Raw genomic sequence first — 115,343 nt, forward strand, 5'->3', positions numbered from 1 at the left:
CGCTCGGTGTAAGGCATGCCCCATACCGACACATGCAGGCGGGAATCCCGGGCGCCCCGGAAGGTCACAAGCGTAAGGAGCACGCCCTCTTTCAGCGCGCTGATGACATCGCCCTGCGGCTCCAGCACCTGCCCCGGCGCGAGGTGTGCAGCATTGCTGAACAGGTGGATACGGGCTGATTTATTGAGTTCCCGCTCATGGTGAAGCCGGGCATAAAACGCGCCGGATTCGGTTTCCGGCTCCGGGCTGGTGTCATCACCCGCATCGCGATAAGGCACTACATAGCGGTAATCCTCCCCGGTGGTGACCGCATCACTGCGCACGCTGACTGTCGCATCCATCGGCGTGGTGGCGGTCCGGTAGTTGTAGTCCCGCGTGGTGACGGTCCCGGTGGCGATGTTGTTCCAGGTTAGACTCTAACCAATTTTCAAACTCAAATTTCTAGCACGGGGAGACAATTCGGTTAATAAAAATTAACCATGAAGTATCAAAAATTCTCTCAATTCACTAGATATGTTATTACGATCTAAGTAATTAGCTTTCTCTTCTTCCGATAGAGATATCCAAAAAGGAGACCAATAAACATTCCACCACATTTCCATCTGCCCTTGCAAACTGCCCACTGACTCAAAATCACAATATGGGAAAACAGTATCGGGGGCGGGTGGTTCAATGTGCTCATTGCACAGGCTTTTAATAAAATAGTTATCGTTGGTGATTATATCAATCACTGTTTGACCAAGCTCATTGAATTTAAAATAATGCAAGGCCTTCTCTTTATAATGCAAGCATTCCTTTTCTTTGGTTATTTTTTTTCGGAAAGAAGACTCTACTATATTTTCTATTATTTCTACATCACCAGGTTTAACCATAAACCTTGATGAATATGCATATACATTGTTGTCTTCAAGAGACAAAAATAATGGATATATATTTTTAGGTTTTGACAAGACTTCAAAGCCAGGGTATGGGTAAATTTTCTGAAGGTTATTCCCTTTTCTAAAAAAACCAAACAAATTAATTTTCATCTATGTAATCCGCAATCCAGTCTGCACCATAATACCCAGCAGCGCCGAATATTATTCCACCAACAAGTCCTGTAATAACTGCACCTGGACCTGTTTCCACTCCCACTGCCGCACCAGCAACGGTTCCTATTTTAGCTCCAGCGACAAATCCGCCCCAGCCACCTGCTTGTCGTATAACTTCCGCGCTGATAGGTTTTACACTGCCGGTCTTTATCGATTTTTCAGTTGCTTGTTCAAGATCATACGCTGTTAACACTATACCTATGACCTGAACTACGCGACCAGCTTTCGCCATACCTTTTACTAATCTAAGAGATTCTGGGGTAAAAATGGCTTTCGCAGGTATTTTTTCACCTTTAATCAAGATTTCCTTATCAACATCTCTTACATATGCTGCAATTTTATCGACACGTTTAGCCAAATGCGGATTTTTAACTTTGTATTCATCAAGTGCTTTCAAAATTTCATCAGTCGTGACTAACTCCGCTCCTGATTTTAATGCTTTTTCGACATCAATATATATTGACTTACCGTCAAACCTAGGGGAGCCCTCAGGAAAAATAGAACTTGTAGAGATGTAAGGTGATTTATTTTTACCCATGACATGTTCAGCAATACTAACTGTTGAGTCATAACTTTTGGGAAGTAAGCCATACCGTTCAGGATCTGTCTCAGAAAGTAATCTTAGTGGCGATAGATTCATTTGGGATAAATAAGGATTCGATGTCGAGGCATATATTTTTCTAACAAGAAAACCGTCTTTCCCTGGCTCATCGACAACGATAAAGAAAAACGCACGAGCTGGCATTAACATACCAGTTACATCGTACGTTGAATGTGGAGTATCATTAGTTAAAGTTGAATGCTCAGTCATCTACCATCTCTCCAGAGCCTGGACACCTAGCCAAACGGTAAGTTTGGACGATTCCTTTGAAAAAACACGTTTGCATAGACCTTGATTGTCTGTGATACCTTTAAATGTTTCACCACTTTCACTAGAGATAAAATACGGAACATTGGCCATAGGCTTACCACTATCATTTAAGATCCGGAATTGTTCATCGAAGAATCCAATCCTGATTAAATCTTCAACTAATGGCATTGATATTGATGACGTTGGTGTTGAATTTGCACCAGCAAACATCGTCCTTTTCACTTTGCGCATATACGTCGCCGTCGTACCATACTCGACCTTCCCGGCCTCAAGCTTCAGGTAACTGCCACCACCAATCAGCGTGATGCGCTTCTTCCCGGCAAAGGAAATATCACTCGCCGAACTCATCGTCAGCTTCTTCTCAGCAAACAACCGCAGGCTGCCGTTCTGCGCCTGGACCTCTACCGGCCCTTCGCCGGATTTCAGGTTCAGCTGGCCGGTGCGGGCAAAAAGCCCCAGCCTCTCTCCGGCCAGCGCGGTCAGGTTGCCCATTGTTCCGGTGCTGATATCCCCCCCGGCGTTGATGACGACATTTTTGCAGATGCTCACCGCTGGTCAGCGCCATCCCTTCCGGGGCGGACATCAGCAGCGCCTCATTGAGAGGCTTCAGCCGCTGCGCAAACATCTGTATCTGACTGTCCACGTCCGCCTTCAGCGCCTGCGCCTGTTCTGCGGCCATTTCCAGCTGCTGCAGTTGCTGGTTAAGCCGGTCGATTTCCTTCAGCGCCGCATCCATGTCCAGCGCGTCACCCTGCGCTTTCGGCTGCGCATCCGCGCTGACAAACAGTCCCTTCCCGGCACGGATTGCGCCCCACTCATCGGTGCGCAGCTCAGTGCCCTGGCCGCGACGTTGTTCCTGGCTGTCCACCAGGTGTCCGCTGTTGAGCTGCGTCTTACCGTATTCCGTGGCGAGCTTGATGTGCTCCTCACCACGTTTGTCTTCCATCCGCAGCTTGTTATTCGCCGGGGTGCGCAGTACGTTGCGGGTGTGATTGTCCCGGTCCACGAGGTCGGGATGCTCAGAGTCGTGCAGCGCATACGCGATGTACGGCAGGCCGATATCACCGTTACTGTAGGCAATCGCCACTTCGGTTCCGTTGGTGAGCGGCGTATGCCAGCCCAGCGTTTCACCGGCATAAGGTTTCGCCATTCGCAGCCACAGGTAGCCGTAGCCTGGCTCTGTCCCTTCCCGGTCGAAGTCCGGCTTCACCCGGTAACGCCCCTGCGCGTCCAGATGAGCGTAAATATCGTTCTTCTCCCGACTCTCAATCCGGGCCGGAAGCGTGCCGTGGATTTCCGGTCGCGGGATTTCCGCCGGACGAAAACAGTAACGCTCGGTGTAAGGCATGCCCCATACCGACACATGCAGGCGGGAATCCCGGGCGCCCCGGAAGGTCACAAGCGTAAGGAGCACGCCCTCTTTCAGCGCGCTGATGACATCGCCCTGCGGCTCCAGCACCTGCCCCGGCGCGAGGTGTGCAGCATTGCTGAACAGGTGAATGCGGGCCGACCTGTTGAGCTCCCGCTCGTGGTGAAGTCGGGCGTAGAACGCGCCAGATTCGGTTTCCGGCTCAGAGGTGGTGTCATCGCCCGCTTCGCGGTACGGCGCTGCGTAGCGGTAATGCTCCCCGGTGGTGACCGCATCATTACGCACCCTGACCGCCGTATCCATCGGCGTGGTGGCGGTCCGGTAGTTGTAGTCCCGCGTGGCGACGCTGCCGGTGGCAATGTTGTGCCAGGTCCGCACATCCCAGACCGACTCCGCCGCGCCGTCAAACAGACCCGATGGCTCGCGGTACGGCAGGCGGACGTCAAAGCGGTAGTTCAGCTGGCTGTCGGCAAATATGTACACATCCATTTCACGGGTGTCGTCCATCTCCGTGCGCCAGTAAATCCCCACCTCAGACAGAATGCGCTGGATGAACTGTAAATCCGTTTCCCGCCACTGGGTGATAAGTTCACGCGGCGGGTAGGTACGCTCCAGCCTGAATTCAAAATCAGGGCCTTCCAGTCCGTGCTTACGCAGCACCTGCTCCACCACTTCAGGGACGGACTGATTCTGAAATACGGCGCACTGCCGGGTGTATCCCAGGAGCGCCAGGCGGGAACTGAGCGTGAGCCGGTAGTGGGACTGGTCTTTTGATGTGGACAGCCATTCCAGGCGGGTCACAATGCCGTGGACATTTTTGCCGCTACGCATCCGCAACGACGCATATTTCATCAGCACCTGTTCCGGGGGAATATTTGCATGCAGGGAGGTGAACTCGATGTCCCATATGAATGGTTCGCTCAGGGCTTCCCTGCCGCGAAAGCGCAAAACATCCGGCCTCACTGTACTGTCATTGATATCCAGAAAGTAACGGGTCTGTCCGTCAAAAAGCGCTAACCAGTTATCCATCACGTCACTCCTTTACCGGCACAAGGCTGAGCCAGCCATCACCCAGTTCAATCGTGCGGGGTTTGTCCGGGTCGAGGTCGTCACGGGTCAGCACCAGCCGCCAGCGGTTGTCCTTCATATCGGGACGGTTAAACAATCCCACCACCGCCACGAACAGAGCGTCCTCATCCATGGGCATATTGAGCGTCACGCTGCCTTTGGGCATCACCAGCAGATCTTTTGACGCCAGTACGTCGTCTTTAAGTACCGTATCGGCCTTGCGCAGCAGCGTCTGGTAATCGGCGGCATCAACCGCTTTACGATCCCTGAGCTGATAAACCCGCACCATGGTCGCCAGCGGCGTCTGTGCGCCATCGGCGTTAATGGCCGTGCGTGGAGTAAAATCCAGATGCAGCGTTTTAATTTTCCTGTAGAAGATGGATTTCGTGATGCTGACCGTACCGTCCGTGACGGTCTGCGTCAGGCCGCAGCCTGCGAGCGCTGAACAAAATGCCGAAAGCAAGTATGCCTGAAAGCGTGCGTATTGCCTGAAAACACAACCAGATACGGGGATACTTACCCGAAATCTGATTTAATAATTCTATAAAACCAGTGCATTAATGAACCGTACAATAAATCCTTTGGATTTTAATATATAAAAGTCATCATCATGAGCATCACTATTGAAAATATTCTCATTCTGATGGAATAAATCGTTTTCAAAACCATGCCCGATAACAAACATTAACATAATATATATAGCTTGTATCTTTGACCTAGTATTATCATATTTGAATTTTTTAGTGCCCAACTCTATCAGGGCATTTATTTTATCTCGCCCCAAGAATTCGTACTTCCGAGGGTGAATATCACATAATAATTTATGCATACTTTCTATAAAATTAATTGTATGTATGTTTGAGAACATCTCAACTTCTAACCTGCCAAGAAAGTTTTTTGCATATTTTCCATCTTCCCCAATGACATTCTCGATATAGGTGCTAAATTTTTCATGAAGAGATAAAGATATTTCCAATTGATTTTTCGTCGAGAATTGGTCTGGCTTAAAACTAAAATCTGAGTACATTGGATCAGTTTCAAACTCAGAACCTAGCGTAACAGCCATATCGAAGTAAAGCTGAAGGGGACCACGTTGAGTAACCTTTGACCTCCCTGCCGTCTCAATTAGTTTTGCAATATTAGTTCTTAATGTTTTTTCATGCAGTGAATCATATATCAACGGAAAGATAGATTTACAATGTTTCACTAGTTCACTAGCATAAGAATTAGATGAGTACGAATCTAACAATGCGAGTTGCTCAGCGTTTATCTTCATTTAGGTTACTTCCTTTTATAACCAACTTTGACAGAGAAATAAAATCACCAATTTCCTTTTCCTTATCTTCATATATTTTGGTTCTAATCTTGAAATCAGCATCAACATTAAGATTTCCATCACTTATAAATGGTGAAATATCTCTATCCAAAAGAGTCCAGGTAAATTCAATATTTCCACCTTCAGGGATGTAAGTCATTTTTTTCTTTAAATCCCAACAAACTAGATTTGGCTTGAGTGGCATGCTCTTTTTATTGCCACGATCAGTTAATTTGATACTAGGTCCAGTTTTCTTAATATATTCCAGAGGAATATAGTAACCTTTGGAATATATATTCTGAAAGCTCACAATGACAGGAATTTCACTCTGATTATTGTATGTACATTCTTTCTGACCGCTGCAACTAACACTAATGGTGAAAAAATTATTATCTGTCATTTTTAAATTCTCTGCTAAAGAAATTGATGTATATAAAGGAGTTAATAAGCTTAATATTAGACAATATCGCATACTATCCTCCTTCCTAAACCTCGTTCATTAAAAATCTCATTCGCTTCAATAGCTATAAGCCATCCATGTCTTTTCAGAATAATAGTATTCCCATATGCAGCCATTATCGTTGAAGCTGGGTCACTCGGATCTCCTCCATTATAGGGAACAGACATTGGTGTATCAAGAGTCCCATCCGGTTTATAGTATACTACTTGATCATTCTCTTCCGCGTCAGGATTGTATCCATATTCATCAGGCAACCCATAGCAATGACCGAATTCGTGGGCATATGTCCATGGACCAGTATCCTTCGATACATCGAGAACATTTCCCGTGACTCCTTCACGATCATATTTATCGTGAATTTTGAATATATAGTGTTCATCAGACTTAACAAATAGTACCTTAAACTCAATTGGTAATATTTTAGTACCACATTTAGGGTCGATAACCTTTAATGAAAACTGATTATCCCAATATTTCTTGACCCCTTCTAATAATGATTTTTTAGCTTGTGTAACAGATACGTTATTTACCGCATCATCTGACTCAATCTTGAATCTGATCTCTACAACAACTATATTTTTTGTTTTGCAGAGGATACTTAATTTATACTGAACTGTTCCAAAATTATAATTATACGATTCGCCAGCCGCGTTTAACTGATCCGAATACCTTTTCCCAGTGTGTACTTTAATCTCCTTTGTATAATCCTTACTCCAGCAAGAAGCACATGGTAGCGTAGCACTTATTGCAGGGTCTTCGCACCTAGCCACTTCAGACGGACTTTGAACGCCTCCACTTATTGCCATTAAATAAATCCTTTTTTGTCAGAATTACGATTCGAAAGTTACACAATGTAATGATATTCATCTTCGTATAGAAATCCCCACGCGACTATTCCAGTTGTAAATAACTGAAATTGTTGTTTCGTCAACACATCAGGCAAGTAAATAAGTACACGCGGATCATAATATCGCAGCATGCCTATTTTATTATTTGGTAGGATAACCTTTAAATTCCTATTTAAATAAAATAATAAGTCCCCAGTATTCAATGAGCTTAACAACCAAGAAACTGAAGGGTATTTCAGCTCAAGAGTATTTATTTTTCCCAGCCAGTCTTCACCTAAGATTGAGATATTAAGCAACCAAGGACCTGCAAATGCAAACCTTTTATCTTCAGAATGTTCGAATAATGATTTAACACCGTTAGTTTCATATAACTCATCTGAATACAATCGTTCATAATATGCGCCATCAATAAGGGCATATAGCTTTCGTGAATTATCTTCACATTGCAATGTGTACATATATTCAGTCATATCATTAATCATAATTACCCCCCCCAATTACTATTGGCGCACCATTTTCCGCAGCTTCAAGAAGACAACTCAGACATATTCCATTCTGACTAAAAGAGGGCATTAAGCTAAGAGATGATGGCCCCGCCGCCATCGTCCGCTTCACTTTGCGTATATACGATGCTGTCGTGCCGTATTCAACCTTCCCGGCCTCAAGTCGCAGGTAACTCCCCCCGCCAATCAGCGTGATACGTTTTTTCCCGACCAGGGAGATATCACCCGCCGAGCTCATCGTCAGCTTCTTCTCTGCAAACAGCCGCATACTGGCGTTCTGTGCCTGGACTTCTACCGGCCCTTCTCCGGATTTGACGCTCAGTTGACCGGTGCGCGCAAACAGCCCCAGCCTCTCTCCGGCCAGCGCGGTCAGGTTGCCCATTGTTCCGGTGCTGATATCCCCCCGGGCGTTGACAGCCACATTTCGTGCTGCACTCATCTGCATATCTTCACCGCTGGTCAGCGCCATTCCTTCCGGGGCCGAAAAAAGCACAGCTTCATTGAGCGGTTTCAGCCGCTGTTCAAACATCCGTATCTGGCTGTCAACGTCCGCCTTCAGCGCCTGCGCCTGTTCTGCCGCCATTTCCAGCTGCTGCAGTTGCTGGTTAAGCCGGTCGATTTCCTTAAGTGCGACCGCCATGTCCAGCGCGTCACCCTGCGCCTTCGCCTGCGCATCCGCGCTGACAAACAGTCCCTTCCCGGCACGGATTGCGCCCCACTCATCGGTGCGCAGCTCAGTGCCCTGGCCGCGACGTTGTCCCTGGCTGTCCACCAGGTGACCTGTATTCAACTGGGTTTTGCCGTACTCAGTGGCGAGCTTGATATGCTCCTCACCACGTTTGTCTTCCATCCGCAGCTTGTTATTCGCCGGGGTACGCAGGATGTTGCGGGTGTGATTGTCCCGGTCCACGAGGTCGGGATGTTCCGAGTCGTGTAGCGCATACGCGATGTAGGGCAGATCAATATCACCGTTGCTGTACGCAATCACCACTTCGGTGCCATCGGTGAGCGGCGTATGCCAGCCCAGCGTTTCACCGGCATAAGGTTTCGCCATCCGCAGCCATAGATAGCCGTAGCCCGGCTCTGTCCCTTCCCGGTCGAAGTCCAGCTTCACCCGGTAGCGCCCCTGCCCGTCCAGGTGAGCGTAGATATCATTTCTCTCCCGACTTTCAATCCGGGCCGGAAGTGTGCCCGGGATGACCGGACGCGGGATTTCCACCGGGCGGAAACAGTAACGTTCGGTATATGGCTGGCCCCAGACTGACACATGCAGACGGGAATCACGCGCGCCCCGGAAGGTTACCATCGTGAGAAGTACGCCTTCTTTCAGGGCCTTAATGACATCCCCCTGCGGCTCCAGCACCTGCCCGGGTGTGAGATGGGCAGCGTTGCTGAACAGATGAATGCGGGCTGATTTGTTGAGCTCCCGCTCGTGATGAAGACGGGCCCAGAACGCGCCGGATTCGGTTTCCGGCTCCGGGCTGGCATCATCACCCGCGTCACGATATGGCGCGGCGTAACGGTAATGCTCACCGGTGGTGACCGCATCATTACGCACGCTCACCGTCGCATCCATCGGCATGGAGGCAGTCCGGTAGTTGTAATCCCGCGTGGCGACGGTGCCGGTGGCGATGTTGTGCCAGGTCCGCACGTCCCAGACCGATTCTGCCGCGCCGTCGAACAGACCCGATGGCTCGCTGTACGGCAACTGCACATCAAACCGGTAGTTAAGCTGGCTGTCGGCCAGGATGTACACATCCATTTCACGGGTGTCATCCATCTCCGTGCGCCAGTAAATCCCCACTTCAGACAGAATGCGCCGGATGAACTGCAAATCCGTTTCCCGCCACTGGGTGATAATTTCACGTGGCGGGTAGGTGCGCTCCAGTCTGAATTCAAAATCAGCGCCCTCCAGCCCGTGTTTACGCAGCACCTGCTCCACCACCTCCGGCACGGACTGGTTCTGAAATACGGCGCACTGCCGGGTGTATCCCAGGAGCGCCAGGCGGGAACTGAGCGTAAGCCGGTAGTGGGACTGGTCTTTTGATGTGGACAGCCATTCCAGGTGGGTCACCATGCCGTGGACATTTTTGCCGCCACGCATCCGCAACGACGCATACTTCATCAGCACCTGTTCCGGGGAAATGTTCGCATGCAGGGAGGTGAACTCGATGTCCCATCTGAACGGCTCGCTCAGGGCTTCCCTGCCACGAAAGCGCAGGACATCCGGCTTCACCGTGCTGTCATTGATATCCAGAACATAACGGGTCTGTCCGTCAAAAAGCGCTAACCAGTTATCCATCACGTCACTCCTTTACCGGCACGAGGCTGAGCCAGCCATCACCCAGTTCAATCGTACGGGGTTTGTCCGGGTCAAGGTCATCGCGGGTCAGCACCAGACGCCAGCGGTTGTCCTTTTGGTCCGGACGGTTAAACAACCCCACCACCGCCACGAACTGAGCATCTTCATCCATGGGCATATTGAGCGTCATGCTGCCGTTGGGCATCACCAGCAGCTCTTTTGACGCCAGCATATCCTCTTTAAGTACCGTATCGGCCTTGCGCAGCAGCGTCTGGTAATCGGCGGCATCAACCACTTTACGATCCCTGAGCTGATAGACCCGCACCATGGTCGCCAGCGGGGTCTGGGCACCATCGGCATTAATGGCCGTGCGCGGGGTAAAATCCAGATGCAGCGTTTTAATTTTCTTGTAGAAGATGGATTTCGTGATGCTGACCGTACCGTCCGTGACAGTCTGGGTCAGGCCACAGCCTGCGAGCAGACCGCAGGCAATAAGCGTCAGCGCCCACCAGCGGGTTATTGTTGCCATTCAGAAGTTCCTTTTATCCCCTTCATACTTCTGATTGCAGATGCGTTGGCTGCACGCACTCGCCCCGGTCACATAGTTGTCTATGCTCCCGGGGACTCATGCGTTTGCCGCCTTCCTGCAATCAGAATTATTTTGGGGAGAATTAATGATTGATGATTAGTCGAAACGGTAATGCCCGTCTTCAGCGGGGGGGAAGACAGAACATTGCAGCCCTTCATAGCAGCCCAGACTGACGGTCAGGCTCTCCCGGCTATTACTGAGTTTTCCCGCTTTCAGACCCAGCAAACCGGTACGGCCCAACTGGATACGCCTGCCTTTACCAAGACGGGGTTCAGGCAACAAGCGAACGGGCACTGTAAGACGCAGTCGGGCATCACTACGGTGACCGAGATAGACGCGCATCAGGACCAGCAAGTCGGTATAAAGAACACCACCGGGTAACCAGCCTTCCGCTTCGTTCGGATCCTCTGTTTCCAGTGTCACCAGGACCCGACTGCATGCTTCCTGTGCCGTTTTGCCCAGCGTGGCTCTTTGCGAAAGACGGACCCGGTTTCCGGTACCCAGACCACTGCGGTTATTAATATAGACTTTCACCGGATCGGGTTCGGTGATAATAGCCCGGGTATGTGGCGCCAGCAGACTGACCAGAGCCCGAATGCCTTCAGCATTACGGGTGGGTAATCGCATGGCGCCCAGTAAGGCCAGAAAGCGTGAAACCGGCGTTGCCACATGTTCAGCCGTGCCTGGTATACCGAGTCCGACCAGTCCCAGCAGACACTGCGATGTGGCATCGCGCCCACCTTCCTCGAAGGTGGCCGGATACGCATATTTTCGCCAGATACGGTAGTATTGCGTGGTGATGCGGTGGCTGAAAATGTCCAGGAATGAGGTGACCGCCTCGTGTCCTTCACGGCGCTGCGCGATATCATCCAGATATGCGCCCGGCAGCGGTGAATCCACGCCGTACATGCCCAGAAAGGTGGTACGCACGGTCGGAGGCAGCGCGGGATTTTCTTCATCGGTCTCCACCGCCCGCAGTTCGGAGACCGGGAACCCCATTCCGGGCCAGGGTCTGAAGCGTACCGGGTCGTTGCCCGGATGGCTGGTAGTACCCAGCTTTGGCGCGTCCGGATTTTCCTGCTCCAGCAACTGGCAGAAACGATAAAAGTTGGCCCGCCAGATGTTTTTATTGAGTGTTAACGTCAGCCCGGTACGTGCTGGCTGTGATTCTCGCGCCATCTCAGTCGTTTTCCTGTCGGTTGCAGTACCAGCGTGAGCTGGTTAAAGAGGTGGATATCGGCATAGAGCGCGAAGAACCGGTGCAGCATCTCGCCGAAAAGATTCACATCGCCCTCGCCTGCAAAATTATCCATATTCAACGTGATCTCTATATCCACCCCGCGGAGCATAAAACCCTTCTCAAACCGGCGGATCAGGGTGTGCTTCACGGCGACGATTGCTTCAAGTCGACGCCGGTTCATTTCATCGTCGGTCCAGTCATAGAGTGCCAGCGTGCCCCGCAGAACTTCCGGATTGTCCATCATGCTGAGGAAATTTGAGCCGAGGTGACTCATCACCCGCCAGTGAAAACGATCGTTTGCCGGGGGATACAGCGGCATCGTCGGTGCTGTCACATTCAGGACTCTGACCGGGACTTTACCCGCCTTCACCACCCTGTCCAGCAGGGTACTTTCCAGTGCCTTACGCGGAAGCTGGCCGTTAGTCCCGGTTATTCGCATCGAGAGAGATTCCGGTTTTTCGGACAGTTGCTCCAGCTCGAACGAGCGACCGCCCAGAATTAACCAGGTGTCATACAGACCCGAGGGACCGCGTTTCACGCGGGTGTGGAAATAACGCTCAGGTGCATCGTGACGCATCATACCGCCCCGGTGCCGGAAGCTGGTGAACGGTACCCAGGGATGTTTGCCATTTTTCAGCGCGCCATGGATATCATCGACGCTGTAAATCTCGGTATGACCATCCTGAAGACGCAACGGCCTCAGCAGGTATTCGTTTTCCAGCGGGTTAAGCGTCAGCGGATCGGCCTCCAGGGTAAAGAGATTGATGACCGGCGCACAATGCAGCCGGAAGTTTTCTGTCTCAAAGGGCAGATCGGACGACCAGGCTTCACTAAGTACAATATCGATTTCAAACCAGGTGCTGGCCGCAGTGAGCCCGATGGTGTCAAGTCCTCGCAGCTCAACAAACATAAACTTTGGACGGAAGCTGAAATATTCCAGCAGCAGCTGGTATCCACTGAAAGCAGTATCTGCTTTCTTCCACAGGCCATCATTGTCATCAAAGCCCATGGGTTTGCACCAGCCATCAAACCGATGGCGTTCGGTGTACGTCCCGGCATGGCGGGCATACATGGCGTGTACACGACGGGTCATTGCCAGATGCAACGCTGAGCTGACCGGACTCTCTGCGTTAAGAAAAATGGCGACTTTGTCGATCCCGGCCTTACTCCAGTCCACTTTTTCAGGGCATTCGAAGCGCAGCCGGATGGCTGAGCGGCCATCGGTTTCAGTTTGCAGGCGCGCGTCTGCAAGGTGCAGCGGCTGTAGCGGAACATCGCGGGTCGTCCGGTACTGACAGGCGGTTTTATGTGGCCCGACAGGGCGTGACAGCACGGAAAAGCCTTCCGCCAGCATTTCGGCCTGACGCAGGCTGCGCCAGTCAGGTGAGAACTCGACGATGGCCAGCGACGGGATAGTCCGCATATAGTGCGGCCACAGCAGACTTACCAGCCCTTCGGTCAGTTCCGGAAGGTCATCGTCCAGCTTTTCACGTAGACGCCCCATCAGAAAAGCAAAACCTTCAAACAGGCGCTCTACATAAGGATCGCGTGCGCCGGGCTTATCCAGATTAAGCATTGCAGCCCGATCCGGATGGGCACGGGCAAATTCTTTACCGGCTTCACGCAGGTAGCGCATTTCTGCTTCGTAATAGCGCAGGGTTAAATCATCCATGCACGGAATTCCTGAAAATTATTAAAAAGAAAATTAGCCACAGAGCACCATGGCACGGGCAGGGTCGATGGCAATAAGTCCGGCAAGTAAAGCCTCCATCTCAGGCATCAGACGGGCTTTATCGGATTCGCTGCGACCAGCTTTCAGGCGCAGCAGTTTCAGGCGGCGAGCCTGGACTTCAAACAACAGAGCCGGTTCCCAGTCTTCCAGCGTCAGCAGTGGCGCACAGGTTGTCAGTTCGCCAAGCAGATGAAGCGCCATTTCGTTTCGGCCATACTGCTCTGCCACCCGGGCCATCAACAGGCGTATCAGCCAGCGATGGCGTGGTGTCTCCATCCCCGGTCGGGACTGTAGCCAGACAAGCGCCGCTTCAGGCCCTTCCGTGTCTCCCTTCTCCATGGCTTCGGACTCAAGAAGCAGCACATCGCCAGCCTGACCATTAACGACGGTAGCGGGTTCATCTCTGTACATCAGGCCATCTTCATTCACCTTTTCAGCAATCCAGGCGGTGGTGACTTCGTCGGCAAAGGGGGTACCGTCATTCCATGCCAGCCCTTCAAGGCCCGGGAGGCGTTTAAGTAGCAGCCGCAGGTCGAACAGGACGGAGTCAGCCCAGGTATCCCAGGGCTGACCGGCATGGCTGAGCCCCTGCCAGAGATACCACTGGAGGTCGAGCCAGAAGTGATTCACACCTTCGCAATACATCTGGCTGGCCTGCTCAACCAGTTCGGTCCAGTTTTTCTGAAGCCAGAGCCGCTTAAGTTGAGCGCGATACTCGGGTTTCGGTGGTACCAGGCGGGTGCGGCCGCTACTGTCCAGCGAAGGGATCTGATCGACCGTATCCCACCGCACGGTTTTTATCAGCCGATGAGAAGCCAGCCAGCCTTGCGGCTGCTCGCTCAGCCAGCGGGAAAGTAACCTGGCCTGGTCGAGTAAATCGCGGCCAGATTTCACCGCTGACAGTTGCGGTGAATCCGAACGGGCTGATTCACGCACGTGCTCCTGGGTGCTGCTGTTCTGGGGGACCAGTGCTTCCATGCCGCCTGAGCGTGCCAGACGGTTTTCAAGAGCGGTACATAAGCCTGCGAAAGAAGGTCTTTCAGCTTCCGGCCAGCCCGAAACTGTGGATTCAAGCAGGTTTATGGCGCCTGCCGTCAGACCAGTATCAGTACTGTCAACTTCCGGCCATAACTGCAGTGCATCAATCACTTTTGCACTGTTCAGCCACTCCAGAGCAGCTTTACGGGCGGCGGGACGCTGTGGGTGGCATGACTGCCCGTAACGGGCCAGCATCGCGACAAGAAGCAGTAAGCCTTCGGCCAGCCCTTTTTCGCCGTCGCGGCTGAGCCGGGCCTGCACGTACCAGGTCACCACACGAATATCTTTGGCGCATTCGCAGAGGCACTTCCGGGCCAGATCGCACAACAGCGCTGAATCGGTACCTGAAAGCTTATTAATCTCTTCACGCATCAGTTGAAAATTATCATCGTATGCGGGATCGTCCCCGGTTTCAGACCCGGAGGTAAAGGGATGTAGCCAGTTATCCCAAAGCGACAGAGCGTCATTTGCCCGGGAGATGAGGCGCTGCCTTTCTTCCTGGCTGGTGGCGCAAGCGGTTAACAGATCATCCGGTGAGCTCATTCTTTTTCCCGTTTGTTAGTCTCTTTCATAAATCTCACGACCACTTCCAGAGAGTCGTCGTCCTTGCTATTGACGATTTGCCGTGGCTTCCATTTCAACAACAAGCATTTACCTATATCAATCGCTACTGAAGCTCTTCTGCGCCGGCGGCGACGCTGAAGATAGCGTCAGGCAACGTGAATCGTTGAAGCTTCAGTAACGCAAGAGGGCCATTGCCGAGTTCGCTGCGCATCACAAACTTCAGAGGATTGCCATCAGCAGTGATCCACACCAGTTGCGTACGGCTGGCATCGAGAGGTGTGATTTGGGCTTTGTCCAGCAGGCGAATGAACCCCCAGTTGCCCTGGTTACTGGCGTAGAGCTGCATGCCACTGTTGACGCTGCGCCAGCTTAAATTCACGCCCGGGTAATACGTGTTTCCCGGCCAGGTAAAGCTCTGCCAGCTTTCCATCTGGTTGAAGTAGTCCAGATTCTGTTCATCAAGAGTCAACTGCACTCTGGCTACATCTCTTGAAGGGCGTGCCATCAGCTCGAAATGAACACCCGCATCGCCCTGAGAGAACACGATATCTGACAGTTCCGCCAGTTGGTTAATGGCCCGGAGGAAATCCGGGCTGACAACCATCCCCTGACTTGCGGAAGGATCAACGACCCAGCGATTCCCCTCCTGATGAAGGATCCCGCCAAGGTTAGTTTTCAGGAAGGTGGTGATTCGACCCGAGTCGCTACGCAGGAACTGAGCCAGCAGCGGCAGGGAGGCATCACTGCCGGTGGCTTTAAATGGATAGCGTCCCGCAAAGGCCTTATTCCACTGATCGACAATGGTCGACTGCCAGCGGGCATTGAGGCTCCCCGCAGCCGGGGTAAGAACCTGCCGCCAGGCCAGATCCAGTGGTTGCACAAACAACGACTGGCCAAATCCGTTCCATTCCTGCCCCAGGCTCGCCGCTACCAGACTGCTGTAGTCGCGGGTGTCAGTCAGGTCGATGGCTTTACCCTGGAATACGGTCTGGGCCAGCATCTGCGACATTGCTTGCGGGTCCGGAGCGCTGGTGACCTGCTGAAGTTTCAGCCGCACCTGGGTAACGCGGGCCAGCCAGGACTGGAAACTGAGATTCCCGTTGGTACCGGTACCCTCTTTACCTTCCATCAGTCCCATAAGTGGCCCAAACACCCCGTCGAGCGGGCCTTTAGGCCCCTGAGCCTGCTCTATAAACTGTTTTGCATTTTTTTTCTGACCGATCAGTTTTTTCGCTGAATCCACTATCGAGTCGGCCAGCGCCTCCCCCTTCTGCCCTGTTTTCCCCTGCCAGGACAGTGTGTTCATCAACGCCACCAGCGGCGACTGGCGGACATCACCGATCAGGCTGAGCTGGGCAATCGCCTCAGAAAGTGACGTGGCTTCCTGCCACTGAATGCTGTTGACCATGTTTAGCCAGGCATTACCAAAATCGGTAAAATAGCGTTCTGTCAGGCGAGCCTTCAGCGCGTCCGGCGAGATATCGCTTCCTGTCTGATGGGTTTTATCCGTCAGGACCCAGTCGATTTCGTCACGGCGGGTTTTGACGACCTCGTTAATTGCATCCTGTACCTGCTCTTCCCAGGCCTGACGCGTAAACATTCCCGGGACGACTTCGTCAGTGCTGAATACCGTTGAAGCATCGGTGTCGCCGGTCATATCGGCAAGCGTTAAATCTGGCCAGTTGCTGGCCACGCGCTTAAGCATCTCCTGGTATAACCCGGACTCAGCGTTCCGCTGGCCTATTTGTTTAAGCAGGATCTGACGGACTGTGCTGATTAATTCAGCGTCAGGCTTAATTTTCCATTCCGGATGTGCCGGGAGGTTTTGCGCATAAAAACCCAGTAGTTTCGGCGCCATTTCCTGCCACGAGCCATCCGGCACACTCTGGCGTTTCGGCCATGTTGCCAGCACGTTTTTTGCCAACCAGCTCGCGTCCGCTTTGTCGGGACGGGCCAGCATCAGATAACTTTTGAGCACGTTGTAGGTATGCTGTGTGCCCTGCGTTCGGGCATCACTGGCAGGAGGAAGTTGCACAAAGGCATTCAACTGCTGCCTGAGATGGTCTGCGGTGGCATCCCTCATCAGTTGCGAATTGTTCTTCGCATACAGCGGCCAGAGTGCGGCCAGCGTGTCGCTGTCCTGGTTAAGACCAAAGCGGGTGTACCACGGCGCGCCGGTTGCTTCACGATGTTGCAGACGGGCGATAGATTGCTGTAGTACGAGCTGGTTATGCAGGCGTTCAGCCAGGGGTAACGTTGTATCCGCTGCCTGCCTGGCTGTCTCCTGCGCCTGAAATATCTGGGTGCGATTAACAATGAGGGACAGCAGTGTACCGGCCCCCCACAGGACAATCAGGGAAAGCAGGATTAATCGCAGCATTTTCAGCCAGTCAAAGCCCAGCTTCCTGCCGCTGGCGGCGTCACAGTCGTCAGTAACGGCTTTCCACGTCGATGTGTCGATGCGCGTGTTCGGGATCGAACCGGCAACAGCCAGTTCAGAACTGAACATGACTCCCCGTAAACGAAAGGCCGCAGACCCCTGCATCAGTCCGCTGAGCAAAACGGTCAGACTGCCTTTCAGTTCGCGCCGCAGGCGGGAGGACAGCTGCAGCAGGCTGTCATGTGCCGGATTATTCAGTATCTGTGCTATACCGGCTTTTTGCAGGCGTTGCGTCAGTGTGGCAAGCGCCTCATCCGCCTCTTTTACGGTTCCCCCCGGTCCGAAAATAACCCCTGTTGCAGCGGTTTCCTCGTCCTGTTGAGCGCCCCTGGCTTTGTCAGTCAGCCACAGCCAGACAGGCGCCTGCCAGCCCAGCAGGTGGTCTGCTTTCTGGCGGCACCGCAAAAAGGCGTCCCGTTCGATATCAGTCGGGAGAGCTGAGGTACTCATCACCTGAATGATGCCATCAACCGGATGGCCGGAACGCAGGCGTTTCAGTTTTGAAAGGAAGATCTCATCCGGGAGTGACTGCGCGTCGCCGCCATAAATCAGCACGTTGCCGTCGCCTTCCTGCCAGAGGTCATGACACAGACCCGGGGCCGCATTGTGGACGTCGTCCGGATTGCCCATCACCAACAGGAGTCGTACTTTACGCTGCCAGCGGCGCCCATAGCGAAAGCGCAGGTGCTCGGACAGGGCTTCTTCGCTGAAGACGGGGCCATTGTCCTCATCTTCACTGGCAATGACATTTGCCGCCGGGGTAGCCATCTGACTCTTTTTTTGTCCCCAGTGGAAATACAACCCGGATTTACCCGCGAATTCGAATAACTTTTCTGTTAGCCAGCCGACTAAAAACATCGCGGCAATCAGGATGGCGCAGAGTGTGAGTATGCGCTGGCCGTCATACGGTCCGAATCCGGTGGCCGAGGCCACGTTTTCCGGAAAGGCATAAAACAAAAATGCCACAATGACCGTCAGGAAAAACGCGACAGTTACTACTGAGCCGATGAGTGTTTTAACTTTTACCTTAGACATTCTCAGGCGTTCCCTTGCAAACTTCTTCTTTGGTGATGACCGCGACCCAGATATCGTCTTTGTCAGCGGCGGGTTGCGCGGCGATAACCTGTGGGCCATTATCGCTACATGCAGCAGAGGCAAGAATAATAGCCAGCCAGGGGGCGGCGCGTTCGGCATATCCCAGAACGGGATCAATACCATGATTGTCTTTTGACAGGCTGAATCTCACCCCGTTATCTTCACAAGCCATATTCCATCCACTTCCACTGGATAGAACTGGCCCTGTATACCAGGCCGTTTTTAGTGCTTCAGGTGCTGTTGCGGCCCATAAAAGCGCCCTGTCCAGCGTTTTTACGAGCCGGGTTTCCTGACCCTTTTCAGGGCGGTGGAGACAGACTGCATCAGGATACCCCACAGCCTTACGGTTGCTGAGTACCAGAAGGGTAATGGCATCGGCGTCGCCTTCATCAGGCTGAGCTGGCAATGAAAACGTCACTCCTGCAAGAATGCCTGCCGTGTCCCAGCGCTGATCGAGCCAGGCATCGAACGCCGCCATACCTTTGCCCGAAAGGAGCCTGAAGCTCCGCCCGGTTCTGGCAGCGAGTTCATTTCTGAAGTGCTCCTCCAGTCGGGGGCGAATATCGTCATCACAGTCCAGCATCAGGCAGCAAGGGATATACTCCGGCAGGGTGTCGGTAATTTTTTGTACATGGGCGACGAGTGTTGACGTCGCGGAGATGAGCTCTGCATCCAGATTTGACTGAAAACTGGCTAAGGCTGCATACCTGACAGCGGATTTAGAACCACGTGGCGTGGAGGCCTCTGAAGCTGAAATGGCGCGATCAACGGCTTTCATCAGTGCACCAGGACTATTTCCTGAAATGTGTTGAACGCTTGACTCGAGTATCCAGGCACAGCGCTGACCCCGACAAATTTCGCGCTCAATAAGCGCTTCGCGCTCCACATTCCGGGATTCAGCCCCCACCTGCTCCGCTTTGTATGCAAGCCGGCGCAGGGAGAAAAACAGTCCCCAGAGACAGAAAGGCAATCCCAGCGCAGTAAACCAGAAAATAAAGCCAGTGCGTTCTGTCGTCCAGTTCCAGAACGTTAACGCAATCCCTCCTGACAGGATAAATGCCAGGAACAGCAGCCAACGGCGGGTATCGGGTCGGGGAACCTTCGCCGCCTTTTCAGGGATGGTATCGAGCAGGACAGGCATACTCAAGCAACCTTTGCTGGAGCAAAAGAACTGATCAATGTGCATCCACAACCACATTTATGGCCGTGAAAGGCAACCGGGATCCCGTTATCAAGATAATCAGGGTTACCTTCGATGATAATTGTCGGACCATGTCCAGGTATCGGGCAGGAAACCATATCACCTTTACGCGCCACGCCAATCCCGCCAAATATCATGGTGCCAGAACAGGTCATGACTGAACCGCCGTGAGTGGTTTTGTCGCCTTTTCGAATAATTTGCAACATTTGTATCTCCATTAATTTATTGTATACAGGACAGAATAAATTAATATTTATTACTCAAGTGTCTCAACCCTGATCCAGAAAATAAGAGGTGAGCCTTTTTAGAAATTTTATGTTTTCCTGCTAGGAACCATGATTCTCAAGTATGTATTTTTTTACAGAGAACGCGTTTTTATACTTAAATGGATTATTTTTTGCATTATAACCAGATAAATTTAAATCTTTGTCTAAAATCGCATTAGTATGAATATTCCCTTTTTTATCATATGTATATCCATATACTTTATAGTAATCACCTTCGTCAATGCTTCCTCCCCAGGAGACCAGACTAATGATATTCATTTCTGAATTAATATTCATAAAAAAACTGTGCGAACTGAAGGTGCCACATTATCATGATTTTCTATTGAATCAATTATTGTTTCACCATGCACATCTTCACGAATAAAATTCAAAGAGTCGGCTCTAACATACTTAATAGATACATTATCTATTCCTTTTAGACTAAAAGGACCTTGCTGTATAGCCTCAAAATATACAATATAATCCTTTTTAGTTGACGGATCGTTTTTTAAACCACCACTTGTACGATTACAAACAGCACTGTTTAAGCTGATTGGGTCAATCCATTTTTTACCCACGTGACTATATGACTTTGCAAAAACTATATTTAGCTCACTGTCCAGCATATATATATTATCAAACGATAATGGCCCATCAGCAGATGGATGAATCCATACTTAATCTAATACCAGTCACGCCCCCCATTTACATGGAAAAGTATAATATTGTTTTATCGTGACATTATTGGAATCACCTTCAAGACCCACGTCTATATTTTTAATTTTATTATCGTTTTGCACTTGCAATGAAAAATATTTGATATCTCCAACTTAGTCAGATGATGATAATTTAAAATCTGTTGCATAAGATAGTTTGGTGGAAAAAATAAATATCAACACCAGTATTTTAAAAAATCTCATCAAAAATGCCCTCTTGCAGGAATCTTATTAAATTATTATATCTATCTTCATAGTGGTTATCATAAAGATTAACAATTCGTGTTATTGAGTCCGACACCGTTCTACCAATCCCATTATCAGCTCTACTATATAAATTATTCTGATCCCAAAAGTACAAAGCAGACCTTGCTGCATAAACAGTTTCAACTAATAAATCCGGACTGGATTCAAAATCAACACGTTCTCCCCAAACTCTTTCGTGATAATTTGTAAAAGATCTATAATTATTCTTGAAGGTTCACTGTTTCATTCCTCTTCCACGATATCGCCATCCATCTCCACTTGCAATATCATCATTCCCCTCTCGACCACCATATGCCCTGTTCGCAATATTTTGTTTATTTGCGGCTTGCCTTCCCGGAATATAGCCATCCGTTTGAGCATCTTGAGGGTGATTACGATAATATGCGAATTTATCTATAAGCACTTGTGGTCTGTAGTTAAAACCCTCATTTAAATTGAAAGCAGGCCCTACTTCTTGATAAATTTGAGCGAAAAAATGATATAGTCTATTTTTGGTATTAATATTACAGATATCAAATTTATTTGAAAATTCTTCGGCAACAACATCGAGAACAGAGTCAGAAACATTTCTTGGATCAGACCAAATTCTCCTGAGCATCTCTCGTGTAATTTTGGTTTTCCCTTTCTTTATAGCGTGTAAAAACACTACCGGATGCATATGCCACAACTCCGGCCCCAGCGCCACGTCTTTTTCACACACCGCCTTCATCCATGTCATCTTGTCCAGAAACGCTTCCAGATGCATCGCCCTCTTCCTCTGAGAATGGCCTCTGTATTTATTGATATTAATAAAAACAACGAATTATCTCATTAATAAAACCAGATGCCAGGCGTTTTTTGTGACACGACTAAGGCAACTAATATTGTGTATCCGATTCGATTACTACTTCAGTACTATTATTTTTAGACTTAACGAAATAGCGGACAGACTCATTTTTTTGTTCAATTATTATCTCTAGCGTGTTGCGATCAGTCCATTGATAAATGATATATCCTCCATCAACAGGGTATTTAATATTTTTACTCGGCAACTTTTCCTTTAACGCATGCTGATAATGACTGAGCGCACGAATATTGGAATACACTTCAGCTATAGATTTATGACTAAACTGACAGCTATATTTACTTCTTCCATCGTAGGCCGCGCCTTCCGCAGCGTCTTTACAGTATTGCCAAAAATCAATTTTATCTTTATTCCCCGAAGTTACATTTCCAGTTTTTTTCTTCATGAACACCACATAGTCTTGTTCAGAGAAAAACAAATTCCCCTTAGCCTCTATGAGTTCACTGTACGGTTCGGGACATTCTTCACCAGGCCTAAGAGATGTCAGGACAATAATATCATCCGTCAGAGGCATTCCTTCCTGTGAAAATAGTGCCTTATACATTGCCACCGTATCTTTAGAGTAAAAATAAGAAAGCAATGTTTTATTTATTCTGACGAAGTCGATAGAGCAGATATTCCCTTTTTCCAGTAGGGAATTATGAATGGTGAGAATGTTTGAATCAGTGACGATCTCGACCTGCCGAAACTGCGTTGTCAGATTGCGAACCCTGTCCGCATCCGTCATTCCTAAGACAGTAGAACTGGAGACTTTATCAAAAACCCATACATCCTTTGCCTCACTCACCTGGATGCGAGCGCTAAATGATAAAACAAAGAGGATGTAAATCCATAATAGTTTTTTATTCACAATAGCATTCCTTGTATTACATTCTGTCAATGAGAAGAATCATAAATATTATTATTGAATAAATCCCACTCTTTCCTCCGGCGTGTCACCAGGCCAGTGGTACCGTCATTGGTAATATCGAGGAATTCGTCCGCTGCACCAGCATAATCTCCGCTATTAAGTTTCGATTTGAGTAAAGGTGCTTTGCGTAAGGAACCGAGATTGAACAAAAGGCTTACCAACGCATCAAACTCGTACTGATAGAGATTCACCGTTACTGAACTCTTAAGTTCATTTACATATGTGGGCAGTCTTTCTTCAAAAAGTTCATCAGCGCGGGCACGCGTGATGCCGTCTTTGAATTCGTCTGACAGAACGATATCCTCACACTTGCGCCTTGCAATTAAGTGACCATAACCAATGGTGCAATAGCCCTCTGAATCATTATAAGGTTTTGACTTAAATGACTCCCATCCTTTGATAAACGCTTTTCCTTCATCTGAAACCTGTAACTGGTTTATATCAATCCGGTTTCCATTTTTGACATTTTCACTGAAAGTGTTCTCGTAACCTTCGCGCAATATTTCCAACGGATCACGTAAGTCATTTCGTCTTCTGTAAGGGAGATCTAATGTATTGTTTGGAGGCGATTCAGACTCATTTCCAGGATAGTATTCAAAATGTAGCATATAAACAGTCTGCCCCGCTATAATGCTGGGATGCCTGTTTGTTTCTGGAGAAATCATTAAACCTGTTTTAGCTATTATAGTACCTTGACTCACTTTATCCCCTACATTAACAGTAATACTATTAGGATCAACCTCTCCATAACGTGCAAAAAAACGTCTGTTATCATTCGTTTTATGCTCGATTGTTATTTGTGATGTTCCCATATAATAAGCTGTAATGCTTTTGACTGTTCCGTCACAAACAGCAACAATTTCTGTCGAAGGTTCGGTATACAAATCACGAGCAGCATGTTTACGACTCCCTCCGCTTCGATTTCGACCAAATATGGCCTGAGAGGCATTGCTGTCACTTAAAGATGCAGCCCAGTAATAATTTTTCCAGACTCCATTAATATCATTCTTCGGTTTGACTTTAAGCGGAAATATAATCAATTTCTGATCGTTTGAGACAGCATCTAAAAACACTACCGGATGCATATGCCACGGCTCCGGCCCCAGCGGCACGCCCTTTTCTGACACCGTCTTCATCCACGTCATTTTATCCAGAAACATTTCCAGATACGGTTTCCACAACGGCGCATCCCGGGTTAACGTCTCCAGGTATGTCTTCCAGAGCGGGTCATCCTTGCCGTAGTACCATTCACTGGCGTGTTTTGCCATTATACGGTATAAGCGGTCGCGGTAAGAGATATTATGAACCGCCTGAAGATACTCCTGCACCGAGTAATGTCCGTCCTGGTTACTGTCTATCAATTCCAGTAGCCGTTTATAGTTATACTTGTTCAGCGCGTGAGTGGTGCGGGTTTCCTCCTGTGCTGCTTTATACAACTGCTCCAGAATACCCTTCACCACGTTATTCGGTTGCTTTATGCCATCAATCAGGTCAAAACTCTCCGGTGTCTTATTCAGCGTGACAAAGCCGAGCTCACCAAGCGCATATTGCGACACTTTCTGAACACTGGTTGCGGCCAGCCAGCCACCTTCAGGACGTAACTGATAATATGCCGCATCCTTGTTACTGCTCAGCGTATTCCCCTCAGCATCAACGCCAGGGACTTTTGCCAGTGTCAGAATACCCGAGGACTTTGTTTTTCGACCGCCTGCTGTTATTCCGGTATCGCTCTTGTCAAACAACGGTGCATCGGTTTTCCAGGTCAGATACACCGGCGCATCCTCTCCTGCTCTTCCGGGATTAGTGATGAACTTCTCCATATCATCCATGCTCAGGCACTCTATATGCACCTGGTAACGCGAGCGTTTGCCGTTTTCTTCCGGTAGCTGATAAAACCCCATATGCCCAAGACTGTCTCCGGCACTGACCGGTACAGGCTCTGAAGGTACATACACATCATTAAAAACGGGTTCACTACCGGATGCTGACGGTGCAACCGGCGTCAGACTGTCGCCGTCTGACACCACCCATACCCGGTCACCCTTTTTCAGCTTATCCTTATCCCGGCCCAGAGTGACCAGACTAAATATTCTTGCGGCATCGCCAGGTTTCTTGCCCGGACGAGTAACCTGCTGTGCAGCATTGCCAGGCTCATAAGAGAGTGGGAAGTCTGGTGTCAGGCTGCCTGCTTTTTTATCTTGCAGCACATCCTCACTGCTCAGATAGTACTTCCAGTTCGTACGCGAAGTGCAGTACGTTACACCTTCTGGCTGAGTAGTGTAAGCAGGAGAACATTTTGCCCACCAGGACGGAACAGAGACAGATTCCGTCGCTTTCAGATTTCCCTGGTCTGATACCGTCCAGACTTTAGTACCCGCTGTAAGTATATCTCCTGCTACATTCTTCGTCTCACTGGTAATGGTGACTTCAGTAAACTGACGCCGGTCGCGACTTCGGGTCACAATATTATCACCCAGTGTGACAGGCGTATCTTTATTCAGTTTTCCGGCTGCACGCCCTGCCAGCATATCATCCACACTGGAGTAATAGCGCTGGACGCCTGCCACTTTTCTGTCTGACTGATTTCCCTTTTGTTTATAAGCAATATAAGGCGCCAGATTCATATACAGCGTGAAAAATGTTAGTCCACTCTCTTCTGAATCACCCGGCTGGATATAATGTTTCACCAGCACAAAGGAGTTCGAAAGGAAAAGCTTTTCACCTCGCCATTCAATCGCGGAACTCTCATAATCCTTACATACGCGCCAGGCGACAATCTCACCATCAGCCATACAACGGATAAATTGTTCCCCTTTATAAGGCTCACGACAATAATCATTCTCTGGTTTGCTGTCAGTGCTCAGGGCGCACCAGGGGATGGTGGCATCAGTAATATGGATACCGCCATGCCACATTCCCTGACTTCCTACCAGATACAATCCCGAACTTTCGCTTCCGAGCTTCGATAACAGCTCTTCTGTGGAGGGAAAGGCATGACCATTTTTGTTAGATGGTACGGGATAACTGATTTTGGGTATCTTTACTGTCATAAATCACCTTCCATGCTACTCACTGGTCCATTTGGCGGAGTTTTTTGTTGTGACCGTCACGTCCGTCTTTTTGAAGTCCGGCGTTTCCAGTGGCTGACTGCTGCCACATCCGGGCACCAGGTAACTTGCAACCTTCATCACCATCATCCCCTCTGAACCATGCTCAATCCCGTTTTCACTCAGCCTCAGATAAGATCCCCCGCCGTTCAGCGTCAGGGTTTCCGGGGTGCTGATAATAATTTCATCTTCACTACTGGTCACCGTCAGCTGCTTTTCAGAAAACAGGGCCATCGTGTTGTGCTGAGCCTGAATCTCGATGTCTCCCTGGTTGGCAACCAGCGTCGCCCCGTCTTTATGCACAAACAACCCGAGGGCTTTTTCCACCGTTACAGACAGATTTTTCATCGCACCGATATCAAGATGCTGGCCCGCATTGATCATGGTATTGCGGGTACTGCTGAGCTGAAGGTGCTCCCCGGAAGTCAGTGCCACCCCCTGCGGCGCGCTACCCAGCAGGACCGCAGACTGGAGGTCTTTGATTTTATCGGTCACAAAATTTATCTGGGTATTGATGTCAGAGACCAGCGCTCCGGCGGCTTCGGCGGCGCTGTTCAGCGCCTGCATCTGGCTGTTGGCCTGCTTAATCTGGTTAATCGCCGGGGTCATTTCCAGCACCGGGCCCCGGGCTTTGGCCTGGGCATCCGCCGTCAGGAACAGCCCCTTTGCCGCACGTACCGCGCCATGCTCATCCGTTCGCAGTTCAAAACCGGCACCGCGCTTTTCACGCTGGCTGTTGACCAGGTGCCCCATGTTCAGTTGCGTTTTGCCATATTCCGTTGCGAGCTTGATATGCTCTTCCTGGCGCTTATCCTCCATCCGCAGCTTATTGTTCGCCGGCGTACGCCACACGTTCCGCGTATGGTTGTCGCTGGTGACATGATCCGGATGCTCTGAATCATGCAGGGCATAGGCGATGTAGGGCCGATCCGGGTCCCCGCCGTCAAATACGACGGCCACTTCCGTTCCGTCGAGAAGCGGTGAGTGGAAGCCGTAGGTATCACCGGCATAGGGTTTCGCCAGACGCAGCCACAGATATGCATAGCCCTGTCCGGTACTGTTGCGGTCGAAGTCCAGTTTTACCCGGTAACGTCCATCCGGGTCGAGCCATGAATACGTGTCGCCTTTCTGCGTGCTTTCCACCCGGGCAGGCAGCGAGCCGGATATCACCGGACGATTGAGCAACGCCGGACGCCAGCAGACGGTTTCGCTGTAGGGGATGCCCTCAAACGTCAGCGTAAAGCTACTTTTGCGTGAACCGCTGGTGCGCACCGTGGTGATGACAATGCCTTCTTTGACGGCATCGGGTAACGTGCCGTCCGTTTCCAGTACCTGCCCCGGCGCCAGATGAGGGCTGGAGGAATGCCCGCTGACGCGATGCTGCGCGTTCAGAATGCGTTCGTGACGCAGGCGGGCGAAGTATGCCCCGGACTCTGTATTTTCAGCGTCACCTGCCGTCAGGAAGGGTTCCGCGTAGTGGTAGGTTTCCCCGGTGGTGATCCCTTCCCTGCTGAATATGCTTTCAGCACTGTCCTGTGGTGTCAGCGCTTCGCGGTAGTTGTAGTCCCGGGTGGCCACACTTCCGCTCACCACGTTATATGCGGTCTGGATATCCCAGACGCTCTCCTGGCCGCTGTCACTCATCCCGGCCTGGTTGCGCAATGGCAGCGTGACGCCAAATTCATACTGCTGCTGGCTGTCCTGAAAAATTATCACGTCCTGTTCAAGACGGTTGTCCATTTCATAACGCCAGTAAATACCCACTTCCGCCAGCAGGCGCTGGATAAACTCAAGATCAGTTTCCCGCCACTGGGTGATGAGCTCCCGGGCGGGATATTCCCGGGAGAGCCGGAACTCAAAATCGGGGCCTTCCAGGCCATGTTTACGCAATATCTTTTCAACCACTTCAATTACTGACTGGTTGAGGTAAATCTCGCTCCCCTTAGTAAAACCAAGAAGTGCAATGCGGGGAACCAGCGTCAGTGCATAACGGGTATCCTCATTTGACGTGGATATCCGGCGAAATGACTCCAACACCCCGAATACCGTCCTGACCGGCAGCGCCGGTGTTCCGTCAAACATCGGGGTCTGGAAAGTGAATGACGCCGGTTTCAGCAGTAACGTGTCGCAGGCGATATCCGCCGAGGAGCAGGTGACCGCCACGTCATAGCGCCAGGGCTGGCTGAGAGACTCCACCGCGCTGTAACGCAACACATCCAGAAATTCGGTGCACCCATGCACATCAACACGGTAGCGTGACTGCCCTGAAAGCTGTTGCACCACGCTGGTAGCCTTGTTGATCATGACGGCTCTCCTTCTGCCTGCCTGTCAAATGTCAGCACAATCCCCTCTTCCTCATCCCAGGTAAGCCGGACGGAAGACGGTTTTTGTTTTGCCGCCATATGGATTAACAACTGCTGGCTCAGCACCGGCAGGATCTGCTGGTTCAGCAGGCTGTCCACGTTACGGGCGCCGGTATCCGGCAGCAGGCAGGCAGCGGTCAGCGCGTCGTACAGGGATTCATCGAGAGTGGTTTTCATTCCGTAGTGACGGTTGAGACGTTTACTCACCTGATTCAGCTTCATTTCCACAATCGTGCGCATCGCCGTCTGTGTGAGCGGGCGATAAATCACCGTCTGGAAGCGCGCCAGCAACGCGGGCTGGAAGTGGTCGCGCAGCAGCGGGCGCAGCAGTTCATGCAGGTCAGACTCTGTGGCGTCCGGCTGTTCCTCCAGCATCTGCATGATGGGGTCGCTGCCAAGATTTGAGGTCATCAGAATCACGGTATTACGGAAATCAATTTCACGCCCTTCCCCGTCCCGCATAAAGCCACGGTCAAACACCTGGTAGAACAGGTTCATCACGTCCCGGTGCGCCTTCTCCACTTCATCCAGCAGCACCACGCTGTACGGGCGCTTTCTGACGGCTTCAGTGAGGATGCCGCCCTGGCCGTAGCCGACGTAGCCCGGCGGGGAGCCTTTGAGCTGGGAAACGGTGTGCGGCTCCTGGTACTCGGAGAGGTTGATGGTGATAAGCGATTTTTCCCCGCCGAACAGCGCGTCCGCCAGTGTGAGCGCGGTTTCGGTCTTGCCGGTGCCGCTCGGCCCCACCAGTAAAAACACGCCCTGCGGGCCGTTCTCCGGCGTCAGGCCGGTTTTGGAGGCCCGGAGGCGCTGTGCAATGGCGTTCAGCGCCGCGTCCTGACCAACAACGCGTTTTGACAGGTTGTGCTCAAGACTCAGTAATTCCGTCTGCTCATCCTTCATTAATGAGGAGAGCGGCACACCGGTCCAGTCGGCAATTACCGTGGCGACGGTGCGAGTGTCCACGTCCAGCCCCAGCAGCGGGTTAGTCCGCTGCACGCCGGTAAGCTGGTTTTGCAAATCAGCAATTTCCGCCTGGCGGGAGATATCGCTGCGGCAGGCCAGCAGTTCTTCCGTCAGCTTCAGCTCCTGGCCGTACTGGGTTTCCAGCGCGTCGAGTTCCAGGATGATGCGGATTTCGTCCTGTTCAATAACGGCCAGACGTTCGCCGTGCGTCTGACTGCCGACCGCGATATCTTCCAGCAGCGCCTGCTTTTCCATTTCAAGGGACGTCATCTGCGCCTTCAGCCGGGTCAGCGGCTCCGGCACGGTGTCGAGGCTCATACGGACACGGGCGGAGGCGGTATCCAGCAGGTCCACGGCTTTATCCGGCAACTGGCGGCCGGTGAGATAGCGTCGTGAAAGCGTGACGGCGGCTTTCACCGCTTCATCGGTAATGTGCACCCCGTGGTGCTGTGCGTAGCGGGACTTGAGTCCGCGCAGCATCAGGCAGGCGGTGTCGTCGTCCGGCTCATCCACTTTGACCATCTGGAAGCGGCGCTCCAGCGCGGCGTCGCGCTCGAAGTACTGTTTGTACTCGCTCCAGGTGGTGGCGGCGATGGTTCTGAGTTCGCCACGCGCCAGCGCCGGTTTCAGCAGGTTTGCCGCATCCGCGCCGCCCGCCTGATTGCCCGCGCCGATAATGGTATGCGCCTCATCGATAAACAGCAGCACCGGCAGTGGCGACTGCTGCACCGCGTCGATGATGTTTTTCAGCCGCTGCTCGAATTCGCCCTTCACGCCCGCGCCCGCCTGCAGCAGGCCAAGGTCAAGAGTGCGAACAGAGACCGATTTCAGCGCGTCCGGGACGTTGCCTTCGGCGATTCGCAGCGCCAGTCCCTCGACCAGCGCGGTTTTGCCGACACCCGGCTCACCCACCAGTATCGGGTTGTTCTTGCGGCGTCTTGAAAGAATATCCACCATCTGGCGGATTTCGTTGTCGCGGCCAAACACCGGGTCGATGTTACCCTCCCGGGCACGGGCGGTGACGTCAAGGGTGAATTTGTCCAGCGCGTTCTGTAACGCCGGGTTCAGTTCGCCTTCTTTAACCTCCGCATTCACCGGACGGCCGACAAATTCCACCTCCCCGCCGTGCGTCAGTTCCTCGTCCTGCTGCACCTCCGGGCGCTCGTCCGACTGCGCATCAAGCAGCGGGCGCAGACGCTCAAGCTGGCTCTGCGCCAGCGTTAACAGCGGCCACAGGCCGTCGCAGCGCACCAGCGTTGGTTTCTCCACCATAGCCATCAGCAGGTGAATACTGCGGATATGCGCTTCCCCCGCCAGTGAGGCGCGCAGCCAGGCGTCCTGCATCAGGGTCTGAATGCTGTCCGATAACTGCGGGCGGCTGCGCACCGAGCGGGGCAGCGTGTCGAGAAATGCCAGCAAATCCTGCCAGATGGCGTCCATATCCCATTCGTAGCGCCGCGCCAGCACCGTCAGGTCGCCCTCGCCCTGCTCCAGCAGTTTCAGCAGCCAGTGCTCGGGCAGAATTTCCGCATGGGCCCGGGTCTGGCACAGGGAGGCGGCGCCTTCCATCGCGCGGGCGCAGTAAGGATTCAGACGGCGTAACAGGATGGCGGGATTTTCCATTTTTCTCTCTCTTGTTGGCTTCCGGGCACGCTACCGCCCGTCGCTTTTCCTGTGGTTCAGGAACCCAAAGCGCATCAGGTCAGGCAGGCAGATTGTTTTTTGCTCAACGCCCGTTCTCAGGCGCTCAGCAAAAACGGCGGACAGCAGAACTGCCCGCACAGGATTTACGCGGTGGTACGTTCGTTCCAGGAGTCGGAATGAATGATGTTGCCGTCCTTGTAGGTCCAGGTGATTTTTTCGTAGCGCAGCTCAATCTGCTCAAGGTGGTTATGCTTCTCGAAAGCCGGGTCCTTGATGTCGTGCATCTTCGGATTGACTTTCACCAGCTTCACGTTTTCAAGCTTCGTGTTGAAGTACTCCACTTCCTGGCCGGCGTCGTTGATTTTGTACCACTTAAATTCAGCAGACTTCAGGGTCTGGCCGGTGGTCACCGCCTTGTACAGGTACGGGCTGGAAGAGTCGATTTCCTTGGTGAACAGGAACGGCGTGTGGATACGCGTGCCGGTCAGCTTGCCGGTGTTGTTGTCGGTCGGGATGTACAGGTTATGTTCCTGCGCAACAACTTCGATGCTTCCTTCACGATCTTTCACATCGACGGAACCTTTAATGTCCGCGCCGCCATCGTCTTTCAGCCACAGATAAACTGGAATTGCCATGTTTACTTCTCCATTTCTTGAGTTAAAACGTCACGTTCATCCTGTGACGCGGGTTTTATGCCTGGCAGACGACAGGCATCAGCCTGCGGTACCAGACTGATCTCGACACGCCGGTTTTGCGCACGGCCATCAGGCGTATCGTTTGAAGCAATCGGTCGGCTGTCGCCGTAGCCCTGAACGGCAAAACAACTTTCCGGGACATCTCCGGTATCACGCATCCAGTTACGGACAGCCTCTGCCCTTTGCAGGGACAGGGTCTGATTGAGCTGCACACTGCCGGTATTGTCAGTGTGGCCGCTGACCACGATCAGCCAGCCCGGTCGGGCTTTAATCCCTACCAGAGCATTGACAAGCACTTTGGTTGAACCGTCTTTGAGCGCCGCCTGGCCGGAATTAAACAGCGACATGCTGTCAAGACGCACAATTTTCGGCACAGGCTTCGGTTTCGGAGCGGGTGGAGGAACCCAGGTATCAATGGCCTGTTGCAACGCCAGCCACAAACGTTGTCCCGGGTAATAGCCCAGGCTATAACGAACGGGTTCTCCTTGCCTCTGCCAGCGTTCCAGCAGGAGCGCATCCTGCTTCAGTGCAGCCAGCGCTTCTGCTTTCGGCGCGTAATGGTTCATTGGGATCGCGTTCCAGCGCTGTAAACTGGCGCTAACATGACGGATTAGATCCCGATTGTTGAGCGCAGACATGCCCAGTGCTGTCAGGGCACAGAGCCACATCAGCAGAACAAGACGGCGGGTACGCTGTCCACCCTGTACGGGGAAGGCAAAAGGTGCCAGCAGAGGCAGAATTGCATCCGGGAAGTGGCCGACAGGAGCCGACTGTTCGTTCCGTCGGGAGAACTGCAAACAGGTGCGGGAACTCAGCCAGTCTGCCCATACTGACTGCGCTTCAGGATTAACAGCACCCAGACGCAAAACCACGGCAAATACGCTTACAGGCGACGTTAACCGGTCTGTTTTTTCCAGCTCATCAAGCAGGATCGCGCGGATAAATGAAAATGCCTGGCTGAGTGCCGGTAGCGCCAGGATATTCTGACTTTCCTGCTGCCAGTCGATGCATGCCTGCGGTGAACCGTTTTCCGGACACACTATCGGTTTGTCACCCCGAACGATCACCCATGGCGTTTCAGGCCCGGAAAACTCTGCACTCACCACAACCGGCAACGCAAAACCCGCCAGCGAATTTAGCTGTTTACTCTGCTGCCGAAGCGTTTTTAGCGTTGCCCGCAGAACCGCTTCATCCTGATGACTGTCAGGCTGACAGATGTACATCACCGAGAGTTGACCAACCTGCCGTGGGAACTGAACCTGGATATTGCGAACAATATCCGTCAGACGACTGACGTCCCCCGTATTCAGCCACCATCCCTGCGCTGTTTTACGCAAAGACTGTCCCTGAAACAGCGCATCCAGACGATCACCGCACACGAGAACCACGGGACCTGTGTTGTCCAGTAAAGGCAATTCAACCGTAGCTGCCGTGATGTCGTGCTCAGTCTTTCCGCGTTGGTAGCTTCGTAACACAATCCAGCAGGCCAGAGTTGCAATAAGCAATGTGGCCAGACCCTTAAACACGTTTCCGGCCGGGATGAAATACCAGAGCAACCCTGACAGCGCGATAACACCCGCAAGAGCATGCAAGGCAACCGGGAAAATGACGGATTTACGCATTAGCCACGCAGCTCCGGAAGTTGCGCTGAAAGGAGCGACTGAAGCCACAGGTGGCCTCCCCACCAGACTACGCCCGTGATGATCACTGCCAGTACAATCCAGAACCAGACAGAACGCATCAGACTCCAGCGGCGTTTACCCAACCGGTGCACCACCAGAGACAGTCCGGCATCGGGAGGGGATACCCGCTCAGAAAGTGCTTTGGCAACCTCATCCCGCTGCGTCTGACTGACAGCGTTAAGGCTGTACAGTCCCTGGAACCCAAGGGCAATCACGCGGTGATAGCAGGTCATAACCGCCATATTCGGCGCAGGCTGACGCAAAACTTCCGCAATGCGATCCCAGAGCGCCTCACCGGCACGAAGTGATCCAAAAAAGCGGGCCTGTAGCGGTGCTTTGCGCCAGGCCACCTGCCCTTCATCAATGGTAATCTCTCCACCGTCTTCGGGTTTTTCAGGTTTACGACTCATCACCGTCTCGTCCAGTAACGCACACTGGGCATATGAAATGTGCTCCACACTGGCGTCGTCGTAACCGGCTCGAACCAGCGCTTCACGCACTCGTTCGACCTGCTTCACGCATTTGTCGTAAAGTGCGCTGCCATTGTGAGCTACGGCCCCTTTCTTCAGCAGGGTGACGGTAAGCCATGTTTCCGCCATCAGCTGGTCGATATCGATTTCCTGTCTCATGAGCGCAGCACCGCAAACAGTTCAAGTTCCAGGGCGCCAAGTAACTCGGGCACATAGAACATACACACCCCCTGTTCCTGCATTTCACGCGCAGCAGCGCTTTCCATATCAAGTGCGAAATACTGGTTTTCCATACGTACCGGCAATGCCGCAGGGACCCTGCTTACCGGGATCAACGGAATACCCCTGAGCGCCGCGCCATAAATGGTATTGACGTCATCAGGGGACCCAGCCTGACAGAGAGAAGGGAATTGCTCGGCGACCTGCCAGGCAGGGACACTTGAACGTACAGAGAGATAAAGGTCGGCCTCTTCACGCAGACGGATATCGTGAAGGTTTGCCTTCCAGGTCTGCCCGTCTGGTCGGGACATCTCCAGCGCAATAACGCGCGATGGCAGACTGGCTTCCAGCAGCTCTGTGACCAGGTCAAAGAGCGGAGGAAATGCGTTGGCCGGTTCTTCGTGGTCATAGCCCGGTATGGCGTCAAGATCATGGTCCAGAGAAAAAGTCAGCATACTGCCTGCCAGACGGGCGAGTTCAGCCCATACCTGTTCAGGTGGCCGTGCCGGGAAGCGTTCATATTCCGTCAGCACTCTGGCGTGTGAATTCAGCGCATTCAGCAACCAGAAAAGAGAAACATCGGCAACCGCAAAATCGGCAAGTCTTTCGTTACTTTCACGGCGCATTGTCATCAGGCGCTGGCGTCGGGAGCGTAACTGGCGATTAAGCAGCACCAGACGTTCCCGGAGGACTGGGCTTGCCGCAAATGACGCAACAGGAGGAATAAAAGACGGATCCAGACGCCACGCATTTTGTCCATCCCGTATCAGTCTCGCTACCGGGCAGACTTTCCAGGCGTCATTACTTTCATGGGCAAACCGGATGGTGTAATTGAAACGAGCCACGGCCATGGACTCTTCTTCAGCACCAAAAGAATCCTGTACGTTTACCCACTCTTCCCGGTAACGGAGCGGCCGGTCAGCTGCTACGCCTGCCTGCTCAACATTGATCACCCCCGGTTGCAAATGTGGAAGTGCGATAACGACCGTTACTGCATCCAGGCCAGCCAGAAGCCCCGGATCTAACTCACGAGGAGGGGGAGGCAAATCGCTTCTTTGAGCATCTATCAGCGAACCATCTTCCAGCCAGAGACGCAGTTGGGATACCTGGATCAGACCCGATGAAAGAAGGCTTTCATTGAACCCGATTTTTTCCACTCCCCATGGGAAAGGAGATGCCAGTGCCGAGACACCAGCACTACGAAAAGACTCCCACTCAGCCTGCTGCTGGAACTGCTGAGGGGACAGCAAAGCCCCCTCGTTCCACAGTGGACGATAAATTTTCATCCCTGCACCCGCCTTACGCTTTCGCTTTCGGCATCTGAGAAACCAGAGACAGGTTCACGTCCATGCCTTCCACCTGGAAGTGCGGCACCGCATACAGCCTCACGCGGAAGAAGCCCGGGTTGTCCTCGATATCTTCCACCACCACCTTCGCATCGCGCAGCGGATGAGATGCCTGCAGCTCGTCGCCCGGATCGGTCATTTCAGTGACCAGGCCGCGAACCCAGGTGTTGAGTTCCAGCTCCAGCAGACGGCGGTCTTTCGTCGTACCGATGTTTTCACGCTGAATCAGCTTCAGGTAGTGGGCAATGCGCGACAGCAGGAAGATATACGGCAGGCGCGCGTTGATGCGGCTGTTGGCCGTCGCATCGGCGGTGTCATACAGCGCCGGTTTCTGCGCCGAGTTCGCCGAGAAGAAGCAGGCGTAGTCGCGGTTTTTGTAGTACGACAGCGGGATAAAGCCGAGATTCGCGAACTCAAACTCGCGGGTTTCCGGGATCATCACTTCCGACGGGATTTTTACCTGGTTGCCGGTGCCGAGGTCATACAGATGAATGGGCAGATCTTTCACCGCCCCGCCCGCCTGCGGACCGCGAATTTGCACGCACCAGCCGTTGTTAATGAAGCTCTTCACCATGTTGGACGCGAAGGCAAATGACGCGCTGGTCCACAGGTATTTCTCGTGATCCGGACCTTTAACCTGCTCCACGTAGTTGAAACTGCGTACCGGCACAGTGTCCGGGCCGTATGGCAGACGGCCCAGCACGCGCGGCATCACCAGGCCGATATAGCGCGAGTCGTCGGTGTCGCGGAACGATTTCCACTTGATGTACTCGGCGCGGTCGAAGTAGTTGCCGATATCCTTAATGGCCGCCACCTCCTCCATCGTCTCTTTCAGGAAGAATGTCGGGCCGACGGCGCCGATAAACGGCATATGCGCGGCGGCGGAGACTTTCGAGATATTGCGCAGCAGCGCCACGTCCTGCGGGCTGGCGTCAAATTCGTAAGCAGAAATGACCGAGCCAATCGGCTCACCGCCCGGGGTGTCGTATTCGGCGGTGTAAGTGTGCCAGTAGAGGCCGCTCTGAATAAGCTCCGGCGCGTCCTCAAAGTCCTGGCGCAGGTCGTCTTTGGAGACGTCCAGGATTTCGGTTTTCACGTTCTGCCGGTAGTCGGTGTTGTCCACCAGTTGCTTCAGACCGCGCCACAGGGATTCCACTTTCTGGAATTCCTGATGGTGCATTACCGCGTCCAGCTGGCGGCTGATTTGATAATCCAGCTCCGCGATATGGTGGTCGATTAAGGTTTTGTCGAGTTTTTCCACCTGCTGACCGGATTTGCGGATACAGTCCATAAATACCTGCATCGCCGCCGTCAGGCGCTCGCCCGCCGGCGCGTCGGAGAGCGCGGCATCGTCCATAAACGCGTTAATGTCGCCCAGGCTGGAAGCCGGGGTCAGGTTGATTTTTTCAAACAGGGAGGCGTAAACGCCTTCTTTTTCCAGTACGGTGGTCTGCCCCTGGGCAGAGGCGGTTTCAGTATTTACAGACATCAGCATATTCCCGGTTAATCCATTAAAAGACGCACGCCGTTATTTCGGGGCCAGTGCACTCATTTCGTCGCGTAATTCCTGAGACAGCGCCGGGTCTTTGAGAATTTTCTCGAGTTCTTTTCTGAAAGTGGCGTTATCAAGAAGATTGGACTTGAGGTCGCGTAATAAATTACGCATTGCCAGCATGGCGCGAAGCTGGGGGATTTGACGGGCAACCTGTTCCGGTTCGAAATCTTTAATATCGGAAAAGCTCAGCTTCACATTATCTTCAGAGCCATCGCCCGCCAGCGTATTCTCGACAGTGAGGTTTACTTCCGGGTTAAATTCTGAAAGTACGCTGTTGAAGTTATTTTTATTGACGTTGATTTTTTCTCTTTCAGATAATGGGCGGGTTTCTTTGCCATTACTGAAATCACCGACGGTGAGCAGTTTCAGCGGCAGTTCGACTTTCTTCTGCGCGCCACCTGTATGCAGCGCCAGCCTGAGATTTATACGTGCCTTCGGCACTTCATTCTGGAATGAATCAGCCATAGTAGTCCCTTTCCTTAAGGAATGATTGTTAATGAAACGGCATTTCTTTACAAAAGCATGTTAGTACAAAACACCATTCAAGATCAATTAATCAGATCTTAAGTCCATATTTAGACTATACTTAAGAATTTTCCTCCAAATCAAAACAACAGAGATCGCTACTCAATCACCTTCATTACAAAATTTTGACCGATAATTCACATGAAAGACAGGGGAAATCCCTGCCCACCAGCTAAATAGCAGAGACATGCTTGAATTTTTGTTATTTATTGACTTAGATCATTATTCACAGGGAGTCAGGATTTGCTTTTTCATAACAATATGAGTTTCAGCAAAAAAAAGTAGCAGTGCTGCTTCGCAAATGAGAGACGACGGGAGGGATTATCTAAGATAATTCCTTATGCATAACTTTAATAATTCGAATAGCAAGTATTTATAAAACGAATAACCGAACAGAAAATAAGGCAAACCCACCTGTATTCGCCCCGACATCAGGTCAAAAATCTTTTTTTCAGTTCACCTGTTGTGAAATGAACTATAAATGCGCTGTCCGCACTGTCTTTTTCTGAAAATCATGCCCGGCCTGCGACAGGCAATGAAAATTCCTGGAGAATACGCTTAGCCTTCCGCAATAAAAAGATCTGCTCAACGATAAACACAACGCGTGAAACCAACAGGCGGGATATAACTTTACGCTATCGGCAGAATTCCCGCAGGACTTCAGGGCGGGTCCCGCGCCATCATGTTTTCGACAAACCGCAGGCAGGATGCGTAACAGGCTCAGGACAAAACCCGCAGATGTACGCCAGGGAAGGTTAATGCGGTTTGTCAGCACACTTTTGCCTGTCAAAGTCATTTCAGACTCGGGCAGCGGAAGAAAATAATGTTACACTTCCGCCTTTGCATAACCGACTTCTTTGATAATGTGGCATTACTTTATTAAGTACACCTCCGTAGGCGTGATCAACACCTTGATCCACTGGCTGGTTTTCGCGGTCTGCGTTTACGCCTTTCATATCCACCAGGCGCTGGCCAATTTTCTTGGCTTCAGCCTCGCGGTGAGCTTCTCCTTTTATGCCAACGCCAGGTTTACCTTCCGGCAAACCACTACGGCACGGCGCTATTTCCTTTACGTCGGTTTTATGGGGTTGCTGAGTTTCCTGACCGGCTGGGCGGCCGAACGGTGCGGCCTACCCCCTCTCGTTACGCTGGTCGCTTTCTCAGCAATTAGCCTCATCTGCGGGTTTATCTATTCCAGACTGATTGTGTTTAAGGACGTTCAATGAAAATCTCGCTGGTCGTTCCGGTTTTCAACGAAGAAGAGACCATCGGCATCTTTTACAAAACGGTGCGCGAATATGACGCGCTAAAAGCGTATGACGTCGAAATTGTCTTTATCAACGATGGCAGTACCGATGCAACGGAGTCGATCGTTACTGCGCTGGCGGTTGCCGACCCGCTGGTTGTCGCGTTGTCGTTAACGAGAAATTTCGGTAAGGAACCCGCCCTGTTCGCCGGACTTGATAACGCGACGGGCGATGCGGTGATCCCTATTGATGTCGATCTTCAGGATCCGGTAGAAGTGATACCGCACCTCATCCGTAAGTGGCAGGACGGTGCGGACATTGTGCTGGCAAAACGTTCAGACCGCTCGGTGGACGGTCGACTGAAGCGCAAAACCGCCGCATGGTTTTATGCGCTGCACAATAAAATCAGCACGCCGCACATCGAAGAAAACGTTGGCGATTTCCGGCTGATGAGTCGGGAAGTGGTGGAAAACATCAAGCAGATGCCGGAACGTAACCTGTTTATGAAAGGCATTTTATCCTGGGTAGGCGGCAAAACGGAGGTGGTGCTTTACGCCCGGGCGAATCGCTGTGCCGGAAAAAGCAAATTCAACGGCTGGAAGCTCTGGAACCTCGCGCTGGAGGGAATCACCTCATTCTCGACGTTCCCCCTGCGTATCTGGACCTATATTGGCCTTGCCGTTGCGCTTATCTCATTCACCTACGGCGCGGGAATGCTTATTGACACTCTCCTGTGGGGGAATCCGGTTCGCGGCTATGCCTCGCTGATTGTATCGATCCTGTTTTTAGGCGGCGTCCAGTTGATTGGCATTGGCGTACTGGGGGAATACATAGGGCGGATTTACATTGAGACCAAGCAACGTCCTCGTTACTTGCTCAAAAAACGACACACTGTGGAACAGAATTCAGGAAAGGATAGCTGATGGTTAAGTATGTTAATAAAAGCATCATTCTTGTCGCTTTTTTTGCCGTTTTCATCCTTGAATGGTATACCCCAATTCATTCTGATGATTATCGCTACGCCTTAATTGGCCTCTCATTTGATGCCCATCTGCATCACTATTTAACCTGGAGCGGACGCCTGGTTGCTGACTACACCAGCGCGCTTTTGCTGGCCTCGGAATCACGTATTTTTATCTCGATGATGACCGGGCTCGCCGTGGTGGCGTTCTGCTATTTGATTGTCAAAACGCCCGACGGCACGCTGAAGTGGAAGAAATATGACGCGGTAACCTTCACCCTTATTTTTCTGACTTTCTGGGTCGCCAATCCCAATATAGGACAGACCGTATTCTGGGTTGTCGGCAGCGCCAATTATCTGTGGACCAATCTGTTTGTCGCCGCCTGGCTGTGGAACCTGTACCGCATCCAGATGCGGCGGGAAAAAAACACGCGTGTCGTTATGCTACTGCTGGGGGTGCTGGCAGGCTGCTCTAACGAGAGCGTTGCGCCGTTTGTGGTTGGCCTGGCGCTGCTGGCCATCATTTACGATCTCTGGCAGGACAAGCGTCTGTACGGCAACAAAGTCGCCTATTTTTTATCTGCCCTGGCGGGCGCGGCTATTCTGATCTTTTCACCGGGTAATTTTATTCGCGCACAGGGGGCGCATAAAGTCTGGTATGAAAAATCGATTATTGAGCGCCTCGTCATTCACCTGAGCGATCGTTTCTTCAGCCATTTAGCGCTGGTTTGGATCGCCTACGTCGTGCTGGTTTTGCTGGCGGCGATTCTGTATTTCGCCAGACGCAACGGCCCGCGCGTTAAAAGCGGCAATCTCGCCATGGTTGTGTTGATGCTGCTGGTCGGGCTGGGCACCTCTTTTATTATGGTGGCCTCCCCGTCTTATCCGGACCGGGTAATGATGTCGACATTCCTGTTTTTCCTGTTAGCGCTCTCTTTTCTGCTTAAAGAGTTGGTTATTTACACCAGTAAAGGCGTCAGGATTGGCGTTTACGCCATCACGGGACTCATGGCAGGCGTATTCGTCTGGTCGTTCTCGCTGATGTATGCGGCTTATACCCGCGTTTACCAGCAGGATCAGGTACGGGTGAATATCATCCACACACAGTTGAGCCGCCACCAGCGTGACTTTACTGTCCCGGACTTTCATTTCCTCAAAATGCAAAACAGCGGCGGCCATTTCGGTTTCTTCCACGATCCGCAAATCTATGGCCGCTATTTCGGCGCCGGAAGTGTCGAAAAGAAAAAAGTTCATTTCGATTACTCCGTACTGGCATCCGGCAAAATGATGTCGTTACCTGAAGGGGTGGTGGCGCACTACAATCGCGATGGCGACGTGATGCTGGTCAGCTCTCGTCCCGTAACCGGCACGCTGCATATCTCGGTGAACGCAAAAGAGAGAGACCTGCCGTTAAGCGGCTTTGCGTCTGCGCAGATCAATGACGAATATTGGTACTATACCGCCATTCCTGCAGGCGACGTCACGACTCTCTCGCTGCACCCCTGAGCTTTCGCCTCCCGCATCTGTGGGAGGCAGACCTTATTTCCCCACGGTTTTACTACTTACCCATGCGTAAATTGGGGTAAAATTACCCTGCTTTTCGACGCGATGAATCTGGACGATTTATGCGCTAATAACAATAATGATGCTAAGAAAATCTCGGGAGATAACTATGCCTGAAGCAACGCCTTTTCAGGTGCTGGTTGTAGACGACCACCCCCTTATGCGGCGCGGTATTCGTCAATTACTGGAACTGGACCCCGCATTTGACGTGGTTGCCGAAGCGGGCGATGGCGCAACGGCGATTGATCTGGCGAACCGTCTCGACCTGGATTTGATCCTGCTCGATCTGAATATGAAAGGTCTGAGCGGTCTGGATACCCTTAACGCCCTGCGTCGGGACGGCGTAACGGCGCAAATTATTATTCTCACCGTGTCGGATTCCGCCAGCGATGTGTATGCGCTGATCGATGCAGGCGCAGACGGCTATCTGCTGAAGGACAGCGATCCGGAAGTCTTACTGGAAGCCATTCGCAAGGGCGCTAACGGCGGTCAGGTCTTCAGTGAACGGGTAAGCGAATACCTGCGCGAACGGGAACTGTTCGGCGAGCAGGACGATCCCTTTAGCGTACTGACCGAGCGGGAACTGGACGTTCTGCACGAACTGGCGCAGGGGCTGTCGAATAAACAGATCGCCTCGGCGCTGAACATTTCCGAACAAACGGTAAAAGTGCATATCCGCAATCTGCTGCGTAAGCTCAACGTGCGTTCGCGCGTTGCGGCCACCATCCTTTTCCTGCAAACGCGCGGGATGCAATAAAGTCACACAGCTATCTGCTACCGGATAACAACGCAACGCGTCTTATCCGGACACCGCTCACAGGCATTCAGGCCCGATAAGCGTAACGCCATCGGGCAGCCGTAAGGTTACTCCTTCGGCGGCGAAAGCTGCTGTAACGCCTGCGCAATACTGCGTTCGATAACCGCGCGGCGGGTATCGTTGGCGGGCAACAGTTTCAGCATCATTTCCCAGGCCGCCACCGCTTCGCCAAAGCGCTGCTGCTCGAAGGCGTTAAAGGCATACATGCTCAGTAGCCGAACATTGGCATGGTCGCTGCGCACCAGTTGTCGAAGCAGTTCCCCGCCGCGCAGATTATCGTCAGGATCGGAAGAACGAGTCAGCGCCTCGGCGTAGCCAAGCGCGGCATCGCTGTTCTTCGGATCCAGCCGATACGCGTTGGCATAGGCCTCGGTCGCGGTGCTGGCGTTGCCTAACACCATGCCAATCCGCCCCAGCATGATCCAGCCTTCCACATTTACCGCATCATCCTGCAGGCGGGTTCTCAGGCCCAGCGCCAGGCGGGTCATCTCCTCTTCATTCAGAGGCTGGGCGTTCGGATCCAGCGCACGTTCCAGCAGTGCCGGCGTTTGCGCCGTCGCCTGCTGCCAGATTTGTACCTGACGAAAGTTTCCGGTCTGATAATAGCTAACGCCGCCAACCGCCAGGGCAATCACTATGCCCGGCAGATACGCGCCAAACCCGGCGCGCTTACCCGCCTGTGCAGGCTGCTCGTCAGGAAAAGCGTCCTGTTTCACCCTTACCCGGCGACGCGAGCGCGCGTAAATTATCCAGCCTCCGGCGCCGATCGCCGCGACAGGAAGCACCCACAGCAGGATGGTCAACGGCGTCAGCGGCGGATCGTAAGTCACAAAATTGCCGTAGCGCGCCACCATGTAGTCAACGATCTCTTTCTGGCTTTTTCCTTCCTGCATCAGCTCATATACCTTCTGGCGCAGATCGGTCGCGATCATCGAGTTGGAATCGGCAATGCTGTTATTCTGGCATTTTGGACAGCGAAGCTGCTCGGTGAGCTGGCGAAACTGTTGTTCCTGCGCTTCGTCCTTAAACTGCATGACATCAATAGTGGCCAGCGCGTTCGCTGAAAGCAGCAGCATCAGCGCGCCTAACAGAGTCCTCATTGCGCGGCCTCCTTGCTGTACTTCTCCCACAGCGGCTTGATCTCACTTTCCCATACCCGGGCGTTCAAATCACCGGCGTGGCGATAGCGAATTATGCCGTTACCGTCGATGAGGAAGGTTTCCGGCGCGCCATACACGCCCAGATCCAGTCCCAGCATCCCGTCGCCGTCAAACAGGCTCAGGGCATAAGGATTTCCTAATTCTTTCAGCCAGGCGATCGCTTTCTGTCGGTCGTCTTTATAGTTCATGCCCACCACGCGAATACCCTGCGCTGACAGCTGATTCAGATACTGATGCTCGGCGCGACAAGTCGGACACCATGTTGCCCAGACGTTAAGCAGCACCGGTTTGCCCTGGGTCAGGACATCCGCTTCATAGTGCTTGCCGGGGTTCTCCAGCGACTCAAGGCGGAACGTGGGCACCGGTTTACCCACCAGCGCCGACTCAAGGTTGGTTGGCGTATCCCCTTCGGCGTTACGCGCCAGCTGCCACAGCAACGCCGCCGCAATCAGCAGAAAAATTATCAATGGGATCAAAAGTACGTTGCGCTTCATACTGCCTCCGGCGCCGTGTTTTGCGGTTGCTTACGCTTGCGGTAGCGCGGATCGAACAGGCAGAACAGCCCGCCCAGCGCCATCAGCAGCCCGCCCGCCCAAATCCAGCGGATAAACGGTTTGTAATACAGGCGTACCGCCCATGCGCCGTTTTCCAGCTCTTCACCCAGCGCTGCGTAAAGATCGCGGGTGATCCCGCCGTCAATTGCCGCTTCCGTCATCATCGAACGGGTGCTGTTGTAAAAACGTTTTTCCGCATGCAGCGTCGCTTCCGCCTTCCCGTTCCGCGTAACGCCGATAATCGCTACGCCGCCCCGGTAGTTTGGTCCGGTGATCTCTTTCACTTCGCGGAAGGTAAAGCGATATTCATGAATATCAACGCTATCGCCCGCCTTCATGCGTACATCGCGCTCAACGCTGTAGTTCTGGCTAAACGCGATACCCACGATAGTCACCGCCAGGCCAACGTGCCCTAATACCATCCCCCAGTAGCCCGGCGTCATTTTCGTGCCGCGGGTAACGCGCTGCGCCACCTCGGCGATCGCCAGCACGAACACCCAGCAGGCCATCACCAGCCCGACCACCGTCATCGCGACGATGTTGTCCTCAAACAGCCACGGCAGCAGGAAAGAGAGCGCCAACGTACTGACAAGGGCGACGACCAACAGGCGTTGCAGCTTACGCGGGCGATCCCGCCCCCAGCGCACCAGCGGTCCAATGCCCAGCAGCAGCGCAAACGGCGCCATCAGCCAGGTAAACATGGTATTAAAGAATGGCTCGCCGATGGAAATACTGCCCAGCCCCAGCTGCTTGTGCACCAGCGGCAGCAGCGTCCCTAACAGCACCACTAACATCGCGGCAATCAGCAGCACGTTGTTACCGAGCAGCAGCGACTCACGCGACCAGAGCGCATTGTTCACCCGTGAACGTACCTTGTGCCCCCGGGTAGCAAACAGCAGCAGCGATCCGCCAATCACCAGCACCATAAAGGCGAGGATAAACATACCGCGTGACGGATCGGAGGCAAAGGCGTGTACCGATACCAGCACCCCGGAGCGCACAAGGAAGGTGCCGAGCAAACAGAGCGAAAAGGCGCTGATGGAAAGCAGCAGCGTCCACGCTTTAAAGCTGGCGCGCTGTTCAGTCACCGCCAGCGAGTGCATCAGCGCCGTTCCCACCAGCCACGGCATAAACGACGCATTTTCTACCGGGTCCCAGAACCACCAACCGCCCCAGCCAAGTTCGTAGTAAGCCCAGGCCGAACCGAGCACAATGCCGAGCGTCAGGAACACCCACGCCGCGAGCGTCCACGGGCGCGAGAAGCGGGCGAACGTGCTGTCCAGACGGCCACTCAACAACGCGGCAATGGCAAAAGCAAAGGCCACCGAGAAGCCGACGTAGCCCATATACAACAGCGGCGGATGGAAAATAAGCCCCGGATCCTGCAGCAGCGGGTTCAGGTCGCGCCCTTCAATGGGGAAATCGGGCAGCGTGCGGGCAAACGGGTTGGAGGTGAAGAGTATAAACAACAGGAAGCCAACGCTGACCATCCCCATTACCGCCAGTACGCGGGCGACGATATCCAGCGGCATGCGTTGCGAAAACAGCGCCACGGCGAAGGTCCAGCCGCTCATCAGCAGCACCCACAGCAGCAGAGAGCCTTCGTGGGCGCCCCAGGTCGCGGCAACCCGGTACCACACCGGCAGTTGGGTATTCGAGTTGCTGGCAACGTAAATTACGGTGAAATCATTGACCACGAAAGCGTTGACCAGCACCAAAAATGCGCCCATTACCAGAATAAACAGCAGCCAGGCAAAGGGTCTCGCCGAGGCCATCATCCGCGCGTCGCCACGCGCCACGCCCCATAACGGATATATGGAAAGCAGGAGCGCGACACCCAGCGCCAGGCAGAGCAGCGCATTGCCGATTTCAGGCATCATGACGACGCATCCTTATACACGCTTTCCGGGCGGCGATGGTTTTCCTGCATCGCTTTCTCCACTTCCGGCGGCGTGTAGTTTTCGTCATGTTTCGCCAGCACCTCTTTCGCCTGGATATGGTTTTTCTCGCCGAGTTCCCCCTGCACCACGACGCCCTGCCCTTCACGGAACAGATCCGGAAGTATGCCTTCGTAGCTCACATCCACCACGCCTTCAGCGTCATAAATACTGAAATTAACCTTCAGGGTGTCCGGATCGCGCTTCACGCTGCCGGGCATCACCATGCCGCCGACGCGCAGGCGCTGACCAACTTCCGGCATCTCCTGGGTTTCTCGCTTGCCATAAAGGATCTCGCCGGGGGTATAAAACAGATCGATATTGGAACGCAGCGCATACAGCACCAGCGTAATGGTCAGCGCCAGCCCTGCCAGCACACCGCAGGCTATCCATAAGCGGTTTCGACGTCGAATATTCACGCGGCCTCCTGCTGAGTCTGGGCGGCGCGCATCCGCGCTTCACGCGCCCGCTGTTGGGCAACCTCGCGCAAAATGGCCCGCTGCCGGGTAGCGGTATGCGCAACCAATACTGCCAGCGGAATCACGCTCATCGCCACGGCCAGCCAGACATAAAAGGCGTAGCCGCCCATGGCGAAAAATTCACTCCAGGATGCAAATGCAGTGGTCATTGGCGGCCCCTTTTTAAAATCAGTTCGCTCACCCACGGGCGGCGTTTTTCCATCATCAGAATCAGGTTACGCATGCGCATCAGCGTCAGCGTGATAAACAGCAGCAGATAGCCGACAATTGCCAGGCGCAGCGGCGTACGCATCGCCGGGTCAATGCTTTGCTGCATCCGGGTCGAGCCCTGGTGTAAGGTATTCCACCACTCCACGGAGTAATGGATGATGGGCAGGTTAACGACGCCGATCAGCACCAGGATCCCCGCCGCGCGCCCGGCCATCTTGCGATCGTCAAAAGCGTGCCAGAGCGCAATGGCGCCGACATAGAGAAACAGCAGCACCAGTTCAGAGGTCAGCCGCGCGTCCCACACCCACCAGGTGCCCCACATGGGTTTGCCCCACGCGGAGCCAGTTACCAAGGCGATAAAGGTGAACACCGCGCCAATCGGCGCCATCGCGGCCAGCGCCAGGTTTGCCATTTTCAACTGCCAGACCAGGCCGATAAACGCCGCTACCGCCATGGCGGCGTATATCCCCATCGACCAGATCGCCGCCGGAACGTGCAGATAAATAATGCGGTAGCTCTGCCCCTGTTGATAATCCGCAGGGGCAAAGCCGAATCCCCAAATCCAGCCGGTCGCCAGGACGATGACGCTGGCGACGGCCAGCCACGGGACGAACCAGCCGCAGATCTGATACAGCCGTGGGGGCATAGCCAGTTGATGAAGTGTTTTCCACATATAAGTCACCAGACCTCTCTAAACCAATGAAATTCCGTGGCGCCGGGGGCGGCTTCGCCTTCTCCGGCCTACAGCCTGTACCGGCCTACTGCACGCTGATACGTAACGCCGCCGCTGTCGCAAACGGACTCAACGTCGCGCTTCCCGCCAGTAGCGCGCCTAAAATCGCCATGTAACCGTCGACCGGTAAATGCATTGACGCCGCGTCCATAGCGGCGGTCGCAAAAATCAGCAGGGGAATGGTCAAGGGCAGCACCAGCACGCTCAGCAACACGCCGCCGCGCTTCAGTCCGACCGTGAGCCCCACCCCCGGCGCACCGAGAAAGCTCAGCGTCGGCGTTCCCAGCAAGAGCGTCAGCGCCATAATTTTCCAGCCGTAGATGTCCATGCCCAGCAGCAGCGCCACTAACGGAGAAAGGATCAACAGCGGTAAGCCCGTCACCACCCAGTGGGCCAGCACTTTCGCCAGCACCACCACTGGCAGGGGGATCGGCAGCAACATCAGTTGTTCAAGGCTGCCGTCCTGCAGATCGTCGCGAAACAGTCGCTCCAGCGCCAGCAGTGAGGCCAGCAGTGCGGCGACCCAGATAATGCCAGGGGCAATACGCGCCAGCAGCTGTGGCTCGGGGCCGATGCTCAGGGGAAACAGCGTAATTACGATCAGGAAGAACCACAGCGGGTTGGCGATTTCCGCGCTATGGCGAAACGCGACGCGCAGCTCTTGCCGGAAAATACGCCACATCATAACGCTTCCCTCATGGCGTTAAGCGCGATGCGACGAATGCGATCTGCGGCGACGTTCAGCGGCTGGTGAGTGGTGAGGAGAACCATCCCCCCCTGGTCGGTATGTTGCGCCATACGCTGCGTCAGGCGTTCAACGCCGTTCACATCGATCGCGGTAAAAGGTTCGTCGAGGATCCACAGCCGGGCGTGGGTCAACCACAAGCGCGCTAACGCCACCCGGCGCTGCTGACCGGCAGAAAGTTGATTAACGGGAAGATCTTCGTATCCGGCAAGACCAGCCTGCGCCAATGCCGCCAGGCACTGCGCGGTGTCGCCGTCCTGATGGAAAAAGCGCAGGTTCTCCAACGCCGTCAGCCGGGTTTTTATGCCCGGCTGATGTCCAATCCACAACAAATTTTGATGGTAGCTGTCCCGCACACGATGCAGCGGTTGCCCTTGCCAGCACACCTCCCCGGCGTCGGGGCGAGCAAGCCCCGTCAGCAACCGCAGCAGGGTTGTTTTTCCCGCGCCGTTGCGCCCGGTGATTTGTATCCACTCACCCGCGTTGACCCGGAATGACAAATCGCTGAATAAGATCCGCTCATCCCGTTCGCAGAGCAACTTTCTGGCTTCAAGCATACTACCCACTCATTACCACCCCGTCAGAAGCCCGGCTTAACGTCGCGCATATCAGGGAGCTTGTGGGCAATCCCTTTATGGCAGTCAATACAGGTTTGGCCGTCTTTCACCGCCTGGTCGTGCATTTTCGCCGCGACGCCTTTTTGGGCAGTTAAGTCCATGAATTCGAAGTTGTGACAATTGCGACACTCCTGCGAATTATTGTCTTTCATTCTTCGCCATTCGTTTTGCGCCATAGTGAGACGATGATCTTCGAATTTCTGCGGCGTATCGATCAGGCCGAGCGCTTTGGCATACAGTTCTTTGCTGGCCTTGATCTTGCGGATCATCTTCGGTCCCCATTCGTGCGGCACATGGCAGTCCGGACAGGTTGCGCGCACACCGCTGCGGTTGTTGTAGTGCACGGTTTCCATGTATTCCTGGTACACTGTGTTACGCATTTCGTGGCAGCTGATGCAGAACGCTTCGGTGTTGGCTTTTTCCATCCCGGTGTTGAATCCACCCCAGAAAATAATGCCTCCAACGAACCCGATTAACAGCAGCGTGCCCAGCGCCAGGCGACTGGGGCGACGCCACCATTGCCAGAGGCGCTTAATCCGGCCAGGTTTACGGTTAGCATTTTCCATAACGACCTCTTATTTTCCGTAACCTTTGGATGGCGTAAAGCTGTTGCCAACAATCGGCGCGGCATCGGCCTGCGGGACGTGACACTGCAAGCAGAAATAACGACGCGGCGCCACTTCCGCCAGCACTTTACCGTCGCTGTCCATAAAGTGCGTCGGGCTGATGCGCGGCGCGCCAGTGGTGCGATAGCTTTCTACGCCGTGGCATTGCAGACAGCGGTTAGTGTTAGTGGTCACCTGATAACCCTCGACGCTATGGGGAATCATCGGCGGCTGGTTGACATAATTCAGCGGCATACGCTCCTGCTCTTTCGGCATGCGAATCGCCCCTTCCTGCGTACCGGACACTTCCGGCGACTGGCTAAAATCCACTCCGTTTGCCGCCCAGACCGCGCCGCTGACTACCAGGGCAAGCAGGGCCGTCCATTGACACAGCGCTTTCTTCAGGTCATGGCTTTTCATGATTTCGCTCCCGAACTCCATCGTGTAGTTATTGTAAATACATCCTCAGAACAGACATCCACGCAGCGACCGCAGGTCATGCAATCGCGACTGGTGACCTGCACCGGGCTTTGCTCATCCAGCACCGGGGCACGTAGCACATGCGGTTCCGGGCAAACATGAAAACAGTCCATACAGCGGTTACATTTCTGTCGGTCAGTCGCCGCAACGGTTAATGCGCCTTTGCTACCCAGCACGCCATACAGCGCGCCTAAAGGACAGAGATGTCCGCACCAGCCGTGTTCAACGACCAGTAAATCAAACAAAAACAGAGCGATAATCAGCAGTGCGCCGCTACCAAAGCCCATCACCAGGCTACGCCCCATCAGGGAGACGGGGTTGATCCATTCCCACAGCAGCGTTCCGGTCAGGGCCGATCCGACCAGGACCACAACCAGCAGCACGTACCGTATATGACGCGGCAGCGTTGCGGACTGATTCAGGTCAAATCTTCTGCGCAGCCAGGCCGCAAAATCGGTCACGGGATTCAGCGGGCAGACCCAACTGCAAAACAATCGCTTTCCTGCCAGGGCGTACAGCAGGGTAATAATCACAGCCCCGGTCAGCGCCAGCGCTGCGGGCAGATGACCGCTCGCCAGGCTTTGCAGGGTCATCAGCGGATCGGTCAGCGGGATGGTGTCCAGCAACAGGCTACCGGAGTAGTTGCCATGCAGGATCCACACCCCAAACCACGGTCCGCTAAGAAACATGCCCAGCACCGCAAACTGGCTGAGGCGGCGAAGCACCAGCCAACGGTGACTGCGCCACCAGCCTTTTTTCGCCAGCGCTTCGCGCCCGGCGTCACGTTTACGATTTGCCATCGTTCCCCTCCAGCCAACCGAAGCGGTAATGGTGGCCTAACTCCCCTTTCGCCAACGACAGCGGCAGCACCTTGATGGCGGGCTGTTCCAGGACGCAGACTTTTTCGCACTTACCGCAGCCGGTACAGGCGTCGCTGTGAACGGTGGGAAGAAATCGCGCATGCTTGCCGGTACGCATATTGCGATCCAGCTCCAGCGTGATGGCCTCGTCGATTTTCGGGCACTCGCGATAACAGACGTCGCAACGCAGTCCCTGAAAGTTCAGGCAGTTTTCCTGATCCAACAGCACCGCCAGCCCCATGCGGGAGTCATCAATGGATTCGATGTCTTTATCCAGCGCTCCACTGGGGCAGACCCTGGCGCATGGAATGTCTTCGCACATTTCGCAGGGAATATCGCGGGCAACAAAATAGGGTGTTCCCGCCGACAAACCCGACGCCAGCGTCGCCAGCTTTAAGGTGTCGTACGGACATGCCTGTACGCACTGCCCGCAGCGCACGCAGGCGCTGGCGAACGCGTTTTCGCTCAGCGCGCCGGGCGGGCGCAGCCGCACGCCTGTGGCTTGCGCGGTCTGCTGTTGCAGCCCCAGCGCCACGCCTACAGCTGCCAGCCCGCCCGCTGTGCGAACCACGTCGCGCAGAAAGCGGCGGCGGCCATTTTGCGGTTTCGCTGACCGGGACATGATGGCTTACACCTTCGCCAGTTTCACGGCGCACTTCTTGAAATCCGTCTCTTTAGAGAGCGGATCCGTCGCATCCAGCGTCAGGTTGTTCACCAGCTGCGCGGCGTCGAAGAACGGCATGTACACCAGCCCCTGCGGCGGACGGTTACGTCCACGGGTTTCGACAATCGAGACAACCTCGCCACGACGGGAGATCACCTTCACTTTGTCGCCACGACGCAGATCGCGGGCTTTCGCATCCAACGGATGGATAAACAGCACCGCTTCCGGGAACGCGCGGTGCAATTCCGGCACGCGGCGGGTCATACTGCCGGTATGCCAGTGCTCCAGTACGCGGCCGGTTGAGAGCCACAGGTCATACTCTTTGTCAGGCGATTCGGCGGCTGGCTCAAACGGCAGCGCGAAGATCACCGCTTTGCCGTCTGGCTTGCCATAGAATTTGTAGCCCTCGCCCGCCTTCACGTACGGGTCATGGCCTTCGCTGTAGCGCCACTGCGTCTCTTTGCCGTCCACTACCGGCCAGCGCAGCCCCCGCGCCTTGTGATAATCGTCGAACGGGGCAAGATCGTGACCGTGACCGCGTCCAAACCACGCGTATTCTTCGAACAGCCCTTTTTGCAGATAGAAGCCCAGCTCGCGGGACTCATCGTTAAGCTGATCCTCTTTCAGCTCCGCCACCGGGAACTTCGTGACCGCCGGGGTGGCAAACAGCACGTCGTACAGCGTTTTACCGCGCAGTTCCGGTTTCTTCGCCAGCAGTTCTTCCGGCCACACCTCCTCGGTTTTGAAACGGCGCGAGAACTGCACCAGTTGCCACAGGTCGGATTTAGCCTCACCCGGCGCTTTAATTTGCTGACGCCAGAACTGGGTGCGACGCTCGGCGTTGCCGTAAGCCCCCTCTTTTTCCACCCACATCGCAGTAGGCAGGATCAGGTCGGCGGCCAGCGCACTGACGGTCGGATACGGATCGGAGACAATGATAAAGTTGCGCGGATCGCGCCAGCCAGGCATACGCTCTTCATTGATGTTCGGACCGGCCTGCATATTGTTGGTACACATTGTCCAGTAGACGTTAAGCTTACCGTCTTTCAACGCCCGGTCCTGAGCGACAGCGTGAAGCCCCACCTTCGCCGGAATCGTCCCCGCCGGGATATTCCAGTGCTTCTCACAGATATCGCGGTGTTTTTCGTTGGTCACCACCATATCCGCCGGTAGACGGTGAGAGAACGTCCCCACTTCACGCGCGGTACCACAGGCGGAAGGCTGACCGGTCAGCGAGAACGGTCCGCAACCCGGCTGGGCGATTTTGCCGGTCAACAGGTGAATGTTGTACACCAGGTTGTTGGCCCACACGCCGCGGGTATGCTGGTTGAAGCCCATCGTCCAGTAGGAGATCACTTTTTTATTCGGATCGGCGTACAGCTGCGCCAGTTTTTCCAGCTGATCTTTGGGCACGCCGGTCATTTCGGCGGTCTTGTCCAGTGTGTATTCCGCAACAAAGGCTTTGTAATCTTCAAAGCTCATCGGTTCGGAGGCGTCGGAGCCCGGGTTCTTCGCCGCTTTCTCCAGCGGATGGGTCGGACGCAGGCCGTAACCAATATCGGTCACCCCTTTGCGCACGTTGACGTGTTTACTGAAGAAATCCTGGTTAATCGCGTTGTTCTGAATGATGTAGTTCGCGATGTAGTTGAGGATCACCAGGTCAGTCTGCGGGGTGAAGATCATGCCGTTGTCCGCCAGCTCAAAGCTACGATGCTGGAAGGTGGACAGTACGGCGACGGTCACGTTCGGATCGGACAGACGACGGTTGGTGATGCGTGACCAGAGGATCGGGTGCATCTCCGCCATGTTGGCGCCCCACAGCACGAAAGCGTCGGTGTGCTCAATATCGTCGTAGCAGCCCATCGGTTCATCCATCCCGAAGGTGCGCATAAAACCAACCACCGCCGACGCCATACAATGGCGGGCGTTTGGATCGATGTTGTTCGAGCGGAAACCGGCTTTAAACAGTTTCGCCGCGGCGTAGCCTTCCCAGATGGTCCACTGACCGGAACCAAACATACCGATAGACTCCGGGCCTTTCTCTTTCAGTGAGGTTTTGAATTTTTCTTCCATCACATCGAAAGCCTGATCCCAGCTGATCGGCGTAAATTCGCCGTCTTTGCTGTATTTTCCGTCTTTCATGCGCAGCAACGGCTGCGTTAAACGATCATCGCCGTACATGATTTTGGGCAGAAAGTAGCCCTTGATGCAGTTCAGACCACGGTTAACCGGCGCGTCCGGGTCGCCCTGACAGGCGACGATACGCCCCTGCTGGGTTCCCACCAGAACGCCACAGCCCGTACCGCAAAAACGGCAAGGCGCTTTATCCCATTTAATGGCTTCCTGCTGACCCACAACTGCGCGGGCGACGCCCGGCACGCTTAGCCCGGCAGCCGCCGCAGCGGCCGCAACGGCGTTAGCTTTCATAAAGCTACGACGACTGAGTTTCATGGTGTTTCCTCACCTTGCTCTTCCTGCTGGTGATAAACCAGCGACACCGCCAGCACGCCCGCAACGTTGCGTACCGACTCAATTGTTTGCATCAGCGTTTCACTGTGTTCTGCTTCGACGACCACAATCAGCTGACCGCTTTCGGTGTCACTGACCGCCACTTCGCAACCCGAAAAGGCGTTCACCCGCGCGCTGATATCCTGTAAATGTTCGCCTTTGGCCTGAACAATCAGGCTGCAGACCTGCCAGTTAGTGTGCATGGTTGTACTCCGCGGTAATGGCTGACACCGGACAGCTGGCGGCACACGCGCCGCATCCGTTACAGGCCAGATTGTCGAGCTGCGGTTGATATATGCCGGACAGCGTCGGGCGAAAGGTAATCGCCTGAGGCTCGCAACTATCCTGACAGCGGCGGCATTCTACCGACTGGTACGCCAGACAGCCTTGCCCGAGAGTGAAAATCAGATCCCATGCCCTGGTGTGGCGCGGAAGAAAGAGAGATTCGGGGCAGGCCTGCGCGCACGCATAGCAGAAGCTGCATTCGTTTTGTTTGAAATTAACGCTCGGATAGCCGCCCGCGCCGCGTTGCAGGACGTCGTTTTCACACGCCTGGACACAGGCATCGCAGCGGGTGCAATGAGACAGAAAATGAGATTCTTCCCTGCTCCACGGCGGACGGATCCCGCTGCTGGCGCTGCGCCAACTGCCTGTCAGTATGCCTCGACGGGATAGATCAACCATGGCATCGCCCTTCCATAAACGACGCTCCCCCAGGCGGGGTGAACGACAATAAAAACCGCATTACAACTACGTCATTATTATGTTGGCTAAGATATTAAAGGATGTGTCAGAGGTGCATACCCCAATCGGGGTAAAACAGGTGGTCGGATCAAAAGAGTGTTAAAGAAGCTTGTCAGAATGTGCTTCTGCGCACAAATCAAAGGGTTATATAATACTTTATACAGCAACAATTCATGTGAGCGATTTATCTTATAAACATTAAATTATTCAGAATAAATCACCACTCTAAAACTCAACAAAGAGTTTATACACTTTAAAAATACGTAAAGCTGAAGTTATTGATTAAAGGAATGTGTTAGCCTGACCTTAAAACCGTTCATAAGACATAAAAGGAACTCCTGTGAACTCAAAAATGAAGACAATGGTCTCTGCCGTTATGTTCGCTGCCTTCGCCAGTACCGCCACCTGGGCGGCCTCAACGGAGAGCAACCCACAGCCACTGGAAAAAATCGCGCCGTATCCACAGGCGGAAAAAGGCATGAAGCGCCAGGTGATTCAGCTACCCCATCAGGAAGACGAATCTACCCTGAAAGTGGAACTGCTGATTGGCCAGACGCTGGAAGTCGACTGCAATCAGCACCGCCTGGGCGGCGAACTGGACAGCAAGACGCTGGAAGGCTGGGGCTATGACTATTATGTGTTTGATAAACTCACCTCGCCGGTTTCCACTATGATGGCCTGCCCGGACGGTAAGAAAGAGAAAAAATTTGTTACCGCTTATCTGGGCGACGACGGGATGCTGCGCTATAACAGCAAACTGCCGATCGTGGTGTATACCCCGGCGAACGTCGACGTGAAGTACCGTATCTGGAAAGCGGAAGAGAAAATTCAGGATGCGGTAGCGCGTTAAGGCACGGTTTATCGGCTGGCGGCACCGCCTCATCCGGCCTACGGATTTTCGTTGCAGGCCGGATGAGCGCAGCGCCAACCGCGACTCGGGATTAAAGCGCGATATCCGCCACTTCTTTACGCGCGGGCTGCGGTTGCGCCTGCGGTTTTAGCTGGGGTTTCGGCGCGGCGTCCGTGGCCTGCGGCGTATCGTATTTCAGACCAAGCACTTCGCTGGTGTACTGCAATTCCTGCTCCGTTGCCGCCACATTTCCGTTCAGTTTCGTGCCATAAGACGGAATAATCGTCTTCAGCTTCGCCTGCCATTCCGGAGACGCCACCTTGTCTTTAAATACCGTTTCCATCAGGTGCAGCATGATCGGTGCTGCGGTGGAGGCGCCCGGCGATGCGCCTAACAGCGCCGCAACGGTTCCTTCTTTATCGCTCACCACTTCGGTGCCCAGACGCAGCACGCCACCTTTGTCTTCATCACGCTTGATGATCTGCACGCGCTGGCCCGCCTGCCACAGACGCCAGTCTTCTTTTTTAGCCTGCGGATAATACGCTTTTAGTGCCTCAAAACGATCGTCGTCGCTCAGCATCACCTGGCTAATCAGGTATTTCACCAGATCGAAGTTATCCATTCCAACGTTCACCATCGGCATAAAGTTCGAGGTGGTGGTGGAGCTTAGCAGATCCCACAGCGAGCCGTTTTTCAGGAATTTTGTCGAGAAAGTGGCGAACGGCCCGAACAGCACCACGCGCTTACCGTCCAGCACGCGGGTATCGATATGCGGGACGGACATCGGCGGTGCGCCAACGGAAGCCTGACCGTATACTTTCGCCAGGTGGCGATTCACCACGTCCGGATTCTCCGCAACCAGGAACTGGCCGCCCACCGGGAAACCAGCATAGTCTTTAGCTTCAGGAATACCGGTTTCCTGCAGCAGCTTCAGCGCCGCACCGCCTGCGCCAATAAAGACAAACTTCGCTTTAATCTGATGTTCCGCTTCACCCTTTTTCAGATCCGCGACGGTAACCGTCCAGGTGTTGTCGCTGTTGCGTTTAAAGCCGCGCACTTCTGTATTCAGCTCCAGCGCAAAGTTAGGCTTTTTCTGCAGCGAGGCCACCAGCTGTCGCGTGATTTCACCATAGTTGACGTCCGTACCAATTTCGGTACGCGTGGCGGCCACTTTCTGGTTCGGGTCACGCCCTTCCATCACCAGCGGCGCCCACTCTTTAATCTGCGCATGATCTTCGGAATAGCGCATTCCACGGAACAGCGTGCTCTGCTGTAGCGCGGCGTAGCGGGCACGCAGGAAGTTGACGTTCTCATCTCCCCAGACAAAGCTCATGTGCGGGACGGTGGTGATAAAGGAGCGCGGATCGTGCAGAACGTTGTTCTTCACCTGATGCGCCCAGAACTGACGGGAAATCTGGAAGGCTTCATTAATTTCGACTGCCTTTTCGGTACTGATGCTGCCGTCGGCTTTCTTAGGCGTATAGTTCAACTCCATCAACGCCGAGTGCCCGGTGCCGGCGTTATTCCAGCCGTTCGAGCTTTCCTGCGCCACGCCGTCAAGGCGTTCCACCATGGTCATCGACCAGTCAGGTTCCAGTTCTTGCAGATAGGTTCCTAATGTAGCGCTCATGATGCCGCCGCCAATCAGCAGCACGTCCGTTTCCTGCTCTTCCGTCGCTTTCGCTTTTGCCGCCATAGAGACAGCATTCAGCCCCACGGCCATTGAGAAGAGCATGGCAGTCACTTTTTTCATATTGTAATGCCTTACTTTTAGTATCGTTTTTTTGCTTTTTGCAGGTGAAAATCGAGCGGCATCAACGTTAACATTTCAACAATAAGATTTAAATATTGTTTATAAATTATATTAAGATTTTAAAAATGTTATTAATACGTTGATTTTTTATAAGGATATTCACAAGATTTTCTGGAAACTCGCGCGCCAGGCAGGTACTATGCGACGCTTTGTTTCCATCGCACGGACGCCAGTCGGTCTGCTGTTATCAGGCCATTTCCGACCTGAGAGTATTTATGTCTGTAACCCCTTCTTCTGCCGTCGCGGCAGACAACACCGTCAGCGGTGTCATGCGCTCGCCACGCCTGCTGGCGCGCGAAACGCTGGCGGGCGTGATCACCGCGCTGGCGCTGATCCCCGAAGTGATTTCCTTTTCCGTTATCGCTGGCGTTGATCCGAAAGTCAGCCTGATCGCCTCGGTGGTGCTATGCCTGGCGATGTCGGTACTCGGCGGTCGTCCGGCGATGGTAACCGCCGCCGCGGGCTCCGTGGCGCTGGTAATTGGTCCGATGGTGCATCAGCACGGCGTGGGATACATCCTGCCTGCGGTCATTCTGGCCGGGTTGATTCAAATCCTGTTCGGCGTGACCGGTATGGCGCGTCTGATGCGCTTTATCCCCTCTGCGGTGATGACCGGCTTTGTCAACGCCCTCGGTATTTTAATTTTCTTCGCCCAGGTTCCCCATTTCTGGAGTAAAAGCCCGTTAATCTGGGGATTGTTTGCCCTGACGCTGTTGATCGTGCTGTGGGCGCCGCGGTTTATCAAAAGCGTTCCCGCGCCGCTGATCGCCATTGTGTTATTGACGGTGTTTACAGTGACCACCGGTCAGATCCTGCCGACGGTGGGCGATGAAGGCTCAATGAGCGGCGGACTCCCCGGACTGACGCAACTGCGGGTGCCGCTGAATCTGGATACGCTGACCATTATCTGGCCGTGCGCGCTGAGCATCGCGTTTGTCGGTCTGATGGAGTCACTGCTGACCGCGAAGCTGGTCGACGACCTGACGGTCACGCCGTCAAACAAAAATCGCGAAAGCGCCGGTCTGGGCATCGCCAATATCTGCGCCGGTTTTTACGGCGGGATCGCAGGCTGCGCGATGATCGGCCAGACCATCGTCAACGTTGAGATGGGGAAAGGACGCAGCCGCGTATCGACTTTCGCCGCGGGTGTGGTGTTGCTTCTGCTGGTTACGGCTCTGAGCGAGGTGATGGCAAAAATCCCCATGTCGGTGCTGGCGGGGATCATGGTGATTGTGGCGGTAAAAACCTTTAGCTGGCACAGCATTCAGCCCAGCACGCTGTCAACTCTGCCCGTCACAGAAACGCTGGTGATGCTGGTCACCGTGGGCGCAACGGTTTCTACCGACAACCTGGCGATTGGCGTGGTTGCCGGTGTGCTGGCGATGGGCCTGCTTCCGCGCGTCATCAGAAGTAAAAAACGCGCTACAGAAGAAACAGCGTCGCCAGCCCAAGAAAAATAAAGAAGCCGCCGGTATCGGTAATCGCGGTAATCATGACGCTCGAGCCGACCGCCGGGTCGCGCCCGTGCCTGACCATCGTCATAGGGATGATAACCCCCATCAGCGCCGCCACCAGCAGGTTGAGCACCATCGCCAGGGTCATCACGCCGCCGAGCGCCATGTCGTCATACAACCACCAGGTGATGCCGCCCATAATCCCGCCCCAGACGAGACCATTCACCAGCGCGACGCCCATTTCACGCAGGATCAAAAAGCTCAGGTTACCGGGCTGAATGTTCTGCAACGCCAGCGCGCGGACGATCATGGTGATGGTCTGATTGCCGGTATTACCGCCTATCCCGGCAACGATAGGCATCAGCGAGGCCAGCGCCACCAGCTGCGAGATGGTATGTTCAAACCCATCGATGACCCGCGAGGCGATGAACGCCGTACAGAGGTTGACAGCCAACCACGCCCAGCGCGTTTTTACCGCTTTCGGCACTGGGGCAAAGACGTCTTCCTCGGCGCTCAGCCCCCCCATCCGCCGGAGATCGCTGTCGGTTTCTTCGTACACCACGTCGACGATCTCATCAATGGTTAAACGCCCCATCAGCTTGCCGGCGGGATCCACCACCGCCGCGCTGACCAGGTTGTCACGTTCAAACGTGCGCGCCGCGTTTTCCGCGATATCTTCCGGCTCAAAGGTCAGGGGATCGTTATCCATGACCTCGCTGACCTGGCGCTGTACGTCGTTGAGTAAAATGCAGGTCAGGGACAACTCCCCAACCAGCGTTTTATCGCGACGGGTGACGAACAGTTTGTCGGTGTTCTCAGGCATCTTGCCCAACCGACGCAAATAACGCTGCACCGCCTGCAGAGTCACGTCGGGACGCACGGTAATAACCTCGAACTCCATGATCGCGCCGACGCGGTTCTTTTCGTAATGCATCACCTGGCGCACGCGGGCGCGCTCGTCCGCCGGTAATGACGCCAGCAGTCGTCCGGTCAGGTTTCTCGACAGGTGCTGCACCAGATAGATCTGTTCGTCAATGTCCAGATATTGCAGGGCATCGAGCAGTTCCCTGTCGGTCATTTCGTCGATCAGGTCATCCCAGACGCTTTCCGACGCTTCTAGCAGCACGTAACCGCGCTTTGCCTTATCAACCAGGTGCCACAGCGCGTGGCGTTCCTCTGATGGCAGCGCTTCAAGGGTATCCGCCAAATCCGGCGGCGGCAGATGGGCGACCAGAGCGCCTACCTCAGCAATATCGTCGGCAAGCGTACCGACATCATATTGCTCAGCCAGGGTGAGTTTGCCCAGTAAGGTGGAAACGACCGCTTTGTCGGTCGTGAGAAGCCAGATCAGGCGCGCACGTTCTTCATCGCGCAGCCTTGCGCTGTTTTTGGTTTTTACAGACATTAATCATAAATCCATGATATGAGTTGCCATTAAGCATGGTGCGAGATGATGTAAATAACAATAAACGGCATTAGCGGACGGATAAAAAAACGGCAGGCGACAATCCGCTCACCCAACGTGCGCAGGGCCATCGGGCGAACGGTTGTCAGCTTCAGGCGGTACGCGCCACCGCATCACGCGACGCAGCGTCGCGCTCAGCGCCCACCAGCTCGCTCAGTTGACCGTTACGCATTTCCAGCAGGCGGTCGGCGTGTACAAAGTAGTGATCGTCGTGGCTAATGGCGAAAATGGTTTTCCCCATCTCCTGCATCAGCGGCAGCAGCACCTGATAAAATTCGCGGCGAAAGTGCGGGTCCTGGTCAGCCGCCCATTCATCAAGCAGAATGATGTCCCGCTCTTCCGCCAGCGCCAGCAGCAGCGCCACGCGCTTTTTTTGCCCTTTTGACAGTTTAAGATTCAGGATCCGCCCGTCGCGCAGTTCCAGCTTGTGCGCCATTTTCAGGTGCGCGAGCCACTTCTCAACCAGCGCCGGATCTGCCGGTTTGCCTTCCGGACCAAGCAGTTGATCAAACAACCAGACGTCGGTAAATACCGCCGAAAACAGCTTACGGTAATCTTCCGGTTTCTCTGCAGATAGTGGCTTGCCGTCGAGCAGAATTTCGCCGGACTGCGGCTGGTACAGCCCCGTCAGCAACATCGCCAGCGTCGACTTGCCGCTGCCGTTACCGCCGATCAAAAACAGCAGTTCGCCGCGATGAAGGGTAAGGTTCACTGGCCCCACGGCAAAGGCGTTGTCCTGATAGTGAAAGGTGACGTCGCGCAGTTCGAGGGTTTTCCAGTCCGCGAACGCCTGCGGGCGGGGAAATTCCGCTCTGAACGGCGCCAGCGCGAATGTGTTCAGCTTGTTAAAGGCCACCTGAGCCGTCAGCAGCGTCGGCAATGCCCCTACCGCCGACAGCAGCGGCGTACGCAGGAACAGCAGCGTCAGCGAATACGTGGCCGCGACGTTGGTATCCGCCCAGCCAAGACTATTCGCCATCCAGAACACCAGGCCAATGGCGCCGAGCATCATAATATTCGACCAGTTCACTGCACTCAGATGGAACGTATCGGCGCGAATAATATGGTGGCGATACTCCCGCGCGTCCGGCACGTACAGATGATTAAAGATCTGTTCGGCCCGCTCGCGGTTGAGGGTCAGCTCCTTGCGCCCTTCCAGCACCGTCTGATAGTCGTTGTACAGCTTATCTTCCGTCTCACGCAGCGTCGCCATATGTCGGTAGACCCGCGCAACAAGCACGAACCCGCCCCAGATGGTGATCGCCATCCAGATTGCGGTCACCAGCAGCATTTTGGTCGACAGCGTCGCCAGATATGCCGCGGACCCCACGGTGAGGATAATCCCCTGTACCAGCTCCGGCAGACGCACAAAAGCGATAGTAATGTTACGGATATCGCTGGTCAGTCCGGCCAGCAACGACGCGCTACCGAGCTGTTCGATGCGCTCGACGTGGGTATCCAGAATACGCTTGATGAACTCACTGCGCAGACGATAGACAAAGTGATGGCCGAGGGTGGTTAACGCCAGCTGCGAACCCAGCGTTACCGCCATCAGCAACAGTAATAAACCGAGGAATTCCGGTAACACCAGGAGCGACGTATCCGCCGTTTCGATCAGCCGCTGATTAATAAAGGCAATCAGCCCGATACCTAACGCGGCGCTGGCGAGGCTGAGCGCCATCACGCCGATAAATGGCCAGCGATACTGCCGCCAGACAAGAAGAAGGAGTTCCATTGAGACTACCCGGACAAGGAATAACTGCCCGCAGTTTAAACATCTCAACGCGATCGGCAATAATAATTCTTATTTTTATTCTTTTTTACCCGCCTGACGAAAGGTGAGATTGTAGCGGCAGTTTCCGGTTAACGGGTGAAGCCCGTCCTTCAGCGGTTGAATGCCATGATAAAACAGCCGCGATTCGCCCCCCCATACCACCACATCACCATGTTCCAGCATGAGGCGTTTCAGCGGATCGCTGCGCTTCAGGCCGCCGAACTGAAAAATGGCAGGCAGGCCCAGCGACACCGAGACAATCGGCGCGCGCAAATCCGGCTCGTCTTTATCCTGATGCAGCGACAGCTTCGCGCCAGGCGCGTAGCGGTTGATCAGGCAGGCGTCCGGCTGGAAATCCGTATAGCCCGCCGCCGTCGCCGCCCGCCGGTAAAGTTCGACAAACGATACCGGAAAGGGCGGCCAGGCGTGACCAGTGAGAGGATCAACAGGGGAATAGACATAGCCGCGTCGATCGGTGGTCCAGCCCAGTTGTCCGCAGTTGGTCATCGCCACCGACATGGTGTAACCGCCGGGCGTGACCATCTGGCGAAACGGCGAACGGCTGGCCACCGCGTCGATATCCAGCATTAACGTCTGCGCCGCGCTGAAGGCAAAACGGCGCAGGATTGTCGCGCCGGGCGCCAGCGGCTCCTGCCAGGGTTGTGAATCGGCAAACAGATCGAGCATTATGACTCCTTATCTGATGACTCCCGCCGCAGCAGTTGCGCTTTGCGCGTTACCCCCCAGCGATAGCCCGAAAGCGCGCCATCGCCCCGCACCACCCGATGGCAAGGAATGACGATCGCCAGTTTGTTCGCCCCGCAGGCGCTGGCAACGGCGCGTACCGCTTTCGGTTTGCCGAGCGCGGCGGCCAGTTGCTGATAACTGACCGTTTCACCACAAGGAATGGCGCGCAGCGCCTGCCAGACCTGCTGCTGAAAAGCCGTGCCCTGAATATCCAGCGGCAGCGATAGCGGCACATCGCGCCCGTCAATACTGGCGATCACCTGACGCACACGCTGGTGAAACGCCTCATCAGCCGGTTCGCCGCGCGCCGACGGGAACAGCGCGCGCAGTTCGGCGATCAAACCTGCGTCGTCATCACCCAGCAAGATTGCGCAGATCCCGCGTTCGCTTTCCGCCACCAGGCAGCGCCCCAGCGCGCAGTCTGCAAGCGTATAGCGAACCGTCAGCCGTTCACCGCCGCGGCGAAACTGCGTTGCCGTCATCCCCAGCGCCGTATCGGCGTGACGGTAATAGCTGCTACTGTCAGGGAAACCGGCGTCGAGAATCGCCTGCGTGACGCTCTCCCCTTTGCCCAGCGCGTCGCGTAACCGACGCGCGCGCCAGGCCTGCTGCCAGGCTTTCGGCGTCATGCCGGTGGCGGCCTTGAACAGGCGGTGAAAATGGTACGGGCTCATTGCCACTTGCTGTGCCAGCGCCGCCAGCGTGATGGGGTTATCCTGCTCCAGCAACTGGCAGGCGCGGGTGATGTTATCCAGTCGGTGCTGCCGGGGATGGGCTTTATCCGGCTGACAGCGCTTACAGGGACGAAACCCTGCGGATAACGCGGCCTGCGCATCGGGAAAAAAGCGCACGTTTTTACGCAACGCGTGCTTAGCGCTGCAGGATGGCCGACAAAAAATGCCGGTGGTCTGTACCGCAAAGACAAACTGGCCGTCAGCGGCAGCGCTGCGTGCGAGCACAGCCTGCCAGCATTCATCAGGATTGTTCGACAGATTCGGTTTCATACGGGACTCCTTAAATAAGAGCCTAACCTAAGAGACGTCATTGTGGCAGAGTTTCAACACGGACAGCGCGGAAGAACCGGAGCGTACACGGCGTACGGGAGGATTCTGAGCACTGCCGGAGGCAAAATGGCAAATGACATCGTCTATTGGGCCAGGCTCCTGGCATAGTGCCTGCTTAACGACAGTATGTTCGAAAGCCCTTTCGCAAAAACCCGCAATCTTGCTGTTTAATTTTGTTCACCGATCAGAAAGGCGGAAAACTGTGGCGACATCCAGGTTTTAAAGTCCTCGCCCTCTTTGGTGATCATGTACACCGCCAGCCCTTCTCGGCGCACGACTTCTTTCGCTTTCTCGGCGCCGAGCACCATCAACCCGGTGTCCCAGCCGTCCGCTTCCAGCGCCGTCGGGGCGATAACCGTGACCGAAACCAGATTATGTTCAATAGGGCGGCCGGTCTGCGGATCGATAACATGCGAAAGCCGCTTACCGTCCACTTCATAATAGTTGCGATAACTGCCGGAGGTACTGATGCCATGACCATTAATGTCCACCACCGCCTGAACGGCGTTTTCGCGATCGGTCGGTTTCTGGATCGCTACCCGCCACGGACGCCCTTCGGCGTTCATACCGCGACTGTTTAACGCTCCGCCAACGGAAACCAGATAACGCGCGATGCCTTCCTGCTCCATGAGCCGCGCGAGATGATCCGCCGCATAGCCCTCCCCCACCGTGGACAAATCAACATACAGATCCGGCAGATCTTTTTGCAGGTACTGCTGATGCGCCTGATTAATCACCGTCAGGTGCTGGAGTCCCGTTTTCGCCTTCGCCGCATCGATCTGCGCCTGAGTGGGTACCTGCACCGGCTGTTTGTCCGGACCAAATCCCCAGAGATTCACCAGCGGACCGACGGTAATGTCCATCGCCCCCAGGGTTTTGTCGCCAATACGCAGCGAAGTGGTGATGATGTCCGCCATCGCCTCGCTAACTGGCCAGGGCGTGAGGCTTTTGGTGTGGTTAAAGCGCATCAACGCGGAATCATTTTTATACGTCGAGAGAAGCCGATCGTCAGCATCCAGTTGCGCCTGGATCCGGTTACGCAGTTTCTCTGCGCGCGCGGCGTCTATATCAACCACGCTCACGCGCCAGAACGTGCCCATGGTTTTACCTTCAAGCATCACCGGCGCCGATGCGGGAACCTGCGTCGTGTCAGGCGCGCTATCGCACCCGGTAAAAAAAAGCGTGGCGGCAAGGAGGGCCATCCGCGCAAAAGAAATTTCCATTGGTGATTGTCCTTCTGCGAAATTGCGCAAGGTTACACTAAAAACGCCCGACTGTACGCCGCGAAAAGTCCATAAAAAAAGGCCCCGCAGGGCCTTTTGTCGTCATGAAATGACCTTAGAACTGGTAAACCAGACCCAGTGCGACGATATCGTCAGTACCGATACCAGCAGCGCGGGTGAAGTCATTGTCGTCCAGCAGGTTGATTTTGTAATCTACATAGGTGGACATGTTTTTGTTGAAGTAGTAAGTCGCGCCCACATCAACGTATTTCAGCAGATCTTCGTCGTCGTAGTTACGGCCGTTAACAGTTCCCAGGTTTTTGCCTTTGGACTGCAGGTAAGCCACGGACGGACGCAGGCCGAAGTCAAACTGATACTGCGCAACCACTTCAAAGTTCTGCGCTTTGTTTGCCCAGCCAATGTCGCCCGCACGCGTTGCGTTGTAAGTCTGGGTGTACTGTGCCGCCAGGTAGATGTTGTTGGCGTCGTATTTCAGACCGCCGGTGTAGGTTTCAGCGCGATCGCCGTTACCAATGTAAATGCCGTTGTTCTGCTCATCCGTACGTTTGGAGCTGGTGACTGCCGCACCCAGACCGAAGCCTTCGCCCAGATCGTAAGTGACAGAACCGCCAACGCCGTCGCCGTTCTGGCGCAGGGCTTCACGACCATTGTTAGTAATGCCGGTCATACCCTCGCCGGACGGGCTGCCGTTTTTACCCTGGTACTGAACCGCAACGTTCAGGCCATCAACCAGACCGAAAAAGTCAGTGTTACGGTAGGTCGCGAAACCGTTACCACGTTGCTGCATGAAGTTGTCAGAACCGTAGGTGTCACCGCCGAATTCCGGCAGTACGTCAGTCCAGGAGGTGACGTCATACGCCACGCCGTAGTTACGACCGTAGTCGAAAGAACCCGCATCGCCAAATTTAACCCCAGCGAACGCCACACGGGTCCAGGAGTTGTTTTCGCTTTCAGGCGCGTTACCCTGGATCTGATACTCCCACTGGCCGTAGCCGGTGATCTGATCGTTTACCTGCGTTTCGCCTTTGAAGCCGATACGCATGTAGGTCTGGTCGCCGTCAGCGCTGTTGTCATCGGAGAAATAGTGCAGACCGTCTACTTTACCAAACAGGTCTAATTTGTTGCCGTCTTTATTATAAATTTCAGCCGCATTTGCTGCGCCTGCTACCAGCAGAGCCGGTACCAGGAGGGACAGTACTTTAACTTTCATGTTATTAACCCTCTGTTATATGCCTTTATTTGCTTTTTTATGCCACTGCATACTGATTAACCCTCATTAACCAGTCGGCAAGTTCATTCTCCGCAAAAATGCAGAATAATCCAACACGAATATGATACTAAAACTTTTAAGATGTTTCAGATATCCACATAGATGTTTCAAAACATTAACAAGAAGGAACTTTTTATATCGCCCTGAAAGTCAAGAAATAAGCACAAATGTACAAGAAATAATAAAAACCCTTTAAATACAATAAAATACAGACAAATAAAACATAGCACTGAATGACAAAACAAAATCGTCACTCACAACTAAAATAATCTCGCTATCATCATTAACTTTATTTATTACCGTCATTCATTTCTGAATGTCTGTTTACCCCTATTTCAACCGGATGCTTCGCATTCGGTTTTTTTTTACTTTTCTTTACACTCTCTTTCTGTTTATGTGCTACCGCATAAAAACAATCACCACAATCAGTCATTCCGCTTCGTTTATTTCCTGAATGATATTCATAAACATTTTCTTGTTAATTAGTGCTATTTATCGCACAGCATCGGGTGATATTTGTACGACGCCTGTCGGGTTGTACACGTTTAACGCAAGCCGTTCGTTTCCCGTATATTCCGTGAATAGCGCTGATCATCCGACGCGACGAGAGTGTGGAAATCTACGGCGTAGCCTTTATACTGCCCTATCACCTTTTGCGTTGCTTTACAGGTCATAACCACGAATGAGTCAGTCTGAAACCACGGCTACATCCCGCTTCTCCCTCCTGCCAGGAAGCATCACCCGCTTCTTTTTATTACTGATCATCGTACTGTTGGTGACGATGGGGGTAATGGTGCAGAGCGCGGTGAACGCATGGCTGAAAGATAAGAGCTATCAGATTGTCGACATTACCCATGCCATCCATAAAAGGGTGGATACCTGGCGGTACGTGACCTGGCAAATCTATGACAACATTGCCGCCTCCACCAGCCCTTCCACTGGCGAAGGATTGCAGGAAACACGGCTGAAACAGGATGTTTACTATCTCGAGAAACCGCGCCGTAAAACGGAAGCGCTGATCTTTGGCTCACACGACAGCGCCACGCTGGAAATGACCCAGCGCATTTCGACCTATCTCGACACCCTCTGGGGGGCGGAAACGGTGCCGTGGTCAATGTATTATCTCAATGGTCAGGATAACAGTCTGATCCTCATCTCCACGCTGCCGCTGAAAGATCTCTCCTCCGGATTTAAAGAATCCACTATTGGCAATATCGTCGACTCCCGTCGGGCGGAGATGCTTCAGCAGGCCAACGCGCTGGACGAGCGGGAGAGCTTCTCCTCGCTGCGGCGTCTGGCATGGCAGAACGGGCACTATTTTACCCTGCGTACCACGTTCAACCAGCCGGGACATCTGGCGACCGTGGTCGCGTTTGACCTGCCGATCAACGATCTCATCCCGCCCGGTATGCCGCTGGACAGTTTCCGCCTTGAGCCGGATACCACGCCCGCGACCACGCGAAATAATGAGAAAGAGTCGCCGGACAGCGTCAGCATCAGTTTTAACAGTTCAAAAATTGAAATTTCATCTGCGCTGAATTCAACGGATATGCGCCTTGTCTGGCAGGTGCCGTTCGGTACATTGCTGCTCGACACCCTGCAAAATATTCTGTTGCCGCTGTTGCTGAATATCGGCCTGCTTGCGCTGGCGCTGTTTGGCTATACCACTTTCCGTCATCAGCCGGGACGTTCAACAGAGGTTGCGCCCAACACGGCGGCGAATAATGAGCTGCGGATCCTGCGCGCCATCAATGAAGAGATCGTTTCCCTGCTGCCGCTGGGATTGCTGGTGCACGACCAGGAGGCCAACCGAACGGTGATCAGCAACAAAATTGCCGACCATCTGCTGCCGCATCTGAACCTGCAGAATATCACCAGCATGGCAGAGCAGCATCAGGGGGTGATCCAGGCGACGATCAATAACGAACTGTACGAAATCCGCCTGTTCCGCAGTCAGGTTGCGCCGCGTACCCAAATCTTCATCATCCGCGATCAGGATCGTGAAGTGCTGGTGAATAAAAAACTGAAACAGGCGCAGCGCTTGTATGAAAAAAATCAGCAGGGGCGCATCGCCTTCATGCAAAATATCAGCGATACGCTGAAAGAGCCGGTCAAAACCCTGGCCGACGAGATTGCTCAGGTCGCAGCGCCCGACTCGCAGAAGCTGGCCACTCAGGCTGACGTGCTGGTTCGCATGATTGATGAAATCCAGCTGGCGAACATGCTGGAAAACGATGCCTGGAAAAGTGAACCGACCCGATTCTCGGTGCAAACGCTGATTGATGAAGTGGTGCCGGAAGTCCTGCCGGCAATGAAGCGGAAAGGGCTGCAACTGCTGATCAACAACCGTCTGAACGCTAACGACGAGCGCCATGGCGACCGTAACGCGTTGCGCCGTATATTAATGCTGTTGATGCAGTATGCTGTTACCACCACCCAGATCGGCAAAATCACGCTTGAAGTTGATCAGGATGAATCCGTGGCGGAGCGCTTAACCTTCCGCATCCTGGACACCGGTGAAGGCGTGACGCTGAGCGAAATCGATAATCTGCATTTCCCGTTTATCAGCGAAACGCAGAAAGACCGGTATGGTAAAGCGAATCCCCTCACCTTCTGGTTGTGCGATCAACTGGCGCGCAAGCTGGGCGGACATTTGAATATCAAAGCGCGAGATACGCTGGGTACACGCTATACGGTCCATGTTAAAATGACGCCGTTGGATCAGCATGTAGAAGACGAGGAGCGTCTGCTGGATGATGTCAGCGTAATGATTGACGTGACCTCTAACGAGATTCGCACCATCGTGCTTCGCCAGTTAGAAAACTGGGGAGCCACCTGCATCACGCCGGACGAAAGACTCATAAGTCAAGAATATGATCTCTTTTTAACGGATAATCCGTCTAATCTTACTGCTTCCGGCTTGCTTTTAAGCGATGATGAGTCAGGCGTGCGGAAAATAGGCCCCGGCCAGCTTCGCGTCAACTTTAATATGAGTAATGCTATGCAGGAAGCTGTACTACAACTAATAGAAGAACAGCTGGCGCAGGAAGATATTCCGGAATCCCCCCTGGGCGGCGATGAAAATGCCGAACTTCATGCCAGCGGTTATTACGCGCTATTTGTAGACACAGTACCGGATGATGTTAAGAGGTTGTATACTGAGGCGGCAACCAGCGATTTTGCTGCGCTAGCCCAAACGGCTCACCGCCTGAAAGGCGTGTTTGCCATGCTAAATCTGGTACCCGGCAAGCAGTTATGTGAAACGCTGGAACATCTTATTCGCGAGAAAGATGCTCCAGGAATAGAAAAATACATCAGCGACATTGACGCCTACGTCAAGAGCTTGCTGTAGCAAGGTAGCCTTATACATGAACAATATGAACGTAATTATTGCCGATGACCATCCGATTGTACTGTTCGGTATTCGCAAGTCACTTGAACAAATCGAGTGGGTGAATGTTGTCGGCGAATTTGAAGACTCCACAGCACTGATTAACAATCTGCCTAAACTGGATGCACACGTATTGATTACCGATCTCTCTATGCCGGGCGACAAGTACGGTGATGGGATCACGTTAATCAAATACATCAAGCGTCATTTCCCGAGCCTGTCGATTATTGTTCTTACCATGAACAACAACCCGGCGATTCTGAGCGCGGTACTGGATCTGGATATCGAAGGGATCGTCCTGAAACAGGGCGCGCCGACCGACCTGCCGAAAGCGCTCGCGGCGCTGCAGAAAGGGAAAAAATTTACGCCGGAAAGCGTTTCCCGTTTGCTGGAGAAAATCAGCGCGGGCGGTTATGGAGACAAGCGCCTCTCACCAAAAGAGAGTGAAGTGCTGCGTCTGTTTGCCGAAGGTTTCCTGGTGACCGAAATCGCCAAGAAGCTGAACCGCAGCATTAAAACCATCAGCAGCCAGAAGAAATCAGCGATGATGAAACTGGGCGTCGAGAACGATATCGCACTGCTGAACTACCTGTCTTCTGTGACCCTGAGTCCGGCTGACAAAGAGTAATTCCTTTCCTGTGCAAAATGCCGGATAGCGCTACGCTTATCCGGCATTTTTTATGTCCGCGTTTTGCGCACCCGTTCGGCATAGACCGCAAGGGTTTGTTTCAGCACGTCCAGCGTCACCGGCTTAGACAAACAGCTGTCCATGCCCGATTCCAGGCAGCGCTGCTTCTCTTCCGCCAGCGCGTTCGCCGTCACCCCGACCACCGGCAGCGTCAGGCCAAGCTGACGAATACGTTGGGTCAGACGGTAACCGTCCATATTCGGCATGTTGACGTCGCTCAGCACAATATCAATGTGGTTTTTGCTCAACACATTCAGCGCATCCACACCGTCATTGGCCGTTTTGCACTGATAGCCCAGCGATCCCAACTGATCGGCCAGCAGGCGACGGTTGATCGGATGATCGTCCACCACCAGGATCATCATATCGTCGTTGGCGATCGCCACCTTTTCTGGCGCCGGTAACGAGGCAGTCAGTTCTTCATTGTCCAGCTCGACGCTGTAGATACGGGCCAGCAGCGCGGGCAGTTCATGCGGGGAGGCCACGCTGTGTACCCATTCCCCCGGCGCTCTTTCGAGCGGAATACCAATGTGACGACGGCAGAACATCACCGCCGCTCTTCCCTGCCACGGCTGCTCCAGCGCATCGTCGGTGATCAGCAGGTCGTCGGCGGCGGGCGTCTGACCTTCATAACGGATCACGTCCATCCCGCCGCGCGTCAGGCTGTTCTCAACAAAGTGGCACAGCGAGGCGTTCCGCACCGCCAGCCAGCAGCGCGTGTTGACCAGCCCGTCGAGGCTCTTCTTCGCCGGATACTGCGCGCCGTAGAGCGGAATACGCACCGTAAACTGGCTCCCCATTCCCGGCTCTGAATCCACCGAGATATCGCCGTCCATCATGCTGATCAGCTTTTCACAAATCGCCAGCCCCAGCCCGGTTCCCTGGAAATTGCGCTGCACCCCGGTGCCAACCTGGAAGAACGGGTCGAACAGACGCACGACCTCTTTCGCCGGAATACCAACGCCGGTATCGCGCACCCGAATACTCAGATAGTCATGATCACGCTGCACGTGCAGCACAATGCAGCCGATATCGGTGAACTTAATCGCGTTGCTCAGAAGATTGGAGATAACCTGCTGCAAGCGCATTGGATCGCCATTCATCGCTACCGGCACGTCCGGCTCGATAAAGCAATAAAGACCGAGTTGCTTGCGCACCACCAGCGGCAAATAGTTGGCGGTGATGTGGCTCATCACCTCACGCGGGGAGAACTCTCGCGGCTCGATTTTCAGTTGCTCGGACTCAATCTTCGAGAAGTCGAGAATATCACTGATAATCTTCAACAACAGGCTGGAAGAGTTATTCATCGCCGTCACCAGGCGATCAACCCCTTTCGGCAACGCCTTGGTTTGCAGGAGATCGAGGTTACCAATGATACCGTACAGCGGGGTGCGCAGTTCATGGCTGACGGTTGCGAGGAACATAGACTTCGACTGGCTTGCCTGCTCCGCCGCCTGCGCCATCTCCTGTAAGGACTCTTCCATTTTGACGCGTGCGGAGACGTCCACCAGCACGCATATCGCCACGTTCTCGTTACGATAGCGGGAATGAACGAAGCTGATTTGCAAATTGGTGTTATTGCTGGTCAACACATCGACAAAATTCACCTGCTGTCCGCAGATGATTTGCGTCAGCCGCTGCCGATCCTCATGGGTGAGCATGTTCAGATAGGTGTGCGCCAGCTCGTTACTGAGAATGTTGACGCCGTCGACGGTACGCAGGATACAGATCCCAACCGGTGCCGAAGCCACAATTTTACGGTTGAACTGTTCGTGCTCCTCCAGCCGCTGGGCGTCGCTTTCCGCCGGGATAAAAATTCGCCGCTCATACATTCTGGCGAGGGTAAACAGCGCGGCGCCAACCAAAACGTTCAGCAGAATGGCATTCAGAATTAACATCCGAATCCCCTCCAGCACCAGATCGACCGGTACCGAATAGACGATGCTGAGCGAGGATGGCGGCAGGTTTTTCTTCAGCACCAGCTCACGAAAACCGGGCGTATAGCCAAACCAGGAGCGTTCCTGCATCCAGCGAGGTTCAGCTTTAATGGTGGTTTCCGGCCCCGTCAGTGAGATGAGCGCATGACCATTTTCATCAAGAATGGTCACGCCCATCGGCAGGCTGCCGGGGGTAAAGAAATTTTCCATCCGGATCGCCTGCTCTACGCCCAGCAGGGCCTGCAGCCGGTTAGCCAGATATACGGGCGTCAGCGCGTAAAAGTAGCCGATACCCGGACGCGGCCCCTGTCCCACCCAGTAAAGGTTATTCCCGGAATCATCCTTCGGCGCGCTGCGGTATTTCATGATCCGTTCATGCAGCGTTTTCAGCGCATTGTCGCGCTCAACCGGCATATCGCGCAGGCCAAAATTCGCCATGCACAGATTATCGCTGCCAATCAGAAACACGCGGTTAAGATCGTACGCCGCGGAGAAGTTATCCCGCCAGTAGCGCATAAACCAGGCCAGCGACTCCAGCGATCCGCGCCAGGCGTTGCCCATCGCCGCGCAGTCCGAGTCGGCAAACAAGGGCTCAAAGGTTGGCACGACGGTTTTATCATCGCGGGTGCGTGAAGAAAGTACCCCGTTCTCCGCCGTCAAACGATTCTCGGCAATGTACTTTAGCTCCTTCATCACGTCCGACGTACGCTGAATATAGCGCTGGGCCTGATCGGAACTGAGATTAAACTCCTGACGAATCTCGGACTCCCGCTGATGCAGCGCGTTGACAATGTAGAACACCGAAGCAAAGGCGATTAACAGCCATATCAACAGCGCCAGCGCTCTGAACAGGTAGCGCGAGATTTTCAGGGTTGTACGAAAGGAAGCCAGGTATTTCAAAGGGGCAAAGCTCCGCCTGAGGCGATAAATAGAGTGTGGTTAAGGTAGCGGTAAAAGTGCGATGTCGCAATCCTCACGCCCCTCTTTGCCGGAATATGATACACCGCTGAGAAACCTTTTGCGCAACTGCGGATAATTGGCGTTTACCTGAAAAGGGTAACAGGGATGCCAGAATGCGTTTTTTAAGGGGTTTCTATCCGCGACGCTTGCGCAATCAAATGATTCTGATGGCTATCCTGATGGTCATCGTGCCGACGCTGTCGATTGGTTATATCGTCGAAACCGAAGGACGTTCAGCGGTCTTAGCGGAAAAAGAGAAAAAATTGTCCGCCGTCGTTCATCTGCTCGACCAGGCGCTGGAAGAACGTTTTTTCCACTTCAGTACATTGCCGCGCGATGCACGCATCCAGGCGCTGAATGCGGAACTTGGCCCGATTACCGAGCGAATCACGCAAGCGTTTCCCGGCATCGGCGCGGGCTATTATCACAAAGCACTGGATGCGATCATTACTTATGCCCCTTCCGCGCTGTATCAGAACAATGTTGGCGTGACCATTGCTGCCGATCATCCCGGTCGTGACGTAATGCGTAGCAACACCCCTGTGGTCTTTTCCGGTCGCCAGGTTCGTGGGGATATTCTCAATTCAATGATCCCTATCCGACGAGACGGCGAAGTTCTGGGTTATATCTGGGCCAATGAGCTCACAGAAGATATCCGACGTCAGGCATGGAAGATGGACATGCGCATTATTGCGGTACTGGTGGCGGGGCTGCTCTGCAGTCTGCTGCTGATAGTCCTCTTCTCCCGACGTCTCGGCGCCAATATCGACATCATTACCGATGGTCTGTCGACGCTGGCGCATAAAACGCCCACCCAACTTCCCAATCTCCCCGGCGAACTGGGGCAAATTAGCCGCAGCGTTAACGCACTGGCGCAAACGTTGCGCGAAACCAAAACGCTCAACGATCTGATTATTGAAAACGCCGCCGACGGAGTCATCGCCATTGATCGTCAGGGGGATGTCACCACAATGAACCCTGCGGCAGAAGCCATTACCGGTTATACACTCAGTGAACTTGTCGGTCGGCCCTATGCGACACTCTTCTCCGACCCGCACTTCGCCAGCCCGGTGCTTGATACTTTGGCGCACGGCACAGAACATCTGGCGCAGGAAGTGAGTTTCCCGGCGCGTGACCGTACCATTGAGCTCAGCGTCACCACCAGTCGCATTCATAATGCCAATGGTGAACTGATTGGCGCGTTAGTGATTTTTTCCGACCTGACCGCCCGCAAAGAGTCCCAGCGCCGCCTTGCACAAACCGAACGGCTGGCCACGCTGGGCGAGTTAATGGCCGGCGTGGCGCATGAGGTCCGTAACCCGCTTACCGCTATTCGTGGTTATGTACAGATTATTCGCCAGCAACTCACCCTCCCCGTACACCAGGAATATTTGTCCGTTGTGCTAAAAGAGATTGATTCTATTAATAAAGTGATTCAGCAACTTCTCGATTTTTCCCGACCGAGACAAAGCCAGTGGCAGCGGGTTCAGCTCAACACGTTGATTGAAGAGACGTTAATTCTGGTCAAAACCTCCGGTGTACAGGCGCGGATTGCCTTTAATTGTGAACTTAACCGGGAACTGCCCGCCATCATTGCTGACCGTGAACTACTGAAACAGGTCATCCTCAATATTCTCATCAATGCCGTGCAGGCGATTAACGCGCGCGGTGAAATCCGGATTCGTACCTGGCAATACGCCCCTTCGCAGCAGGCAGTATCGATTGAAGATAACGGCTGCGGAATTGATATCGCGCTACAGAAAAAAATCTTTGATCCGTTCTTCACCACCAAAGCGTCAGGAACCGGTCTTGGACTTGCGCTTAGCCAGCGCATCATCAATGCCCACCAGGGAGACATTCGCATCAGCAGCATGCCGGGATGCGGCGCGACCTTCACCCTCATTTTACCGATTAATCCGCAGGGAAACTTGTTAGTATGAAAACCCGCTACCGAATCCTTATCGTGGATGATGAAGACAACGTTCGTCGTATGCTCACCACCGCGTTTTCCCTCCAGGGACATGAAACCCGCTGCGCCAGTAATGGCGAGGAAGCCTTGCAGCAATTTGCCGACGTGCCGCCGGACGTGGTGTTGATGGATATCCGTATGCCGGAAATGAACGGGCTCGACGCATTAAAGGCGATGCGCGCCCGCCAACCACGTATCCCCGTTATTTTGATGACGGCATATGCCGAAGTCGAAACCGCAGTCGAAGCGCTGCGCAGCGGCGCGTTTGACTATGTCATAAAGCCCTTCGATCTTGATGAACTGCATTTATTAATTCAGCGGGCGCTGCAGCTTCAGGCGATGAGGCAAGAGATTCGTCGTCTGCATCAGGCGCTGAGTACCAGTTGGCAATGGGGACATATTCTGACCAACAGTCCGCGAATGATGGATATCTGCAAAGACACCGCCAAAATTGCCATGTCTCAGGCCAATGTGTTGATCAGCGGAGAAAGCGGTACCGGAAAAGAACTGATAGCCCGCGCCATTCACTATAACTCGCGGCGCGCCAACGGTCCGTTTATCAAGATCAACTGTGCCGCGCTGCCGGAGTCACTGCTGGAAAGCGAGTTATTTGGCCATGAGAAAGGGGCTTTTACCGGCGCCCAGTCCCTGCGTCAGGGACTGTTTGAGCGTGCTCATACGGGAACATTGCTTCTGGATGAAATTGGCGAAATGCCGCTAGTGTTGCAGGCAAAATTGTTGCGGATTCTCCAGGAGCGAGAATTCGAACGGGTGGGCGGACATCAGACCATTCAGGTCGATATCCGTATTATTGCCGCCACCAACCGGGACCTTCCAGCAATGGTGAAGGAAGGCGCCTTCCGCGAAGATCTCTTTTACCGGCTAAACGTCATCCATTTGCAGTTGCCTCCGCTGCGCGAGCGGCGGGAGGACATTGCGCTGCTTGCCAACCATTTTCTGCAAAAATTCAGTACTGAAAATCAGCGCGACATCATTGAGATCGATCCCACAGCCATGTCGATGCTGACCGCCTGGCCGTGGCCTGGCAATATACGTGAACTCTCAAACGTTATTGAACGCGCAGTGGTGATGAATACTGGAGCGGTAATTTTTGCCGACGATCTGCCCGCCCCGCTACGCCAGCCGGTAAGCAGCATAGCGGAGGTCAAAACCGCGCAGCCCGGCGAACGAAATTTAAAAGAAGAGATTAAGCGCGAAGAGAAGCGGATCATTATGGAAGTCCTTGAACAACAAGACGGTAACCGCACCCGTGCAGCCCTGATGTTAGGCATTAGCCGCCGCGCCCTGATGTATAAACTTCAGGAGTACGGTATCGAGCCGACGGATCTTTAGACCCGGAATTTGCTATGCAGAATTTTGCACAGTGCGCAATTTTCTGCATAGCTCCGTGCCTCACAGCATACGGAGCTTTTGCTATTTTTCGTTTTTATTCAGTCAGTTAATTTAAAAACCCCTCTCTTCCCAACTCTGGCATCCTGTTTGCAATTCCCGCTTCGTACCCAAAATGGAGTATGCAAAAGGGAAACATAATGAAAACAAAACTGATTACCTTACAGGACGCCGCCGAATTCTTTCGTGACGGCATGACCATCATGGTTGGCGGTTTTATGGGGGTTGGCACGCCCCCTCGCCTTATCGACACCCTACTGGAATCCGGCGTCAGGGATTTGACCCTTATCGCCAACGATACCGCTTTTGTCGATACCGGTATCGGCCCTCTGATTGTCAATGGTCGGGTGAAAAAAGTCATTGCCTCGCACATTGGCACTAACCCGGAAACCGGACGGCGAATGATTGCTAAAGAGATGGATGTTCAGTTGGTCCCGCAAGGCACCCTGATTGAACAAATTCGCTGCGGCGGTGCCGGTCTCGGCGGATTCCTGACCCCTACCGGCGTCGGTACGGTTGTCGAAGAGGGCAAACAAAGCCTGACGCTCGACGGTAAGACCTGGCTGCTTGAGCGCCCACTGCGCGCCGATTTAGCGCTGATACGCGCGCATCGGGCCGATCCCCTTGGCAACCTGACCTATCAACTCAGCGCCCGCAATTTTAACCCGCTGATCGCCCTTGCCGCTGACATCACGTTGGTGGAACCCGACGAACTGGTTGCGACAGGCGATCTGCTGCCGGACCACATCGTTACGCCCGGCGCCGTCATTGACTATATCGTCATGCCACAGGAGAGCAAATAATGGATGCGAAACAACGTATTGCGCGCCGTGTGGCGCACGAACTTCGTGATGGCGACATTGTGAACTTAGGTATAGGCCTGCCAACGATGGTCGCCAATTACTTGCCTGCAGATATTCATATCACCCTGCAATCGGAAAATGGATTTCTCGGACTCGGGCCGGTGACAACCGCGCATCCGGACCTGGTGAATGCCGGAGGCCAACCTTGCGGAATTTTACCCGGGGCGGCGATGTTCGACAGCGCAATGTCATTCGCGCTAATTCGCGGCGGGCATGTGGATGCCTGCGTGCTTGGCGGTCTTCAGGTTGACGAGCAGGCCAACCTCGCGAACTGGGTGGTGCCGGGCAAAATGGTGCCCGGCATGGGAGGCGCGATGGACCTGGTCACTGGCGCGCGTAAAGTCATTATTGCGATGGAACACTGCGCGAAAGACGGATCGGCGAAAATTCTCCGCCACTGCACGATGCCGCTTACCGCCCAACATGCGGTACATATGCTGGTCACCGAACTGGCGGTATTCCGTTTTACCGATGGCAAAATGTGGTTGTGTGAAATCGCTGAAGACTGCGACCTGCAAACGCTGAGATCGAAAACCGAAGCGCACTTTGACGTGGCCGCCGACTTGTTGATCCAGCGAGGTGATGCATGATTGGCCGTATCTCGCGTTTTATGACGCGCTTCGTCAGTCGCTGGCTTCCCGATCCGCTGATTTTTGCCATGCTGCTGACACTGTTAACGTTCGGCATCGCGCTGTGGCTTACGCCGCAAACGCCGGTCGCCATGGTGCGCTTTTGGGGTGACGGTTTCTGGAATCTGCTGGCGTTCGGCATGCAGATGGCGCTGATTATCGTCACAGGCCACGCGCTGGCCAGCTCGGGTCCGGTGAAAAAGCTGCTGAGGACCGCCGCGTCCGCGGCTAAAACGCCCGCTCAGGGCGTTATGCTGGTGACCTTTTTTGGCTCTGTCGCCTGCGTGATCAACTGGGGCTTCGGCCTGGTGGTAGGCGCCATGTTTGCCAGGGAAGTGGCCCGTCGCGTACCCGGCTCTGACTATCCGCTGCTGATCGCCTGCGCCTATATTGGGTTTCTGACCTGGGGAGGCGGTTTCTCCGGTTCAATGCCCCTGCTGGCGGCGACACCAGGCAATCCGGTCGAACATATTGCCGGGTTAATCCCGGTCAGCGACACCTTGTTCACCGGCTTCAACATCTTCATTACGCTTGGTCTCATTGTGGTCATGCCTTTTATTACTCGCATGATGACGCCGAAACCCTCTGATGTGGTCAGCGTTGACCCGAAACTGCTGATGGAAGAACCTGATTTCCAGAAGACCCTGCCGGCAGATGCGCCACCGTCAGAAAAGCTGGAAGAGAGCCGGATTCTGGCGCTGATCATCGGTGCGCTGGGTATCGCCTATCTCGGGATCTACTTTGCCGAGAAAGGGTTCAACATCACCATTAACACCGTCAATCTCATGTTTATGATTGCCGGTCTGCTACTGCATAAAACACCGATGGCCTACATGCGCGCCATTAGCGCCGCAGCGCGCAGCACCGCCGGGATTCTGGTGCAGTTCCCGTTTTATGCGGGGATCCAGTTGATGATGGAACACTCCGGACTCGGTGGATTGATCACTGAGTTTTTCATCAACGTCGCCAACAAAGACACGTTCCCGATCATGACCTTTTTTAGCTCTGCACTGATCAACTTCGCGGTGCCGTCAGGGGGCGGTCACTGGGTGATCCAGGGTCCGTTTGTCATACCCGCCGCACAAGCACTGGGAGCCGACCTCGGTAAATCGGTCATGGCTATCGCCTATGGCGAGCAGTGGATGAACATGGCGCAACCGTTCTGGGCGCTGCCCGCTCTGGCTATCGCCGGGCTTGGGGTCCGCGACATCATGGGTTACTGCATCACCGCCCTGCTGTTCTCCGGAATCATTTTTGTTATTGGTTTGACGTTGTTCTGACGGCAACCCTCACGTTTAAGGAACAGAAGATGAAAAATTGTGTCATCGTCAGCGCAGCACGTACCGCTATCGGCAGCTTCAATGGCGCGCTGGCCACTACCAGCGCAATCGAACTGGGGGCGACAGTCATTAAAGCAGCCCTGGAACGCGCACAGCTTGATCCTACTCGCGTGGATGAAGTGATTATGGGGAACGTGTTGCAGGCTGGTCTCGGGCAAAACCCGGCCCGTCAGGCACTGCTAAAAGCGGGGCTAAATGAAACGGTTTGCGGCTTTACCGTCAACAAGGTTTGCGGCTCAGGCCTTAAGAGCGTCGCGCTTGCTGCTCAGGCGATTCAGGCCGGGCAGGCTCAGGCGATTATCGCAGGGGGAATGGAAAACATGAGCCAGGCGCCGTATCTCCTGGATGCAAAGGCCCGCTGGGGTTATCGCCTCGGCGACGGCCAGCTTTCTGACGTGATCCTGCGCGATGGCTTACTTTGCGCCACGCACGGCTATCACATGGGAATTACGGCGGAAAACGTGGCCCGCGAATATGGCATCAGCCGCGAAATGCAGGACGAACTGGCGCTGCTCTCTCAGCAGAAGGCGGTTGCCGCGATTAACGCCGGCGCGTTCGAGGCTGAAATCGTCCCTGTTAGCGTCACGTCGCGGAAGAAAACAGCGGTGGTGGAACGCGACGAATTTCCTAAAGCGGACTGTACGGCGGAAGGTCTGGCCGCGCTGCGTCCCGCCTTCGACAAGGCGGGTACGGTAACGGCCGGTAATGCTTCTGGGATCAACGACGGCGCGGCGGCGCTTATCGTCATGGACGAATCGGCGGCGCTGGCGGCAGGGCTTAAGCCGCTGGCGCGGATCAAAGCCTATGCCAGCGGCGGCGTCGCACCCGCGTTAATGGGGATGGGCCCCGTTCCCGCCACCCAAAAAGCGTTACAGCAATGTGGACTAGCGCTGTCAGATATTGACTTGATTGAAGCGAATGAAGCCTTTGCCGCGCAATTTTTAGCGGTCGGTAAAACGCTGGGGTTTGATCCGCAAAAAGTCAACGTCAACGGCGGCGCGATTGCGCTGGGTCATCCTATCGGCGCCAGCGGCGCACGTATCCTGGTGACGTTACTGCACGCGCTTTCAGCGAGAGATAAAACGCTGGGACTGGCGACGCTGTGTATTGGCGGCGGGCAGGGAATTGCCATGATCGTGGAAAGGATGAACTAAATAAAAAGGGCCGGAGAATATCCGGCCCTTCGCACTCAGCGGTGAGTCAATTACTCGTCTGCGTCATCCGCCGCATCGTCGTCGGTTTCCGCTTCCGGAGCGATGTCATCATCCCCTTCCGCGACGCTGCCGTCGATAGAATCCAGCTCTTCGTCATCCACCGGTTCAGCAACACGCTGCAGGCCCACGACGTTTTCATCTTCCGCAGTACGGATGAGGATCACGCCCTGGGTGTTACGACCCACCACGCTGATTTCCGACACGCGGGTACGCACCAGCGTACCGGCATCGGTAATCATCATGATCTGGTCACAATCGTCTACCTGCACCGCGCCAACAACGGAACCGTTGCGCTCGGTCACTTTGATAGAGATAACACCCTGTGTCGCACGTGACTTGGTCGGATATTCGTCCGCCGCGGTACGCTTACCGTAACCGTTTTGCGTCACGGTCAGGATCGCGCCTTCGCCACGAGGAATAATCAGCGAAACCACCTTGTCTTCGCCCGCCAGCTTGATGCCGCGCACGCCGGTCGCGGTACGGCCCATCGCACGGACGGCGTCCTCTTTAAAGCGCACCACTTTACCGGCGGCAGAGAACAGCATGACTTCATCGGAGCCAGAGGTCAGATCGACGCCAATCAGCTCGTCGCCCTCGTTCAGGTTCACCGCAATGATACCGGCGGAACGCGGGCGGCTGAACTCGGTCAGCGCGGTTTTCTTCACCGTACCGCTGGCGGTCGCCATAAAGACGTTCACGCCCTCTTCGTACTCGCGTACCGGCAGGATAGCGGTGATACGTTCATCAGCTTCTAACGGCAGCAGGTTAACGATCGGACGACCACGCGCGCCGCGACTCGCTTCCGGTAACTGGTAAACTTTCATCCAGTACAGGCGTCCACGGCTGGAGAAGCAGAGGATGGTGTCGTGGGTGTTGGCCACCAGCAGGCGGTCGATAAAGTCTTCTTCTTTAATGCGTGCCGCTGATTTGCCTTTTCCGCCACGGCGCTGGGCTTCGTAGTCGGTCAACGGCTGATACTTCACGTAACCCTGGTGCGACAGAGTCACCACAACGTCTTCCTGGTTGATCAGGTCTTCGATGTTGATGTCCGCGCTGTTGGCGGTGATTTCGGTACGACGCGCATCGCCGAACTGATCGCGGATCAGCTCCAGCTCCTCGCGGATCACTTCCATCAGACGATCGGCGCTGCCCAGAATATGCAGCAGTTCAGCGATCTGCTCCAGCAGCTCTTTGTACTCATCGAGCAGTTTTTCATGCTCAAGACCGGTCAGCTTCTGCAAGCGCAGATCCAGAATCGCCTGCGCCTGCTGTTCAGTCAGATAGTACTGACCATCACGCACACCGAATTCCGGTTCCAGCCATTCCGGACGCGCAGCGTCATCGCCCGCACGCTCCAGCATCGCCGCCACGTTGCCCAGATCCCACGGACGCGCGATCAGCGCGGCTTTCGCTTCTGCCGGAGTCGGCGCGCGGCGGATCAGTTCAATGATCGGATCGATGTTCGCCAGCGCAATCGCCAACGCTTCAAGGATATGCGCGCGATCGCGGGCTTTACGCAGTTCGAAAATGGTACGGCGAGTCACAACTTCACGGCGATGGCGCACGAACGCGGAAATGATATCTTTCAGGTTCATGATCTTCGGCTGGCCGTGGTGCAACGCCACCATGTTAATACCGAAGGAGACCTGCAGCTGCGTCTGGGAATAGAGGTTGTTCAGAACCACTTCCCCAACCGCATCGCGTTTCACTTCAATCACAATGCGCATACCGTCTTTATCGGACTCGTCACGCAGTGCGCTGATGCCTTCAACGCGCTTATCTTTTACCAGCTCAGCGATTTTCTCGATCAGGCGCGCTTTGTTCACCTGGTACGGGATTTCATGAACGATAATGGTTTCGCGACCGGTTTTCGCGTCCGCTTCCACTTCGGCGCGCGCGCGAATGTACACTTTGCCGCGACCGGTACGGTAGGCTTCTTCAATGCCGCGACGACCATTAATGATCGCCGCAGTCGGGAAGTCCGGACCCGGGATGTGTTCCATCAGCCCTTCAATGCTGATGTCTTCATCGTCGATATACGCCAGGCAACCGTTGATCACTTCCGTCAGGTTGTGCGGCGGGATGTTGGTCGCCATACCTACCGCGATACCGGACGAACCGTTTACCAGCAGGTTCGGGATCTTCGTTGGCATAACGTCAGGGATTTTCTCCGTGCCGTCATAGTTATCAACGAAATCTACCGTCTCTTTTTCCAGATCGGCCATCAGTTCATGGGCAATCTTCGCCAGACGGATTTCCGTATAACGCATCGCCGCAGCAGAGTCGCCGTCGATAGAACCGAAGTTACCCTGACCATCCACCAGCATATAGCGCAGCGAAAACGGCTGCGCCATACGAACAATGGTGTCATACACCGCGGAATCGCCGTGAGGATGGTATTTACCGATTACGTCACCAACGACACGGGCAGATTTTTTATAGGCTTTATTCCAGTCATTGCCCAATACGTTCATGGCGTAAAGTACGCGACGGTGTACCGGCTTCAGGCCATCTCGGACATCCGGCAGCGCACGGCCAACAATGACCGACATCGCGTAATCCAGATAAGAGCTTTTCAGCTCCTCCTCAATGTTGACCGGTGTAATTTCTCTCGCAAGGTCGCTCATCTAACCGCTATCCCTCTACTGTATCCCGGATTCAAAGGTCGCAAATTATAACACAACCGCGCTGATTGAGGTAAACCTATCCCCTAAATACTTAAGCTGGCCGCGACCTGCTGTATGACCGGGATCTGCGCTTTATTCAGCGTGAATGCCTGATATACTCATTCGTCATGCCAAATAAGGAGTAATAGCCCCGATGAATGCCGAAAAACAGCCGGTAAACCAGAACGTTGACCACGAAGAAATTGCCAAATTTGAAGCAGTCGCGTCGCGCTGGTGGGATCTGGAAGGCGAATTTAAGCCGCTGCACCGCATTAACCCGCTGCGCCTCGGTTACATCGCGGAGCGTTCCGGGGGTCTGTTTGGGAAAAAGGTGCTCGACGTCGGCTGCGGCGGCGGCATTCTGGCTGAAAGTATGGCCCGCGAAGGCGCCAGCGTTACCGGGCTGGATATGGGCTTCGAGCCGCTGCAGGTGGCAAAACTGCATGCGCTGGAAAGCGGTATTCACGTCGATTACGTGCAGGAAACCGTGGAGGAACACGCGGCGAAGCATGCCGGACAGTATGATGTGGTGACCTGCATGGAGATGCTGGAGCATGTCCCGGATCCGCAGTCGGTGGTTCGCGCCTGCGCACAGTTAGTCAAACCCGGCGGCGAAGTCTTTTTCTCGACGATTAACCGTAACGGTAAATCCTGGCTGATGGCGGTCGTCGGCGCAGAATACATTCTGCGAATGGTGCCCAAGGGCACGCATGATGTGAAAAAATTTATCAAGCCCGCCGAGCTGTTAGGCTGGGTGGACGAGACAACCCTGAAAGAACGCCATATCACCGGCCTGCACTATAACCCGCTCACCAATAGCTTCAAGCTGGGCCCGGGCGTTGACGTCAACTACATGGTGCACACCACGGCTAAAGCTGAGTAATCCCGTCGCCGGATGAGACGCTACGGCGTCCTGTCCGGCCTGCGGAAAAAATAAAAATCTGAAAAAATTGTGCCAGGTCATAAGAACTTTCTTCACCTTCGTTGAAGAAATCAGCACTCGATCAAATTATCTATTTTTTTTATGAATTATTGACATCCCCGCCAGGCCTTATAAGACGCGCACTTAGCCTTTCTTACCCTTTTGCAACCTCAATTTAACCTTAAAATCAACTCTTGTACTGAAAAGATTCCCTACTAGAATACTCACCATATAGCGTTTACTTTAACACCCACCCCCTACATATAGTATTTATCCACAGAGTTAGTCACAAGGTGGCGCTGTGGATAATGCGGGGGATATTTTTTCTTTCACGGACAGGTAAAAACCACATGAATCAGAGTCTGCTGGTGACAAAGCGTGATGGTAGTACAGAGCGCATCAATCTCGACAAAATCCATCGGGTTCTGGATTGGGCGGCAGAAGGACTGAACAACGTCTCGATTTCTCAGGTCGAACTGCGCTCCCACATCCAGTTTTATGACGGTATCAAGACATCCGATATCCATGAAACGATCATCAAAGCCGCCGCCGATCTGATCTCCCGCGACGCGCCGGACTACCAGTACCTGGCCGCTCGCCTGGCGATTTTCCATCTGCGTAAAAAAGCTTACGGCGAGTTCGAGCCGCCCGCGCTGTACGACCATGTGGTGAAAATGGTTGAGATGGGCAAATACGACAATCATCTGCTGGAAGACTACACGGAAGAAGAGTTCAAGCAGATGGATTCGTTCATCGTGCACGATCGCGATATGACCTTCTCCTATGCTGCCGTGAAACAGTTGGAAGGCAAATACCTGGTGCAGAACCGCGTCACCGGCGAGATCTACGAGAGCGCCCAGTTCCTGTATATTCTGGTGGCCGCCTGCCTGTTCTCGAACTATCCGCGTGAAACCCGTCTCGATTACGTTAAGCGTTTTTACGATGCCGTTTCTACGTTCAAGATTTCCCTGCCGACGCCAATTATGTCCGGCGTGCGTACCCCGACGCGCCAGTTCAGCTCTTGCGTGCTGATCGAGTGCGGCGACAGCCTGGACTCGATTAACGCGACCTCCAGCGCCATCGTGAAATACGTCTCCCAGCGCGCCGGTATCGGCATCAACGCCGGTCGCATCCGCGCGCTGGGCAGCCCGATTCGCGGCGGCGAAGCGTTCCACACCGGCTGCATCCCATTCTACAAACACTTCCAGACGGCGGTGAAATCCTGCTCGCAGGGCGGCGTGCGCGGCGGCGCAGCAACCTTGTTCTACCCGATGTGGCATCTGGAAGTCGAAAGCCTGCTGGTGCTGAAAAACAACCGCGGCGTGGAAGGCAACCGCGTGCGTCACATGGACTATGGCGTACAGATCAACAAACTGATGTACACCCGCCTGCTGAAAGGGGAAGAGATCACCCTGTTCAGCCCGTCTGACGTCCCGGGCCTGTATGACGCGTTCTTCGCCGATCAGGATGAGTTCGAACGTCTGTATACCAAATACGAAAAAGACGACAGTATCCGTAAACAGCGCGTAAAAGCGGTAGATCTGTTCTCTTTGATGATGCAGGAACGTGCGTCCACGGGCCGTATCTACATTCAGAACGTTGACCATTGCAACACCCATAGCCCGTTCGACCCGCAGGTCGCGCCGGTACGTCAGTCCAACCTGTGCCTGGAAATCGCCCTGCCCACCAAGCCGCTGATGGACGTTAACGACGAAAACGGCGAAATCGCGCTGTGTACGCTGTCTGCGTTTAACCTCGGCGCGATCAACAGCCTTGACGAACTGGAAGAGCTGGCGGTGCTGGCGGTTCGCGCCCTCGACGCGCTGCTGGATTACCAGGACTACCCTATCCCGGCCGCGAAACGTGGCGCCATGGGTCGCCGTACGCTGGGCATCGGCGTCATTAACTTCGCCTACTATCTGGCGAAACACGGCGTTCGCTACTCCTACGGCAGCGCCAACAACCTGACGCACAAAACGTTTGAAGCGATCCAGTACTATCTGCTGAAAGCCTCTAACGAACTGGCGATCGAGCAAGGCGCCTGCCCGTGGTTTAACGAGACCACCTATGCGCAGGGCATTCTGCCGATCGATACTTATAAGAAAGACCTCGACGCGATTGCCAACGAGCCGCTGCATCACGACTGGGAAGCGTTGCGTGAATCCATCAAGACCCACGGCCTGCGTAACTCCACGCTCTCTGCGCTGATGCCGTCCGAGACCTCTTCACAGATCTCGAACGCGACCAACGGTATTGAGCCGCCGCGCGGTTACGTCAGCATTAAAGCGTCGAAGGACGGCATTCTGCGTCAGGTGGTACCGGACTATGAGCATCTGGGCAAGGCCTACGAACTGCTGTGGGAAATGCCGGGTAACGATGGGTATCTGCAGTTAGTTGGCATCATGCAGAAATTTATCGATCAGTCGATTTCGGCTAACACCAACTATGACCCGACACGCTTCCCGTCAGGAAAAGTACCGATGCAGCAGTTGCTGAAAGACCTGCTCACCGCCTATAAATTCGGCGTCAAGACGCTGTATTATCAGAACACCCGCGATGGTGCGGAAGATGCCCAGGACGATCTGGTGCCATCCATTCAGGACGATGGCTGCGAAAGCGGCGCATGTAAGATCTGATGAAAGATGCCGGGTGGCGCTACGCTTACCCGGCCTACGATTGCACGGTTTGTAGGCCGGATACGGTGCTTGCCCCTATCCGGCGCTCATCCCACAAAGGACTCACTTCAATGGCATACACCACTTTTTCACAGACGAAAAATGACCAGTTGCTGGAACCGATGTTTTTCGGCCAGCCGGTGAACGTTGCGCGTTACGATCAGCAAAAATATGACATCTTCGAAAAACTGATTGAAAAACAGCTCTCCTTCTTCTGGCGTCCGGAAGAAGTGGACGTTTCACGCGACCGCATCGATTACCAGGCGCTGCCGGAGCATGAAAAACACATTTTTATCAGCAATCTGAAGTATCAGACGCTACTGGACTCCATTCAGGGACGCAGCCCGAACGTGGCGCTGCTGCCGCTGATCTCTATTCCGGAGCTGGAGACCTGGGTCGAAACCTGGGCGTTTTCAGAAACAATTCACTCCCGCTCTTACACCCATATCATTCGTAATATCGTCAACGATCCGGCGGTGGTGTTTGACGATATCGTGACCAACGAGCAAATTCAGAAACGCGCTGAAGGCATCGCCAGCTATTATGACGAACTGATTGAGATGACCAGCTACTGGCATCTGCTGGGCGAAGGCACGCACACGGTAAATGGCAAAACCGTCACCGTGAACCTGCGTGAACTGAAGAAAAAGCTGTACCTGTGCCTGATGAGCGTTAACGCGCTGGAAGCCATTCGCTTCTACGTCAGCTTTGCCTGCTCGTTCGCCTTCGCCGAGCGCGAACTGATGGAAGGTAACGCCAAAATCATTCGCCTGATTGCCCGCGACGAAGCGCTGCACCTGACCGGCACTCAGCACATGCTGAACCTGCTGCGTTCCGGCAGCGACGATCCGGAAATGGCGGAGATTGCCGAAGAGTGCAAGCAAGAGTGCTATGACCTGTTTGTCCAGGCGGCGCAGCAGGAAAAAGAGTGGGCAGATTATCTGTTCCGCGACGGCTCAATGATCGGTCTGAACAAAGACATTCTTTGCCAGTACGTGGAATATATCACCAACATCCGCATGCAGGCGGTTGGCCTTGATCTCCCCTTCCAGACGCGCTCCAACCCGATCCCGTGGATCAACACCTGGCTGGTGTCGGACAACGTGCAGGTCGCGCCGCAGGAAGTGGAAGTCAGTTCTTACCTGGTCGGTCAGATCGACTCTGAAGTCGATACCGACGATCTGAGCAATTTCCAGCTCTGATGGGACGCGTTACGCTGCGCATCACTGGCACACAGCTGCTGTGCCAGGATGAGCACCCTTCCCTGCTCGCCGCGCTTGAATCGCATAACGTGGAAGTGGAATATCAGTGCCGCGAAGGCTACTGCGGCTCGTGTCGCATCCGTCTGGTCGCCGGTCAGGTTGACTGGCTCACCGAACCGCTGGCCTTTGTGCAGCCTGACGAAATTTTACCCTGCTGTTGCAGGGCAAAAGGCGATATTGAGATTGAGATGTAACGCGTATTACAGCGCGGCATAATACGCTTTAACCGCCTCCCAGTCCGCTTGCGGAATCGGGTGCAGGTTTTTCTCTAACTGGGAAAAGTCGTGCTGCGCGGCTTTACGCCGACGAAAGCGGCGACGGCTTTTTTCCAGATCGAGAAATCCGGCTTCCACTTCACCTTCCGTTTTTACGTAGATGTGACGTACATAGCAACAACCGTGCTGACGGTTCACGGCATGCATCTTTTTGAAGGCCAGCGCCACGGCTTTGAGCATGTCCTGCCGCAGATCATCAGGATAGGGCGTTAGCGCGTGCTGGTGATACCAGTCGGCAATGCTGACAAAGCCGCTCATGTCCTCAGTAACAAGTAACGCGCGCCACTCGCCGTTAACTTTCATCGCGTCGCCATATACGATTTTCGGTACGATAACGCCAGCACGCGCCAGTTCTTTGATCACCGCGATTTCACGCACAATCGTCGGGCGCCCCCACGGATAACGCAGCGAGTAAAATAGATGTTGTGTCATCCGCTTCACGTACAGCCGGGTTCCGTCCCGCTCAATACACTGTACTCCGCTCATGCCTTTGCGTCGGGAGTTAGGTTCTTCCACCCAATCCCCTTCCGTGGCCCACCAGTCATAAAAGGTTGACTGTAGAACGTCCTGCGCCATCTTTCACCATCCGTTATAGTCACGTGGAAAACGATTTAGACAGGAAATATAGATCGCTTACATAAGAAATACTTGAGAAGGTGATGTTCGGTTGCGGACTTCACGCTCGGCTGCGCGGCCAGGAGGGTATAAATAAAAACTGCACCCGGGTGCGCGAAAAACCGCTTTTGGGTGCAGTGGTAAGGTTGATACGGCGCGGTTTACTCTTTACGCAGGAACACTACCGCTTTATCGGGGAAATCAGTAAACAGCCCATCAACACCCGCCTGGTTGTAAAGAATGTCATAAAGCTGGTCGACATTCGCGGCGTAGTCCGGCAGTTGATCCGCGCGTACCGTATAAGGATGAACCGTCATCTTATTCTGGTGCGCGTCTTTCACCATGTCGGTCAGGATGATGTTGTCTTTTTTCGACGTCTCATCAATCAGCATATGATAGTCAGGGCCAATGCCATCGGCGTATTCGGCAATCTGCTTCATCGCCCCGGGCTTGAACATCCAGTCATAGCTGTAGTTCACCCATTTTCCGTCCGGCTGTTTTTCCTGAGTCTCATTCCAGTCGGTATACGCAATGAGCTGCACCAGGTTGAGATCCATCCCCATCTTTGGCTCCAGCTCGTTTTTGATGCGCTTGAGTTCCGCGACGTCAAAACTTTGCAGATAAACCTTATCCTGCTTGCCGCTGTAGCCGTACTTTTTCAGCACGTCCAGCGTGGTTGCCGCAATGTCCTTTCCTTCCTGATGGTGGAACCACGGCGCTTTAATTTCCGGATAGATGCCGATGTTTTTGCCGGTAGAGTGATTCAGCCCCTGCACAAACTCGATCTCTTCTTCAAAAGTATGCACGCGGAAATCCGATTTTCCCATCGGGAAACGGCCCGGATAGGTTTGCACCTTCTTGCCGTTTTCCAGGTCGAACCCTTCGGTAAACTTCAGGGATTTGATCTCCTCAAGGGTGAAGTCGATAGCGTAATAGCGTCCGTCTTTCCGCGCGCGATCCGGGAAGCGCTCAGCGACATCAGTGACGCGATCAAGATAGTGGTCATGGAGGACGACCAGCCGGTCGTCCTTCGTCATCACCAGATCCTGCTCCAGGTAATCCGCTCCCTGGGCGTAGGCCATCGCCTTCGCAGGCAGCGTATGCTCCGGCAGATAGCCGCTTGCGCCGCGGTGCGCAATCACCACTTTGTCGTTATCGCTGGCAGCCAGCGCGCTGCTTCCCAGCACCATCCCGCTCATCATCAGCGCCAGGCTCAGGTTCTTAAACGTCGTTTTCATTACATTAGCCTCCGTTGCGTTTCAGCATCATCTCCTGGTGATGGCGTTTCTCGCCGAACATGACGATAACCAGCAGGATCACCGCCAGAATGCTGCCGCCAATCATCACCATGAAGCCGCCGTCCCAGCCGAAGAAGTCAACGGTGTAACCCACTATCGCGCTCGCCGCCACAGAACCGCCGAGGTAGCCAAACAGACCGGTAAAGCCTGCCGCAGTCCCTGCCGCTTTTTTCGGCGCCAGTTCCAGCGCATGCAGACCAATCAACATAACCGGACCGTAAATCAGGAAGCCGATGACGATCATGCAAATCATGTCGACAGTCGGGTTGCCCGCCGGGTTCATCCAGTAGACGATGGTCGCAATGGTCACCAGGGTCATAAAGAATACGCCGGTGGCGCCACGGTTGCCGCGGAACACTTTATCCGACATCCAACCGCACAGCAGGGTGCCCGGAATGCCTGCATATTCATACAAGAAATAAGCCCAGGACGATTTATCCAGCGCAAAATGCTTCACTTCCTTCAGATAGGTCGGCGACCAGTCGAGGATGCCGTAGCGCAGCAGATAAACAAAGACGTTAGCGATAGCGATGTACCACAACAGTTTGTTCGGCAACACGTACTGCATGAAAATCTGCTTCGCGGTCAGCTCTTCTTCCGCTTTTTCGTTGTAGTCGTCCGGATAATCGTTTTTGTACTCTTCGATCGGCGGCAGGCCGCAGGACTGCGGCGTGTCGCGCATCATGGCGAAAGCAAAGAGCGCAACGATGATTGCGCCAAACGCAGGCATATACAGCGCGGCTTTCCAGTCGTTAAACCATGCCATACCAAGCAGGAACAGCAGTGGAGGGATCCCGCCGCCGACGTTATGCGCGCAGTTCCATACCGACACGATACCGCCGCGCTCTTTCTGCGACCACCAGTGCACCATAGTACGACCACACGGCGGCCACCCCATCCCCTGGAACCAGCCACACAGGAACAACAGGACAAACATAATGGCAATGCTCGATGTCGCCCACGGCACAAAGCCCATGAACAGCATAACCGCCGCCGCGAGAATCAGACCGGCGGGAAGGAAAACGCGCGGATTCGAGCGGTCGGACACCGACCCCATGATGAATTTCGAAAATCCGTAAGCGATGGAAATCCCTGACAGCGCAAAACCGAGATCGCCGCGCGAAAACCCTTGCTCCACCAGATACGGCATGGCCAGCGCGAAGTTCTTGCGCACCAGGTAATACGCGGCATAGCCAAAGAATATCCCCAGGAAAATCTGCCAACGGAGCCGACGATAGGTCGGATCAATCTCCGCTTGCGGCAAGCGCGCTTTATGCGCGGCTGGTTTAAAAATACTCAACATAATGTAGCCTCCGTGGCCCGTCTCTTTATAAGTGGTCAACACCGCAGTTCGTACAAACAACCCCGCTGCTTCCAGTGTGGCCGCGATGTTAAGTAAAGATACATGCGGTTAATGTGAATTACAGCACATATTGTTACAGTTTTATGACAAATGTTCAGAAAGGCGCACGAAATCACGTTTCATTTTCGAATCATGAGCGAATATGCGCGAAATCAAACAAACCATGCGTTTTATGTGGCTAAATGATAAAAAACGAACTGTGAGGGAAAACAATGAAAACTCGCGACTCGCAAACTGCTGACGTGATTATCATTGGTGGAGGCGCCACGGGGGCCGGTATTGCTCGTGACTGCGCGCTACGCGGCCTGCGCGTTATGTTAGTTGAACGCCACGACATCGCCACCGGCGCGACCGGGCGCAACCACGGTCTGCTGCACAGCGGCGCGCGCTATGCGGTCACTGACGCAGAGTCCGCCCGCGAGTGCATCAGCGAAAACCAGATTTTAAAACGTATCGCCCGTCACTGCGTTGAACCGACGGACGGTCTGTTTATTACCCTGCCCGAAGACGACCTCGCATTCCAGGCCACGTTTATTCGCGCCTGCGAAGAGGCCGGGATCCGCGCAGAGGCGATCGATCCGCAGCAGGCGCGCATAATTGAACCCTCAGTCAATCCACAGCTGACTGGCGCGGTAAAAGTCCCTGACGGCACGGTCGATCCGTTCCGCCTCACGGCGGCGAATATGCTTGATGCGAAGGAGCATGGCGCAGTGATTCTGACCGCTCATGAAGTGACCGGCCTGATCCGCGAAGGGGCAACGGTCAGCGGCGTGCATGTCCGCAATGCGCTGACTGGCGAAACGCAGACGCTGCATGCGCCAGTGGTGGTCAATGCCGCCGGGATCTGGGGGCAACGAATCGCGGAATACGCCGACCTGAGCATCCGCATGTTCCCGGCGAAAGGATCGCTGCTGATTCTGGATCACCGTATTAATCAGCATGTGATAAACCGCTGCCGTAAGCCGTCCGATGCCGATATTCTGGTGCCGGGCGACACCATTTCACTCATTGGCACAACCTCAACCCACATTGATTACAACGATATCGACAGCAACCGCGTCACCGCCGAGGAAGTGGATATTCTGCTGCGTGAAGGGGAAAAACTGGCGCCCGTGATGGCGAAGACCCGTATCCTGCGTGCATACTCCGGAGTAAGGCCGCTGGTCGCCAGCGACGACGATCCGAGCGGACGCAACGTCAGCCGCGGTATTGTGCTGTTCGACCATGCGGAACGCGATGGTCTGGACGGATTTATCACCATTACCGGCGGCAAACTGATGACCTACCGCCTGATGGCGGAGTGGGCCACCGATGCGGTCTGTCGCAAACTGGGTAATACTCGCCCCTGCATGACCGCCGACACGCCGCTGCCTGGTTCGCACGAACCGACAGAAACCACCCTTAAACGCGTGATCTCCCTGCCCGCGCCGCTGCGCGGCTCCGCCGTTTATCGCCACGGCGATCGCACGCCGGCGTGGTTAAGCCAGGGACGTCAGCATCGCAGCGTGGTTTGCGAATGTGAAGCCGTCACCGCTGGCGAAGTCCAGTACGCGGTGGAAAATTTAAACGTGAACAGCCTGCTTGACCTGCGCCGCCGTACCCGCGTAGGCATGGGCACCTGCCAGGGTGAGCTGTGCGCCTGCCGTGCCGCCGGATTGCTGCAACGTTTTAATATCACCACCGCCACACAATCCATCAGCCAACTCTCTGATTTCTTAAATGAACGCTGGAAAGGCGTGCAGCCTATCGCCTGGGGCGACGCGCTGCGCGAAAGCGAATTCACCCGCTGGGTATACCAGGGCTTATGTGGTCTGGAAAAGGAGCCGCGCGATGAGATTTGATACAGTCATTATGGGCGGCGGTCTGGCCGGACTCCTCTGCGGTTTGCAGTTGCAAAAACATGGCCAGCGCTGTGCGATCGTCACCCGCGGGCAAAGCGCGCTGCACTTCTCCTCCGGTTCGCTGGATCTGCTCAGCGCATTACCGGATGGACAACCGGTAACGGATATCGCTGCCGGTCTGGACGCACTGCAAAAACAGGCACCTGCCCACCCTTATTCACAACTGGGAACAGAACATGTGCTACAGCTTGCACAGCAAGCACAGGCAGTGCTGCAGGCATCCGGCGCGCAGATGCAGGGCGACGTAAGGCAATCGCATCAGCGCGTCACCCCGCTGGGCACGCTGCGGACGACCTGGCTTAGCGCGCCGGAAATTCCGGTCTGGCCGCTTACCGCAAAACACTTGTGCGTAGTCGGTATCACCGGTCTGCTCGATTTTCAGGCGCATCTTGCCGCCGCCTCTCTGCAGCAGGCCGGTTTGACGGTCGACACGGCGGAGATCGACCTGCCCGAACTGGACGTGCTACGCGACAACGCCACGGAGTTTCGCGCGGTGAACATTGCGCGTTTTCTTGACAACGAAGACAAATGGCCGCTGCTGTTCGACGCGCTGTTACCCGTGGCGAAAAGCTGCGAGATGGTGATGATGCCCGCCTGCTTTGGCCTCGCGGATGAGCGCCTCTGGCGCTGGCTCAACGCGCGCCTGCCGTGTCCGCTGACGCTACTGCCGACCCTGCCGCCGTCTGTGCTGGGCATTCGTCTGCATAATCAGCTTCAGCGCCAGTTCGTACGTCAGGGCGGGATCTGGATGCCAGGCGATGAAGTGAAGAAAGTGACCTGCAAAAACGGCGCGGTGAGCGAAATCTGGACCCGCAATCATGCTGATATTCCACTCCGTCCGCGCTTCGCGGTACTGGCCAGCGGCAGCTTCTTCAGCAGTGGGCTGGTGGCTGACCGTCAGGGCATTCGCGAACCGATTCTTGGACTGGATGTTCAGCAAACGGCCAACCGTGCCGGGTGGTACCGACAAGATTTCTTTGACGCCCAACCCTGGCAGCAGTTTGGCGTCACCACCGACGCAGCGTTACGTCCATCGCTGGCCGGGCAAACGGTAGAAAACCTGTTTGCCATTGGTTCGGTGCTCGGCGGATTCGACCCGATAACCCAGGGATGCGGCGGCGGCGTCTGCGCCGTCACCGCCTTACACGCCGCCCATGAGATCGCAAAACGTGCAGGAGGTGAGCAATGAGCGATACCCGTTTTGAAAGTTGCATCAAGTGCACAGTGTGCACCACCGCCTGTCCGGTCAGCCGCGTCAATCCCGGTTATCCCGGCCCCAAACAGGCCGGACCCGACGGCGAGCGTCTGCGTCTGAAAGACGGTGCGCTATACGATGAGGCGCTGAAATATTGCATTAACTGCAAGCGCTGCGAAGTGGCGTGTCCGTCTGATGTGAAGATTGGCGATATCATTCAGCGCGCGCGGGCAAAATATGACACTTCGCGCCCGTCGCTACGCAACTTCATCCTCAGCCATACGGATCTGATGGGAAGCGTCTCCACGCCGTTCGCCCCGGTGGTGAATACCGCAACATCGCTAAAACCGGTGCGCCAGTTGCTTGATTACGCGCTAAAAATCGACCATCGTCGCACCCTGCCCAAATACTCGTTTGGCACCTTCCGTCGCTGGTATCGCAGCGTGGCGCAGCAGCAGGCGCAGTATAAGGATCAGGTCGCCTTCTTTCATGGTTGTTTTGTCAATTACAACCATCCGCAACTCGGAAAGGACTTAATTAAGGTGCTGAACGCCATGGGCACCGGCGTCCAGTTGTTGAGCAAAGAGAAGTGTTGCGGGGTACCGCTTATCGCCAACGGTTTTACCGACAAAGCGCGTAAGCAGGCGGTGACGAACGTCGAATCGCTGCGCGAAGCGATTGCGGTAAAAGGCATCCCCGTTATCGCCACCTCCTCCACCTGTACCTTCGCCCTGCGCGACGAGTATCCGGAAGTGCTGGATGTCGACAACCGCGGTCTGCGAGAGCACATCGAACTGGCGACCCGCTGGCTGTGGCGCAGGCTTGATGAAGGCAAAACGTTGCCGTTGAAAACGCTGCCGCTGAAAGTGGTTTATCACACGCCGTGCCACATGGAAAAAATGGGCTGGACGCTGTATACCCTTGAACTGCTGCGCCGGATACCGGGTCTGGAGCTAACGGTGCTGGACTCTCAGTGCTGCGGAATCGCCGGAACCTATGGCTTTAAGAAAGAGAACTACCCCACCTCGCAGTCCATTGGCGCGCCGCTGTTTAAGCAGATTGAAGAGAGCGGCGCCGATCTGGTGGTCACCGACTGCGAAACCTGCAAATGGCAAATTGAGATGTCCACCAGCAAACGCTGCGAACATCCGATAACGCTGTTAGCGCAGGCGCTCGGCTAACGCACTTACCTGACGGCGCAAAACACAGAGCCTGAACATCACATCCATGCCGGATTGCATCCGGCATTTTTGCGTGATTCTTTCCATAAAACTGTATGCGTTGCAACCGCAAGCAACTTTCCCTCGTCCCGCCGCGCAAAGCCTGTATTCAACTAATGCAACCCGCGCCATCAGCCTGTAACGTCACGACAACACAATGTTAAGGTGACGGACTACCATGACGCATTCAACCACATCCACTCCGCACGATGCGGTGTTTAAAAAGCTGATTTCCAGTCCTGAAGTGGCACGGGACTTTCTCACTATCCACCTTCCCGCGCCATTGCGCGAAATGTGCGATTTAACAACGCTCAGGCTGGAAGCCACCACGTTTATCGAACAGGATCTCCGCGCATATTATTCTGACGTCGTGTGGTCGCTGAAAACAAAAGAAGGCGAAGGCTATATCTATTGCGTCATTGAACATCAGAGCACTGCCGTGCCGCATATGGCCTTTCGGCTCATGCGCTATGCCACCGCCGCCATGCAACATCATCTGGATGCCGGGCATAAAACGCTGCCGCTGGTGATCCCGATGCTGTTTTACCACGGCGTGCAAAGTCCGTATCCCTGGTCGCTAAACTGGCTGGACGAATTTGATAATCCGCAGCTGGCGCGGCAGCTCTATACGGAGGCCTTTCCGCTGGTGGACATAACGGTGGTGCCTGACGATGAAATCATGCAACACCAGCGCGTTGCTCTGCTTGAGCTTATGCAAAAGCATATCCGGGATCGCGATCTGATGGGTCTGGTTGACCGGCTGGTGACGCTGTTAGTTACCGGTATTGCTAATGACAGCCAACTGCAAACGCTGTTTAATTATCTGGTGCAGTACGGCGATGCGACGCGCTTTAGCGAGTTTATCCGCGAGGTCGCCGAACGTTCCCCCCATCATAAGGAGAGACTGATGACGATTGCAGAACGACTGCGGCAGGAAGGCCACCGTCATGGATTGCAGGAGGGGCTGCAAAAAGGCCTTCAGCAAGGGCTTGAACAAGGATTACACGAAGGTAAGCAAACAGGCACCAGAGAAGAGGCGCTGCGCATTGCGCGAATGATGATCGAGAAAGGGATCGAACGTGATTTGGTGCTGACCATCACCGGTATCTCTGTTGATGATGTCATAGCCAGCCACCACTGATGCCATAAGCAGGCCGGATAAGCGAAGCGTCGCCATCCGGCACGTTTACTCAGTAGCTACTTTTTACCGGGGTCGCTGAACCGACAGCTTTAAACATCGCCAATCGGCGATCCAGCGCCTCGGTATAAAGCATGGTATCGACGCCCACGGCGACGAAGTTAGCCCCCCACTGCAGGCATTTTTTCGCTATGGCCGGGTCAACCGCGAGGAACCCTGCCGCTTTACCGGCGGCGCGTATGCGAGCAATGCTTTCCTGAATGATGCGCTGCACGTCCGGGTGTCCGGCGTTATCCGGATAACCCAGCGACGCAGAGAGATCCGCCGGGCCAATAAACACGCCGTCAATGCCGTCCACGTCGAGAATAGCGTCGAGATTGTCGAGCGCCGTTTTGCTTTCGACCTGTACCAGCAGGCACAGCGATTCGTTGGCCTGCGCCATGTAGTTGTCGATACGTCCCCAGCGTGCCGCCCGCGCGACGCTGGCGCCGACGCCGCGCTCGCCAAGCGGTGGGTAACGGGTGGCGGCAACCACCTGACGCGCCTGTTCGGCGGTATCGACCATCGGGATTAGCAGCGTTTGCGCACCGATATCCAGCACCTGTTTAATCAGCGCTTTGCTTCCCTCAACCGGCCGGATCACCGGCTGGCTGGCATACGGCGCGATAGCCTGTAATTGATGATACAGATCCTGCACCGTATTCGGTGCGTGTTCACCGTCGATCAGCAGCCAGTCATAACCGGAGGTCGCGGCAATTTCCGCCATATAAGACGTGGTTGAACTCAGCCACAGCCCAATTTGCACTTCCCCTTTTTGTAAACCTTCCTTAAAAGGGTTTGCTAACAATGCGTTCATAATGATCCTTACAACGTGGATAAAATTATTGATGCGCAGCACCCGGTTGCGACGCGGCACGGTTCACGCTCAGAGTGAAGATGATTAACGCGCCAATGATGGCGACCCCGGCCAGAGTCAGCAGACCCGCCGCGTCGCTGGCGAACATCGTTTCCGCCTTCACGCGCAGGATCGGCGCGATAAATCCCCCTACCGCGCCAAACAGGTTAACAAAGCCGATCCCCGCCGCCAGCGCCGTCCCCGAAAGCAGCTGCGTCGGCATGGTCCAGAACACCGGTTGTACCGCAATAAAGCCCACCGCCGCGACGCAAAGCGCCAGTATCGCCAGCACCGGAGAAACCAGCCCGGAAAGCCCAATACCAATGCCAGCCGCTAACAGCGTCAGCGCGGCGACGTTTCGGCGATCGCCGGTGCGGTCGGAATAGCGCGGGATGAGCCAGGTGCCAAACAGCGCGGCGACCCACGGAATGGCGGTGACCACCGACGCGGTGAACCCCACTTTGGTGCCCAACAACGCCGCCACCTGCGTCGGCAGAAAGAAAATCAGGCCGTACACCGCTACCTGGATCGTCAGGTAAATGATCGCCAGTTGCCAGACGCGTCCGTTACGCAGGGCATCGGTGAGTTTTGACGTGACTTTCTTCTCTTCTTCGCTCGCCAGTTGGCTTATCAGCGCGGCCTTTTCTTCTGCGCTCAGGAAACGTGCCTGTTGCGGCGTGTCGTCCAGCCAGAAAAACGTGAACACGCCTGCGCCAACCGCCAGTAAACCTTCGATAACGAACATCCAGAACCATCCCGGATGCCCCATGAAGCCGTGCATTTCCAGCAGCGCGCCGGAAAGCGGCGACCCCAGCGTCAGCGCCAGCGGCGCGCCCATATAGAACAGCCCCATAATGCTTGCGCGGGTGCGCTGCGGGAACCACTGCGAGGTCAGATAGATCATGCCGGGGAAGAAACCGGCTTCCGCCGCCCCCAGCAGGGTACGAATAATCAGGAATTTCGCCTCTGTATCCGCCCACGCCATCGCCGCGGAGAGAAAGCCCCACAGCAGCGTGGTGGTGCCGATCCAGGTTCTCGCCCCCAGTTTGCGCATCAGCAGGTTGGCAGGCACCCCGAGAAAGGCGTAGACCACGAAGAAAATCCCCGCCCCCAGCGCATAGGCTTCATTGCTTAGCCCGGTATCAATTTGATAGGTCTCTTTGGCGAAGCCTATATTCGAACGATCCAGAAACGCCAGTACGTACAGCGTGAGCATGAACGGGATCAAACGCGCGCGGTTTTTCTTTACGACGCGGTCAAGCAAAGTGGTACTCATAGCAAGATCCTCAACAGGGAGGGCGTTGCCGGATAAACGGCAACGCACAGGTCATTAGTGGCTATAAGGGCGTTTCAGGTTGCAGTCGCGGTTAAGCTCGACGCCAAATCCAGGCTTATCCAGTACAGATTTATGAATGCGTCCGTTCACCGGCACCGGCTCATCAAGGAGGATCGGGTCAAACTGCGGGCGCATCGTTGAACAGTCCGGACTGGTCATCAGGAATTCGCTGAATGGCGTATTCGTGAAGGTAATGACCGCGTGATGCGAATAGACCGAGGAACCGTGTGGCACCACCAGTTGTCCGCGCGCTTTGGCGATAGCGGCGATCTCGACCAGCGTGGTCAGGCCGCCGCACCAGCCCACATCCGGCTGCATAATGTCGATGCCGGTTTCCGACAAGGTGCGGAAAGACTGGAGAGTGCCGTGATGCTCACCGCTGGTGACCATCATCCCCGCCGGCGCATTGCGCTTCAGTTCGCGGTAGCCTTCGTACTGCTGCGGCGGCAGACACTCTTCAATCCATTTCAGATTGTAAGGCGCACAGGCGTGGGCCAGTTTGGTGGCATAGTTCACGTCCTGGCTCATCCAGCAGTCGAGCATCAGCCAGAAGTCCGGGCCACATTTCTCGCGCATATCGGCGACCATTGCCGCATCTTTACGGATCCCCGCATCGCCGTCATGCGGCCCCCAGTGGGTCGGCATTTTCCCGCCGATAAAGCCCATCCCTTTCGCCAGATCCGGACGGGCGCCAGTGGCATAGAACTGAATTTCGTCCCGCACTGCGCCGCCAAGCAGTTTGTAAACCGGCAGGCCAACGACTTTACCGAACAGATCCCACAACGCCAGATCGACGCAGGAAATCGTGTTCATGACCAGACCGCCGGAACCGGAATAGTACATGGTCGCGCCAAGCATTTGATCGTGTATCAGTTTGATGTCGCTGACACATTTCCCTTCGATAAACCGATTGAGATGCTTTTCAACGATAAAACAGCCCATCTCGCCCGCCGTGGAGACGGCAAAGCCCGTCTGGCCGTTATCGGCTTCGACTTCCACAATCAGCGTGCCCAGTACGTTGATCCCGAAAGACTGACGCGACTGTTCGTACTCGCGATATTTACTCATCGGCGTGGCGATGTGATCGTCAATCCAGTGATTGGCCCCCTGATCGTGATAGTCACCGCCGCCAGCGCCTTTTTCAGCCGTAGCGCCGCCGGTAAACCAGGCGCGAACATGTTTAATTTTAGGTAGGGTCATGATGTTCTCCATTTATGATGCGAGTGAATCGAAGGGACTTTTCCATCCCAGAAGGCGTGAAATATCCTTCGCGCAGGCAATCGCCTTCCCGGCCAGATAATCACGGTTCTCATCGTTGATTTGTAATCGGGTGCCGACCACCGAAATGGCGGCGGCGGGTTCATTGTTGGCATTAAAAACTGGCGCGGCGACACAACGCACGTCCGGGTAATCTTCACCGTTGTCAAAGCTCCATCCGCGCTGGCGGATGCGCTCCAGTTCGTCGCTAAGCTGTTGCGGGTCGGTAATGGTCGTCGGCGTCGCCTTTTCCCATACCAGTTGCGCAATGATGGCTTTGCGCACCGGCGCCGGTTGCCAGGCCAGCAGACATTTGCCGATACCGGAACGATAAAGCGAAAGGCTTTTACCTTCGTGGGAGCGAACGCTGATGGTGGAGGAAGATTCCACTTTCAGGATGTAGTAAGCACTCTCGTGATCGATGATCCCCAAATGGCAGAGCATGCCGGTTTCATCCATCAACTGTGTCAGGCGCGGGCGTGCCAGTTCGCGCAGATCCATTTTGCTAAGCGCATGCCCGGAAAGCTCCACCAGTTTGGTCCACAGGCAAAAATTCTCCTGATGGTCGACGCTGATAAACCGCTGGCGCTTCAGTTCGTTGAGCAGCAGATACGCGGTGCTCTTGGGAATGCTCAGCGTCTCAATGATCGTCGCCGCGCTGCACGGGCCAATCCTCGCGATCAGATTAAGGATGTCGATGGCGCGGGTAAGCGCCGGCACTTTACTTGATTCCAACATACTGGACTCCAGTCTGAGATACTGGAATCAGTGTGATCGGTACGCGGGGGGAAATTTGTGAAGCACATCAAATCGCGCCTCACTTCCAGCAGAATGGAAAAAAAATGAGGAAAAATGTGAATAAACGCACGGATTTTTTCGGCGGAAGTACAGCAGGTTGGACAAGCATGACGGCTTATTGCCGGATGGCGACTGACGCCACGGTGGGCATCTTAAAAAGCGCTATCGCCCAGGCCCGGTATGCCGTAACGCAACCGGGCAGTGTGCCGGATACTTTTTACAAGCGAGTCAGCGCGATCACAGCGTAAACGACTCGACCACCTCAATCCAGCCGTGCTCTGTCGCGACCTCCTGATGGTTAAGCCAGCGGCGCAGCATATTCAGCGCCATCATCGCGCAGACTTCCTGACGCACCTGCAGGCTATGCCGTGTGACGCTAAAATGAACCCGTAGCGCCCAGGTGCCGTCTGGCGTGGCCAGGGCAAAATTAAGATGTTCGTTTTCCAGGCCGGATACCGCCAGCGCCAGACCGGCATAATGGTTACCGCGACGCTCGTTCGTCCAGTGCGCGGTTTGCGCCAGCGTTTCTTCCTGAGAAGGCACCACTTCACTGGCCAGAAGCGGCGCGCCCGCCCTTGAAAGCTGCAACGCCACCAGCCCTGCGGTGTATTGCTCGCTGAGCGTCAGGCTAAGCTGCCTTTTCTGCAGTTCACGGGCAATTTGCGCAGGCAGGCCTTCCGTGCCTTCAAAGATCAGGCTTTGTCCGGCAACGCGCTTCACCTCCTGCCACAGGGTTTGCATCGCTTCACGCTGGGCGTATGGGCCAGTGAGCTTCAGCTCGATGATCGGCATTGACGAACGGTACCCCAGCGTCACACCTTCCGGCAGCGTCAGCGAGTCAAGGCTTTGGGCAAGATCGCTTTCCGAACGTCCAAAGGTCGTCAGACGCAGACACAGCGGTGCTTCGCTCAGCGCGAAGCGTTCACGCAGGCGCGGCAGGATCTCGTGCTCAATCATCACCTTAAATTCAGACGGCACGCCCGGCGTGAAAAACATCAGGCAGCGATTCAACTGAACCGCAAAGCCACAGGCGGTCCCGACCGGATTGTTGATAAACTCGGCGCTGGCCGGCAGCTCCGCCTGTTTGCGGTTGCTGGGCGCCATCGCCCGACCGCGCTCGCGGAAAAAACGCGCCATTTCAGCAAGCCAGGGTTCATGTAACACCAGCCCCTCCCCCTTTGCCGTCGCCGCCGCCAGGGCGCTCAGATCATCGCTGGTGGGGCCCAGCCCGCCATTGACGATCAGAACATCTGCGTGCTGGCTGCGCTCGCGCAAAATGGCGACCAGGTCGTCAAGATTGTCGCCCACCGTGTTGCGACGCGTTAAGGGTAATCCCTGATTAAAGAAAAAATCGGCCAGCCAGGCGGCGTTAGTGTCGACAATTTGCCCATGCAACACTTCATCCCCGGTGGATAGCATCTCCACGTGTAACATCGTGTTCTCCTGCTTTTATGATGCAAACACTATAACGCATGAAGAAGGAGGAGGAGAAAAAAACAGGCGCGGCAGGACGCCGCGCCGAAGCGATTAGAAGCTGGCGTTAACCCCAACATACGGACCGTCAGCAATTGCGTTGTCGCGGTTGCCGTCTTTGCCCGCCAGATTCAGATAGCGATAGCCCGCTTCAATGCTCAGCGGACGCAGAAGGGTCCAGCGTGCGCCAGCGTTAGCTTCTTCGTAGCTGTCAATACCACTGGACAGCGAGTCCGGTGAGTAATAGTACTCGCCAAACAGACGGAAGCTGTCGCCAATCGGCCACTGCAGCCCGCCGCCGACCGCCGCCGCGTAACCTTCTTCACCATCCTTGGGATTGGTATAAATGCCTTTGCCGCCGACCGTTGCCAGCATGGGTCCAAGAGGAATATTTAACCCCAGACCCAGACCTGCGGCGTCGCCGTCGTCATCGTTGTGCATCCAGTTACCGCTTAGCGCCAGGCCGCTGGACTCCGTACCAAATCCAACACCGAGATTGGTGTAATCTTCCCCCGCCTGGCCGCTGATACTCATCGCATTCACGGTCGCGGACACGAACAGCATTCCAGCCAGTCCAACTATTACGCTTTTTTTCATTTTTACCCTTTCCAGCAAGCAATTGCGCAAAACGTCCCAAAACCGCCGGATTGTACTGTCATTAACGCAGGAATCAAGGTGTTAAAAAATGGTTAGTTCAGGGTTTTGTAACTAAATAAGATCGGTCTGGTAAGGGGAAACGGTAACGAAATCCGTATAGCCAATAGGGGCTTGCCCAGGATCAATTTTTTATTGATCAATCTTCCTTACATTAATTCCCGGTTTTGTCTGGAAAAGAGACGTTTTTTACTCGTGTTGTCAGGCGATATGCTTTTCGCTGGCACATTTACCTCTGCTTTAAGGAACATTATCGTGCGTCAAAGGACTATTGTTTGCCCCTTAATACAGAATAATGGCAGTTACCTGTTGTGCCAGATGGCCGACGATCGCGGTGTTTTTCCGGGTCAATGGGCCTTATCAGGCGGTGGCGTGGAGCCGGGGGAGCTAATTGAAGACGCCCTGCGTCGTGAGATCCGCGAAGAGCTCGGAGATGAATTGATACTGAGTGATATTAAACCCTGGACGTTCAGCGATGATATCCGTACTAAAACCTATCCGGACGGTAGTCAGGAAGAGATCTACATGATTTACCTGATCTTTGACTGCATTGCCGCTAACCGTGAAGTGCATATTAACGAAGAGTTTCAGGCCTTCGCCTGGGTCAAACCGGAAGATTTACCGAAATATGATCTGAATATCGCCACGCGAAAAACGTTGGGGCTGAAAGGATTACTTTAACAGAACATGACAGCCTTTATGGCTGTCATTGAGACGCTGATGAGATAAGCTTTTATTATTGAATCATCAGTTGACCATCTAAATAAAGCTTACCGTGATCGGCATGCATCACTAAAGCGTCCAGATATCCCGGATCGTATTTAACGCCGCGCATATTTTCCGCCAGCCACGTCAGACAATGATTATGCGTAAAAATAACCGTATTTTTACCCTGTGACTGTTTGGCGAGGCGTAGAATAGCCCGTTGCGTTCCGCCTCCACATGTACGCATCGCGTTATCCACGGTGAGTTTCTTACCGCCGGAAAACCACGTCGCCGACTGAATAGTGCGTACGGCAGGACTGGCAAATAATGAATAATCGTTAATTTGTGCGGCGAACGTCTCTCCACGCGCCCTGGCCAGATGCGCGCCGTATGCGGTAATACCGGTTTTATCTGACAGATAGGGATGTTCGGAACGATCGCAGCGCTCAGCATGGCGAAACAGAACGATGACGGGGTGCTGCTTTGCCAGCAAGGCGAGCGTCGGGGTATTGATGCGCGGCAAACCGTTGCTGCTCCACGCCACCTTGCCGCTAACACCAATCAGAACAACCAGACTGACGATCAAAATAGCGGCATATTTTCGGGAATGAGAAAAATACTGGAAATAAGCTGACACGTCACTTTCCACGCAATAAAAATAAATAAAATACGGTCTACCTTTCGGTATACCAGTCGAAAATTCGTGTCGTGAAAATGCCTTAAAATCTGAATAAAAGCAAAGGTTATTCAGGCGAATAATCCCTTTTTCGTCTTTATTTTATTTCTTAAGGTTAAATTAATATTCACCTGCTAATATTGCATTACCCGCTATTTAATAATTATTTCCCGAAGAGTTTAATGACGTTTTTCGGGGAGATTGCTCCCCCCGCGTATTCATTATCGATCCGCGTAAATCTGTCGCACCCAGTCGGTCAACGCCCGGCGTGAAATTTTGATGCCGCCGTTTTTAAGCGTATCCGGCAAGATCAACCACCCCACCGGCTGCTGGAAACGCGCCAGCTTGTCTTTCACCCATTCGCGAAGGTCCGGAACCGCTTCGCTGGCGTCATATTCCACGACCGCAACGGGACGTTGGCCGAACTCGGCATCCGCCACGGGAACAATAAAGACCTGTTGCACCTGCGGATGGGCGGCAATCACCCGCTCAACCTCTTCCGGTTGGATCCCTTCGCCACCGCTAAAAAAGAGATTATCCAGCCGCCCGAGAAGGGTTAATTTATTATTAGACAGCACACCGCGATCGCGTGTAGCAAACCATCCTTCGTCGTTAACCAGCGGCGCCAGTCTACCGTTTCGCCAGTAACCTGCCGCCATGCTCGCCGCACGCAGCCACACTTCGTCATTAACAACGTTGACTTCGCGTCCCGGTAACGGCTCCCCGACGTCCGCCTGCCCATCGGCCTCTTTGGCGCATACCGTCGAGGCAAATTCGGTCAGTCCGTAGCCGCACCAACAGCGAATGCCCTGCGCGCGCGCCTGCTCCGTTAACGCAACCGGGATCGCCGCGCCGCCGAGCAGCACCGCCTTCAGCGAAACGGGCGTCTGGTTCATCAGCAACCGCCACAGTTGCGTTGGCACCAGCGACGCATGGGTGCATCCGGCCAGCATCTGCTCCAGCGGCTGTTTTTCCCGTACGGTCATCCGCGCGCCGGCAAACAGCCAGCGCCATAAGATGCCCTGACCGGAGACGTGAAACAGCGGCAGGGAAAGCAGCCAGTCGTCGTCTTTGCCGAAGGGTATCAGCGAGAGGACGCCTTCGGCGCTGGCGAGATGCGCCTGGCAGGTATGCACGGCGGCCTTAGGCAAACCGGTGGAGCCGGACGTCAGCGTCATTGAACTCAGACGCTGTGGTTGCCAGGCCACGCCATGATCGCCCGCCTCTTCCCGCATCGTCAGCGTCGTCAAAAAAGCAAAGGGATTGTCGCCTTCGCGATCCAGCGCAAACTGTAACGTCAGATCCGGCAGCAGCGTGGACAGAAGCGACTGCGGAAGCTGCGGGTTGATCGGCAGAACACGCGCGCCGCACTGCAATAGCGCCAGCCACGCCAACAGCGTCTGAGGATGGTTCCAGGCGCGCAGCATTACCCCACTGCCTTCCACCACGCCCTGCGCGGCAAAACCGCCCGCCAGCGCGTTAATGCGCTGGCAGAGCGCTTGCCAGGTGAGTACCTCATCATTCAGGCGCAGAGCGGGCGCATCCCCTCTTACCTGCCGCCAGTGACGCCACGGCCAGTCAGAAAAGCTCATTGCACCCGTTCCAGCGCATCAAGTTCTGTACACGGTAGTGTGCTGCCCGGCCAGCGGCGAAGCTGCTGCGTCTGCATCAGGTTCAGGGTGTCGAGACCGGGAATGGTCTGCGGCGTCAGCCACGCGGCAATACGCGCCAACTGCGTTAAACCCAGGCTCGATTCAATGGACGAACTGATCACCGCCGTCAGCCCCAGCGCATGTGCGGACTCAACCTGTTGACGAACCTTGTCCAGCGAGCCGGTCAGCGTCGGCTTGATCACCACCGCGCGGACGCCCTCTTCCGCCTCGAAGGCGAAGTCGGCATCGCGCAGGCTTTCATCCCAGGCGATGGCAATCCCGGTCTCACGGGCAAATGCCCGGGAATCGTCGCGGGTTTTACACGGTTCTTCCAGGAAAGCGATGCGATGGCGATAGTCCGGGTTGACGTACTTCGCAAATTGTTGCGCTTTCAGCGGTGTCCAGGCACGGTTGGCATCCAGACGCAGATGCAGCTCCGGTATCGCCTCCAGCAGCAGGTTAACCACCATGCCGTCGCGTACCGCTTCGTACAGGCCGACTTTAATCTTCGCCACTTTTTCACCAGGCATGTCGGCCAGTTGCAGCACCAGATCGTCCGGATCGCCGGTACACAGCGGCGCGGCGCGATAGTCCGCCGCTGCGGGCAGCATTCCCGTCAGTTCCGCCTGCGCGCAGCTGACGCCAAACGCCACCGACGGCATATCCGGCAGTAACTCGCCGCCCAGCAGCCAGTCGTTAACCCAGGCCAGCAGGGCCACCTGCGCATCTTCAACGGTTTCGAGGCTAAAGCCTGGCAGCGGGGAGATCTCTCCCCACCCTTCCTGTTCGCCGTCACGCAGACAGACATACAGCCCGTCGCGGGTTTTTAACCGCCTGTCACGCAGAACCACCCCCGCGTCCATGGGGATCTGCCAGCGGTATACCTGCGCGCTACGCATTACGGATTCCGTTTGAATTTGCTGAAATCAGGCTGACGTTTCTGGTTGAAGGCGTTACGGCCTTCCTGACCTTCTTCCGTCATATAGAACAGCATGGTGGCATTTCCCGCCAGTTCCTGCAGACCCGCCTGCCCGTCACAGTCGGCGTTCAGCGCGGCTTTCAGGCAGCGCAGCGCCATCGGGCTGTTTTGCAGCATTTCGCGACACCAACGCACGGTCTCTTTTTCCAGATCCGCCAGCGGAACTACGGTGTTAACCAGCCCCATATCCAGCGCCTGCTGCGCATCATACTGACGGCACAGGAACCAGATTTCACGCGCTTTCTTTTGTCCAACGATCCGCGCCATGTAAGATGCGCCCCAGCCGCCGTCAAACGAACCGACTTTCGGGCCGGTCTGGCCGAAAATTGCATTTTCCGCTGCGATGGTCAGATCGCACATCATATGCAGCACGTGGCCGCCGCCGATGGAATAACCGGCCACCATCGCCACTACCGGCTTCGGACAGGTGCGGATCTGGCGCTGGAAATCCAGCACGTTCAGGTGATGTACACCGGAGTCGTCCTGGTAACCGCCGTAGTCGCCGCGCACTTTCTGGTCGCCACCCGCGCAAAAGGCTTTGTCACCTTCGCCAGTGAGGATAATCACCCCCACGTTGTCGTCATAACGGGCATCCGCCAGCGCCTGGATCATCTCTTTAACGGTCAAAGGACGGAAAGCGTTGCGCACCTGTGGACGGTTAATGGTGATTTTTGCAATACCGTCGCTGGACTTCTCATAGCGAATATCGGTGTAGCCTTCAGAGCAGTCGTGCCATTCAACCGGTGCGTAAAGCATTGTTTCATCAGGATAGATCATAGTGTGTCCTTTAGTCAGAGACGCAGAATCTGCGCCAGACATGCCACCACGCCAGCGGGATTTTCCCGGTGCGCGTTGTGTCCGGCGTTACGAATCACATGGCTTTCCGCCGCTAATTCCGCCGCTAGCGCGCGAAATTTGCTGTCACGTTCACCACATAAATAATAAAACGGAAATGTCCGCGCGGTGAGCGCCGCGCGTAAATCGGGCTGCGCCGCAAGCGAGGTGGCTTCGAGCATCGCCGCCAGCGTGCCGCCGTTATTGTCGCTTCGCAGGGCAACCAGTTCGGCCCTTTGCCCGGCATTTAACGAGGCAAAAACGGGTTGTTGATACCAGTCGCTGAAAACGTCTCGCAGCGCTTCCTGGCGAAAACGCTGCGCCCAGTGAGCATCGGAACGACGGCGCGCGTCGCGCGCCGCCTCACTTTGTAGCCCCGGATGACCGCCTTCAACCACCAGGCCACACAGTCCGGTCATCCCCTGACAGGCTGCCGTCATCGCCACTCTGCCGCCGAGCGAGTAACCTACCAGCCAGTAGTTCAGTATGTTGTAACTAATTAAAGTACTGCGCAGTAATTCGATCACCTGCGCAAATCCGCTTACGCGAATCTCAGCGGAACCGCCGTGGCCGGGCAGATCGACATACAGACGGGAAAACGCCGTCAACTGCTCGCCGACCGCCTGCCATTCCCGGCAGTCGCCGGAAAAACCGTGCAGAAAAACCAGCCAGGGCGCGCCGGGCTGAGCGGGTTTCGCCTGCGCGTGCAGGTTCATAGATGGCTTACCTGCGCCAGCAGTTGCTGCAACGTCCGGGTGCCGTCGGTATCGTTAACCACCAGTTCAATCACCGTCGTCGCAGGTGTTCGCCACGCGCCGGCTATCGCCGCGTCCAGTTCATCCCAGGTTTCCGGACGATAATATTTCAGCTCGAACATCGCGGCAGCGTGTTCAAAATGGACATTTTGCGGCATCAGATAAAATCGCTCGCGTTCGCTCTGCGGCGTCGGCAGCAGTGAGAAAATCTGTCCACCGTTATTGTTGACGACAATCAGTACGAACGGCGCGGATACCTGGCGCAGCAGCGCCAGCGCGTTAAGATCGTAGAGCGCCGAAAGATCGCCGACAATCGCCAGCGTTGATTTGGCGCTGGCGCGCTGTACGCCCGCGGCGGTTGACAATAAGCCGTCAATGCCACTCGCCCCACGGTTGCTGTATACCGGATATCCCGCGGGTAACTGTGAAAACGCATCGATCAGGCGCACCACCAGGCTGTTACCGACGAACAACTGTCCCTGTTCGGGCAAATAGTCGCGGATGCGGTGCGCCAGTTGCGCTTCGCCAAACGCGTCACGACGCGCCGCCACCGCCTGCCAGGCCTGCTCAGCCAGACGCGGGATCGCCACGCACCAGGGCTTGCGTTTTTCCGCCGGATGCAATGCCAGCCAGTCGCCAATTTTCGCCACCAGACGGCGACCGCGATGATGGGCCGGATCCAGCCGCCCTTCGATATTATCGACAATCCAGTATTCGTCCGGCGTGCAGGTTGCCTGCCACTGCAGCAACCGTTTCCCGGTCAGGCTGCTGCCCAACTGTACGACAATCTGCGCCTGTTGCAGTTCGGTGACCGCCTTCGCGTTCCCGAGCCACAGATCGGCACAGGGCAGCGGTTGTCCGGTTTGCGACAGCACATCGCCAATCAGCGGCCAGCCCAGCGTTTGCGCCCACTCGGCAACCTTTTTACCCTCTTCCGCGCTCATGCGCCCGGCAACGACCACCCCTCGCTTCTGGCGCCAGAAAAACCAGTCGCGCTGCTTTTCACTTTCCAGCCGACGCGCTTCGCGCAGCCAGGGCTTGTCATCCTGCCACCAGTCGCCGAGGCGCTGCTGCCAGGCCAGTCCCGTGTCGTCCATATCGCCATACAACGGTTCGGCAAAGGGACAGTTGATGTGCACGGCGCCAGCATGCAGCGACGCCAGCGCGTTATCGAGGGTCGAAACCAGCCAGCTTGCCGGAATATCCTGCGTCGGACGCGGCAGCGAGATCGTTTGCGACGGATGGGACGCAAACATCCCTGCCTGGCGAATGGCCTGATTCGCACCGCAGTCGATCAGTTCAGGGGGGCGATCGGCCGTCAGCAGAATCAGCTTTTCACCGGTCAGCCCCGCTTCAATCAGCGCCGGATAGAGGTTAGCCACCGCCGTACCGGACGTGACGATTACCGCCACCGGTTGTTTGCTCGCCTTTGCCAGTCCCAGCGCCAGATGACCAAGTCCACGCTCATCGAAATGCGTGTGGTGAATAAATGCCGCGTTTTCCGCCGCCGCCAGCGTGAGGGGCGTGGAACGCGAGCCAGGGGCAATGCAGACATGCCTGACACCGTGGCGAGTTAATGCTTCCAGAATGACCGCCGCCCAGCGTCGGTTAAATGCGCTTACTGACATGAGTTTGTCCGGTATCAATATTGCGACTCAGTATAAAGAATGGAAAAAATGGATTATTGATATGAATCGGAATTAAGTGACTCATTATCCGTCCATCTGTAACAAAGTTCGCAGACCTGCGGCTTTATTGTTGATTTCCTGCCATTCCTGTTCGGGATCGGAACCGCGAACAATGCCCGCTCCGGCATACAGTCTGACCACGTTGTCGGTGATTTTCGCTGAGCGCAGCGACACGCAAAACTCGCTTTGCTGTAACGACAGATAACCTGCCGACCCGGCGTACCATTCGCGTTCGAACGGTTCATGTTGATGAATGAACATCCGCGCGCGATCCCGGGGGATCCCCGCCACCGCCGCCGTCGGCTGGAGTTGCAGTAAGCACAGCGTATCGTCAGGCTGATTCAGCGCCGTCCAGATGCAGCGGCGCAAATGCTGGACCTTTCGCAGCCTCAGCACTTTTGGCGGCAGCACGTCCAGCGAATGGGTATATTGTTGTAATCGCTGGCAAATATCTTCGACCACCAGCATGTTTTCGCGCTGATTTTTATCGTCCTTCATTAACCACTCGCCCAGTTGCCAGGCTTTGTAGTCATCAGGATCGTTAGCGACTGTACCCGCCAGCGCCTCGGTCCGGAGCGCGGTATCCCGCCGCCGCCAGAGTCGCTCCGGGGATGAGCCAAGAAAAGCGCTGTTCGCGCAAAAGGCCATGTAGAAATGATAGCAGTTCAGATTCAGACGACGGCTTGCCGCCATCATCGCGGCCGCATTCACCGGACGAGAAAATTGCAGATCGCTGGCGCGCGCCAGCACCACTTTTTCCAGTTGGTCTTCGGCAATCGTGCGTGTTGCCTGCTGAATCAGCGTCACCCAGCCTGCTTTTTCCGGCCAGTGCTGCTCGCCAACCAGGGTTAGCCGCAGCGCCGCCAGCGGTTTGACGCTCGCCAGTGAAGCGAGAAACGACAGCGCCCGGTCGGCATCCTCACGCAGCGATCTGTCGCTCCAGACATGCAACCGCAGCACCGCCACGCCCGCACAGCGCCGCCATTCCAGACGGGGCAAAAAGAGTTCGCCCGTTTTCGGGTCGAAGGCGTTCAGTCCCCAGACTCGCAGGTCGCTTTGCTGTGGGTGGTCGCGAAGAAAACGCTGCGCGGCATCAAGCGAGGAAAAGCGGGAAACCGAACCGAGCACGGCGGCTTCTTCATCGCCGTTGCGCTGCTGCCAGTAAAATTGTGGGTAAACAGGCTGGCTCGCAAGCCAGCTTAACGCGTCGAAAGCGTCATTGAGGGGGAAAGGGACATCGAAAACCCGCATGCCCGGCGCGGCGGGTAATTCCTGCGATAAAAGGCGCGTCAGGCTTTCCAGCGCAGTAGTGAGTGAATTCACGCGGACCTCTCCCTGTTAAAAACCTCACATTATACGGGGTACTACAGAAAAAATGCAGTACCCCAGTTTAGGGAGTCGATGCGTTTCCGGTGAGGGTTAACGCCGTGCGAGCAGCAAGCCCAGTACCATACCTACCGCTGCGCCCACGCCGATCCCCTGCCACGGTTTTTCATGCACATAGTCATCAGCGCGATATACCGCCTGTTTTGCGCGATAGTAATAGCTGTCGGACGCATGGCTGACGCGATTTTTTACATCTTCCAGCGCTTGTTCTGCGCGCGCTTTGAGTTCGATATACTTTTGATCGGCAGGGTCACCCGAAGAGCGCAGCACCTCTTCCAGCGTCTCGCTCAGCAACGTCAGGTCGTCATCAATACGCGAATCACCAAACTGATAAGACATTCTCGTTCTCCATTTTAGTAAAACCTGTTCCTAACTATAGACAACGACGCGGATTTACGCCTGAATTGCCTCACGGGCCATACCGATATGGGCAATGCCGTCTTCATCATAGACATCGGTCACGGGCGTAAAACCGAATCGCGCGTAGAAGTTTTGCAGATGCGCCTGCGCGCCGAGATACAGCGCTTTTTGCGGCCAGTGCTGCTGGCAGGCGGCGAGCGTCCGGGACATCAGATGTTGGCCAAGCTTTTCGCCACGCAGGGCTTCGCTGACGATCACCCGGCCAATGACCACCGGCTCCAGCGCGTTGTCACTTTTCAGAATCCTCGCATACGCCACCAGCTCATCGTTATGCCAGCCGAGGATATGGCGGTTTTCACCCACCAGATCGTCGCCGTCAATATCCAGATAAGGGCAGCGCTGTTCGACAACAAACACCGCGCAGCGCAGTTTAAGTAGCGCGTACAACGCGGGAACCGTTAATTGTGAATGATGCAGATCTTGCCAGGTAATCATCGCGCCCTCCTTTTGCTCAAACGTTTTATACTAGCCAGAATAAGTTGAAAAAGTGTAATGAAATAATGGAATTTATCTTTTTAGGTACCTCGGCGGGCGTCCCTACCCGCGCGCGCAACGTCACGGCGATATTGTTGCATCTGCACCATCCCACTCAGCCCGCGCTGTGGCTGTTTGACTGCGGGGAAGGCACGCAGCAGCAGATGCTGGAGACGGCGTTTCATCCCGGCAAGATTGAACGCATTTTTATCAGCCACCTGCATGGCGATCATCTGTTTGGTTTACCGGGTCTGTTGTGTAGCCGCTCGATGGCAGGCAATCCGCATCCGCTGACCCTTTATGGACCCAAAGGGCTTCGTGAATTCACCGAAACCAGCCTGCGCCTGAGTGGTTCGTGGACCGACTATCCGCTGGATATTGTCGAGATTACCGCCGGTGAAATCCTTGACGACGGCTTGCGCAAGGTAACCGCCTACCCGCTTGAACACCCGCTGGAATGCTACGGCTACCGCGTTGAAGAACACGACAAACCGGGTGCGCTTGACGCCAACGCGCTGAAAGCCGCGGGGGTTACGCCGGGTCCCTGGTTTCAGGACTTGAAAGCCGGAAAGACAATTACCCTTGATGATGGCCGCACCATCAACGGCGCGGACTACCTTGCTCCGGCAACCACGGGCAAAGCGGTGGCCATTTTTGGCGACACGGCGCCCTGCATCGGCGCCCTTGCGCTGGCGAAAGGGGTTGACGTGATGATTCACGAAACCACCCTGGATGCCTCGATGGAAGAGAAGGCCAACAGCCGGGGTCACAGCTCCACCCGTCAGGCGGCGATGCTGGCGAAAGAGGCAGGAGTCGGCAAGCTCATCATGACGCATATCAGTTCACGCTACGATGAAACCGGCTGCCAGCGCCTTCTGGCGGAGTGTCGGGCCATTTTTCCGCACACGGAACTGGCTGGGGATTTCGCCGTTTTCACGGTTTAACGCTCCACTTTTTGTCCCCGGTGCCGATAACAGTAAAAAGGCAGTATTCACACTGAGGACAGAATGGACAATTTCCAGAAAGATATCGATGACAGGGCGAATCTCACCCTGTCCAACCGCTTTGAGCTGCTGCTGTTTCGTTTGGGAACCTCCCTGCACGAGCAAAAGTCTGAGCTGTTTGGCATTAACGTCTTTAAGTTGCGAGAAATTGTGCCAATGCCGACGTTTACGCGTCCGGCAGGCATGAAGGCGCCGCTGCTGGGGATGGTGAATATTCGCGATCAGGTGATCCCGGTGATCGACCTCCCCGCCGTCGCCGGGTGTAAACCGGAAAACGGGTTGAATATCCTGCTGATCACCGAATACGCCCGCAGCGTCCAGGCCTTCGCCGTCGAGTCAGTGGAAAACATCATGCGTCTGGACTGGCAGCAGGTGCATACCGCCGAGAAAGCGGTAAACGGACGTTACATCACCAGTATCGCCTGCCTGGACGAGGACAAAGAGACCAACAACCTGGCGCTGGTGCTGGACGTTGAGCAGATCCTGTATGACATCGTGCCCGCAAACCATGACCTACGCGCCACGGAACTGAAAACCAGTAAATTCAACATTACCCCCGGAGCGGTGGCCATTGTCGCCGAAGACTCTCGCGTGGCACGGGCGATGCTGGAAAAAGGCTTGAACGCAATGGACATTCCGCACCAGATGCACGTTACCGGAAAAGACGCGTGGGAGAAAATCCAGCATCTGGCGAAAGAGGCCGAAGCGGAAGGCAAAGCCATCAGCGAAAAAATCGCCCTGGTGCTTACCGACCTGGAAATGCCAGAGATGGACGGATTCACCCTTACCCGTAAGATTAAAACCGATGAACGCCTGAAGCACATTCCAGTGGTGATCCACTCCTCTCTGTCTGGCAGCGCCAACGAAGATCACGTACGCAAAGTGAAAGCTGACGGCTATGTGGCGAAGTTTGAAATCAACGAGCTGTCGTCAGTTATTCAGGAAGTGATGACGCGCGCGGTGAACAGAATTGACGGCCCGCTGGTGAGCAGACAGCTGTTAAGCGGATCCTAATAACGCCAGAAAGGCTGGGCGTTATGCCAGCCCACAAAAAAACCCGCCGAAGCGGGTTTTTTTAGGTCTGCGTTTCGCTTACATCAGCGGCATCGCTAACTGCACAATGCTGATCAGCGGCTGCGGCCAGACGCCGAGCACCAGCACCAGCAGCGCGGAGATCAGCACCACAATGCCGCCCGCGCTGTACTGCCAGTTCGACGGCGCATCGCGGTTAAGCTGCTGCGGCGCGCTCAGGTACAGGCTGACCGCAACGCGCAGGTAATAGTACAAACCTATCGCGGAACCGACCACCACGGCGGCAACCAGCCACCACAGGCTGGCCTGCACGCCGACCGCCAGCACGTAGAACTTGCCGATAAAGCCGAGCGTCATCGGGATACCCGCCAGCGACAGCATCATTACCGTCATGACCGCGGCGAGAACAGGACGATGCCAGAACAGACCGCGATAGGAGAACAGTGAGTCAGCATCCGGCCCACGGTACGGGCTGGACATCAGACTGACCACACCAAACGCGCCAAGGCTGCTAAAGAGATAGCCGGC

96 protein-coding genes and 2 pseudogenes (1 of these 98 running past the window's edge) are annotated in these 115,343 nt (G+C 54.7%); 26 read left to right on the forward strand and 72 right to left on the reverse strand.

What is annotated here, in order from left to right; all coding sequences use genetic code 11:
* The 29 genes and pseudogenes from OOJ60_RS08765 to tssB form a co-directional block, all read right to left on the reverse strand.
* Positions 1-410: pseudogene (locus OOJ60_RS08765) on the reverse strand (contractile injection system protein, VgrG/Pvc8 family); the annotation flags it as partial.
* A 63-nt stretch (positions 411-473) separates the two neighbouring features.
* Positions 474-1,028: a hypothetical protein gene (locus OOJ60_RS08770; protein WP_200034453.1), complete on the reverse strand. Its 555-nt coding sequence runs from the start codon at positions 1,026-1,028 to the stop codon at positions 474-476.
* Positions 1,018-1,902: a glycine zipper family protein gene (locus OOJ60_RS08775; protein ID WP_042284636.1), complete on the reverse strand. Its 885-nt coding sequence runs from the start codon at positions 1,900-1,902 to the stop codon at positions 1,018-1,020. Before OOJ60_RS08775 ends, OOJ60_RS08770 begins: the two co-directional genes overlap by 11 nt.
* A pseudogene (locus OOJ60_RS08780) lies at positions 1,903-4,360 on the reverse strand (type VI secretion system Vgr family protein).
* A gap of 4 nt (positions 4,361-4,364) precedes the next feature.
* Positions 4,365-4,862 carry a type VI secretion system lipoprotein TssJ gene (gene tssJ, locus OOJ60_RS08785; protein WP_205612411.1) on the reverse strand — a complete coding sequence of 166 codons (498 nt, stop codon included), beginning with the start codon at positions 4,860-4,862 and terminating at the stop codon, positions 4,365-4,367.
* 78 nt (positions 4,863-4,940) lie between these two features.
* Positions 4,941-5,675 carry a hypothetical protein gene (locus OOJ60_RS08790; RefSeq protein ID WP_205612412.1) on the reverse strand — a complete coding sequence of 245 codons (735 nt, stop codon included), beginning with the start codon at positions 5,673-5,675 and terminating at the stop codon, positions 4,941-4,943.
* Positions 5,659-6,186: a hypothetical protein gene (locus tag OOJ60_RS08795; protein WP_205612413.1), complete on the reverse strand. Its 528-nt coding sequence runs from the start codon at positions 6,184-6,186 to the stop codon at positions 5,659-5,661. The genes OOJ60_RS08790 and OOJ60_RS08795 overlap by 17 nt, the downstream gene beginning before the upstream one ends.
* Entirely contained in the window at positions 6,171-6,980 is an 810-nt protein-coding gene (locus tag OOJ60_RS08800; protein ID WP_205612414.1) for a hypothetical protein, read from the reverse strand. The genes OOJ60_RS08795 and OOJ60_RS08800 overlap by 16 nt, the downstream gene beginning before the upstream one ends.
* A gap of 38 nt (positions 6,981-7,018) precedes the next feature.
* Complete coding sequence (locus tag OOJ60_RS08805) at positions 7,019-7,504, reverse strand: DUF4123 domain-containing protein (RefSeq protein WP_205612415.1); 486 nt, start codon at positions 7,502-7,504, stop codon at positions 7,019-7,021.
* Entirely contained in the window at positions 7,497-9,827 is a 2,331-nt protein-coding gene (locus tag OOJ60_RS08810) for a type VI secretion system Vgr family protein (RefSeq protein WP_205612416.1), read from the reverse strand. The genes OOJ60_RS08805 and OOJ60_RS08810 overlap by 8 nt, the downstream gene beginning before the upstream one ends.
* A 4-nt stretch (positions 9,828-9,831) precedes the next feature.
* Positions 9,832-10,356, reverse strand: a complete 525-nt coding sequence (gene tssJ / locus OOJ60_RS08815; RefSeq protein ID WP_205612417.1) for a type VI secretion system lipoprotein TssJ — start codon at positions 10,354-10,356, stop codon at positions 9,832-9,834.
* A 156-nt stretch (positions 10,357-10,512) separates the two neighbouring features.
* The gene (tssG, locus tag OOJ60_RS08820) at positions 10,513-11,595 is read right to left on the reverse strand and encodes a type VI secretion system baseplate subunit TssG (RefSeq protein WP_205612418.1); all 1,083 of its coding nucleotides are present in this window, start codon (positions 11,593-11,595) and stop codon (positions 10,513-10,515) included.
* On the reverse strand, positions 11,559-13,328 hold the full coding sequence (tssF, locus tag OOJ60_RS08825; protein WP_205612419.1) for a type VI secretion system baseplate subunit TssF: 1,770 nt from the start codon (positions 13,326-13,328) through the stop codon (positions 11,559-11,561). Before tssF ends, tssG begins: the two co-directional genes overlap by 37 nt.
* Before the next feature lie 33 nt (positions 13,329-13,361).
* Entirely contained in the window at positions 13,362-14,969 is a 1,608-nt protein-coding gene (tssA, locus tag OOJ60_RS08830) for a type VI secretion system protein TssA (RefSeq protein WP_205612420.1), read from the reverse strand.
* A gap of 124 nt (positions 14,970-15,093) precedes the next feature.
* On the reverse strand, positions 15,094-18,465 hold the full coding sequence (locus tag OOJ60_RS08835) for an ImcF-related family protein (RefSeq protein WP_205612421.1): 3,372 nt from the start codon (positions 18,463-18,465) through the stop codon (positions 15,094-15,096).
* Positions 18,458-19,666, reverse strand: a complete 1,209-nt coding sequence (locus OOJ60_RS08840) for a membrane protein (RefSeq protein ID WP_042284651.1) — start codon at positions 19,664-19,666, stop codon at positions 18,458-18,460. Before OOJ60_RS08840 ends, OOJ60_RS08835 begins: the two co-directional genes overlap by 8 nt.
* Positions 19,667-19,668: 2 nt before the next feature.
* Entirely contained in the window at positions 19,669-19,932 is a 264-nt protein-coding gene (locus OOJ60_RS08845; RefSeq protein ID WP_042284655.1) for a PAAR domain-containing protein, read from the reverse strand.
* 353 nt (positions 19,933-20,285) lie between these two features.
* Positions 20,286-20,618 (reverse strand): hypothetical protein, encoded by a 333-nt coding sequence (locus OOJ60_RS08850; protein ID WP_205612423.1) that lies wholly within the window; start codon positions 20,616-20,618, stop codon positions 20,286-20,288.
* Positions 20,619-21,189: 571 nt separating this feature from the next.
* On the reverse strand, positions 21,190-21,720 hold the full coding sequence (locus OOJ60_RS08855; protein ID WP_205612424.1) for a hypothetical protein: 531 nt from the start codon (positions 21,718-21,720) through the stop codon (positions 21,190-21,192).
* Between the two features lie 112 nt (positions 21,721-21,832).
* A complete protein-coding gene (locus OOJ60_RS08860) occupies positions 21,833-22,669 on the reverse strand; it encodes a hypothetical protein (RefSeq protein WP_200034488.1) in 837 nt (278 codons plus the stop codon).
* A 26-nt stretch (positions 22,670-22,695) separates the two neighbouring features.
* The gene (locus OOJ60_RS08865) at positions 22,696-25,779 is read right to left on the reverse strand and encodes a glycoside hydrolase family protein (RefSeq protein ID WP_205612425.1); all 3,084 of its coding nucleotides are present in this window, start codon (positions 25,777-25,779) and stop codon (positions 22,696-22,698) included.
* A gap of 15 nt (positions 25,780-25,794) precedes the next feature.
* On the reverse strand, positions 25,795-28,140 hold the full coding sequence (locus OOJ60_RS08870; RefSeq protein WP_205612426.1) for a type VI secretion system Vgr family protein: 2,346 nt from the start codon (positions 28,138-28,140) through the stop codon (positions 25,795-25,797).
* Positions 28,137-30,788, reverse strand: coding sequence for a type VI secretion system ATPase TssH (tssH, locus tag OOJ60_RS08875; protein WP_205612427.1), 2,652 nt, complete (start codon positions 30,786-30,788; stop codon positions 28,137-28,139). Before tssH ends, OOJ60_RS08870 begins: the two co-directional genes overlap by 4 nt.
* 164 nt (positions 30,789-30,952) lie before the next feature.
* Positions 30,953-31,444, reverse strand: a complete 492-nt coding sequence (hcp, locus tag OOJ60_RS08880) for a type VI secretion system effector Hcp (protein ID WP_029883904.1) — start codon at positions 31,442-31,444, stop codon at positions 30,953-30,955.
* Positions 31,445-31,446: 2 nt separating this feature from the next.
* Complete coding sequence (locus OOJ60_RS08885; protein ID WP_205612428.1) at positions 31,447-33,126, reverse strand: OmpA family protein; 1,680 nt, start codon at positions 33,124-33,126, stop codon at positions 31,447-31,449.
* Positions 33,126-33,815, reverse strand: a complete 690-nt coding sequence (tssL, locus tag OOJ60_RS08890) for a type VI secretion system protein TssL, short form (RefSeq protein WP_200034517.1) — start codon at positions 33,813-33,815, stop codon at positions 33,126-33,128. Before tssL ends, OOJ60_RS08885 begins: the two co-directional genes overlap by 1 nt.
* On the reverse strand, positions 33,812-35,161 hold the full coding sequence (gene tssK / locus OOJ60_RS08895; protein WP_205612429.1) for a type VI secretion system baseplate subunit TssK: 1,350 nt from the start codon (positions 35,159-35,161) through the stop codon (positions 33,812-33,814). The genes tssL and tssK overlap by 4 nt, the downstream gene beginning before the upstream one ends.
* Before the next feature lie 13 nt (positions 35,162-35,174).
* Entirely contained in the window at positions 35,175-36,710 is a 1,536-nt protein-coding gene (tssC, locus tag OOJ60_RS08900; protein WP_042290941.1) for a type VI secretion system contractile sheath large subunit, read from the reverse strand.
* Between the two features lie 39 nt (positions 36,711-36,749).
* A complete protein-coding gene (tssB, locus tag OOJ60_RS08905) occupies positions 36,750-37,241 on the reverse strand; it encodes a type VI secretion system contractile sheath small subunit (protein WP_042290496.1) in 492 nt (163 codons plus the stop codon).
* A 923-nt stretch (positions 37,242-38,164) separates the two neighbouring features.
* Here tssB and OOJ60_RS08910 point away from each other — a divergent pair.
* The 4 genes from OOJ60_RS08910 (at position 38,165) to narP (ending at position 41,829) form a co-directional block, all read left to right on the forward strand.
* On the forward strand, positions 38,165-38,527 hold the full coding sequence (locus OOJ60_RS08910) for a GtrA family protein (protein WP_060570149.1): 363 nt from the start codon (positions 38,165-38,167) through the stop codon (positions 38,525-38,527).
* The gene (locus OOJ60_RS08915; RefSeq protein ID WP_042290502.1) at positions 38,524-39,471 is read left to right on the forward strand and encodes a glycosyltransferase family 2 protein; all 948 of its coding nucleotides are present in this window, start codon (positions 38,524-38,526) and stop codon (positions 39,469-39,471) included. Before OOJ60_RS08910 ends, OOJ60_RS08915 begins: the two co-directional genes overlap by 4 nt.
* Positions 39,471-41,015 carry a DUF6056 family protein gene (locus OOJ60_RS08920; protein ID WP_205612430.1) on the forward strand — a complete coding sequence of 515 codons (1,545 nt, stop codon included), beginning with the start codon at positions 39,471-39,473 and terminating at the stop codon, positions 41,013-41,015. Before OOJ60_RS08915 ends, OOJ60_RS08920 begins: the two co-directional genes overlap by 1 nt.
* Positions 41,016-41,181: 166 nt before the next feature.
* Positions 41,182-41,829 carry a nitrate/nitrite response regulator protein NarP gene (gene narP, locus OOJ60_RS08925; RefSeq protein WP_042290506.1) on the forward strand — a complete coding sequence of 216 codons (648 nt, stop codon included), beginning with the start codon at positions 41,182-41,184 and terminating at the stop codon, positions 41,827-41,829.
* A gap of 107 nt (positions 41,830-41,936) precedes the next feature.
* Here narP and OOJ60_RS08930 read toward each other — a convergent pair whose 3' ends face one another.
* The 15 genes from OOJ60_RS08930 to napF form a co-directional block, all read right to left on the reverse strand.
* Complete coding sequence (locus OOJ60_RS08930; protein WP_205612431.1) at positions 41,937-42,989, reverse strand: cytochrome c-type biogenesis protein CcmH; 1,053 nt, start codon at positions 42,987-42,989, stop codon at positions 41,937-41,939.
* Positions 42,986-43,543, reverse strand: coding sequence for a thiol:disulfide interchange protein DsbE (dsbE, locus tag OOJ60_RS08935; RefSeq protein WP_060570145.1), 558 nt, complete (start codon positions 43,541-43,543; stop codon positions 42,986-42,988). The genes OOJ60_RS08930 and dsbE overlap by 4 nt, the downstream gene beginning before the upstream one ends.
* A complete protein-coding gene (locus tag OOJ60_RS08940; protein ID WP_042290515.1) occupies positions 43,540-45,483 on the reverse strand; it encodes a heme lyase CcmF/NrfE family subunit in 1,944 nt (647 codons plus the stop codon). The genes dsbE and OOJ60_RS08940 overlap by 4 nt, the downstream gene beginning before the upstream one ends.
* Complete coding sequence (gene ccmE / locus OOJ60_RS08945; protein WP_042290518.1) at positions 45,480-45,959, reverse strand: cytochrome c maturation protein CcmE; 480 nt, start codon at positions 45,957-45,959, stop codon at positions 45,480-45,482. Before ccmE ends, OOJ60_RS08940 begins: the two co-directional genes overlap by 4 nt.
* Positions 45,956-46,168, reverse strand: coding sequence for a heme exporter protein CcmD (ccmD, locus tag OOJ60_RS08950; protein WP_042290520.1), 213 nt, complete (start codon positions 46,166-46,168; stop codon positions 45,956-45,958). Before ccmD ends, ccmE begins: the two co-directional genes overlap by 4 nt.
* Positions 46,165-46,902 (reverse strand): heme ABC transporter permease, encoded by a 738-nt coding sequence (locus tag OOJ60_RS08955; RefSeq protein ID WP_042290523.1) that lies wholly within the window; start codon positions 46,900-46,902, stop codon positions 46,165-46,167. Before OOJ60_RS08955 ends, ccmD begins: the two co-directional genes overlap by 4 nt.
* Positions 46,903-46,987: 85 nt before the next feature.
* Entirely contained in the window at positions 46,988-47,647 is a 660-nt protein-coding gene (gene ccmB / locus OOJ60_RS08960; protein WP_042290527.1) for a heme exporter protein CcmB, read from the reverse strand.
* A complete protein-coding gene (gene ccmA / locus OOJ60_RS08965) occupies positions 47,644-48,264 on the reverse strand; it encodes a cytochrome c biogenesis heme-transporting ATPase CcmA (RefSeq protein ID WP_199956670.1) in 621 nt (206 codons plus the stop codon). The genes ccmB and ccmA overlap by 4 nt, the downstream gene beginning before the upstream one ends.
* Before the next feature lie 23 nt (positions 48,265-48,287).
* On the reverse strand, positions 48,288-48,890 hold the full coding sequence (napC, locus tag OOJ60_RS08970; protein WP_042290532.1) for a cytochrome c-type protein NapC: 603 nt from the start codon (positions 48,888-48,890) through the stop codon (positions 48,288-48,290).
* Between the two features lie 9 nt (positions 48,891-48,899).
* Complete coding sequence (napB, locus tag OOJ60_RS08975) at positions 48,900-49,349, reverse strand: nitrate reductase cytochrome c-type subunit (RefSeq protein WP_042290535.1); 450 nt, start codon at positions 49,347-49,349, stop codon at positions 48,900-48,902.
* Positions 49,346-50,209 carry a quinol dehydrogenase ferredoxin subunit NapH gene (gene napH / locus OOJ60_RS08980; RefSeq protein ID WP_205612432.1) on the reverse strand — a complete coding sequence of 288 codons (864 nt, stop codon included), beginning with the start codon at positions 50,207-50,209 and terminating at the stop codon, positions 49,346-49,348. The genes napB and napH overlap by 4 nt, the downstream gene beginning before the upstream one ends.
* Entirely contained in the window at positions 50,196-50,891 is a 696-nt protein-coding gene (gene napG / locus OOJ60_RS08985; RefSeq protein WP_042290539.1) for a ferredoxin-type protein NapG, read from the reverse strand. Before napG ends, napH begins: the two co-directional genes overlap by 14 nt.
* 6 nt (positions 50,892-50,897) lie before the next feature.
* Complete coding sequence (napA, locus tag OOJ60_RS08990; protein WP_042290541.1) at positions 50,898-53,384, reverse strand: nitrate reductase catalytic subunit NapA; 2,487 nt, start codon at positions 53,382-53,384, stop codon at positions 50,898-50,900.
* Positions 53,381-53,644 (reverse strand): chaperone NapD, encoded by a 264-nt coding sequence (gene napD, locus OOJ60_RS08995; protein ID WP_042290545.1) that lies wholly within the window; start codon positions 53,642-53,644, stop codon positions 53,381-53,383. Before napD ends, napA begins: the two co-directional genes overlap by 4 nt.
* A complete protein-coding gene (gene napF / locus OOJ60_RS09000; protein WP_205612433.1) occupies positions 53,634-54,125 on the reverse strand; it encodes a ferredoxin-type protein NapF in 492 nt (163 codons plus the stop codon). The genes napD and napF overlap by 11 nt, the downstream gene beginning before the upstream one ends.
* 412 nt (positions 54,126-54,537) lie before the next feature.
* On the opposite strand from napF, the gene eco reads away from it, so the two are divergent.
* A complete protein-coding gene (gene eco / locus OOJ60_RS09005; RefSeq protein WP_205612530.1) occupies positions 54,538-55,035 on the forward strand; it encodes a serine protease inhibitor ecotin in 498 nt (165 codons plus the stop codon).
* A 91-nt stretch (positions 55,036-55,126) separates the two neighbouring features.
* Here the strand turns inward: eco and mqo are convergent, their stop codons facing one another.
* The gene (mqo, locus tag OOJ60_RS09010) at positions 55,127-56,788 is read right to left on the reverse strand and encodes a malate dehydrogenase (quinone) (protein WP_205612434.1); all 1,662 of its coding nucleotides are present in this window, start codon (positions 56,786-56,788) and stop codon (positions 55,127-55,129) included.
* A gap of 275 nt (positions 56,789-57,063) precedes the next feature.
* On the opposite strand from mqo, the gene OOJ60_RS09015 reads away from it, so the two are divergent.
* Positions 57,064-58,308 (forward strand): SulP family inorganic anion transporter, encoded by a 1,245-nt coding sequence (locus tag OOJ60_RS09015; RefSeq protein ID WP_205612435.1) that lies wholly within the window; start codon positions 57,064-57,066, stop codon positions 58,306-58,308.
* Here the strand turns inward: OOJ60_RS09015 and mgtE are convergent.
* From mgtE to OOJ60_RS09045, 6 genes are all read right to left on the reverse strand, one after another.
* Positions 58,271-59,707 carry a magnesium transporter gene (gene mgtE, locus OOJ60_RS09020; protein WP_205612436.1) on the reverse strand — a complete coding sequence of 479 codons (1,437 nt, stop codon included), beginning with the start codon at positions 59,705-59,707 and terminating at the stop codon, positions 58,271-58,273. The genes OOJ60_RS09015 and mgtE overlap by 38 nt on opposite strands.
* A 151-nt stretch (positions 59,708-59,858) precedes the next feature.
* Complete coding sequence (locus OOJ60_RS09025) at positions 59,859-61,502, reverse strand: multidrug ABC transporter permease/ATP-binding protein (RefSeq protein WP_181822856.1); 1,644 nt, start codon at positions 61,500-61,502, stop codon at positions 59,859-59,861.
* Between the two features lie 75 nt (positions 61,503-61,577).
* Positions 61,578-62,228, reverse strand: coding sequence for a DNA oxidative demethylase AlkB (alkB, locus tag OOJ60_RS09030; RefSeq protein WP_205612437.1), 651 nt, complete (start codon positions 62,226-62,228; stop codon positions 61,578-61,580).
* Positions 62,228-63,292 carry a bifunctional DNA-binding transcriptional regulator/O6-methylguanine-DNA methyltransferase Ada gene (ada, locus tag OOJ60_RS09035; RefSeq protein ID WP_060570138.1) on the reverse strand — a complete coding sequence of 355 codons (1,065 nt, stop codon included), beginning with the start codon at positions 63,290-63,292 and terminating at the stop codon, positions 62,228-62,230. Before ada ends, alkB begins: the two co-directional genes overlap by 1 nt.
* Before the next feature lie 227 nt (positions 63,293-63,519).
* Positions 63,520-64,575 carry an FAD:protein FMN transferase ApbE gene (gene apbE, locus OOJ60_RS09040; RefSeq protein ID WP_060570137.1) on the reverse strand — a complete coding sequence of 352 codons (1,056 nt, stop codon included), beginning with the start codon at positions 64,573-64,575 and terminating at the stop codon, positions 63,520-63,522.
* Between the two features lie 115 nt (positions 64,576-64,690).
* Positions 64,691-65,806, reverse strand: a complete 1,116-nt coding sequence (locus OOJ60_RS09045; protein WP_042290569.1) for a porin OmpC — start codon at positions 65,804-65,806, stop codon at positions 64,691-64,693.
* Between the two features lie 742 nt (positions 65,807-66,548).
* Between OOJ60_RS09045 and rcsD the strand changes: the two genes are divergently transcribed.
* Both rcsD and rcsB read left to right on the forward strand, forming a co-directional pair.
* Positions 66,549-69,218, forward strand: coding sequence for a phosphotransferase RcsD (rcsD, locus tag OOJ60_RS09050; protein WP_060570136.1), 2,670 nt, complete (start codon positions 66,549-66,551; stop codon positions 69,216-69,218).
* Positions 69,219-69,234: 16 nt separating this feature from the next.
* Complete coding sequence (gene rcsB / locus OOJ60_RS09055) at positions 69,235-69,885, forward strand: response regulator transcription factor RcsB (protein ID WP_042290573.1); 651 nt, start codon at positions 69,235-69,237, stop codon at positions 69,883-69,885.
* Positions 69,886-69,935: 50 nt separating this feature from the next.
* Here the strand turns inward: rcsB and rcsC are convergent, their stop codons facing one another.
* Positions 69,936-72,782, reverse strand: a complete 2,847-nt coding sequence (gene rcsC / locus OOJ60_RS09060) for a two-component system sensor histidine kinase RcsC (protein ID WP_205612438.1) — start codon at positions 72,780-72,782, stop codon at positions 69,936-69,938.
* A gap of 173 nt (positions 72,783-72,955) precedes the next feature.
* On the opposite strand from rcsC, the gene atoS reads away from it, so the two are divergent.
* From atoS to OOJ60_RS09090, 6 genes are all read left to right on the forward strand, one after another.
* The gene (gene atoS / locus OOJ60_RS09065) at positions 72,956-74,782 is read left to right on the forward strand and encodes a two-component system sensor histidine kinase AtoS (protein ID WP_205612439.1); all 1,827 of its coding nucleotides are present in this window, start codon (positions 72,956-72,958) and stop codon (positions 74,780-74,782) included.
* Positions 74,779-76,164, forward strand: coding sequence for an acetoacetate metabolism transcriptional regulator AtoC (gene atoC, locus OOJ60_RS09070; protein WP_205612440.1), 1,386 nt, complete (start codon positions 74,779-74,781; stop codon positions 76,162-76,164). The genes atoS and atoC overlap by 4 nt, the downstream gene beginning before the upstream one ends.
* Before the next feature lie 197 nt (positions 76,165-76,361).
* On the forward strand, positions 76,362-77,024 hold the full coding sequence (gene atoD / locus OOJ60_RS09075; protein ID WP_181822850.1) for an acetate CoA-transferase subunit alpha: 663 nt from the start codon (positions 76,362-76,364) through the stop codon (positions 77,022-77,024).
* Positions 77,024-77,674 carry a 3-oxoacid CoA-transferase subunit B gene (locus tag OOJ60_RS09080; protein WP_042290586.1) on the forward strand — a complete coding sequence of 217 codons (651 nt, stop codon included), beginning with the start codon at positions 77,024-77,026 and terminating at the stop codon, positions 77,672-77,674. Before atoD ends, OOJ60_RS09080 begins: the two co-directional genes overlap by 1 nt.
* Entirely contained in the window at positions 77,671-78,993 is a 1,323-nt protein-coding gene (locus tag OOJ60_RS09085; protein ID WP_042290590.1) for a TIGR00366 family protein, read from the forward strand. Before OOJ60_RS09080 ends, OOJ60_RS09085 begins: the two co-directional genes overlap by 4 nt.
* Positions 78,994-79,022: 29 nt before the next feature.
* On the forward strand, positions 79,023-80,207 hold the full coding sequence (locus OOJ60_RS09090; protein WP_205612441.1) for an acetyl-CoA C-acetyltransferase: 1,185 nt from the start codon (positions 79,023-79,025) through the stop codon (positions 80,205-80,207).
* 50 nt (positions 80,208-80,257) lie between these two features.
* On the opposite strand, the gene gyrA is transcribed toward OOJ60_RS09090, so the two are convergent.
* On the reverse strand, positions 80,258-82,894 hold the full coding sequence (gene gyrA / locus OOJ60_RS09095; protein WP_042290596.1) for a DNA topoisomerase (ATP-hydrolyzing) subunit A: 2,637 nt from the start codon (positions 82,892-82,894) through the stop codon (positions 80,258-80,260).
* A gap of 193 nt (positions 82,895-83,087) precedes the next feature.
* Here gyrA and ubiG point away from each other — a divergent pair, with 193 nt between their 5' ends.
* From ubiG to yfaE, 4 genes are all read left to right on the forward strand, one after another.
* Complete coding sequence (gene ubiG, locus OOJ60_RS09100) at positions 83,088-83,816, forward strand: bifunctional 2-polyprenyl-6-hydroxyphenol methylase/3-demethylubiquinol 3-O-methyltransferase UbiG (protein WP_205612442.1); 729 nt, start codon at positions 83,088-83,090, stop codon at positions 83,814-83,816.
* A gap of 389 nt (positions 83,817-84,205) precedes the next feature.
* A complete protein-coding gene (gene nrdA / locus OOJ60_RS09105; RefSeq protein WP_205612443.1) occupies positions 84,206-86,491 on the forward strand; it encodes a class 1a ribonucleoside-diphosphate reductase subunit alpha in 2,286 nt (761 codons plus the stop codon).
* Between the two features lie 110 nt (positions 86,492-86,601).
* Complete coding sequence (gene nrdB, locus OOJ60_RS09110; protein ID WP_042290603.1) at positions 86,602-87,732, forward strand: class Ia ribonucleoside-diphosphate reductase subunit beta; 1,131 nt, start codon at positions 86,602-86,604, stop codon at positions 87,730-87,732.
* Positions 87,732-87,986, forward strand: coding sequence for a class I ribonucleotide reductase maintenance protein YfaE (yfaE, locus tag OOJ60_RS09115; RefSeq protein WP_042290605.1), 255 nt, complete (start codon positions 87,732-87,734; stop codon positions 87,984-87,986). Before nrdB ends, yfaE begins: the two co-directional genes overlap by 1 nt.
* A 6-nt stretch (positions 87,987-87,992) precedes the next feature.
* Here the strand turns inward: yfaE and inaA are convergent, their stop codons facing one another.
* From inaA to glpT, 3 genes are all read right to left on the reverse strand, one after another.
* The gene (inaA, locus tag OOJ60_RS09120; protein WP_060570127.1) at positions 87,993-88,643 is read right to left on the reverse strand and encodes a lipopolysaccharide kinase InaA; all 651 of its coding nucleotides are present in this window, start codon (positions 88,641-88,643) and stop codon (positions 87,993-87,995) included.
* Between the two features lie 200 nt (positions 88,644-88,843).
* Positions 88,844-89,920 (reverse strand): glycerophosphodiester phosphodiesterase, encoded by a 1,077-nt coding sequence (glpQ, locus tag OOJ60_RS09125; RefSeq protein WP_205612444.1) that lies wholly within the window; start codon positions 89,918-89,920, stop codon positions 88,844-88,846.
* A 4-nt stretch (positions 89,921-89,924) separates the two neighbouring features.
* The gene (glpT, locus tag OOJ60_RS09130) at positions 89,925-91,283 is read right to left on the reverse strand and encodes a glycerol-3-phosphate transporter (protein ID WP_042290613.1); all 1,359 of its coding nucleotides are present in this window, start codon (positions 91,281-91,283) and stop codon (positions 89,925-89,927) included.
* Between the two features lie 272 nt (positions 91,284-91,555).
* On the opposite strand from glpT, the gene glpA reads away from it, so the two are divergent.
* The 4 genes from glpA (at position 91,556) to OOJ60_RS09150 (ending at position 96,800) form a co-directional block, all read left to right on the forward strand.
* On the forward strand, positions 91,556-93,184 hold the full coding sequence (glpA, locus tag OOJ60_RS09135) for an anaerobic glycerol-3-phosphate dehydrogenase subunit A (protein WP_181822846.1): 1,629 nt from the start codon (positions 91,556-91,558) through the stop codon (positions 93,182-93,184).
* A complete protein-coding gene (glpB, locus tag OOJ60_RS09140) occupies positions 93,174-94,433 on the forward strand; it encodes a glycerol-3-phosphate dehydrogenase subunit GlpB (RefSeq protein WP_060570124.1) in 1,260 nt (419 codons plus the stop codon). The genes glpA and glpB overlap by 11 nt, the downstream gene beginning before the upstream one ends.
* A complete protein-coding gene (glpC, locus tag OOJ60_RS09145; RefSeq protein WP_181822844.1) occupies positions 94,430-95,620 on the forward strand; it encodes an anaerobic glycerol-3-phosphate dehydrogenase subunit GlpC in 1,191 nt (396 codons plus the stop codon). The genes glpB and glpC overlap by 4 nt, the downstream gene beginning before the upstream one ends.
* 217 nt (positions 95,621-95,837) lie before the next feature.
* Complete coding sequence (locus tag OOJ60_RS09150; RefSeq protein WP_205612445.1) at positions 95,838-96,800, forward strand: Rpn family recombination-promoting nuclease/putative transposase; 963 nt, start codon at positions 95,838-95,840, stop codon at positions 96,798-96,800.
* A gap of 49 nt (positions 96,801-96,849) precedes the next feature.
* Here OOJ60_RS09150 and yfaU read toward each other — a convergent pair whose 3' ends face one another.
* The 4 genes from yfaU to OOJ60_RS09170 are packed head-to-tail and all read right to left on the reverse strand — an operon-like array spanning position 96,850 to position 101,023.
* Entirely contained in the window at positions 96,850-97,653 is an 804-nt protein-coding gene (gene yfaU / locus OOJ60_RS09155) for a 2-keto-3-deoxy-L-rhamnonate aldolase (protein WP_205612446.1), read from the reverse strand.
* A 25-nt stretch (positions 97,654-97,678) separates the two neighbouring features.
* Positions 97,679-98,968, reverse strand: coding sequence for an MFS transporter (locus OOJ60_RS09160; protein ID WP_042290623.1), 1,290 nt, complete (start codon positions 98,966-98,968; stop codon positions 97,679-97,681).
* A 54-nt stretch (positions 98,969-99,022) separates the two neighbouring features.
* Positions 99,023-100,228 (reverse strand): L-rhamnonate dehydratase, encoded by a 1,206-nt coding sequence (gene rhmD, locus OOJ60_RS09165; protein ID WP_060570160.1) that lies wholly within the window; start codon positions 100,226-100,228, stop codon positions 99,023-99,025.
* Positions 100,229-100,240: 12 nt separating this feature from the next.
* Positions 100,241-101,023 (reverse strand): IclR family transcriptional regulator, encoded by a 783-nt coding sequence (locus tag OOJ60_RS09170; protein ID WP_205612447.1) that lies wholly within the window; start codon positions 101,021-101,023, stop codon positions 100,241-100,243.
* Between the two features lie 32 nt (positions 101,024-101,055).
* Here OOJ60_RS09170 and OOJ60_RS09175 point away from each other — a divergent pair, with 32 nt between their 5' ends.
* Positions 101,056-101,331 (forward strand): hypothetical protein, encoded by a 276-nt coding sequence (locus OOJ60_RS09175; RefSeq protein ID WP_042290628.1) that lies wholly within the window; start codon positions 101,056-101,058, stop codon positions 101,329-101,331.
* On the opposite strand, the gene OOJ60_RS09180 is transcribed toward OOJ60_RS09175, so the two are convergent.
* Together OOJ60_RS09180 and OOJ60_RS09185 are read right to left on the reverse strand one after the other, a co-directional pair.
* Complete coding sequence (locus tag OOJ60_RS09180) at positions 101,321-102,517, reverse strand: nicotinamide mononucleotide deamidase-related protein YfaY (protein WP_205612448.1); 1,197 nt, start codon at positions 102,515-102,517, stop codon at positions 101,321-101,323. The genes OOJ60_RS09175 and OOJ60_RS09180 overlap by 11 nt on opposite strands.
* Before the next feature lie 93 nt (positions 102,518-102,610).
* A complete protein-coding gene (locus tag OOJ60_RS09185; protein WP_042290635.1) occupies positions 102,611-103,153 on the reverse strand; it encodes a YfaZ family protein in 543 nt (180 codons plus the stop codon).
* A 312-nt stretch (positions 103,154-103,465) separates the two neighbouring features.
* On the opposite strand from OOJ60_RS09185, the gene nudI reads away from it, so the two are divergent.
* Positions 103,466-103,891 (forward strand): nucleoside triphosphatase NudI, encoded by a 426-nt coding sequence (gene nudI / locus OOJ60_RS09190; RefSeq protein WP_181822838.1) that lies wholly within the window; start codon positions 103,466-103,468, stop codon positions 103,889-103,891.
* A gap of 55 nt (positions 103,892-103,946) precedes the next feature.
* Here nudI and OOJ60_RS09195 read toward each other — a convergent pair whose 3' ends face one another.
* The 9 genes from OOJ60_RS09195 to OOJ60_RS09235 form a co-directional block, all read right to left on the reverse strand.
* Positions 103,947-104,552, reverse strand: a complete 606-nt coding sequence (locus tag OOJ60_RS09195) for a histidine phosphatase family protein (protein WP_205612449.1) — start codon at positions 104,550-104,552, stop codon at positions 103,947-103,949.
* 260 nt (positions 104,553-104,812) lie between these two features.
* Complete coding sequence (gene menE / locus OOJ60_RS09200; protein ID WP_205612450.1) at positions 104,813-106,183, reverse strand: o-succinylbenzoate--CoA ligase; 1,371 nt, start codon at positions 106,181-106,183, stop codon at positions 104,813-104,815.
* Complete coding sequence (menC, locus tag OOJ60_RS09205; RefSeq protein ID WP_205612451.1) at positions 106,180-107,142, reverse strand: o-succinylbenzoate synthase; 963 nt, start codon at positions 107,140-107,142, stop codon at positions 106,180-106,182. The genes menE and menC overlap by 4 nt, the downstream gene beginning before the upstream one ends.
* Positions 107,142-107,999, reverse strand: a complete 858-nt coding sequence (gene menB, locus OOJ60_RS09210; RefSeq protein ID WP_042290647.1) for a 1,4-dihydroxy-2-naphthoyl-CoA synthase — start codon at positions 107,997-107,999, stop codon at positions 107,142-107,144. Before menB ends, menC begins: the two co-directional genes overlap by 1 nt.
* Before the next feature lie 14 nt (positions 108,000-108,013).
* Positions 108,014-108,772 (reverse strand): 2-succinyl-6-hydroxy-2,4-cyclohexadiene-1-carboxylate synthase, encoded by a 759-nt coding sequence (gene menH / locus OOJ60_RS09215; protein ID WP_199956646.1) that lies wholly within the window; start codon positions 108,770-108,772, stop codon positions 108,014-108,016.
* The gene (gene menD, locus OOJ60_RS09220; protein ID WP_205612452.1) at positions 108,769-110,439 is read right to left on the reverse strand and encodes a 2-succinyl-5-enolpyruvyl-6-hydroxy-3-cyclohexene-1-carboxylic-acid synthase; all 1,671 of its coding nucleotides are present in this window, start codon (positions 110,437-110,439) and stop codon (positions 108,769-108,771) included. The genes menH and menD overlap by 4 nt, the downstream gene beginning before the upstream one ends.
* Positions 110,440-110,523: 84 nt before the next feature.
* Positions 110,524-111,822 carry an isochorismate synthase MenF gene (menF, locus tag OOJ60_RS09225; protein WP_205612453.1) on the reverse strand — a complete coding sequence of 433 codons (1,299 nt, stop codon included), beginning with the start codon at positions 111,820-111,822 and terminating at the stop codon, positions 110,524-110,526.
* A 96-nt stretch (positions 111,823-111,918) separates the two neighbouring features.
* Positions 111,919-112,224, reverse strand: coding sequence for a stress response protein ElaB (gene elaB, locus OOJ60_RS09230; RefSeq protein ID WP_042290656.1), 306 nt, complete (start codon positions 112,222-112,224; stop codon positions 111,919-111,921).
* Between the two features lie 54 nt (positions 112,225-112,278).
* Positions 112,279-112,740, reverse strand: a complete 462-nt coding sequence (locus OOJ60_RS09235) for a GNAT family N-acetyltransferase (RefSeq protein WP_200034602.1) — start codon at positions 112,738-112,740, stop codon at positions 112,279-112,281.
* 65 nt (positions 112,741-112,805) lie between these two features.
* Between OOJ60_RS09235 and rbn the strand changes: the two genes are divergently transcribed.
* On the forward strand, positions 112,806-113,723 hold the full coding sequence (gene rbn, locus OOJ60_RS09240) for a ribonuclease BN (protein ID WP_205612454.1): 918 nt from the start codon (positions 112,806-112,808) through the stop codon (positions 113,721-113,723).
* Between the two features lie 63 nt (positions 113,724-113,786).
* A complete protein-coding gene (locus OOJ60_RS09245; RefSeq protein WP_205612455.1) occupies positions 113,787-114,797 on the forward strand; it encodes a chemotaxis protein in 1,011 nt (336 codons plus the stop codon).
* A gap of 78 nt (positions 114,798-114,875) precedes the next feature.
* Here OOJ60_RS09245 and nuoN read toward each other — a convergent pair whose 3' ends face one another.
* Positions 114,876-115,343 carry the 3' portion of an NADH-quinone oxidoreductase subunit NuoN gene (gene nuoN / locus OOJ60_RS09250; RefSeq protein WP_042290665.1) on the reverse strand. It continues 990 nt past the right edge of the window, so only the last 468 of its 1,458 coding nucleotides appear in the window; its start codon lies off the right edge, out of view; its stop codon occupies positions 114,876-114,878.

It is taken from the genome of Citrobacter sp. R4 (genome assembly GCF_026719175.1).
Taxonomy (GTDB): domain Bacteria; phylum Pseudomonadota; class Gammaproteobacteria; order Enterobacterales; family Enterobacteriaceae; genus Citrobacter_A; species Citrobacter_A sedlakii.

Bases quoted from the DNA above. Each gene is read 5' to 3' on its own strand.
- OOJ60_RS08770 (WP_200034453.1), bottom strand. From the start codon at position 1,028: ATGAAAATTAATTTGTTTGGTTTTTTTAGAAAAGGGAATAACCTTCAG.
- OOJ60_RS08775 (WP_042284636.1), bottom strand. From the start codon at position 1,902: ATGACTGAGCATTCAACTTTAACTAATGATACTCCACATTCAACGTAC.
- OOJ60_RS08790 (WP_205612412.1), bottom strand. From the start codon at position 5,675: ATGAAGATAAACGCTGAGCAACTCGCATTGTTAGATTCGTACTCATCT.
- OOJ60_RS08795 (WP_205612413.1), bottom strand. From the start codon at position 6,186: ATGCGATATTGTCTAATATTAAGCTTATTAACTCCTTTATATACATCA.
- OOJ60_RS08800 (WP_205612414.1), bottom strand. From the start codon at position 6,980: ATGGCAATAAGTGGAGGCGTTCAAAGTCCGTCTGAAGTGGCTAGGTGC.
- OOJ60_RS08805 (WP_205612415.1), bottom strand. From the start codon at position 7,504: ATGATTAATGATATGACTGAATATATGTACACATTGCAATGTGAAGAT.
- OOJ60_RS08810 (WP_205612416.1), bottom strand. From the start codon at position 9,827: ATGGATAACTGGTTAGCGCTTTTTGACGGACAGACCCGTTATGTTCTG.
- tssJ (WP_205612417.1), bottom strand. From the start codon at position 10,356: ATGGCAACAATAACCCGCTGGTGGGCGCTGACGCTTATTGCCTGCGGT.
- tssG (WP_205612418.1), bottom strand. From the start codon at position 11,595: ATGGCGCGAGAATCACAGCCAGCACGTACCGGGCTGACGTTAACACTC.
- tssF (WP_205612419.1), bottom strand. From the start codon at position 13,328: ATGGATGATTTAACCCTGCGCTATTACGAAGCAGAAATGCGCTACCTG.
- tssA (WP_205612420.1), bottom strand. From the start codon at position 14,969: ATGAGCTCACCGGATGATCTGTTAACCGCTTGCGCCACCAGCCAGGAA.
- OOJ60_RS08835 (WP_205612421.1), bottom strand. From the start codon at position 18,465: ATGTCTAAGGTAAAAGTTAAAACACTCATCGGCTCAGTAGTAACTGTC.
- OOJ60_RS08840 (WP_042284651.1), bottom strand. From the start codon at position 19,666: ATGCCTGTCCTGCTCGATACCATCCCTGAAAAGGCGGCGAAGGTTCCC.
- OOJ60_RS08845 (WP_042284655.1), bottom strand. From the start codon at position 19,932: ATGTTGCAAATTATTCGAAAAGGCGACAAAACCACTCACGGCGGTTCA.
- OOJ60_RS08850 (WP_205612423.1), bottom strand. From the start codon at position 20,618: ATGCTGGACAGTGAGCTAAATATAGTTTTTGCAAAGTCATATAGTCAC.
- OOJ60_RS08855 (WP_205612424.1), bottom strand. From the start codon at position 21,720: ATGCATCTGGAAGCGTTTCTGGACAAGATGACATGGATGAAGGCGGTG.
- OOJ60_RS08865 (WP_205612425.1), bottom strand. From the start codon at position 25,779: ATGACAGTAAAGATACCCAAAATCAGTTATCCCGTACCATCTAACAAA.
- OOJ60_RS08870 (WP_205612426.1), bottom strand. From the start codon at position 28,140: ATGATCAACAAGGCTACCAGCGTGGTGCAACAGCTTTCAGGGCAGTCA.
- tssH (WP_205612427.1), bottom strand. From the start codon at position 30,788: ATGGAAAATCCCGCCATCCTGTTACGCCGTCTGAATCCTTACTGCGCC.
- hcp (WP_029883904.1), bottom strand. From the start codon at position 31,444: ATGGCAATTCCAGTTTATCTGTGGCTGAAAGACGATGGCGGCGCGGAC.
- OOJ60_RS08885 (WP_205612428.1), bottom strand. From the start codon at position 33,126: ATGCGTAAATCCGTCATTTTCCCGGTTGCCTTGCATGCTCTTGCGGGT.
- tssL (WP_200034517.1), bottom strand. From the start codon at position 33,815: ATGAGACAGGAAATCGATATCGACCAGCTGATGGCGGAAACATGGCTT.
- tssK (WP_205612429.1), bottom strand. From the start codon at position 35,161: ATGAAAATTTATCGTCCACTGTGGAACGAGGGGGCTTTGCTGTCCCCT.
- tssC (WP_042290941.1), bottom strand. From the start codon at position 36,710: ATGTCTGTAAATACTGAAACCGCCTCTGCCCAGGGGCAGACCACCGTA.
- tssB (WP_042290496.1), bottom strand. From the start codon at position 37,241: ATGGCTGATTCATTCCAGAATGAAGTGCCGAAGGCACGTATAAATCTC.
- OOJ60_RS08910 (WP_060570149.1), top strand. From the start codon at position 38,165: ATGTGGCATTACTTTATTAAGTACACCTCCGTAGGCGTGATCAACACC.
- OOJ60_RS08915 (WP_042290502.1), top strand. From the start codon at position 38,524: ATGAAAATCTCGCTGGTCGTTCCGGTTTTCAACGAAGAAGAGACCATC.
- OOJ60_RS08920 (WP_205612430.1), top strand. From the start codon at position 39,471: ATGGTTAAGTATGTTAATAAAAGCATCATTCTTGTCGCTTTTTTTGCC.
- narP (WP_042290506.1), top strand. From the start codon at position 41,182: ATGCCTGAAGCAACGCCTTTTCAGGTGCTGGTTGTAGACGACCACCCC.
- OOJ60_RS08930 (WP_205612431.1), bottom strand. From the start codon at position 42,989: ATGAGGACTCTGTTAGGCGCGCTGATGCTGCTGCTTTCAGCGAACGCG.
- dsbE (WP_060570145.1), bottom strand. From the start codon at position 43,543: ATGAAGCGCAACGTACTTTTGATCCCATTGATAATTTTTCTGCTGATT.
- OOJ60_RS08940 (WP_042290515.1), bottom strand. From the start codon at position 45,483: ATGATGCCTGAAATCGGCAATGCGCTGCTCTGCCTGGCGCTGGGTGTC.
- ccmD (WP_042290520.1), bottom strand. From the start codon at position 46,168: ATGACCACTGCATTTGCATCCTGGAGTGAATTTTTCGCCATGGGCGGC.
- OOJ60_RS08955 (WP_042290523.1), bottom strand. From the start codon at position 46,902: ATGTGGAAAACACTTCATCAACTGGCTATGCCCCCACGGCTGTATCAG.
- ccmB (WP_042290527.1), bottom strand. From the start codon at position 47,647: ATGATGTGGCGTATTTTCCGGCAAGAGCTGCGCGTCGCGTTTCGCCAT.
- ccmA (WP_199956670.1), bottom strand. From the start codon at position 48,264: ATGCTTGAAGCCAGAAAGTTGCTCTGCGAACGGGATGAGCGGATCTTA.
- napC (WP_042290532.1), bottom strand. From the start codon at position 48,890: ATGGAAAATGCTAACCGTAAACCTGGCCGGATTAAGCGCCTCTGGCAA.
- napB (WP_042290535.1), bottom strand. From the start codon at position 49,349: ATGAAAAGCCATGACCTGAAGAAAGCGCTGTGTCAATGGACGGCCCTG.
- napH (WP_205612432.1), bottom strand. From the start codon at position 50,209: ATGGCAAATCGTAAACGTGACGCCGGGCGCGAAGCGCTGGCGAAAAAA.
- napG (WP_042290539.1), bottom strand. From the start codon at position 50,891: ATGTCCCGGTCAGCGAAACCGCAAAATGGCCGCCGCCGCTTTCTGCGC.
- napA (WP_042290541.1), bottom strand. From the start codon at position 53,384: ATGAAACTCAGTCGTCGTAGCTTTATGAAAGCTAACGCCGTTGCGGCC.
- napD (WP_042290545.1), bottom strand. From the start codon at position 53,644: ATGCACACTAACTGGCAGGTCTGCAGCCTGATTGTTCAGGCCAAAGGC.
- napF (WP_205612433.1), bottom strand. From the start codon at position 54,125: ATGGTTGATCTATCCCGTCGAGGCATACTGACAGGCAGTTGGCGCAGC.
- eco (WP_205612530.1), top strand. From the start codon at position 54,538: ATGAAGACAATGGTCTCTGCCGTTATGTTCGCTGCCTTCGCCAGTACC.
- mqo (WP_205612434.1), bottom strand. From the start codon at position 56,788: ATGAAAAAAGTGACTGCCATGCTCTTCTCAATGGCCGTGGGGCTGAAT.
- OOJ60_RS09015 (WP_205612435.1), top strand. From the start codon at position 57,064: ATGTCTGTAACCCCTTCTTCTGCCGTCGCGGCAGACAACACCGTCAGC.
- mgtE (WP_205612436.1), bottom strand. From the start codon at position 59,707: ATGTCTGTAAAAACCAAAAACAGCGCAAGGCTGCGCGATGAAGAACGT.
- OOJ60_RS09025 (WP_181822856.1), bottom strand. From the start codon at position 61,502: ATGGAACTCCTTCTTCTTGTCTGGCGGCAGTATCGCTGGCCATTTATC.
- alkB (WP_205612437.1), bottom strand. From the start codon at position 62,228: ATGCTCGATCTGTTTGCCGATTCACAACCCTGGCAGGAGCCGCTGGCG.
- ada (WP_060570138.1), bottom strand. From the start codon at position 63,292: ATGAAACCGAATCTGTCGAACAATCCTGATGAATGCTGGCAGGCTGTG.
- apbE (WP_060570137.1), bottom strand. From the start codon at position 64,575: ATGGAAATTTCTTTTGCGCGGATGGCCCTCCTTGCCGCCACGCTTTTT.
- OOJ60_RS09045 (WP_042290569.1), bottom strand. From the start codon at position 65,806: ATGAAAGTTAAAGTACTGTCCCTCCTGGTACCGGCTCTGCTGGTAGCA.
- rcsD (WP_060570136.1), top strand. From the start codon at position 66,549: ATGAGTCAGTCTGAAACCACGGCTACATCCCGCTTCTCCCTCCTGCCA.
- rcsB (WP_042290573.1), top strand. From the start codon at position 69,235: ATGAACAATATGAACGTAATTATTGCCGATGACCATCCGATTGTACTG.
- atoS (WP_205612439.1), top strand. From the start codon at position 72,956: ATGCGTTTTTTAAGGGGTTTCTATCCGCGACGCTTGCGCAATCAAATG.
- atoC (WP_205612440.1), top strand. From the start codon at position 74,779: ATGAAAACCCGCTACCGAATCCTTATCGTGGATGATGAAGACAACGTT.
- atoD (WP_181822850.1), top strand. From the start codon at position 76,362: ATGAAAACAAAACTGATTACCTTACAGGACGCCGCCGAATTCTTTCGT.
- OOJ60_RS09080 (WP_042290586.1), top strand. From the start codon at position 77,024: ATGGATGCGAAACAACGTATTGCGCGCCGTGTGGCGCACGAACTTCGT.
- OOJ60_RS09085 (WP_042290590.1), top strand. From the start codon at position 77,671: ATGATTGGCCGTATCTCGCGTTTTATGACGCGCTTCGTCAGTCGCTGG.
- OOJ60_RS09090 (WP_205612441.1), top strand. From the start codon at position 79,023: ATGAAAAATTGTGTCATCGTCAGCGCAGCACGTACCGCTATCGGCAGC.
- gyrA (WP_042290596.1), bottom strand. From the start codon at position 82,894: ATGAGCGACCTTGCGAGAGAAATTACACCGGTCAACATTGAGGAGGAG.
- ubiG (WP_205612442.1), top strand. From the start codon at position 83,088: ATGAATGCCGAAAAACAGCCGGTAAACCAGAACGTTGACCACGAAGAA.
- nrdA (WP_205612443.1), top strand. From the start codon at position 84,206: ATGAATCAGAGTCTGCTGGTGACAAAGCGTGATGGTAGTACAGAGCGC.
- nrdB (WP_042290603.1), top strand. From the start codon at position 86,602: ATGGCATACACCACTTTTTCACAGACGAAAAATGACCAGTTGCTGGAA.
- yfaE (WP_042290605.1), top strand. From the start codon at position 87,732: ATGGGACGCGTTACGCTGCGCATCACTGGCACACAGCTGCTGTGCCAG.
- inaA (WP_060570127.1), bottom strand. From the start codon at position 88,643: ATGGCGCAGGACGTTCTACAGTCAACCTTTTATGACTGGTGGGCCACG.
- glpQ (WP_205612444.1), bottom strand. From the start codon at position 89,920: ATGAAAACGACGTTTAAGAACCTGAGCCTGGCGCTGATGATGAGCGGG.
- glpT (WP_042290613.1), bottom strand. From the start codon at position 91,283: ATGTTGAGTATTTTTAAACCAGCCGCGCATAAAGCGCGCTTGCCGCAA.
- glpA (WP_181822846.1), top strand. From the start codon at position 91,556: ATGAAAACTCGCGACTCGCAAACTGCTGACGTGATTATCATTGGTGGA.
- glpB (WP_060570124.1), top strand. From the start codon at position 93,174: ATGAGATTTGATACAGTCATTATGGGCGGCGGTCTGGCCGGACTCCTC.
- glpC (WP_181822844.1), top strand. From the start codon at position 94,430: ATGAGCGATACCCGTTTTGAAAGTTGCATCAAGTGCACAGTGTGCACC.
- OOJ60_RS09150 (WP_205612445.1), top strand. From the start codon at position 95,838: ATGACGCATTCAACCACATCCACTCCGCACGATGCGGTGTTTAAAAAG.
- yfaU (WP_205612446.1), bottom strand. From the start codon at position 97,653: ATGAACGCATTGTTAGCAAACCCTTTTAAGGAAGGTTTACAAAAAGGG.
- OOJ60_RS09160 (WP_042290623.1), bottom strand. From the start codon at position 98,968: ATGAGTACCACTTTGCTTGACCGCGTCGTAAAGAAAAACCGCGCGCGT.
- rhmD (WP_060570160.1), bottom strand. From the start codon at position 100,228: ATGACCCTACCTAAAATTAAACATGTTCGCGCCTGGTTTACCGGCGGC.
- OOJ60_RS09170 (WP_205612447.1), bottom strand. From the start codon at position 101,023: ATGTTGGAATCAAGTAAAGTGCCGGCGCTTACCCGCGCCATCGACATC.
- OOJ60_RS09180 (WP_205612448.1), bottom strand. From the start codon at position 102,517: ATGTTACACGTGGAGATGCTATCCACCGGGGATGAAGTGTTGCATGGG.
- OOJ60_RS09185 (WP_042290635.1), bottom strand. From the start codon at position 103,153: ATGAAAAAAAGCGTAATAGTTGGACTGGCTGGAATGCTGTTCGTGTCC.
- menE (WP_205612450.1), bottom strand. From the start codon at position 106,183: ATGAGCTTTTCTGACTGGCCGTGGCGTCACTGGCGGCAGGTAAGAGGG.
- menC (WP_205612451.1), bottom strand. From the start codon at position 107,142: ATGCGTAGCGCGCAGGTATACCGCTGGCAGATCCCCATGGACGCGGGG.
- menB (WP_042290647.1), bottom strand. From the start codon at position 107,999: ATGATCTATCCTGATGAAACAATGCTTTACGCACCGGTTGAATGGCAC.
- menH (WP_199956646.1), bottom strand. From the start codon at position 108,772: ATGAACCTGCACGCGCAGGCGAAACCCGCTCAGCCCGGCGCGCCCTGG.
- menD (WP_205612452.1), bottom strand. From the start codon at position 110,439: ATGTCAGTAAGCGCATTTAACCGACGCTGGGCGGCGGTCATTCTGGAA.
- elaB (WP_042290656.1), bottom strand. From the start codon at position 112,224: ATGTCTTATCAGTTTGGTGATTCGCGTATTGATGACGACCTGACGTTG.
- OOJ60_RS09235 (WP_200034602.1), bottom strand. From the start codon at position 112,740: ATGATTACCTGGCAAGATCTGCATCATTCACAATTAACGGTTCCCGCG.
- rbn (WP_205612454.1), top strand. From the start codon at position 112,806: ATGGAATTTATCTTTTTAGGTACCTCGGCGGGCGTCCCTACCCGCGCG.
- OOJ60_RS09245 (WP_205612455.1), top strand. From the start codon at position 113,787: ATGGACAATTTCCAGAAAGATATCGATGACAGGGCGAATCTCACCCTG.